The sequence below is a fragment of the Saccharopolyspora sp. NPDC045839 genome (genome assembly GCF_056431645.1).
The window spans coordinates 1-113,255 of record NZ_JBWKKH010000021.1 but is presented as its reverse complement, the minus strand read 5'-3'; the positions used below and the strand labels follow the sequence as shown (position 1 = coordinate 113,255).

Here is a 113,255-nt window from a genome sequence, read left to right as displayed (position 1 = left end):
CGCATCGGCTCGGCGTGCCGGTGGACCAGCTGGGCAGCTTCACCGGCCGGGGCGCGGCGCTGCACGCGCGGATCGCCGGCGACGGCGAAGCGCTGCGCGAGCTCCGCGAGCAGTCGGCGAGCGGCGAGGAGGCGGCCGTCGCGGAGCAGTACGCGGAGCGGACCGCGACGCGGCTGGCGCAGCTGACGAGCGCCGTGCGGGCCGCGGAGCGGATGCCCGCGCAGCGGCGGAAGTCCGCGCACCGCGCGGTCGACGCGGAGCTCGGGCGGATCGAGGACGACCTGCTCAGCCGCTTCGGCGTCGCCAGGGCGCGCCGCTGACGCCTACCGCATCGCGGAAGTCCCGTTCCGGGTCCGCAATTTCAATGGAAATCGAAGGTCCGATTTCCATTGAAATTGCGGACCCGATCGGCTCGGGCGGGCCGCTCGTCTCGCCTTCGGCTCAGCGGCCTGCGGCTTCTCCGCCGGGGAGCTTCACCAGGCCCTGCTGGACCATCCACTCCCTCGCCACGTCCGCCGGGTCCCGGCCGTTGACGTCCACCTGGGCGTTCATCTTCAGCAGTTCCGCGTTCGACAGCTTCGCCGACACCTGCTCGAAGACCGACGTGATCTGCGGGTAGCGCTTGAGGAGCTCGTCGCGGGTCGTGATGCCGAGGTTGTACCTCGGGAAGAACTGGCGGTCGTCCGCCAGGACCTTCAGGTTCAGCGCCTGGATCCGCCCGTCGGTGGTGAACACCTCGCCGAAGGTGCAGGTCCCGTTCTGGGTGGCCTGGTAGATGCTGCCCTCGGTCAGCACCTTCACCTTCGACCGGTCCGCGGTGAAGCCGTACTCCTTCTCCACCCCCGGCATGCCGTCGTTTCGGCTGGCGAACTCGGTGTCCACGCAGAACGAGGCCTCGTCCGGCTTCTCCGCGATGATCTTCGGGAGCTCGGAGAGCTTCTCCACGCCCAGCCGCTGCGCCGCGTCCTGGTTGACCGCGAACGCGTACGTGTTGTCCACGTCGTAGGTGATCGCCGTCCAGGCGACGCCGTTGCGCTCCAGGTCCAGCTTCTTGACGGCCTCGTACTGGGCGCGGGCGTCCGGGATCGGGTCGGTGTTGCCGTTGTAGCTGATCCAGGACGATCCGGTGTAGTCCCACAGGATGTCGATCTGGCTGCTCTCCAGCGCCTTACGGGCACTGGCCGAGCCGACGATGCTGGTCAGGTCGCGGACGTCGGCGCCGGCCGCGGACAGCGCGAACTCGGCGATGTAGCCGAGCACCAGCTGCTCCGTGAAGTCCTTGGAGCCGACGGTGATCGTGACGCCCTGCAGCTCCGGCACCGGCCGGATGGTTCCCGGTGCCACTGCCAGCGGCACCGAGCCGCCGGAGCTGAGCCCGCAGCCGGTCAGCAGCACGCCGGTCACCGCCACCGAGGCCAGCTTGAACGCGCCGCGGCGCGACATCTTCCGGTTCATCGCAACCCCCTCGGCGACAGGTACGTCTCGGCCAGCGCGCCCAGCCAGTCGACCAGCAGCGCCAGCGACATCGCCAGCACCGCGCCGACGACCATGACGGTCCAGTCGTTCAGCTTGTACCCGGTGTTGATCATCTCGCCGAGCCCGCCGGCGCCGACGAACAGCGCCAGCGTCGCGGTGCCGACGGCCAGCACCAGCGCGGTGCGCAGGCCGGCCAGGATGTAGGGCACCGCCAGCGGCAGCTCGATGCGCGCCAGCACGCCCGTCGCCGACATGCCGATGCCGCGGCCCGCGTCGATCAGCGAGGGATCGACCTGCTGCAGGCCGACGATGGTGTTGCGCAGCACCGGGAGCAGCGCGTAGAAGGCGATCGGCAGCACCGCGATCCAGAACCCGGTCGTGCCGCCGGTGATCAGGAAGAACAGCACCAGCAGACCCACCGAGGGCGCGGCCTGGCCGATGTTGGCCAGGCCGATGACCAGCGGCACCGCCCGCCGCGCCCAGCTGCGGCTGAGCACCACGCCCAGCGGCACCGCCACCACGACGACGATCACCGCGACCGCGAGGCTGAGCAGGAAGTGCGTCCAGGTCAGGCTGAGGATCGTGGTCGAGTTGATGCTGCGCGCGGTCACCTCGTCGTTGTCCTGGCTGAACGCCCAGCCCAGCACCCCGGCGACCAGCGCCACGACCGCGATCGGCTGCGCCAGCAGCCGCAGCCGCTCCGCCCTGCGGGACCCGGAGTCCGAAGCGAACTGGCTGCTCATGACTGGTCCTCGGCCGGTTCGTCGTCGGCGTGCTCCTCGCGCAGCGCCTTGATCGTGTTCATCACCGTGTCGATGTCGACCACGCCGACGTACTCGCCGCGGGAGCCGGTGACCACCGCGACGCCGTCGTCGTCGGTGAGGATCGCTTCCAGCGCGTCCTGCAGCGTCGAGGCCAGCGCCACGCTGTCCTCCACCGGTCGCCCGGCGCGGTCCAGCGCGGACACGGCACCGGCCTCGCGGGCGGTCGCCCAGCGCAGCGGGCGGTTGCGCTTGTCCAGCACCAGGCCGATCGCGCCGCGGCGGGTGCCCAGGCGCTCCTTCAGCGCCGCGGGCGACTCGTCGATGGTCGCCGTCGGCACCTGGCCCACCTCGATCTCGCGGACCCGCCGCAGGGTGAGCTGCTTGAGCGCGGCACCGGCGCCGACGAAGCCGGCCACGGTGTCGTCCGCCGGGTTGGCCAGGATGGCCTCCGGCGTGTCGTACTGCAGGATCTTGGAGCGATCGCCGAGGACCGCGATCCGGTCGCCGAGCTTGACCGCCTCGTCGAAGTCGTGCGTCACGAACACGATCGTCTTGCCCAGCTCCGCCTGCAGGCGCATCAGCTCGTCCTGCAGGACCCCGCGGGTGATCGGGTCCACGGCTCCGAAGGGCTCGTCCATCAGCAGCACCGGCGGGTTGGCCGCCAGCGCCCGCGCCACGCCGACGCGCTGCTGCTGACCGCCGGAGAGCTGCCGCGGGTAGCGGTCGCGGAACTCGCCCGGGTCGAGGTTGACCAGGTCGAGCATCTCGTCGACCCGCTCGCGGATGCGCTTCTTGTCCCAGCCGACCAGGCCGGGCACCACGCCGACGTTCTCGCCGACGGTCAGGTGCGGGAACAGGCCGGCCTGCTGGATCGAGTAGCCGATCTCGCGGCGCAGCTTGTCGGGGTCGAGGCCGAGGACGTCCTGCCCACCGATGGTGATCTTGCCGGCCGTCGGCTCGATCAGCCGGTTGATCATCCGCATGGTGGTGGTCTTGCCGCTGCCGGACGGCCCGACCAGCACCACGGTCTCGCCGGCCGGGATGGTCAAGGTCACGGACTCCACCGCGGACAGCTTCTGCCCGGGGTAGCGCTTGGAGACCTCTTCCAGGCAGATCTCGACGCCGTGCCCGCCGGCGGGGGTGTTCTTGTCGTCAGCCACGAATACCTCTCGATGTCGTCAACCGCCCGAACAGCACGAAGAGGGCGTCCAGCAGCAGCGCCAGGATGATCACGCCGACGGTGCCGGCGATGGCCATGTTCAGCGCGTTCGCGCCGCCCAGCTGGCTCAGGCCGCTGAAGATCAGGTTGCCCAGGCCGGGGCCCTTGGCGTAGGCGGCGATGGCGGCGATGCCCATCAACATCTGGGTGCTCACCCGCATGCCCGCGAGGATCGCGGGCCAGGCCAGCCGCAGCTCGACGCGGGTCAGCACGCCGAACCGGCTCATGCCGATGCCGCGGGCCGCGTCCAAGATCGGCTGGTCGACTGTAGACAACCCGACGATCGTGTTGCGGATGATCGGCAGCAGCGCGTACAGCACCAGCGTCACCACCGACGGCGCCACGCCCAGCCCCAGCACGGGGATGAGCAGGCCGAACAGGGCGAACGACGGGATGGTCAGGATCGCGCTCGAGAGAGCGGTGGCGATCGCCGCCCCGGCGGGGCTGCGGTAGACCGCAACCCCGACCAGGACGCCGACGATCGTCGCCAGCACGATGCACTGCACCACCATGCTGGCGTGCTGGTAGGAATCCACCAGCAGCGATTGCCACCTGGATGCGACGTAGTCCAGGAAGTTCACGCTTCTTACTCTTTTCCGCCGGCAGGCGCCGTCGCGGTGGCCTCGCTCTCGTCGGCCTCGGCCGGCGTGGTCACCAGCTGGAACTCGCCGTCGTGCTCCTCGGTACCGGCGATGACCGCCTGCTCCAGCACCTCGGCGCCCTTGGCGTCGCGCAGCGTCACGTCGTCGCTGCGCAGGTCCTTGAGCAGGGCCACGCACATGAACACCATGACGATGGCGAAGGGCAGTGCCCCGATGAAGGTCAGGTTCTGGATGCCCTGCAGCGCCTCCTTCTCATCACCGCCTGCGCTGCCGATGACCAGCATGATCGCGGCCACGGCACCGGTCGCGGCACCCCAGAAGACCACCACCCACTTGCTCGGCTCGATGGCGCCCCGCTGGGACAGCGTGCCCATCACGATCGACGCGGCGTCGGCACCGGAGACGAAGAAGATCGCCACCAGGACCATCACCAGCACCGCGGTGACCGTCCCCCACGGCAAGGTGCCCAGCACGTCGAAGGTCTGCGCCTCCGCGGATCCCTCGCCGTAGACGTTGGTGCCCGCCTTCTGGGCGTCGATCGCGGCACCGCCGAAGATCGCGAACCAGACGAGGCTGACGCCGCTGGGCACGAGCAGCACGCCGGCGACGAACTGCCGGATCGTGCGGCCGCGGCTGATGCGGGCGATGAACATGCCCACGAACGGCGTCCACGAGATCCACCAGGCCCAGTAGAAGATCGTCCAGCCGGCCAGCCAGTCCTGCATCTCGTCGCCGCCGGTGGCGCCGGCTCGCGAAGCCATCTCGCCGAACTCGCTGATGTAGGACCCCACCGAGGTGGGCAGCAGGTCGAGGATGAACACCGTCGGACCGACGACGAACACGAACAGCGCCAGCACGCCGGCCAACACCATGTTGATGTTGGACAGCCACTGGATGCCCTTCTCCACGCCCGACACCGCGGACAGGACGAAGCACACCGTCAGGACGGCGATGATCGCCACCAGTACGGTGCTGCCGGCCGAGTCCTTGGCCAGCCAGCCCGCGCTCTCCAGACCGCTGCGGATCTGCAGGGTGCCGATGCCCAGCGAGGCGGCAGAACCGAACAGCGTCGCGAACAGCGCAAGGATGTCGATCACCTTGCCGAGCGGGCCCTCGGAGTTTCGCTTGCCGATCAGCGGCAGGAACACGGCGCTGATCGTCTGGCGGCGCCCGCGGCGGAAGGTGCTGTAGGCGATCGCCAGACCCGCGACGGCGTAGATCGCCCACGGGTGCAGCGTCCAGTGGAACAGCGAGGTCGCCATCGCCGTCTTGATGGCCTCTTCGCTCTCCGCGGGGGACGTCCCCGGTGGCGGATCGACGAAGTGGCCTAGCGGCTCGCTAACGCCGAAGAACATCAGACCGATGCCCATGCCGGCGCTGAACATCATGGCGATCCAGGAGATCGTCCGGAACTCCGGCTGCTCCCCGTCCTTGCCGAGCGGGATCCGGCCGAACTTACTGAAGGCCAGGTACAGGGCGAAGATGACGAACGCGGTGGCCGCGAGCACGAAGCCCCAGCCCGTGTTGGTCAGCAGCCAGTTCAGTGCCGCCTTCGACGCGGTGCTCAGCGAGTCGGTGCCCACCGCACCCCAGAGCACCACGGCGAACATGATGGCCGCGGTGACTCCGAACACGACCCAGTCCGTGCGCGGTTTCCCGAGGAACTCGGGGCTTCCTGTCAATCCATTTGTATGGTGGCCCTCGGTGGGGTCACCACTTTGTTTTGTTTCGGTCGACACAGGTTTCGGCGCCGACTTTCGGCGACGCCCCCTCCTCTCCGTCGTCAGTTACGACGATCTGGAACTAAGTGGCCGGCAAATGTGCAGCTGGTAGCTCCGGACCGTCTGCAACCCGTAAACCGTGACCCAATCGGGTGAACAAGGCAAGCTCACCTGCGGTCAGCGTGGCCGAACCGACACCTAGACTTGGCTGCCGTGGCAGCCGGAATCAGACCTACGCAGGGCGCGTTGCGCGTCCTGCGCGGTGCCGGTTTGGCCACCACGTCGGCGTCACTGTCCGTGGCCGCACATGCGGCCGCCGGGGGGTCGTTACCCGATCCGGGTACAACCTTGGTGATCACCGGCCTGTTGGCCGGTGCCGGTGTGGCACTCGCTGATCGCAAGCGCGGGTCGTGGGGCATTCTAGGGGCCTTGAGCGTCAGCCAGCTGGCACTTCACGTATTTCTCCAGCTCGTGGCGTCCCACCAGGACGGCCACGGGTACGCCGGGATGCGGTTCTCGCCGCTGGTCATGACGCTCGGGCACGCCGCCGTGGTGCTGCTGACCGCGCTCGTGATGGCCCGCGCCGAGCAGGCACTCTTCGTAGTCGCGCGCCTCCTCGGGTCCATCCTGCCCCGCAGGTCCACCCCACTAACGGTGGTTGCGCAGCCGCGCACGGTGTGCGTCGTGGTGGTCACGGTGCGTACCCTGGCGCAGCTGATCTACCAGCGCATTCATGCCCGTCGCGGGCCGCCGGAATCTCCTGCCGCCGGCGGCGATCACGTGGAATTCGCCACCTGATCGTTGCCCTTTCGTCATTTCGTCGCGTATCCGCGCGCGCGAATAGCCCGAAACGCAGGAGATTCAAGAACATGTCGACAAATCGATTCGCGGTTCGATCCGCGGCGCTGACCGCTGCTTGCGGGATTGTTGCGCTAATGGGCGCGGGCACGGCGTCCGCGCACGTTTCCGCACAGCCTGGCGAGGCGGCCAAGGGCGGCTACGCCAAGGTCGCCTTCCGGGTCCCGAACGAGCGGCCGAACGCCGGAACCGTGCAGGTCAAGGTGAACCTGCCGGAGCAGTACCCGCTGAGCTCGGTGCGCACCAAGCCGATGCCGGGCTGGACCGTCGAGGTGGAGCGGGTCAAGATCGCGCCGGTCGAGGTGGCGGGCGCGCCGGTCACCGAAACTGTGCGCAGCATCACGTGGACCGCGCAGCCGGGCAACCGGATCGGGCCGAACGAGTTCAACGAGTTCGAGGCGACGCTCGGCGCCCTGCCGACCAACACCGACGAACTGCTGCTGCCCACCACCCAGACCTACGACAACGGCGAGGTCGTGAACTGGGACGCTCCGACGCCGCCGAACGGCGAGGAGCCGGAGCACCCGGCCCCGACGCTGAAGCTGGTCGAGGAGGCCGGGGAGGGGCACTCGCACGGCGGGAGCCCGGACGGTCAGGAGGCCGCCGGCACCGGTGACGACACGGCCCGCTGGCTGGGCGGAGCCGGACTCCTGGTCGGCGCGCTCGGCCTGGGTGTGGGGGCCGGTGCCCTCGCGCGCAGCCGGAACGCCGGACAGGCTGCGAAGCAGCAGGAATCCGGGAAGGACGAGTCGTGAAGCGGTTGATGGCGATCGCGGTGCTGGCGCTGGCCGCGCTGCTCGGCGGCGCGGGCACGGCGCTCGCGCACAACGTGCTGGTCAGCAGCGACCCGCCGGAAGGCGCGCAGCTGGCCACCGGGCCCCGTGAGGTCCGGTTGACCTTCGACCAGCCGGTGCGCACCGGCCAGGGCTACAACACGGTCAACGTGGTCGGCCCGGACGGCACGTACTGGACCGACGGGGAGGTGCGGGTCGAGGGCAACTCGGTCGTCGCACCGGTCCGCGAGCTCGGTCCGGCGGGTGTCTACACGGTCGGCTACCGGGTGCTGTCCAACGACGGCCACCCGGTGCCCGGCAAGGTCACCTTCACGCTGACCGCGCCGGGCAACGGCACGCCGGCCCCGGCCCCGCAGAACGCGGACCAGCCCGGCCAGCAGGCGGAGTCGGCGGAGTCCGGCGGCACGCCGATCTGGCCGTGGATCGCGGGCGCGGTGGTCCTGGTCGCCCTCGGCCTGGTCCTCGCCCTACGCCTGGGCAAGCCGAAGAACTGACGCAAGAAGGGGCGCCCCCGGCCGAGCGATTCGGCCGGGGGCGCTCTCGTTTTCGAGCCAGGTCACGTCGACAAGGTGACCTCCCCCCGGGGCACCGGTCACTTGCTGCGCAGCCGGATGCGGTCGAGGACCGCCGGGTCGAGCGTCCCGGCGCGGTCCACGGCCCGGGCCTGGACCATGAACCACGGCTGGGCGCTCTCCCGCGCCGCGCGCACCGGCACGAAACCCTGGTCCACCAGCGAAATCGCGTAGTCGACCGACACCTCGCAGAGGTCGTTGAGCGATGCCGTGCCGTGCCACGGCATCACCCCGGCGCCGCCGAGCGGGACGAACCGCAGCCGGCCCGCCGCCGGACGGATGGACAGGCTCATCCGCACGCAGCCCTCCCGCCACAGCACCGAGTAGTCGAGCTCCTCGTCGACGTGCTTGTTCGCCAGGTAGGTGATCGTTTCCCGCCACGCCGTCGCCAGCAGGTCGCCGCGCGCCCGGCGGACCTCGGCCGGCACCGCCGGATCGGTCAGGTCGAAAGGATTCGCGTAGATCCGCTGCGACCACGCGAACGGATCGCCGCCGGGGCAGGGGATGTCGACGGCCTGCAGCACGGAGCGGAACAGCTCGGCGAACCGCGGCCGCCCCGGCCCGGCCGGGTCCCGGGCGTCGGCTTCCCCCAGCGCCGCCCGCGGATCGCGGCGGACGTCCAGCCCGGCGAACGCCGTGGCGTACCGGTCGCGGTGCTTCGCCAGCAGCTCCGGCCGCTGCGTGCGGTCGCCGCACCGCGGATGCGCGTCGGCGGCGTCGTCGAAGTCCTCGACCGCCACCACGTCCCGCAGCCCCGCGCTTGCCACCTGCGCGACCAACTCCCGGTGGTAGCCCGCGTAACGGCGCGGCTCCCGGAACCTGAAGTGGCTGGCATCGGTGAGCGCCCGCACCGCGATGCCCGGCGGGTGGATCTGCCGGACGGCCTCGTCGAGCTGCCGCAACCGGATCAGCATGGCCAGCTCGGCGAGGTCGGGCAGCCCGCCGAGCGCCTTCAGCCGGGAGCCGTCCTGCTTCAGCGACGGCCCCACCACGACGAACGGGATGCGCGCACCGGCCTCGATCGAGGCGAGCATGTCCCGGTCGGCCGCCTCGGGCGGATACGCCGTCCTGGACGCGCCGAACGGCTTCGCCGTCACGACCCGCCACACCGCCCGGCAGATCGCCGCCGGATCGGCGCGAGCACCGACCTCGCGGCCGAGCCGCCGCCCGTCGGCCACCGCGGTCGCGACCAGCGACTCGACGATCCGCGACTGCTCCCCCGCGGTCAGTTCCACGCCGTGCGACCAGATCGTGGGGCGGGTGCTGAGATCCCCGATCCGCAGCCTGCTCAGCGACGTCACGTGCGACAGCTGCGGCACGTCGGCCGAGTGCCCGCGTCCCAGCGGAACCGGCTGCGGCAGCGACTCGAACGTCCTTATCCCGCAAGGGCCTTGACCACCACCGTCCACAGTGAACCCGGGCGGGCGCGCGGCCACCACCGAGGCGGCGGGGAACGCCGCCCGCAGCGCTTCGCGATTGCCGGCCGAGTCGTCGAAGGCGGCGACGAGCTCGTGCTCCGGCATGTCGTGCAGCGCCGCGACCTTCTGCCCCGCGACCGGCCCGTCATCGGTGGTGCGCAGGTCGAGGTGGCCGAGTCCGTGGCGGCTCAGCACCTCTTCGGTGGCGGCTCGCATCCGGTGGCGGCGACCGGTCAACCAGACGACCCGGGCACCGGCTTGTTCCAGGTCCCGGACGAATTCCCCCAGGCCCGGCGCCGGTTCGTCGGTCAGCAGGGCTTCCCGGTGCCACGCGACGTTCTGGCGGTACTCGGCGTACAACGCCTCCCAGTCGAGTTCGGGATACCGCGCCGGCAGCCCGTTCACCGCCAGGAACGGGCGCCAGCCCGGCCGGTACAGCCCGGGCAGCACGTCGAGCCGCGCCGGGGCGGCGAACTCGTCGATACCGTGCGCTTCGCCCAACCGGCGCAACGCCTCGCCGACCCGGTGCTTCGGGTGCAAGGCGCAGAAGTCGAGGTCCACGGCGACCAGCGGGCGCGGCAGGCCCGGCTCGTTCCGGCACCGCGCGCTGCGCGCCCGGACCAGGCGGACGACCCGGCTGAGGATCTCGTGCTGCTCCGCAGCGACGACGTGCACGAAGCGGCGCCACGGGTGGTCGCCGGCGAACGCGGCCGCGGTCGACTCGGCCAAGTGGCGCAGTTCCTGCGCGATGACGCGGTCGAAGGCGGCCCGGACCCGGTCCCGCTCGTCACCGCTGATGAGCACGCACGCTGCCGCCAGCTCGTCCAACTGCTCGTCCAGCGCGGTGACGACGCCCGGCACCCCGGACCGCGCGCGGCGGATCCCGCCGAGCACGATGCGCCCGGTGGCCGTCGCCGCCGAGTCCAGCTCGACGCCGAGCTCGCCGGCCGGCAGGAAACCCCGCGCCAGCAGCCCGCGGAACGTGATCAGCAGCGGCCGGACCACGAACTCGGCGAGGTGCTCCGGCGCCGTCCAGCCCGGCGGCCGGCCGGCCGCGATCCGCTTCAACCACAGCACATCGCCGGGGAACTCCCAGCGCGCCAACTCCCCCAGGGGGATCGCGTTCCGCGCCGCGGACAGCTCTCCCACCGCCCGGTGCTCGACGGCCCCGGCCGCCGCCACGCAGTAGAGCCGCAGCAACGGATCCTCGTCCAGCGATTCCCCCAGCCGCTCCGACCGGACATCCGGACCGCACAAAACCATCTCCATTCCAACAATTCCGGAAAAAACGCACGCATCACGAAGTCCCGCTCGCGTGCGCGAGCGGGACGTGCAAAAGTCAGCGATCACGCCCGAGCGAATTCGCCCGCACTCGGGCAAGAAACACCGGCGCCGCGGGCACTACCGACTCGCGATGCCGGAAAAAACGACTACTACCAGGGAAAACGTCGAATTCGCCCGGACCGAACCGGCCCACACCGATCGTCGAACCCCCAGTTCAACCGGCGCGGCGGCGCGCAGACACCCGACGGGCCCACCGATGACGCGCCCGTCGCCGAGTGGTCATTCACCATCGGCGAACTGCACGAGCGGGATGCAGCAGTCGCCTTCCAGTCGCTGCACCGTGACCCGGCCGCAGCGCTCCAGCTCCTGCCGGGTGATCCAGCCCGCGGCATAGTGGCGATAGGCCTGGGCCAGTAGGACGAGCTCCGCGAGGTGATCGGCGTGCCGGCGTCGGAGGTCTTCGGGCAGCCGGGGCAGCGAACCGGCCTGGCTGTCCACCACTTCGTCGAGCACCTGCGCAGCGCGCAACGCGTGCGTACGGCGCCAACGCGGCATCCGCGGCAAGAACTTCGCGATCCTCATCGACAGCCCGTCCCGTAGCAACGCACCGATGGAGCAGTTCGCCCGTATGGTTTACCCCTTCCGCCGAACGATCGTCAGCAGAAATTGCCCAACGAACGCGACTATCGACCCAACATCGCCCGTTCGGCCTAGCGATCGACCTGATCAGCTGTACGGCACCCATTGCGTGCAGAGATCTCCGTCCCTGATCGTGCGCAACCGCTGGTGCAGTTGCTCGCGAACCCCGGGATTGCTGCGCAGGATCGGGAGCACCCCGGTGGTGATCTTCAGCTCGCGCAGTTCGCGCAGCACGGGAAAGCCTTCCCAGCGCGTGATGTCGAAGCCGTAGGCCCCGGCCAGGTCGTCGTGCCAGCCCGGCGGGTGCCCCATCCGCAGCCGCCCCACCGCGATCGGCGTCAGATCCCACTCCGGCGGGCCCATGCACAGCGAATCCAGGTCGCACAGCAGCGGCCCGTCCGCGCCGCCGATCACGTTGCCGAGGTGCGCATCCGCGTGGATGACGCTGCACCCCAGCGGGAACCGCAGCGCCGCCAGGCGCTCTTCCAACACGTCGCAGCGCTGCGCGAGGAACCGGTGATCGGCCGGATCGATGTCGACCGCGTCGGTCAGCCGCCGCCGGATGTCGGCCATCGGCTGCCAGTCCAGGAACGTCGGGGACGGCGGCTTCGAGTGCATCTGGCGCAACAGCGCGCCGAGGTCGGCGCCGCCGGGCATCGGCCCGGTCTCGGGCACGTACTCCCAGAAGGTCGCCAGGTGTTCGCCCACCTGGACCGGCTGTTCAAGACCCGGCAACAGGCGCACGGCGGGAACCCCGTGCACGGCCAGCCAGCGCGCGGCCTCCACGGCGTTGAAGGCTCGATAGGTGAACGACGGGGAAAGCACTACGCGGACGACCACACGCTGGTCCCGAAGCAGGAAAACCCCGTTGTTGACGATTCGGAGCAATCGCGCGCCGGTCGGGTCGAGGCCGACGGCGGCGCAGATCTCGGTCAGTGCCAGCTCCAGCTCCGGCGGGATGCACCGACCCTGTTCCAGTGGTTGTGTCTTCATGCTCATCGTTTCGGACCGACGGCACCGCTGCCCCGGCGCGCCGAGCTCACACCCGGCGGAACCGCCGGACGGCCTCGAACAGGTCGCGGACGTCGGAATTCATCCGGTGCTTGCTCGCTTCGAGCTCCAGCGGCTTGAGCCGGTCGGCGACGCGCTGGGACTTGACCCGCTCGCCGTGCTCCAGCGCCCGCCGTCCGACCTTGACGCCCTCCTGCAGGTCGCCGGCCCGGATGTGGTTGGTGGCCTGCAGGCTCAGGCCGAAAACGTGGGTGCGCGCCATGTCCGCGCCGTAGGCCTCGTTGCACTTGATGGTCTCGGCGACGGCGATCGACGCGTGCTTCTTGGGGTCGAACACCGACAGCGCGTCGTGCGCGGAGCCGATCATGCCGTGCAGGTCGTTCTCGGTGAAGAAGCGCACCCAGTCGGGCGCCTCGTCGGCGCGGGCGCGGGCGAACTCGTCCTTGGTGCGGCCGACCATCTTCTGCACCTGGTCCGGCTTGTTCAGCATGCCGTAGGCCCAGGCCTCGTTGGCGCACAGCACGGCCACGGTCAGCGCGGAACCGGAGTCCTGCGCGGCGATCTGGCCCAGCTGGAACAGCTTCAGCGCCTCGTTGGGCTCCTCGTAGTGCAGGTAGACGCGGCCCATCCGGTACAGCACGCTGGCCACCAGGCCGTCGTCCTCGGCCTGCTTCGCGAACTCCAGCGCCTTGCCGAAGTGGCCGCGGGCGGGGTCGAGCAGACCCACGTCGAACGAGGTCCAGCCGGCCAGGCTGTGCATGTCCGCCAGCGCCACGAAGAGCTGCTTGCGCACGGGTTCGGCGGCGCTGGACTCCAGCAGCTGCTGCGCCCAGGACAGCTGGGCCACCACGGCGTCCCGGCAGGTTCCGCCGCCGTAGCGGTAGTCGAGGTCTCGCAAGGCTTTGGTGGCGGCGTGGATCTGCTGCACGTCGGTCATGCCGATCCGGGTCGGCGCCGGAGTCTGGGCGTTGGCCGGCAACCAGGAACTGGTTTCGGTGCCGAAGACCGCGGCGCCCATCGTCACCGCCGCGGCGTGGGACAGGAACTTCCTGCGCTTCACCGACTCGTCCTCCTCAGCGTCGGGGGCGTTGGCCGCTTTCGCGACCCGCATCGCGGTCGCCCCGTCGTACGCGAGGCCCATGTAGCCCCGCGGGATACCCAGCCCGTCGGCGATCCGGGCGAGCACGTCATAAGCCATGACCTGCCGCCCCTTGAGGATCTCGGACACCTCGGATTGCGACTGCCCCGTCGAGGCTGCAATCTGTCGCTGCGAAACGCCGTGCCGGCGAAGTTGCCGGTAGATCTCACTGACGTCCCGCCGGGCCAGTGCATCCCGCATTTCCCGCTCGTTCCAAACGTCGGGTGTAACGGGAGAGCCGCCAGAACCGATGATGTTCATTTAGACCCCCTGACGCTCTGCTCGGGCGTTGGTCGCAGAGTAAGGGCACTGCTGCATCCCGGTGAAGCGCGTATCGGTAGAGGTGATCGGCAGCGGTGAAGTCCACCGACCGCTCGTCGTTGCCGTTGGCCCGGTTATCGCCTGCGCCCTAGGCGCGAGGCCCCGGTCCGTTCCAATCTAGTCACCACAGGCAACCGAGCACGAACGGGAACGGTGACCGAGATGCGGGAAGCACAGGGTGGGAACGGCCGGTCGGCCGGCTTCCCCTCGGCCCCCGCGGACGGCCGCCGGTGGTGGCGAGTGGACTGCCGAGACGTGGCGAACTCGCACCGCTTCCTGGACGTGCTGGTCAACCGGGACAGGGTGGTGCTCGTCGGACCGCCCGGCCACTCCGCGGCGTTGTCGGCCAACGGCCTCGGCCAGTTGTCGGTCGCGTTGCGGGATGCCGCTGTGCAGGCGAGAAAGTGACGGTGACGTTTCGGTGGATGAGATCCTGGGTCAGGTGCTGCGAAGTGCGGTGCGAGAGCGGCTCGACGTGTTGACCGAGCTCGCGAACCGCGCGGACGCCCCTTCCCTGCTCTCCGTTGCGCGTTCCGAACTCCCCCGGCTCACGGAGGGGTGGCGAACGCTGCTCACCGCGCACGATGCCGACGAAAAGGGCAACTGCCCGGAGTGCTCAAGTCGCTGGCGCCCGCAGAAAGCACCGTGCTCGGTGTGGCGCACGGCTTATGAGCACCTGGTAGCAGGAGCCCTGGCACCCCGTCCCGCACGGCACCAGCGCCCGGCGCACGCTCTGCGCCCGGCCGCGCCGGTGCCGTAAGCCGGCGGACTCGGCCCCGGACAGCACTACCTCCTCCCCGATCCGGGTCACCGAGAAACCGCCAGGCGGCGGTCGATGAGCGGCTGGTCGTGTTTCCCCGACCTCGACCACTCGATCATCGGCCGCCGCCGCGAAAACTCCACATCGGACCGGCTGGCACGCCAGCGCGGTCACCCAGATTTCCGCGGGCCGGTGCTGACGCACTCCCCTCCCCCCGACCGGTGCCGGTCCGCGGAACTCCAACCACTCCGGTCACGCCGTTTCCCCGGACGGCCCCGGAGTCTGGAAAGGCCCTGGAGCTCGATTCCCCGACCGAGCCCAGGGCCTTTCCACGTCCGCACGACCGACCCGTGTGCACTTCTTGCTGCTATGGCGACGAGAAGTACGCACGGGTCGCTCAGCTGAGACGGGCCTCGACTGCCGGGTAGTCGGTGTAGCCCCGCTCGCCGCCGCCGTAGATGCGGTCGGCGTCCACCGGTGCGAGCGGGTGGCCGCCTGCGAACCTGATCGGCAGGTCGGGGTTGCTGATGAACAACCGGCCGTAGGACATCACGTCGGCGAGACCGGATCGCAGGACGCGTTCGCCGGCTTGCCGCGTGGTCGGTTCGGGGCCGTTGAAGTTCGCGATCAGCGTTCCCGGCCACCGGGGCCGCAGATCCGCCAGCGCCGGGTAGTTCCCGCGTTCCACGATGTGCAGGTAGGCGAGCCCGAGCGGTTCGACGGCGTCGAGCAGGGCCCGGTAGGTGCCTTGCGGATCCTGCTCGGCGATGTCGTTCTCGGGGTTGTCCGGCGAGATCCGCAGTCCGACGCGGTCGGTGCCGACCTCCGCGGCCACCGCTTCGACCACCTCCACCGCCAGCCGCAACCGGCCGTTGCGGGAACCCCCGTAGCCGTCGCCGCGCACGTTGGTGTTCTCCGCGAGGAACTGGTGGATCAGGTAGCCGTTGGCACCGTGCAGTTCCACGCCGTCGAAGCCCGCCCGGATCGCGTTCCTCGCCGCCGCGCCGAAGTCCCGGATCGTGGCGTCGACCTCGGCGGTGGTCATGGCCCGCGGCGTGACGTGGTCGAGCAGGCCGTCGGCGGTGAAGATCGTGCCGGAGACCGCGCGGGCCGACGGCGCGACGGGCAGCTCGCCGAGCGTCCTCGGGTGGCTCATCCGGCCGACGTGCCACAGCTGGGCGAAGATCCGGCCGCCGCCGGCGTGCACGGCATCTGTGACGTGCCGCCAGCCGGCGACCTGCTCATCGGTGACCAGGCCGGGGATCCCGGGCCCGCCCTTGCCGAGCCGGTTCGGCCAGATCCCCTCGCTGACGATCAGCCCGGCGGCGGCGCGCTGGGCGTAGTAGTCACCGGTGATCGCGGCGGGCACGCCGGTGCGGTCGTCGGCTCGCCCTCTGGTCATCGGGGCCATCGCGATCCGGTTCGGCAGGCTCAGGCGCGCGCCGCGGTACGGCTGCAGCAGCGGACCGGTGGTCTCGATCGTGGTCATGGGTGGCTCCTGGAGTTCCGGTGCGGTCAGCGGGCGAGGGCGATCGCGTCGATCTCGATCTGCCAGTCCGGCCGGGCCAGCGAGGACACTTCCAGCAGCGTGTCGGCGGGGTACGGCTCGGCGAGGAATTCTTCGCGCAGCTCGATGACCGCCGGCAGGTTCGCGGCCATGTCCCGGACGAGGATGGTCACCTTGACGACGTCGGCGAGGGTGGCCCCGGCCGCGGCGAGCACCCGCTCGATGTTGGCGAACGCCTGCCTGCCCTGGGTCTTGAAGTCGTCGCCGACGGTGCGGCCGTGTTCGTCGATGCCCGCCTGGCCGGAGACGTGGACGAACCCGCCGGCCTTGATCGCCTGCGAGATCCGGTACGGCTCGTACCAGTCGGGAGCGGTGGCGATGCGCTCGATGTCGGTGGCGGTCATGGCCGTCCTCCAAGTTTCATGCTCAGTATTTGTATGTGCATGCACATCTTGAGCATTCATGTACCTTGATGTCAACCACGACCGCCGCGACACCTGGGAGACCCGATGGCCGAGCCCACCGATGACGATCAGCTGTGGAGCCGGGTCGTCACGTTGTCCGGCCGGGTGGAGAACGAGCTGGCCAAGGCCATGCAGCGCAAGCACCGGCTGGGCCTGTCGGAGTACCGGGCGCTGTGCCACCTGGCCGGCGCGGACCAGGGCGAGCTGCGGATGCAGGAGCTCGCCGACGCCGTCGGGCTGAACCAGAGTTCGGCGAGCCGGCTGGTCGCCAGGCTGGAATCCGCCGGGCTCACGGTCCGCGACCACTGCCCGGCCGACCGCCGCGGCGTCTACAGCGTCATCACCGAAGCCGGGCGCGAACTGCACGCAGCGGCCCAGCCCACCTACCTGGCGGCGCTGGCCGCCGCGCTGGACCGCGCCGCCGCCGACCCCGACCTGGCCACGACCGTCAAGGCACTCCGCGGGTAGAACGTTCCGTTCGGCGAAATGACCCGTGCGCACTTTCTGCCGCTGTGGCGACAAGAAGTGCGCACGGGTTCTGAGCGGTCACTTGCGGCGGAGGCGGGCCCTGGCCGCGAAGTCCGGGTCGAGCCGGATCCCCGGCGGGGTCCGCGATCCCCTCGGGGCCGGGACCGCCGCGCCGATCGCGCTTGTCAGGTGGGTTCGCTGGGACGGGACCATCAGCCACGGCTGGCGGGGGCCGAGCAGTGGCGAGTACACCGGCACGAAGCCCTGGTCCAGCAGCGAGATCGCGAAGTCCACCGCCACGTTGCCGCGGTCGTCGAGCACCCCGGTGCCCTGCCAGGGCAGCAGGCCGGAGCCGCCGAGGTAGGTGAACCCGAGGCAGCCCTTGCGGACCGCGCTGAGCGTCAGCCGCACCCGGTTCGGGAACATCCGCTCGTAGCCGAACTCCTCGTCGACCTGCATCGTCGCCATGTAGCGGAGCACCGTGTGCCACGCCCGGCGCAGCACCGCGCAGCGCGCCTGGCGCACCTCGGCCGACACGGTCTGGTCGGTCACGTTGTAGATGTCCGCGTAGACCGCCGTGGACCACTCCAGCCGGTCCGTGCCCGCGGGCACCACGACCGGCACCGAATACACCAGCGACATCAGGATTTCCCGGAACAGCCCGATGACGTGCGGCGCGAACTCGCCCATCTCCGCGGTGCGCAGGTGCACCAGCTCCAGGGTCCGCAGCGGGTTGTCGGTGATGTCGAAGGACCGCAGCGACTCCGCGAGCAGCCGGCGGTAGCGGGCCACCCGCGACGCGTGCTCGGCCTTCAGCCCGGGTAGGCCGAGCCGCTGCTCGGCGACCGCGTCGATCTCCTCGACGGTGGTCCGGTCCCCGATGCCGACCAGGTCGACGTACTCGCGCAGCTTCTTCTGGTATGCGTCGGTGATCGCGTGCGGGCGGCTCCGGAAGTGCCTGCCGTCGGTGAGGATGTTGAAGTGCAGGCCGGGCCGGTGCACCGCGCTGACCGCCTGCTGGAGCTCCCGAAGCCGCGCCATGGCACCGAGTTCGGCGAAGTCCGGCAGCGGGCCGCCGGCCTTGAGCCGGTTCAGGCACTGCTTGACCGGGAAGCCGAGCAGCACCACCTCGATGGGCTCGCCGCGGCGCACGAACGGTTCGGCGTCGCGCCGCAGGTCGGCGGGTTGGTAGTTGGCGCGGGAGCCCTTGATGAACTGCTTGCGGGTGAACACGTGGTGCAGCGCCGCCAGCACCTGCTCGGGTTCGCTGCGCTCGTCGATGCCGAACTTCGCGACCGCGCTGCGCCCGGTCCGCGCCGCCGCCCGGTCCGCGTCGGCCACCACCGAGTCCACTATGGACAGCGATTCCCGCTCGGTCAGGTGCACGGCCCAGCGCTGCGCCTGGCGGTTCTTGCGCAGCGCGCCGATCTGCAGCTCTTCCAGCGAGTGCGTGTTGGACAGCCGCTGACCGCTGCGCGTGCCGGGGCGCGGCGTCGTCTCGAAGGTGGCGATCACCGCGGCGGCGTCGGCCACCGGCTGCGCCGGGAGTCGTTCCGCGGCCAGGCCGGGGATCTCGACGGCGACCGGGAGGGCCCCGCCGAACTCCTTGGTCACGGCGATGCGGTTCGCCAGCTGGTCGTCGAAGACCGCCACCACGTCGACATCGCCGAGCTCGCGGAGCTTCTCCACCTTCAGCTCCGTGCGCGGGCGGCCGCCGTCCTCGGACAGGCACAGCAGCATCGCGTCCGGCACCCCGGCGGTGGCCAGCACCTCCTCGGTGTGCTCGCGGAACCGCTCGCGCCGACCGGTGCAGAACACCACCCGCCCGCCGGCGTCCTGCACGTCCCAGACGAACCGGGCCAGCCCGGCGTTCACGCTGTCGGTGCGCAGCTTCTCCCGCGGCCGGGCCAGGAACGAGCGGGTGAAGTCGGCGCGCACCTCTTCCCAGTCGACGGACGGGTAGCGCTCGCGCAGCCCGCTGAGGGACACGAAGTTGTGCCAGGTGGCGGCCGCGTGGGTCGGCAGCACCGGCAGCGTGCCGGGGCCGGCCAGCTCCAGGATGCCGTCCGGCGCGCCCGGCCGGGGCCCCGAAACCGAGCGGGCGGCGTCCAGGATCCGCTGCAGCGGCACGAGTCCGCACAGGTCGACGTCGATCACGACCGCGGGCTGCGGCAACCGGTCGTCCCAGCGGCGCCGGCGGGTGCGCTGCTGGACCCGGTCCAGCACCGATTTCAGCACCTCGTCCTGCGCTTCCGGCACGGTGTGGACGTAGCACTGCAGCGGCTGTTCGCCGGAGAGCAGCTCCGCGGTGCGCGGTCCCAGGAAGCGCAGTTCCTCGGCGATCACCCGGTCGACGGCCCGCCGCACCCGGCTGTCCCGCCGCGCGGATTCGAGGCGGCTGAACCCGGCGCTGAGCTCGTCGAGGGTCTCCACCAGCGCGCGCGCTCCCGCCGACACCTCGGCGCGGGTCGGCTCGTGGCTCACCCGCAGGTAGTCGGTCACCACGATCCGGCCGGTGGCCTGCAGCTCCGGCGAGAGCTCGAAGGCGATTCCGCCGCCGCCCAAGGCGAACAGCCCGATCCCGTGCACGTCCAGGGCCAGCCGGAAGGTGCGCAGCAGCGGGCGGACGAAGTGCTCCAGGAAGTACTCGAGTTCGTCCTCGCGCCGCTCGAAGCGGTTGTCCAGCACCACGCGCAGCAGGCCCGGGGTGCCGTCGTCCACCGGTTGCAGCAGCGTGGCCAGGTCGGCCGCGATGGTGCCGCCGGGGTGCGTCGGGTGCGCGGGCGCGGGCTCGGCGATGCGGGTCAGCGCGGCCGAGCCGGTGCCGGTGTCCACCACGGCGGCGGGCACCGGCTGGGTGGCGCAGTGCATTCGCAGGTCCGGATCGGATTCCACAATGGACGACAGCCGCTCCCAGCCGCGCAGCTGGCGCAGGGCGCGCTCGCGGGGGCCGGCGGCCTGCAGCTGCACGGTGCGCTCCGGCCCGCTGACGGTGATCCGCTCGGCGGGGAACGGCACGCTGCGGTTGGGACCGAGCACCGCGGCGAAGCAGTCCTCGGCGAGCTGGCGCCGGGTCGAGGTCAGCAGGTCCGCGCGGTCGGCGGGCAGCGGCACCGACCCGCCGGTGTCGCGGTCCGCGGCCAGCGACCGGGTCAGCCGGTGCAGCCACGCCGGGTCGAACACCCGGCGGGTGCGGCGCAGCCGGACCAGCGCGCGGTAGAGATCGGACCAGTTCGGATCATGTCCCAGCGGCAGCCCCGCCCCGGCCCCGGCGCCGCTGAGCTGCAGCGATCCCCCGGCGGAGCGCTCGACCCGCAGGCCGTAGCCACCGGCGGAGAGCAGGTCGTTCGCGGCCGGGATGGTCAGCGGGTGCCACAGCCCGGGCGGCACGTCCGCGGCCGTGACGGGCGGGCTCGCCGGTGCGGCGAGCTCCGGGGTCAGTCGCGCGGTCACGGGGCTGCGGTGCGCGTCGCGCGCGTGGCAGCCGAACAGGCACGGGTACCGGCGGCAGGTGTGCCACCGCACCAGGTTCTTCCCCCAGTCGATGTCCACCTGGCAAGCAGAGCACGTGGCACGGCGGGAAAACGAGGGGCGGCCGGGCAGTAACCCACGATGACCTTTCTGTCACTGAGAATGACGGCTCGGATCACCCTAGATAGCGACCTTGTGCGCTGACAACATGACTCACTGCATATGCCAACGGTGTAACGCGACAAGATCCGCAGGTCAGAGATCTACCCAGAAAGCACCCGATGACCAACCGACAGGGTCTGGTCAAGCTATCAACAAAGAAATCACCCGAACGACTGATACCGTCCCCGGCATGTCCGGAGCGCACGACCGCCCGCGGGCCGGGAAACTGTGGACATCGCCGGCACCGGGAGAAACCCCCGGAACCAGCCGGTGAACCAGACCGCCGAGTCGAACTCGGCACCATCTCCCCCAGGGCTCCCCTGAAAGAGAATCATGGTCGTGGTCGGCAAGATGGTCAGTGAACATGATCAAGGAGTCGCCTTGCCCGCCGAAGTAGCCCCGTTGCGCCGGAAGCCGGTCCAGCAACGCAGCGCACAACGTGTGGAGAAGATGCTCTCGGCCTGCGCCGAGCTGATCGACGAGGTGGGCTATGACGGTTTAACCACCACGCTCATCGCCGAACGGGCGGGCGTCGCGGTCGGCTCGCTCTACCAGTTCTTCCCGGACAAGCGCGCCGTGGTCCAGGAACTCACGCTGCGCAACCTGGACCGCTTCGTGCGCACCGTGTCGGCCCGGTTCGACCAGCTGGAGCTGGCGCACTGGTGGGACGCGGTGGACGCCGTCTTCGACGTCTACCTGACGATGCACCGGGAAGTCCCGGCGTTCAGCCGGCTGCACTTCGGCGACGTGGTGGACCTGCGGCTGCTGGATCCGAGCAAGGACAACAACGCGGTGATCGCGGAGAAGCTGACCGGGCTGATCGCCGAGGAGTTCAGGCTCGATCCGGCGGACCTGCTGCTGCCGCTGGCGGTCGCGGTCGAGGCGGCGGATGCGGTGCTGCACCTGGCTTTCCGGCGCGATCCCGCCGGCGAGCCGACGCTCGTCGCGGAGGCGAAGGAACTGGTGCGCGGCTACCTGTCCAACCGGATGCCCGAGGGTCAGCCGAAGGATCTGCCTTCGCCGCGGTAGGTCGGCACGGTGGCGGTCAGCCGGTCGGCCGCCACCAGGTGGTAGTGCGCGAACCGCTCGGCGGGCTCGCCCGCCTTCGCGTGCCGGAACCACACCCGGTCCCCGAGCCGGAGCCGCCCGGCCGCCGCCCCGACCACGGGCGTCTGCACCTCGCCGGCGCCCTCGGTCGCGAGCAGCCGCAGGCCGCCCGGCGAATGCGGCACGGGCACCCGGTCGGCCCCGACCGGCCCGGAAGCGAGATAGCCGCCGCCGAACAACGTCGCGATCCGCGCGGCGGGGCGGTGCACGACGGGCAACGCGTAGAACACCGCAGGCCGCGGGCGGAAGGAGCGGTAGCCGTCGAACAGCGTCGGGCCGATCAGCCCGGAGCCGGCGGCGACCTCGGTGACGGCCCGTTCCGCGGCGGTGCCCTCCAGGCTGCCGGTGCCACCACCGTTGACGAACTCCAGCGGGGCCAACGCCTGCACCGCGCGCACCACGGCGGCCCGGCGTTCGGCGATCTCGGCGGCCGACCGGCGCTGCATCCAGCGCAGCGCGGCGGCCTTCATCGGCTTGCCGTGCGGCGCGTCGCCGAGCCCCGCGATCTGGCCCTCGTACGCCATCAGCCCGACCAGGCGAAAACCCTTGCGGCGCAACACGGATTCGGCGAGCCGGCGAGCCTGCGCGACGGTGCGCACCGGGGAGCGCCGGGTGCCGACGTGCAGGCCGGGCAGCGGCCGCCAGGCCGCGTCGACCTCCAGGCAGAGCCGGATGGCGGGCCGGTCGGGGCCGAGCGCGGCGTCGATGAGGTCGAGGTGGTCGACGGAGTCGACCATGAGCGAGATCGACGCGGCGGCGGCCGGGTCGGCCGCGAGGTCGCGCAGCGCCGAGCGGTCGACGGTCGGGTAGGCGACGAGGATGTCGTCGCTGAGTCCTTCGCGGTGCAGCCAGATCGCCTCGGCGAGGCTGTAGCACATCAGCCCGGCGTAGCCCGGGACCCGCAGCACCCGGTGCAGGAGCTCGCGGCAGCGCACCGACTTCGTCGCCACCCGGATCGGCCGCCCGGCGGCCCGGCGTACCAGGTCGGCGGCGTTGTGGTCGAACGCGTCGAGGTCGACCACCGCGAACGGGGGGTCGAGCTCGCTGGTGATCTCGTCGAACCGGCGCACGCGGACAACAGTAGGCCGAAAACTCTTGTTATGTGAATCTCTTTCACATAATTTCTCCGCAACGGCACCCGAAGGAGGGTTGGCGATGCAGCGTTGGACCAACTGGGCGGGCACTGCCACCGCCACCCCAAGCGCCCTGGTGGCGCCGCGCGACACCGACGAGGCCGCGGCGGCGATCCGCGACGCGGCCCGCGGCGGCGGCACCGTCCGGCCGCTGGGGACCGGCCACTCGTTCTCCGGCATCGGCTCGCCGGACACCGGCTGCGCCCTGGACCTCTCGCACTGGTCCGGGATCGTGCACGCCGACCCGCACACCGGGCTGGTCAAGGTGCGCGCCGGCACGCCGCTGCACCGCCTCAACGCCGAGCTCGACGGGCTCGGCCTGGCGATGGCGAACCTCGGCGACATCGACCGGCAGACCATCGCGGGCGCCATCTCGACCGGCACCCACGGCACCGGCGCCGGGCTCGGCGGCCTGGCGACCCAGGTCGAAGAGCTGGAACTACTGCTCGCAGACGGCACCGAGAAGCGCTGCTCGGCCGCGGAGAACCCGGAGCTGTTCGCCGCTGCCCGGCTCGGGCTCGGCGCGCTCGGCGTGATCACGACCGTGACGCTGCGCTGCGTGCCGGCGTTCTCGCTGGTCGCCGACGAACGACCGGCGCGGCTGGACGACGTGCTGGACGGCTTCGACCAGCTCGCCGCCGACAACGACCACGTCGAGTTCTACTGGTTCCCGCACGCCTCGAACACGCTGGTCAAGCGGAACAACCGGCTACCCGCCGGGCAATCGCCGCGGCCGCTGCACCCGCTCCGGCACTTCCTGGAGTACGAGGTGCTGGAGAACCGGCTGTTCGGCGCGGTCTGCCGGCTGGGTCGCGCGGTGCCCGCGTCGGTGCGGCCGCTCAACCGGTTCTGCGCCGCGACCTGGTCCGCGCGTTCCTACAGCGACAGCTCGCACCGGGTCTTCACGACGCAGCGCAACGTCCGGTTCGTCGAATCCGAGTACGCCGTGCCGCGGGAGGCGCTGCGCGACGTGCTCCAGGAGCTGCGGGCCGCGGTCGGGCGGCTCGACGATCCGGTGATGTTCCCGGTCGAGGTGCGGGTCGCGGCCGCCGACGACGTGTGGCTGTCGACCGCGTACCAGCGGCCGTCGGCCTACATCGCGATCCACCAGTTCCGGGGCATGCCGCACCGACGCTGGTTCGACGCGTTCGAGGCCATCGCCGGTGCGCACGGCGGACGGCCGCACTGGGGCAAGATGCACCGGCTCGACGCCGCGGCGCTGCGCGAGCGCTACCCGCGGTTCGACGACTTCCGCCGGGTGCGCGCCGAGGTCGACCCCACCGGGGTCTTCCGGAACCCCTACCTGGACCGGGTCCTCGGCGCCTGTGGATAACTCCCGCAATTTCAATGGAAATCAGAGGTCCGATTTCCATTGAAATTGCGGCCGACAGGTCAGCGGAGGGCCGCGCGGACGGCCTCGGGGATCGGGGTCTCACCGTTGACGAGCTCCAGGGCACGCCTCGCCGCGGCGGGCTGGTCGAGCAGGGCGAGCAGCACCGCGGCGACGTCCGCGCGGGTCACCTCGGCCCGGTCGACCGATGCCGCCAGCGCGACGCGCCCGGTGGGCGGGTCGTCGGTCAGCCGGCCCGGCCGCAGGATCGTCCAGTCCAGCGATCGCGGTCGGAGGTCCTGCTCCGCCGCGCGCTTGGCATTCAGGTACGCGCCGAACACCGGGTCCACGTCCGGCGGGTTCGGGCGCGTCGTCCCCATCGAGCTGACCTGCAGGAATCGGCGAACTCCAGCCCGCTCGCAAGCGTCCGCCAGCAGCTCGGAGGCCGCGCGGTCCACGGTGTCCTTCCGCGACGCGCCGCTGCCCGGACCGGCCCCGGCGGCGAACACCGCGGCGTCCACATCGGACAGCAGAGCGGCGAGCGCATCGGCGTCGAGCCGCTCCAGATCGGCCAGCTGCGGCTGCACCCCATCGGCGCGGAGGTCGTCGGCGTGGTCGGGGTTGCGGATCAGCCCGAGCACGGCGTCACCGCGCTCGACGAGCATCGCCCCCAGGTGCCGCGCGATCTTCCCGTGCGCCCCGGCAATCACGATTCGCATGCCGCCCAACCTAGGGCACACACGCCCGCACAGCCTGTGGACAACTCACCACAGGCTGTGGACAACTCGCCCCGTCGGTCGTGAGTGCGCAGCCGGGTGGCGCGCCCGATTGCGCTACGCACTCACGACCCGACCCCAGGGGCTGGCTTCGGGGGTTCAGCGGCGCGACGGGGCGGGGGCCTCCGTCGCGAGCAGCTGCTGGTAGACGACCTCGTTCACCCAGCGGGACACCGCGGTGTGCTCGACCGGCGGGGCGTCGTCGAAGCACCGCCCGTCCAGCTCCACCTGCACGTCGTCGCCGTCCGCGCTGAGCACCGCGATGCCGAACTGGCGGGCGCGGATCAGGCAGGTCGAGGCGAAGTCCGGGGCCACCGCGACGTTGCGCGGCACCACGATGGCGGCGCTGGCGAACCGGGCGAACGGCACCGCGGCGGTCAGCGCACTGCGCCAGTGCCGAGCCGGGGCGAGGACACCGGTGACCCGGGCCGCGGGCGGCGGCACGCGCCCGTCCATCTCCGGCCACACCCAGGTGGCGATCTCGGCGCGGTCCAGCACCGGCCCGCTGCCGAAGCACAAGCGTTCGGCGTGCGCGTCGGAGAGCAGCTCGGCTGTCGCGATGATCTGCCGCCCGAGCAGCTTCACGGGCGGCAGCACGCTGCCCGCCCAACCCAACGTGTCCACCGACCGCTGGGCGAGCCGGCCCATGGAAGCGGCGAGCCCCAGCGGGGACCGAAGCTGCGTCGTCGAGCAGGCTCGGAGCTCGTCCTCGGTCCAGGCACGTCCCGGCATTCCGGTCACGGCGTTCCGCCTCCCTCACGCACTGCGCTTGCACTCCGCGGCCTCCGACAACGGGGCCACTGCCGACTTAAACAGCTCGGAGCGGGTTTTGCGCTGCTCAACGGGGTCCCTGCGACCGGCGGCGGGCATCGGTCGGTGACTGGTCGACGAATGACATCAGGACTTCAGCCCAGCGATGCCGCCATTCAGGTGATGCCGGTACGGCACCTGCCAATCGGGTTTTCCACTACCACCCAAGCCGAATCCGGCCGGTCCCGCAAAACGACCACCGGTGGGGCGATCAGTGGGACAGCAGGTCGAGGTTGATCCGCTCCTGCTCGACGAGCCGCTGGCGGATGCCCTCCGCGGCCGGCAGCAGCGGCTTGACCAGCTTCGAAACCTCCGCGCGGACGCTGTGCGCCACCACGCCGAGCGCCGCGACGACCGTGCCGCCCGCGTCGTGCACCGGGACCGCGACAGAGCAGTTCCCGAGCGTCATCTCCTCGTTGGCCTGCGCGAATCCCCGGCTCCGCACGGTCTGCAGCTCGCGTCCCAGCCGACCGGGCTCGGTGATGGTGTAAGCGGTGTAACGGGGCAGCCCGCGTTCGCAGTACTGGTGCATCACCGCGCTCGGCGCATGGGCGAGGAGCACCTTCCCGACGCCGGTCGAGTGCAGCGGCAGCCGGCCGCCGCTGCGCGAGATGATCGGCACGGCCCGCGGCGTGGTGAGCTTCTCGACGTAGACGACCTCCAGCCCGTCGCGGACCGCGAGGTGCACGTTGTCGTGGGTGTTCTGGCACAGCTCCTGCATGTACGGCAGGGCTATCTCGCGGAGCCGGCTGTTCACCGGCGCCAGCAGCCCGATCTCCCACAGCCGCAGCCCTATCGCGTAGCGGCCGTCGCCGTCGCGCTCCAGCGCGCCCCACATCTCCAGCTCGCGGACCAGCCGGTGCGCCGTGGCCAGCGGGATCTCCGCACGCCGGGCGATGGCGGTGAGGGTGAGCCGGGTGTGGTCGATGTCGAAGGCGGTGAGGACGCTGAGCGCCCGAGCCGTGACCGACCGGCCAGGATCCCGGCTGTTGCCCGCCATGCTTCCTCCCGTGCAGGTGCTCGAACTGTTCTGCGTAGCGGTGCCGGTAGCGGAGCAAGCTGCGAGGGCGGGCTGAGCGGCTGTGCCGCTGCGAGGACATGCACGTGCCCGCCTCCAGTGTCGGCCCCGACGATGCGCAAAGCCCAGCACAGTCCGCGGCTGTCGCCAAGATCTGTTTTACCGCGCACCGACGAGATATCGGAGCGGCCATCAGGCGAGGCCGAGCAGGGCGGTGAACGCCTCGGCCTGTTCGACGTTGGCCAGGTGCGCGGCGTGCGGCAGCACTTCCAGCCGGGCGTTGGCACCGATCCCGGCGGCGATCACGGCGCCGTGCTCCGGCGGGGTGGCGGGATCTTCGTCCCCGGCGACGACCAGCGTCGGCGCGGTGATGGCGGGCAGGTCGGGGCGCAGGTCGGCGCGACCGATCAGCTCCGAGCACAGCGCGTACGCCTCGTCGTCGGTGCTGGCGATCATCGCGGCGTAGATGGCGGTTTCGGCGTGCCACTCGCGGAAGTACGGGGTGAACCACCGCTCGATGGTCGGCGAGACCAGCTCGTTGGTGCCGTGCTCGCGTGCGGCGGCGGCCCGGTCGAGCTCGACCTGCTCCTGCCCCAGCCAGGCGGAGCTGCAGCAGATGGTCAACGCCTCGATGCGATCACCGGCGTGCGCACCCAGCCACAACCCGATCATCCCGCCGAGCGAGGAGCCCAGGAACGAAGCCCGCGGCACCGCCAGGTGGTCCAGCAGCGCGAGGACGTCCGCACCGAGATCGGCCGGCGTGTAGGGGCCGGGCAGCACCGGGGATTCGCCGTGCCCGCGCTGGTTGTACCGAACCACGCGGTACGCGCCGTTGAGCACGTCGAGCTGCGGATCCCACATCTCCCAGGTGCAGCCGAGCGCGTTGGACAGCACGAGAACGGGAGCGTCGGGATGCCCGGTCTCCCGCCATTCCAGGCCAAGTCGTTCCCACCTAGTCACGGAAGTCCCCCTGTCAGCTCACAACCCAAGCAGCGCCCGCATCCGCGCGTACTTCCGTTCAAGCCGCTCCCGCGTCACCGCGTCCAGCACGGCCAACCGCGCGGGATCGGCGTTGTGCGCCAGATCGGCCTCCTTCACCAGCAACGCTCCAGGAGTTCCCAAGATCCGGGTTGCGTAGTCGGCGGGATCCTCACCGGGCCGCTTCGTCACGGCCAGCACGATCGCCTTGGTCTCGGGCGGCAGCGCGGCGGCCAGCAGCCACTCCTCGGAGAGGGCGTCGTCCTCGACGGCGTCGTGCAACCAGGCGGCGGCGACCTGCGCATCGCTGCCGCCCCGCTCCCGAACCCCGGAGGCGACGGCGGCCAGATGCTCGACGTAGGGCCGCCCGGCCTTGTCGACCTGCCCGAGATGAGCGCTCGCGGCGATGGCAGCGACCTCATCAAGCCCCAGAACCGGACCAATCACACCGAAACCGTACAACCGACGGCGAAGAAGAAACCTGTTCGCTGTCCGCTGAAGAAGAACCCGCCCCCAAAGCCCCAAACCCCCCAAACCGCGCGCAGAAGGTGGCTCAGCCCAACGAAAACCCAACAACGACCAGGAAAAGCGACCTTCGCCACACTCCGAGCGAAGCATCCGAGGTTCCTGCTGGTCACGGGGCCGTGAGCGCTCTGGCGCCATAGCAGCCCACCACACGCACGACCCCGACCAGCAACAACGGCAGAACACCAAGAAAGGAAAGAAGAGCCACAAAACCCGCCACCACCCGAGACCCGAAGGGCCGAGGCCCCAAGCCACGGGGACGGAAGACAGAGAGTCCAGGCCAAGCCGCGAGTCCAGGCCAAGCCACGGGGAACCGACGAAGAAAAGCAACGACCAGGCACAAAGGCAGAAGGAAGGAGAGACAGCAGGAACAGGGAGAAACGGAAGGAAGAAGCGACGTACCCCACAGGCTGGTCGCTGAGCAGGCCGGGAACGCTCGAGAGGTGAGGAGCAGCACGAAAAGCGCCCACCGCACCGTGGGGGCCTACGGGGGCTCGGCCCCCGTATAGATATAGGAAGAGGCCCCCCGGCGAAGCATGAGCCGGGGGGCCTCTTCCGAGTGGGCGAGGAGGGAGTTGAACCCTCACGTCCTTTCGGACACACGGACCTGAACCGTGCGCGTCTGCCATTCCGCCACTCGCCCGTGGCTTGCCTGGAAGCTTACCTTGCTCTCTTCCGGGCCTTGGCACCGGGGTCGCTTTCGCTTCCCGCTGCCCTGTTGGCGAGAAGAAGATTAGCACGGGCTGACGAGGGGGTTCGGCGGGGGGTTGGACGAGTTGGGAACAGGGCGGTGTCTTGACCCGTTGGCCCAGATACGATGGGCGCCAGGAGTCGTACGCGTGAAGGGATTTTGCCGTGGGCCTCGTGCAGCGCTTTGAGCGCCGACTCGAAGGCATCGTCGGTAACGGCTTTGCGCGCGTGTTCGGCGGAAAGGTCGTCCCTCAGGAGGTCGCCCAGGCTCTGCAGCGGGAAGCCGAGCTGCAGGTCCGGGAGCTCGCCGGGGGACGGCTGCTCGCTTGCAACCACTACGTGGTGCAACTGAGCCCGTCCGACCACGATCGGCTCACCGGCGATGAGGCCCGGGTGACCGACCTCCTCGCCGACTGCGTTCAGGAGCATCTCACCGAGCAGGGGTGGGACACATATGGTGACGTCGTAGTCTCCCTGGAGCGCTCTGAGACGCTGCACACGGGACAGTTTCGAATCAGCTCGACCGTCGACCCCGACGTGACTCGACGGCCGGCACAACCGCGTACCGCAGGAGACCGACCCATGAGCCAGCCACCAGGCCACTACCCCCAGGGAGATCCGTACAACCAGCAGGGGCAGTACGGCTACGACCAGGGTTACGGCCAAGGCCAAGACCCCAACTACGGCTACGGCCAGCAGCAGCCGCAGCAGCCCGGCTACGACCAGGGTTACGGCCAGCAGCCGCAGCCCGGTTACGACCAGGGCGGCTACGGCCAGCAGCCGCAGCAGGGTTACGACCAGGGCTACGGCCAGCCCGGCGGCTACGACCAGGGCTACGGCCAGCAGCCTCAGGGCTACGACCAGGGTTACGGCCAGCAGCCGCAGCAGGGCTACGACCAGGGCTACGGCCAGCCCGGTTTCGACCAGGGCTACGGTCAGCAGCCGGGTGGGGCGTACCCGCAGTCCGGCGGCTTCCCGGACCAGGGCGGCTACGGCCAGCAGCCCGGCGGCGCCTTCCCGCAGAGCGGCGGTTTCGCCGCGGGCGGTCCGCGCGGGCAGATGACCGCGACGCTGCACCTCGACGACGGTTCGAACCGCTCGTACACGCTGCAGCACGGCTCGAACATCATCGGCCGCGGCCAGGAGGGCCAGTTCCGCCTGCCGGACACCGGTGTGTCGCGCAAGCACATCGAGATCACCTGGGACGGCCAGAGCGCGATGTTGGCCGATCTCGGTTCGACGAATGGCACCACGGTGAACGGCACGCCGGTGCAGACTTGGCAGTTGGCAGACGGCGACGTGATCAGGGTGGGCCACTCGTCCCTGGTCTTCCGGGCTCAGCAGGCCTGAGCACGGAAATCCGCGTCCGGACACGAGTAGGAGCGTTCACAACAAGTGCCAGAGCTGGTGATTCAGCTGACCAGAGCAGGGTTTCTCGCCCTGCTCTGGTTGTTCGTGCTGGCTGCGCTTCGCGTGGTTCGCTCCGATCTCTACTCGGCGTCCGGGATGCGGGTCCCGATTCCAGGTGCGAGTCGGCTCCCGGGCAAGCAGGCCCGGGGCAAGAGCAAGGCGCCCCGCCAGATGGTGGTGACGCACGGCGCTCTGGCCGGCACCCGCATCTCCCTGGACGGCCGGCCGATCCTGATCGGTCGCGCCGACGACTCCACGTTGGTCCTCGACGACGACTACGCGTCGACACGACACGCGAGATTGTCGCTTCGAGGCTCCGATTGGTACGTGGAGGATCTAGGCTCCACTAACGGCACATACCTCGATCGGGCGAAGGTCACGGGGCCGACCAAGGTCCCGCTCGGCGTTCCGATCAGAATCGGCAAGACGGTGATCGAGCTGCGCTCATGACCCTCGTCCTTCACTACGCAGCCCGCAGCGACCGCGGCCTGGTGCGCTCCAACAACCAGGACTCGGTCTATGCCGGCCCACGACTACTCGCCCTCGCGGACGGCATGGGTGGACATGCCGCCGGTGAGGTCGCCAGCAAGGTCGTCATCGCGGCGTTGGCGCCGTTGGACGACGACGAGCCCAGCGACGACCTGCTCGGGCAGCTCCGCGGTGCGGTGCTGGCCGGCAACGGTGCGATCGCCGAGCTGGTGGCCAACGACCCGGACCTGGAGGGGATGGGCACCACGCTCACCGCTGTGCTGTTCGCAGGCAGCAAGCTGGGCTTGGTGCACATCGGCGACTCCCGGGCCTATCTGGTCCGCGGCGGCGAGCTGACCCAGATAACCCACGACGACACCTTCGTGCAGTCGCTGATCGACGAAGGCCGGATCACCGAGGAGGAGGCCGCCAACCACCCGCAGCGCTCGCTGCTGCTGCACGCGTTGACCGGCCACGAGGTGGAACCGAGCCTGGCGATCCGGGAAGCCCGCGCCGGCGACCGCTACCTGCTCTGCTCGGACGGCCTGACCGGGCCGGTGAGCACCGAGACGATGGCGGAGGCGCTGCGCATCCCGGACCCGCAGCAATGCGCGGACCGGATGATCGAGCTCGCCCTCAAGGGCGGTGGTCCGGACAACGTGACCGTGATCATCGCCGACGTCGTCGACGTCGAGTTCGGCGACGACGCCCCGATCGTCGGGGGCGCGGCGGGAAATGGTGATGAGCATCCGCAACCCGATTCGTCGGCGGCGCGCGCATCCGCGGTGACCATGCCGCGGCCGCAGCCGCAGCGTTTCGAGCCCACCTCACCCCCGGCGGAGCGGCCGCGCAAGCGCCGCTGGCTGCGTTCGCTGTTGGTGACGTGCGGCGTGCTCATCGTGTTGGCCGCAATCGCACTGGTCGGGCGTTGGTGGGTGCTCAACCAGTACTACATCGGTGCGAACCGCGCCGACGAGGTGGTGATCTACCAAGGCGTGCAGGGCAGCATGCTCGGCGTTTCGCTGAACTGGCAGGTCGAGACGTCCTGCCCGGCGGACTCGGCGCAGGACTGCACGCCGATCAAGGTGACCGACCTGCAGGAGGCCCAGCGGCCGGACGTCCGCAACGGCATCACCGAGGTCAACGGGCTGCAGGAGGCCCGTGACGCGATGCGGCGGCTCCGGATGACGGCGTTGCTGCCGGAGTGCCAGCAGCCGGAAGCCCCGACGCCGCCACCGCAGCAGCCGCCTCAGGTGCCGCCGGGTCAGCCCCAGCCGCCCGAGTCCACTCCGGACGCCACCCCGCTGCAGACGGAGGAGCAGAAACCGGGCGTGACCTGCCGGATGGTGAGTTGATGGCACAACCGGCCGCTACGACCGGAGCTGCCAGCGGGGCCCCCCGAGTCGATACTCGGCGGGGCACCGAGCTGTTCATGCTGGTTTGCTCGGCGGTGATCGTCACCTTCGCGCTGATCCTCGTGGAGCTCGCGCTGGAGCAGACGATCTCCCGGGAGCTCTTCTACTACGGGTTCGCGTTCCTCGCGCTCTACGGCGCCGCGCACTTCGGCGTGCGCCGCTGGGCGCCGTACGCCGACCCGCTGATCCTGCCGCTGGTGTCGCTGATCAACGGGATGGGCCTGGTGATGCTGCACCGGCTCGACCTGGCACCGGTGGTCGGCGCCCCGTACACGCCCAAGCAGATCGTGTTCACCACGGCGGGCGTGGTGCTGTTCATCCTGGTGCTGGTGTTCGTCAAGGACCACCGGACGCTGGCGCAGTACGGCTACACGTGCGGTTTCGTCGGGCTGGCGCTGCTGGCGCTGCCCGGCCTGCTGCCGTCGAGCATCTCCGAGGCCAACGGCGCGAAGCTGTGGATCAACCTGGGCTTCATCTCGATCCAGCCGAACGAGTTCGCCAAGCTCCTGCTGCTGGTGTTCTTCGCCTCGTTCCTGGTGTCGAAGCGGGAGCTGTTCACCACGGCGGGCAAGCGGTTCCTGGGCGTGGACTGGCCGCGCCCGCGGGACCTGGCCCCGGTGATCGCGGCGTGGCTGCTGTCCATCGGCATCGTCGTGCTGGAGAAGGACCTGGGCACGTCCCTGCTGTTCTTCGGCATCGTGCTGGTGATGATCTACATCGCCACCGAGCGCGCGGTGTGGGTCTTCCTGGGCCTGTCGATGTTCGCGCTCGGCTGCATCATCGCCTTCAACCTGTTCGACCACGTCCAGGCCCGGGTGAACACCTGGCTGGACCCGCTGTCGGAGGGGTCGGCGAACGACCAGCTGCGTTCCGGCCTGTTCGGCATGGCCAACGGCGGGATCGGCGGCTCCGGGCTGGGCTCGGGCATGCCGAACCTGACCCCGCTGTCGTTCAGCGACTTCATCATCCCGTCGCTGGCCGAGGAGCTCGGCCTGACCGGGCTGATGGCGCTGCTGATGCTGTACCTGCTGCTGATGATGCGCGGGCTGCGCAGCGCGCTGGCGGTGCGCGACTCGTTCGGCAAGCTGTTCGCCGGCGGTCTGTCGTTCACCGTGGCGCTGCAGCTGTTCGTGGTCACCGGAGGTTCCACCGGGCTCATCCCGATGACCGGTCTCACCGCGCCGTTCCTCGCCTCGGGCGGTTCGTCGATGCTGGCGAACTACATGCTGATCGCGCTGCTCCTCCGGGTCTCCGACGCCGCGCGTCGCCCGCAGGCACCCGCGAAGCCGAAGGCCAAGCAGGCCCCGATCGCGGAGGCACATACCGAGTTGGTGGAGCGTCCCCGATGAACAAGCCGCTGCGCCGCGTGGCGCTGGCGATGATGGTCATGGTCGTGCTGCTGATGGGCAACGCGACGTACGTGCAGGTCATCCAGGCCGACGAGCTGCGCGAGCACGCGCTCAACAAGCGGACCCTGTACGAGGAGTACGCCCGGGAGCGCGGGCAGATCACCGCCGGCGGCCAGTCGCTGGCCAGCTCGGTCGCCAACGAGCACGATCGCTTCAAGTTCCTGCGCACCTACCCGAACGGGCCGCTGTACGCGCCGGTGACGGGGTTCTACTCGTTCTACTACGGCTCCAACGGCATCGAGCGCGCCGAGGACAAGATCCTCAACGGCACGGACGACAGCATGGCGTTCGACCGGCTGTCCGACATGATCACCGGGCGGGAGCCGCGCGGCGGCAGCGTGGAGCTGACCATCAACCCGGCGATGCAGCAGGTCGCCTACGAGCAGCTGACCAAGAAGGGCTTCCAGGGTTCCGTGGTGGCGCTGAACCCGTCGACCGGCGAGATCCTGTCGATGGTCAACGCGCCGTCCTACGACCCGAACCCGCTGGCCTCGGCGGACAACAACGCCGTCGCCGCGGAGTGGAACAAGCTGGACGCCGACGAGGAACGGCCGATGGCGAACCGGTCGGTGTCCGAGATCTACCCGCCCGGTTCGACGTTCAAGCTGATCACCACGGCCGCCGCGCTGGAGAACGGGTACAACCCGAACAGCCAGGTGGAGGACGCCGCGTCGATCACGCTGCCGCAGACCAGCACGCCGCTGCCGAACTACGGCGGCAAGCAGTGCGCGGGCAACACCCTGACCAAGGCGCTGGCTCACTCCTGCAACACCGCGTTCGCCAAGATCGCCGGTGAGGTCGGTCCGGACAAGATGCGCAAGACCGCCGCCGCGTTCGGCTTCGGCCAGGACCTGCAGATCCCGATGACCGTCGCCAAGTCGGACCTCGGCCCGATGGCCGACGCGGCCTCGCTGTACCAGAGCGGCATCGGCCAGCGCGACGTCCGCGTCACGCCGATGCAGAACGCGATGATGGCGGCGGCGATCGCCAACGGCGGCAAGCTGATGAAGCCGCAGCTGGTGAAGGCGACCCGCGCCCCGGACATGTCGGAGCTGGACACCCTCAAGCCGGAGGAGATGAGCGAGGCCGTCTCCCCGCAGGTCGCCGCGATGCTGCGCGACATGATGATCCAGTCGGAGAAGAACACCAAGGGCGACGGCAAGATCTCCGGTATCGAGATCGCCTCGAAGACCGGTACGGCCCAGCACGGCGACGCCAAGGACCAGCCGCACGGCTGGTACGTCGCGTTCGCCCCGGCGGAGAACCCGACCATCGCCGTCGCGGTGCTCGTCGAGAACGGCGGCGACGAGGGCACCGAGGCCACGGGTGGCTCCATCGCCGCGCCGATCGGCCGCGCGGTCATCCGGGCCGGTCTGCAGGGGGGTGGCTGACCCGTGCTGACCACCGGCCAGTTACTCGCCGACCGGTACCGGCTCGGCCAGCGGATCGCCGTCGGCGGGATGGGCGAGGTGTGGCAGGCGGTGGACGTCCGGCTGGACCGGACCGTCGCCATCAAGGTGCTCAAGGCGGAGCTGTGCGGCGACGCCGAGTTCCTGCACCGCTTCCGCACCGAGGCCCGCACCACCGCGTCGCTGAACCACCCGGGGATCGCCGCGGTGCACGACTACGGTGAGACCGCCGCGATCCCGGACGGGCCGGAGGACACCGCGTACCTGGTGATGGAGCTGGTCGAGGGCGAGCCGCTGGCCGCGATCCTGGCCCGCGAGCGCCGGATCAACACCGACCACACGCTGGACATGCTGGAGCAGGCGGGGCGGGCGTTGCAGGCCGCGCACGAACGCGGCCTGGTGCACCGGGACGTCAAGCCGGGCAACATCCTGATCACGCCCGAGGGCAAGGTGAAGCTCACCGACTTCGGCATCGCGAAAGCGGCCGACGCGGCACCGGTGACCCGCTCGGGAATGGTGATGGGCACCGCGCACTACATCGCGCCGGAGCAGGCTCTCGGCGACGACGCGACGCCGTCCAGCGACGTGTACTCGCTGGCCGTGGTCGGCTACGAGTGCCTGATGGGTCACCGCCCGTTCCTGTCCGACAACGCGGTGACGGTCGCGATGATGCACATCCGCGAGATCGCGCCGCCGCTGCCGCCGGACGTGCCGCCGGGCGTGCGGGCGCTGATCGAGGCGACACTGGCGAAGGACCCGCGGCGGCGCTACGCCGACGGCGGCGAGTTCGCCAACGCCGTCGCCGCAGTGCGCGCGGGCCGTCCGCTGCCCACGCCGTCCTCGCTGGTGGTGCCGCCGCAGCGGCAGCAGCAGCTCAACGTCGCGGTGCCGAACACGGGCGTCCACCAGATGCCCGCGCAGCTGCCGCCGATGGGCAACACGTACCCGCCGGGGCTGATCCCGCCGCAGGCGCCGGCCCCGCAACTGCCGCCTCCGCAGGCGGCGGCACCGCGCACGAACAAGATCGTCGTCTGGCTGCTGGTGGCGGTGCTCGCGATAGCGTTGCTGCTCGCCGTCGGGGTGGCCACGTACTGGGTGGTCAACTTCAACGAGGGATTGGTCGAATCCGGCACTGTGACAACGCACAACCTGGATTCGGCAGCTGCTTTGGGCCAGACTTCGCTACGGCTCGCGCCCGGGATCGGGGCGGCACCGGCGGGGTGGCCGGACACGGAACTCGGGGGAACACCGCTGGTCGCCCGGCCGGTACCGATGGGATTGGGCGACTCGGCATGATGGGACGATCGTTGACAAGGATCGGAACGACGCTTCGATGAGTTCACCTCGACTTCTGTCCAACCGCTACGAGCTCGGTGAGACTCTCGGCTACGGCGGTATGTCCGAGGTGCACCGCGGCCGCGACACCCGGCTGAGCCGCGACGTGGCGGTGAAGATCCTCCGCGCCGACCTCGCCCGCGACCCCACGTTCCAGCTGCGGTTCCGCCGCGAGGCGCAGAACGCGGCCGCGCTGAACCACCCGGCGATCGTGGCCGTCTACGACACCGGCGAGACCGAGTCCGAGAGCGGGCCGCTGCCGTACATCGTGATGGAGTACGTCGACGGCCGGACGCTGCGCGACATCGTCAAGACCGAAGGCCCGCTGTCGCCGCGCCGGGCCATGGAGGTCATGGCGGACGCGTCGGCCGCGCTGGACTTCAGCCACCGCCACGGCATCGTGCACCGGGACGTCAAGCCCGCCAACATCATGATCACCCGCGGCGGCGCCGTGAAGGTGATGGACTTCGGCATCGCCCGCGCGCTGGCCGACGGGCAGGCCGCGGTGACGCAGACCGCCGCGGTGATAGGAACCGCGCAGTACCTGTCGCCGGAGCAGGCCCGCGGCGAGGCGGTGGACGCGCGAAGCGACGTCTACGCCTCCGGCTGCGTGCTGTTCGAGCTGCTCACCGGGGAGCCACCGTTCACCGGTGACTCGCCGGTCGCGGTGGCCTACCAGCACGTCCGGGAGGAGCCGCGCAAGCCCTCCGACGTCAACCCGACGACGCCGGCCTCGCTGGACGCCGTGGTGCTCAAGGCGTTGAGCAAGAACCCGGCGAACCGCTACCAGTCGGCCGCGGAGATGCGGGCCGACCTGGTGCGGGTGCTCTCCGGCCAGCGCCCCAAGGCACCGATGATCATGTCCGAGGACGAGCGGACGGCGATGCTCACGCAGACCTCGGCGACCGAGCTGCTGACGCCGGGCCGCCACCGGTCGGTCGAGCGGGAGCCGGAGGAGGTCGACGCCGAAGGCGACCGCAAGCGCCGCAAGCACCGGATGATCGCGCTGATCACGGCGGCCTGCGTGCTCGTGTTCGCGCTCGCCGCCTGGCTGGCGACGTGGGCGTTCACCTCGGAGCCGAAGACGGAGGCGGCGCCGAACTTCTACTCCATGACCCGGGCGGCGGCACAGGCCGAGGCCGATGCCAAGCAGTGGCGAATCACCTGGTGCCTGGCGCCGTCCAGCGTCGACGACGTCAACAAGGTCGTCCGCCAGGACCCGGCGGCGGGGACACCGATCGTCAAGGAGAGCCAGTCGATCAGGCTCTGCGCCGGCACCGGGCCGGGGAGCGTGCAGGTGCCGGACCTGACCGGCCTGAACATCGACGACGCCCAGAAGAAGCTGGAAGAGGCCGGGCTGAAGCTGGGGCTGACGCCGGAGTACCGCGAGACCGACGACTCCAAGCAGGTCGGCAGGGTCATGGACTGGAGCAAGCGGGGCGAGACCGTCACACAGGGCACCACGATCTCCGTCGTGATCGGCGAGGCGCCCAGGATGGTCGACGTCCGGAACGTGGTCGGCATGCCCTTCGACACGGCGAAGGCCTACCTGGTCGGCGCCGGGTTCAAGGTCAGCAAGCAGGACCGCGACTCCGACCAGCCGCTGGGCACCGTGCTGGAGCAGTCCCCGTCGGGCGGCAGCAAGGCGAAGCCGAACAGCGAGATCGTCCTGGTGGTGTCCAACGGCGGGCAGATCAGCATCCCGTCGCTGGTCGGCATGACGCCCAGCCAGGCCGAGCAGGCCCTGCGGGAACGCGGCTGGAACGGCAGCATCGTCGAGTCCGACCAGTCGACCACGGACAAGAACATGGACGGCAAGGTGGTCGGCTCGTCGCCGTCCGCCGGGCAGAAGGTGGGCAAGGACCAGCCGGTGACGCTGTACGTGGGCGACTACACCACGAATCCGACCACCAGCACACCGGCCGACGGCGGGCTCTTCCCGCCGTTCGGCTGACCGCTTCGACGCGAAGGGCACCTGCCGCCGGCATGACCGGGCGCAGGTGCCCTTCCGCTTTTCCGACGGAAAATCCCGCGAGGCGTCCAGCGAGATCTTGTTAGCATCCGGTGCCGACCGCGGGACTCCGGCGCGACTTCCGGAATGTGCCTCTGAAGCAACGATTCGCAGCTCGCGCCCCCATTCCCCGGTCGGCTCCCACGCCCCCACGAGCGGAGAGCCGGATGGAATCGCACGCGGACCGCCTCGCGGCCGAGGACGTGCTCCTGTTCGTCAACGCGGCGATCACCTCCACCGGCCAGCGCGAGTTCCACACCGACGCCGACGAGCAGCGGCTGTCGTTGGACTTCCTCCACGAGTACATGCTGTGGAACTACCGCGACCTGTACGCCGGCGTCCTCGCGCTCGACATCAACGACCACAACGCGGTCCTCGTCATCCGGCGGCTGCTGGAGACCGCCGGCGAGGCCACCGGCGAACAGCGGCGCAGCGAAGGCCGGCTGATCGCGGGCCGGCTGGCGATGCTGCCGCCGCAGCGCGTGTACGGGCTGTTCGGCGCGCTGCGCCGGGCGAAGGTGAACAACCGCCGGACCCGCGCGATCATGCGCGACTGGTTGTCCGCCCGCCCGGACCTGGCCTTCGACGCCGTGAAGTACCGCAATGGGCTCAAGCGGACCCTCCGGCACGCGCACCTGGTCCCGGCCGGCGACGAACTGGGCACTTTCGTGTTCGCGCCGCTGACCCGCCCGCATTACGCGACGCCGATCCTGGAGACGTGGCGCCGCGCGCACTACGAGCAGGCAGCCCTGTACGAACTGCCCTTCACCGCCGCGGAAGGCTTCGCCGCCCGGCGCGGCATCCCCCGGGACATCTTCCTGCAGCGCATCGCGCCGCGGATGACCCGCCGGGAGACCCTGCGGTTGCAGGAATCGGCGCGCAAGCACGGGGCCGCGGCGGTCCAGACGGATCTGGCCGGCATGCCGCTGACGCGGTTGGCCTCCTACGTGCTCGCCCTGCCGGTCGCGGACCGGATCCACCGGCGCGGCGAGCTGACCCGCGCCCTGGCGACGGCCGCCGCGCGAGTGGCCGGCTCGCACCGCGGGAGCTGGGGCAAGGTCACCGCCGTCCTGGACGACAGCTTCTCCGCATCCGGTTCGGGTGAGAAGCGCCGTCGGCCGCTCGCCGTGGCCCTGGCCTGCCACTACCTCCTCGCGGCCCTCGCCACCGACTACACCGGGCTGTGGACCTCGGGCCGATCCGACGCCCTGCTGGCCCGTCCCCATGGGGCGACGCCGCTGGGCCGGCGGATCCTGGACGCGCTGGACACCGGCCCGGAACGCCTGCTGATCGTCTCCGACGGATGGGACAACGCGCCGCCGGGCCTGGCCGACGAGGTGCTCCGCATCTGGCGCACCCGGCTCGACCCGGAGCACCGCACCAGCGCCGTGCACCTGAACCCGGTGTACGACGCGACGGGTTTCGACGTGCGCCGCGTGTCGGCGGCCGTGCCCGCCGTGGGCATCCGCGACGCCGAGGACCTCCCCGCGCTGGTGGAGCTCGCCCAGTTCGCGGCGGGGCGCACCGGCCTGGCCGAGCTGACCGGCTACCTGGACGCCCGCGCGGTCCGGATGCTCGACCGGGAGCGAACGCGATGACCGGACTGGACCTGACCGGCCTGGACACCCGCCCGTCCCAGGTCTGGGGCGCCGTCCGCCTGGTGCCGCTGGTGCGCTCCGAGCCCGTCGACGACCTCCGCCTCCACCCGCAGCTCTACGGCGATGCGGTCGGAGTGGTCGAAGTCGGCCCGCGGCGGAGCTACATCTCCTACGTCCCGCACGGCTTCGTCGCCACGTGGACCGGTGACGGCACGCCCGCCGCCGCCTACGGCACCCAGCTCGGCGACGACCGGCCGACCGCGACGATGGGCCTGCACTTCCACCGCAAGATGGCCCGCCGCCAGGACACCGACCGGCTGCGGTTCCTGCCCCTGCACCTGGCGTTGGAGGGCTTCCTGTCGCTGCACTTCGGCGGGCCGTCGATCGCCTGGGAGGAGTGGTCGCAGCGCGCGGTCCAGCAGGGCCTGTCCCCTCGCGTGGAGGCGGCCTACACGGGTGCCGCCGTGGCCGGGCTCGACGATGCGCTGCGGGTTTTCGAGATCCACCCCGGCCAGTGCGGCGTGCTGCTCTACGTCGCCGACGCGCTCGCCGCCGCGTTCGTGGTCCCGCACCCCGAGGACTACCGCGCGCTCCACCCGACGCTCCTGCAGGACCTGTACGGCGAGTTGATCTACCAGTACGCCATGCTGATGCCGCCGGTGCAGGAGTTCCGGGCCGGCATCGCCGAAGCGGGGATCCGCTCGCTGGCCGACCTGCGTGCGGCCGCCGCCGAGCAGGAGCGCGCCTGGGCGGACTTCCACGACACGGCCATGGTCACCGGCCTGCTGGAGCAGGATTTCACCTGGCAGGCGGTCTACCGGATGGGGCACTTCACGCTCGCCCGGTTCCTGCCGCCGTTCCGCCTCAAGCAGGAGAACCACATCGGCGAGGCCATCACCGACGACCGGGGCCGCACTGCGTACCTCAAGACGTTCCGGCTCTCGGAGAACCAGGTCCGTCGAGGTCATCTCCTCAGCCGGCTGGCCGCCAACGATTGGCACCTGGGGCGGACCGCGGCCGAGCTGGGACTCGACGAAGCCCAGCTGGGTCTGCGCCTGGAGGCCGCAGGTTTCGGCACGCTACTCCGGCAGGACGTCCTGGACGGCTACCGGAAGCGCACCCGATCCGGGTGACGTTGGTCAGCGCCGCGCGGCGGCGGCGACCTGGCGCATCCCGTGTTCGAGCTCGTCGACCAGGTGCCCGTCCACCGGGTGACCGGCCGAGGCCATCCAGTTCGCCAGCATCCGGTGGCCGCCGTCGGTGAGCACCGACTCGGGGTGGAACTGGACGCTCTCCACCGGGAGCTCCCGGTGCCGCATGCCCATCACGATGCCGGTCGCGGTCTTGGCGGTGATCTCGAAGTCGTCCGGGATGGTGTCCGCGCGGACGATCAGCGAGTGGTACCGGGTCGCGATGAACGGCTCCGGCAGCCCGGCGAATACGCCGGTCCCGGAGTGGTGGATCTCGCTGACCTTGCCGTGCAGCAGCTCCGGCGCCCGCTCGACGACCCCGCCCCACACGGCGCCGACGGCCTGGTGCCCGAGGCACACGCCGAACACCGGCTTGCGCTCGGCGGCGCAGCGCTCGATCAGCTCCATCGTGCGCCCGGCGCGATCCGGCGTACCCGGACCCGGGCTGAGCAGGAGGCCGTCGGCGGCGGCAACGTCGTCGTCGGTGACGACATCGTTGCGGCGCACGACGCAGTCCGCGCCCAACTGAGCGAGGTACTGCACGAGGTTGTAGACGAAGCTGTCGTAGTTGTCGACGACGAGTACGCGCACCCCGCCAGAGTACGCGGCGATGCCTGGTCGTTTCACCGGGCTTTTCACCTGGTGGTGACGTCGTTGAACGGCAGCATCGGCTCGACCTGCGGGAACACCACGAACAGCAGCAGCGCGACGACGGCCGCGACCAGCAGCACGGCCTGCGTGACCTTCGCGGCGGTGCCGCCCGGCAGGTGCCGCCAGACCCACGCGTACATCAGCGTTCCTCCAGCTCGGCCGGCCGCAGCCCGGGATGCGCCGGGTCCTTGGGGTACTGCTTGACCAGCACGCCGTGCACGATCAGCCGCTGCTCGGCGGAGAACTCCGGGTGGCAGGTGGTGAGGGTGATCAGCCGGGTCTGCTGGTCGCGCGGCAGCAGCTCCGGCGGCTGCCCGGGCACCGGGAAGATCACCTCGCCCTGCTCCGGGAGGACGATGCTCCGGCCGGACACCTGCTCGTACGGCCCGCCGATGGGCGCCACGCCCGCGCACCTCGGGTCCGCCCCGCGCCCGTGCCGGCCCGCGACCTCGTCGGTCATCGGGAGCACGCGGTAGACGTACCAGTGCGTCGCGGTCTCGACGACCAACGCGTCGCAGGAGCGCAGCTGGTCGAGGTCGTTGAACGGCGCGCCCTTGCCGATCCGGTGCCCGGCGACGGCGAAGTTGCCCTGCTCGCCGGGCCACGCCGTGCCGACGTAGTGCCCGGGCCCGGCGGCCAGCGTCTTCGCGTCGGTGCCCTCCAGCACGGCGAAGCGGAAATCCGGACCGAACGCCGGGATGTACAACTGCGCGAACCCGGCACCGGCGACCGGGGCGGGCGACTCCGCCACCGGCGGCGGGTGCTGCCACTGGACCTGCAGCCGATCGGTGGCCTCGGCCTGCTTCTGCGCGGTGAACCAGTCCGTGACGTACACGGCGTAGAAGACGAACAGCAGCAACACCAGCCCCGCGGTGATCAGCAGTTCGCCCAGGACGTGCAGCGCCGTGCGCAGCCGAGCGGGTCGGCCCTCCGGCGGTGGTGCCACCATCAGCTCCGAAGAAGCCACGGTGTTCCTCTCCGGTCACGGCTTGGACCACGCGGTAGATCAACGCTGTGATTACGTTAACGTGGTAGCTGGAAAACGAGCCGCATCGCGATAAGTTGCGCGCGCCCTCGGGCGCCGCAGCCCGGGGTGCGGTGACCGCCCGAGCACGCGGCGCACGATGCCGCACCACCTGGCGAGGACACCATGCCGAAGTCCAAGGTCCGCAAGAAGGACTCCCCCACCCCGGTGACCGATCGCCGCACGCCGGTGAAGGCGAAGGCGGTCGGCCCGTCGCACCCGATCTACGTCATCGTGATGTTGGGGATGATGGTGATCGGCCTGCTCTGGCTGGTGGTCAACTACATCGCCGGCGACAAGATCCCGTTCATGGTCGACCTGGGCGGGTGGAATTTCGCCGTCGGTTTCGCGTTCATGATCATCGGCCTGCTGATGACGATGCGCTGGCGCTGACCCATAGCACGTTAGCTGAATGTGGTCGAGGTCCGAAGGGGTCAATCCCTTCGGACCTCACTCATCTCGTCGACCTCTTGACGTTCGGTCAGCGAACAACACAGGTGTAACTCATCCCCAGTGGGGATAACTCCTGTGGATAACTCATCGGTAGCGGGTGGATAACGGTGGATGCGAGCGGATCCCGGCAGTGGTCGACGCCGATCGGACTGGTCACCTGCGGCTGGGCACTCGCCGCGGCCGCGGCGCTGTGGTGGCTCCTCGCCGAGGAGGCGGTCGACCGGCTGTTCATCGGCGTGCTGGTGCTGGCGCTGGCCGCCGTCTCCGCGCACGGCAGCATCTGCCGGCCGCGACTGCGCGCGGACGTCGAGGGCATCACCGTGCGAACGTTGCTGGGCCGACGGCACTGGGCCTGGTCCGCGGTGACGATCCGGGTCCGGCAGGACCGCCGCCTCGGCCGCACGGTGCGGACCCTGGAACTCGACGCGGACCCGCAGCTGATCGTGCTGACCAGGCTCGACCTGGGCACCGACCCGCAGGACGTCGCGGACGAGCTCCGCGGCCTGCGCCGCTGATCCGTCAGCTGCGCAGGCCGCAGCGGGTTTCCTCGCCGGAGCCGAAGCACACGACGTTGCCGAACTGCAGGTCGCGCGTCACCAGCATCGCGATCAGCACCACCAGCAGCGCCGCCAGCGCACCCGCCTGGACCAGCACCTGCCGCTCGCGCGGGGCGTAGACCAGCGCGGCGGTCGCGAGCACGCCGATGACGAGCCCGCCGATGTGGCCCAGCAGGGAGATGCCCGGGATCACCACGCTGGCCGCGATGTTGAGCGCGATCACCACCAGCACCGGCCGCAGGCTGACCTTCAGCCGCAGCGCGGCGATCGCGATGCCGCCCATCAAGCCGTACACGGCGCCGGACGCGCCGGCGACCGGCTGCAGCTCATCGCCGAGCAGGAACACCGCGGTGCTGCCGCCGAGCAGCGACAGCAGGTAGACGGCGCCGAACCGCATCCGCCCCAGCAGGAGCTCCAGGTCCCGGCCGATCACCCACAGCGCGATCATGTTCATCGCCAGGTGGAGCAGCCCGATGTGCAGGAACCCGGCACTGAGCAGGCGCCACCACTGCCCGCCCGCGACCAGGATCGGCCACAGCGCGAAGTCGGTGAACAGCGCGGAGGCGGAGTTCCCGGGGATGCTGCCGGCCTGCACCGCGGTGAGCGCGAAGACCGCCACGTTGATCGCGATCAGCACCGGCACCAGGATCGGCTTCGCGGGCAGCCGGGCACCCGCCACCGTCACCGGCTGCCGCATGCCGCGCTGCCCCTGCGCAACGCAGTCGACGCACTGCTGGCCGACCGCGGCATCGCGCAGGCACTCCGGGCACGACGGCCGCTCGCACCGGGTGCAGCGCAGCCCGGTGGGGCGGTCTGGGTGCCGGACGCAGGTCGGCAGCTGCGGCGGAGCCCCGTCCGATCCGGGCAGAGATCCGGGCGGAACAGTCACGTCAGACCTGCTCTCCGGTCGAGACCGCTTCGAATGGCCCTGGCGGCGGTGCGGGCGCCGGGACCTCGGGCATCGTCTCGCCGGGGACAGCCCCGACTGGGTGGACGACGCCCGAGGACCCGCGACGGCGCGAGCCGAGCCCCGCGCCGCAAGCGGCTGACGCCGCTTCCCAAAGCAAGCCTAGTAGGCCGGGTTTCAGCCGCGGTCGATCGAGACCTTCTCGATGACGATGTCGGTGACCGGGCGGTCCTGCCGGCCGGTCGCGGTGTTGCCGATCGCGTCGACGACGTTGCGCGACTCCTGGTCGGCGACCTCGCCGAAGATGGAGTGCTTGTAGTTCAGCCAGTCCGTGGCGCCGACGGTGATGAAGAACTGCGAGCCGTTGGTGTTCGGCCCGGCGTTCGCCATCGCCAGCAGGTAGGGCTTGGTGAACTGCAGCTCCGGGTGGAACTCGTCGGCGAACTGGTAGCCCGGGCCGCCGCGGCCGGTGCCGGTCGGGTCCCCGGTCTGGATCATGAAGCCGGAGATGACGCGGTGGAAGATCACCCCGTCGTAGAACGGCCCGGAGCGCTCACCCTTGGCGTTGGGTTCGTTGTACTCCTTGGTTCCTTCGGCCAGGCCCACGAAATTGGCCACTGTCTTGGGCGCCTTGTCGGGGAACAGGTTGATCCGGATGTCGCCCTGCGAGGTGTGCAGGGTCGCGGTCACCTTCGTCCCAACGAGCGATCCGTTGTCTTCAGCCACCAGACCATCCTGCCATCGAAGAGGCCGAACGCCGTGTCTGGGTGCAATATGGGGCTGATCGCCGCCTGCCGGGCGGTGCCCACGCCGCGGGCGTGGGCCGAGTAAATCGACCGGCGAACGCCGGGCCGAGGAGGCACACGATGGACGAGGTGAAGGCGATGGCCCGAGCTGGCGAAAGCGTGGGCAAGGCGGTCGGGACGGGCTTGAAGTCCGCCCGCCACGGCGCGAAACGTGCCGGCGAGGTCGGGGTGGCACTGTCCAAGCAGGCCGCCGCCCGCGCCGAGCAGGAACTCGCCAACCACGGCTACTCCCCCGACGAGTTGCAGGAGCGCATCGCCCAGGCGACCACCGGGATGTCCCGCAAGGAGCTCGCCAAGCGCGGCCGCAAGGCGCGCAAGCAGTGGGACAAGAAGACCGAGAAGTCCCGCAAGCAGCTCGCCAAGAACACCACCGCGGCCCGCAAGGAGCTGGCCGCGATCATCGAGCCGGGCAAGCCGAAGCGGCGGCGCAAGTGGCCGTGGGTGCTGCTGGTGCTGGCCGGCCTCGGCGCCGCGGTGGCGGTTGCGTTCTCCCGCCGCCCGGAGGAGATGCCGATCGCGGAGGCCAACGACGGCTTCCCCAAGCGGGACACCCCGGCCCGCCACCGCGCGGAGCGCCCCGACGTGCCCGCGCAGACCGACGGCCAGTCGCACATCACACCGGAACGATCCCGCTGACCTCGCACGCGCGGAGGCCGGGCCGGTTCGGCCCGGCCTCCCGCTTTTCGGCGTGTTGCACGTCACGTTCCGGCCGGCTGGTCCGGTGGCCACGATGCTGACATGAGCGAACCGACCAGTTACGACCTGCACGCCTCCACGCACGTGTCCGCCACGCCGGACGAGGTCTACCGAGTCGCCAGCGACATCACGCGGATGGGCGAGTGGAGCCCGGAGTGCACCGGCGGCGAGTGGGCGTCCGGCGAACCGGGCACCGCCGGCGCCACCTTCAAGGGCCACAACCGGCACCGCGACGACGTCTGGACGACCGAGTGCGAGGTGACCGCGGCCGAGCCCGGCCGCCGGTTCGCCTGGGCGGTGCGGAGCTACCAGCCGACGCCGGACAACTCGGTGTGGTCCTTCGAGATCGAACCCGACGGCGACGGCTGCACCCTGACCCAGCGCTTCCAGATGAAGCAGCCGCCCAGCCGGCTGGCGTCGATCAAGGAGAGCCTGCCCGCCGACCGGGCCGCCACCTTCTACGAATTCCGCCGGTCGCGGCTGCAGCAGGCCATGCAGCAGACCGTCGACGCGATCCGGGACGCCGCCCAGCGCTGACGTCAACCGGGGTTGACACCTCCCGATTGTCAACATAAGTTGACAGCATGGCAGAAGCGACGGAACTCGCCTCCGCGGCGAGCAGCCGCGATCCGCGGATCGGCCTGCGAGCCGTTGCGGCGCTGCGGAAGCTGCTCGAACAACTGGAATCCGTCCAGGTCCGCAACGCCCGCAACCAGGGCTGGTCGTGGCAGGAGATCGCCGCGGAGCTCGGCGTTTCCCGGCAAGCCGTGCACAAGAAACACGGGAGGTCCTGATCATGTTCGAGAAGTTCGCCCCGACCACCCGGCAGGCGGTGGTCCGCGCGGCGCACGAGGCCGAGCAGCACGGCGCCCCGGAGGTCACCGACGAGCACCTGCTGCTCGCACTCGTCGACGACCCGAACACCACGGCGGGGCGCCTGCTGGCCGCGCACGAAGTGCGGCGCGATGCCGTCACGACGGCCTACCAGCAGGCGCGACGGCTCGGCGGCCTGAGCACGTCCGATGCGGAAGCGCTCCGCGAGCTGGGCATCGACGTGCACGACGTCGTCGCCAGCATCGAGCGTTCCCTCGGCGCGGACGCCCTCTCCCGCCGGCCCAGCCGACGGCGGCGCTTCTTCAAGTCGCACATCCCGTTCAGCACCGCAGGCAAGCGCCTGCTCGAAGCCACGCTGCGCGAGGCCATCGAGCTCGGCGACCGCCGCATCGGCGACGAACACCTCTTGCTCGCGCTGCTGCTCAGCAAGGGAGTCGCCGCGGAGCTGCTCGAACTCCACGGCATGACCTACCGCGGCGTTCGCGCGTCCCTGCGCAGCGCGGCCTGAACCGGGAATCCGCTACGACGCCTGCTGGGTCGGCTCGGCCTCGAACTCCTCCGCGGCAGCGGGGCGGCCGACCGCCGCAGCGCCGAGCGCACCCAGCACGCCGACCACCGCGAAGGCGTAGAAGCCCCACGGGTACGCGATGCCGGCGGTGAGCATCGCGCCGCCGAGCAGCGGACCGCAGATCGCCCCGATGCGCCCGATCCCCGCCGCCCAGCCGAGCCCGGTCGCCCGGCTCTCCGCCGGGTACACGTGCCCGATGTAGGCGTAGACGAGCACCTGCGAGCTGAACACGAAGCAGCCCGCGATGAGCACCGCCACGTACACGCCGATGCCGGGCAGCTTGACGCTCAGCGCGGCGAGGAACACGGCCGAGGCCGCGAACCAGCCGATCGTCGAAAGCCGCGGCCCCACCCGGTCGGCCACCGCCCCGGCGACGACCAGCCCGATCACGGCCCCGATGTTCAGGGTCAGCAGCAGCCCCAGCGCGGCGCCCAGCGGATACCCGGCGGACTTCATGATCTGCGGCAGCCAGGTGTTGAGCCCGTAGACCAGCAGCAACCCCATGAACGAGGTGACCCAGAACGCGAGCGTGGCGCGGGTGGAACCGCCGCGGAACAGCGAGGCCACCGCGCCGGCGCCGCCGCTGATCTTGCGCTCCGGAACGGCGGAGCGCAGGAAGGAAACCGATTCCGGCAGGTAGCGCAGCATCAGCGGAACGAGCACGAGCGCGGGCGCGGCCCCGATCACGAACATCGCGCGCCACCCGAGGCTCGGCAGCACGGCGATGCCGAGCAGCGCCGTGAGCACGGCGCCGACGTGGTAGCCGGTCATGATCGTGGTGGTGGCGCTGCCGCCCTTGCCCGCGCGGGCGTACTCGGTGACCAGCGCGATCGCGGTCGGCAGGCACCCGCCGAGCCCGAGCCCGGCGAGGAACCGCAGCAACCCGAAGACGAAGACCGAAGGCGCGAGCGCGCACAGCGCGGTGAACACGGAGAAGCCGGTGACGGCGAAGATCAACGCCTTCCGCCGGCCGACGACGTCGGTGATGGTGCCGATGGCCAGAGCTCCGATGGTCATGCCCACCAGGCCGACGGTGGAAACGACGGAAGCGCCGGCGGCGGTGAGCCCCCACTGCTTGGCGTCCAGCAGCACGGGCAACACGCTGCCGAGCACGACCAGGTCGAACCCGTCCAGCAACACGGCGGTCCAGCACAGGGGCAGAACCCAACGGGCCCGCCCGGCATCGACCTGGCTCGACATGCCACCTCCACTGCACCGTCGCAGAACCGGAATGCGCGAATGCTCCCCGGCGAAAAGGCCCGACGAACCACAAGGCCTTCCACTGAACGGAATCAAAGCAAAACCGTCACCCAGCCCCCGAACCCGGAAGAACAACGAATCCCCAGGTAACGGCCCCGAAAACCAAACCACCACGAAACCAGGACCAAACCCGCAACGAAACCGAGACCAACGAAACCAAATGTCCAAAGAGGACAACCAAACCGGGCGGAAGAACCAGCGGGGAACGAAGGCGGACGCTGAGGTGGCGGTGGAGAGGTGGTGGTGGAGAGCATCCCCGGAGAAGGCGAAGCCACCGATGTCCGACGAGACACCAGCAGCCGAACCAGAGGCAAGCCCGACCAGCACGGAACCAGCACGAGCACGAGCCATCACAGCCGAAGGCCGCACAAGCCATCACAGCCGAAGGCTGACAACAAGAACAACACAGCCGAAGGCTGACCAGCAACCAGGAAAAAACACCGACAGCCGAAGGCTGCCAATACCCAAACACAGCCGAAGGCTGACCAAAAGCCCGCAACAGGACGAACAGGCGCTACCCCACAAGCCGAGGCCGAACCAAAGAGGCCGAACGCCTCGAACGGCACAACGGGAAGCCACCCAGCACTCCGACAGCCGAAGGCTGGAGAAACCCACGAAAAGGCTGGTCCGCGAGCAGGCCGGGAACGCTCCTAAGGCGAGGAGCAGACAAAAAAGACCCCCACACCGTGGGGGTCTGCGGGGGCTCGGCCCTCGCAAAATAATGACGCGGTAGTAGAGGCCCACGCTTTCCGTGGGCACACTCCACCGAACTAACGCGTGGAGACGAGGGGAATCGAACCCCTAACCCCCGCCTTGCAAAGGCGGTGCTCTGCCAATTGAGCTACGTCCCCGGCTATCGCAGCCCCACTCAGGTCTGCTGACCGGTGACGCGCGATGGCTGCCGACTCGACGGCCGGCTCAAGCGCCCGGAGAAGCGATCAGGCCTCGGCGGTGGCTTCGCGCCACAGATCGGCCTCCGCCTTGGCGGCCCGGTTGCGCCGGATGACGAACAGCACGACTCCAGCAACTGCGGCGAGTGCGAGCAGCTTCTTCACTTCCGGTCGCCTCCTAGCACGGCGTCAGCCCGAGCAGTTCTCGGAGCTGGGAAAAATTCCAGTGGGCCTAGAAGGACTTGAACCTTCGACCTCTTCGTTATCAGCGAAGCGCTCTAACCGCCTGAGCTATAGGCCCTTGGTGTGCTTCAAACAGTACAGGACGCCTTCCGGCACCCGAAACGGGGGGTCCCCGTTGGGATCTCGCCGGACGTGGCGATCCCGGTCCGGGACCGGAATCGCCACGTCAGCGGCTCATTCCCGCTCGGAGAGGGTGACCTCGACGCCGCCGGCGAAGTCGGCCGCCACGTTGTAGATGAACGCGGCCACCGTCGCCAGCGCGGTCACCAGCACGATGTTGATCGCGCCGATGATGGACGCGACGCCGAACACCCGGCCGGCGCTGATCAGCGGCTCGCTGGCCGCGTCGTCGGGTTGGGTCAGCTCGGTGAAGGTGCCGTTGAGCTGGTCCCACACGCCCATGCCGTCGAGCACGCCGTACAGCACCGCGACCGCGATCATCCACACGAAGAACAGCGCGACGCTGAGCACCAGGGCGAGCTTCAGCACCGACCACGGGTCCAGCCGCTTCACCTGCAGGCTGGCCCGCCGCGGGCCTCTGCTCGGCCGCCGCGCCGAGGCCGTCGGCGAGGTGCGGGCGGCCCCGGCGGCACCGGTGGCGCCGCCGGTGAACGACACGGTCGTCCGCGCGGCCTGCGGCACCTTGGTGCGCACCGTTTCCTGGTCCTGCACCTGCTTCGGGATGTTCTGCGTGTCGGCGACGTCCGAACCCCCGGTGGCGGCCGCCACCGGGGTGCCGGCCTCGCCCGGCGCGGCCACCGAGGCGCGTTGCCACGGTGGCGGTGCCTCGGTGCCGTGCAGGGCCTCCCCGTTGCCTTCGGCGTCCGGTTTGGCGGCCGAGTCGGACTCGGTGCCCTCGCCCCCGGTGCTGTCGTCGGCTGTCTGGGTGCTGACCGAAGCCCCGTCCGCATCCTGCTGCGGATCAGCCTGCTCCGGCTTCTCGGAAGGTGTCACGAGCGATCCTTCGATGATCGTCGGCGGCGGTGTGCGACGTGGTCTCCCACGGTTTTACTGCTGCTGTTCCGGCCCCGCAGCGTCCGGGTCGGCGGCCTCGTCGGCGTTGCGCGCGATCGCCACCAGCGCGGACCCCTCGTCCAGGTTCATCAGACGAACCCCCTTCGTCTGCCTGCCGGCCTTGCGCACCTCCTTGGCGGTGGTCCGGATGACCCCACCGGTCGAGGTGATCGCATAGAGCTCGTCGTCGATCTCGACGATGAGAGCCCCCACCAGCCTGCCACGCTTGTTGTCGTACTGGAGAGTCAGCACTCCCTTTCCGCCGCGGCCCTGCACGGGGTAGTCATCGATCGGGGTGCGCTTCGCGTAGCCGCCGTCGGTCGCCACCAGCACGTACCGGTCCTCCCGGACCACGCCCATCGCCAGCAGCTCGTCGCCGTCGTTGAACCGCATGCCCAGCACGCCCGAGGTGGCCCGGCCCATCGGCCGCAGCGCGTCGTCGGTGGCGTGGAACCGGATCGACTGGCCCTCGGCGGACACCAGCAGCAGGTCGTCCTCGGCGGAGCACAGCACCGCGCCGACCAGCTCGTCGTCGTCCTTGAGGTTGACGCCGATCAAACCACCCGATCGGTTGGAGTCGAAGTCGGTCAGGCGGGACTTCTTCACCAGCCCGTTCCGGGTGGCCAGCACCAGGTACGGCGCCGCGGTGTAGTCCTTGATCTGCATGACCTGGGCGATCTGCTCGTCCGGCTGGAACGCCAGCAGGTTCGCCACGTGCTGGCCGCGCGCGGTGCGGTTGGCCTCCGGCAGCTCGTAGGCCTTCGCCCGGTAGACCCGGCCCTTGTTGGTGAAGAACAGGATCCAGTCGTGCGTGGAGCACACGAAGAAGTGCGACACGATGTCGTCCTGCTTCAGCTGCGCGCCCTGCACGCCCTTGCCACCGCGCTTCTGCGCCCGGTACAGGTCGGTGCGGGTCCGCTTGGCGTAGCCGGTGCGGGTGATCGTGACGACCACGTCCTCGTCGGCGATGAGGTCCTCCATGGAGACCTCGCCCTCGAACGGGATGATCTTCGTGCGGCGGTCCTCGCCGTACTTGTCGACGATCTCCATCAGCTCGTCGCGGATGATCTGCCGCTGCCGCTCCGGCTTGGCGAGGATGTCCTTGAGGTCCTCGATCTCCCGCTCGATCTCGGCCAACTGGTCGACGATCTTCTGCCGCTCCAGGGCGGCCAGGCGGCGCAGCTGCATCTCCAGGATCGCGTTGGCCTGGATCTCGTCGACGTCGAGCAGCTCGATCAGCCCGGTGCGCGCGTCGTCCACCGTGGGCGACCGGCGGATCAGGGCGATGACCTCGTCCAGCATGTCCAGCGCCTTGACCAGACCGCGCAGGATGTGGGCGCGTTCCTCGGCCTTCTTCAGCCGGAACTTGGTGCGCCGGACGATGACCTCGACCTGGTGCTTGACGTAGTACCGGATCATCTGGTCCAGCCGCAGGGTGCGCGGCACCCCGTCGACCAGGGACAACATGTTGGCGCCGAAGGTGGTCTGCAGCTGGGTGTGCTTGTAGAGGTTGTTCAGCACGACCTTCGGGATCGCGTCGCGCTTGAGCGTGACCACGATCCGCATGCCGCGCCGGCTGTTGGACTCGTCGGCGATGTCGGAGATGCCGGTGAGCTTGCCCTCCCGGTGCATCGAGGCGATGTTCTCGATGAGGTTGTCCGGGTTGACCTGGTAGGGCAGCTCGGTGACGACCAGCGTGGTGCGCCCCTTGTTGTCCTCTTCGACGTCGACGACGGCCCGCATCTTGATGGAGCCGCGACCGGTGCGGTACGCGTCGGCGATCGCGGTGGTGCCGAGGATGAGCGCGCGGGTCGGGAAGTCCGGGCCCTTGATCCGCTCGATCAGCGCTTCGAGCAGCTGCTCGTCATCGGCTTCCGGGTTCTCCAGCGCCCAGACGACGCCGTCGGCGACCTCGCGCAGGTTGTGCGGCGGGATGTTGGTGGCCATGCCGACCGCGATCCCGCCACCGCCGTTGACCAGGAGGTTCGGGAATCGCGACGGCAGCACGGTGGGCTCTTGGGTGCGGCCGTCGTAGTTGTCGGCGAAGTCGACGGTGTCCTCTTCGATGTCGGCGAGCATGTGCATCGCCAACGGGTCCAGCCGCGACTCGGTGTACCGCATCGCCGCGGCCGGGTCGTTGCCCGGCGAACCGAAGTTGCCCTGGCCGTCGATCAGCGGGTGGCGCATCGACCACGGCTGGGCCAGGCGGACCAGGGTGTCGTAGATCGCCGAGTCGCCGTGCGGGTGATAGTTGCCCATCACGTCGCCGACGACGCGGGAGCACTTCACGTACCCGCGGTCCGGGCGGAAGCCCGAGTCGTACATCGCGTACAGCACGCGCCGGTGCACCGGCTTGAGGCCGTCCCGCACGTCGGGCAGCGCGCGCGCCACGATGACGCTCATCGCGTAGTTGATGTAGGAGTTCTGCATCTCCTGCTGGATGTCGACCGGCTCGATCCGGCCATGCTCCGGCGGCAGGATTTCAGTCACGACTTGAGATTCCTTTCGAGAGGTCGGAGGTCAGCGCCCGTTACCCGTGCCACCGCAGCTCGGGCAGATGTGTCTCGTGTCGGCCGGAATTCGTCCGCTTCCGTTGCAGACGGGGCACTGCTCCAACCGAGGCATGGGTTTCCCTTCAGCGCGATGCGCCGGTCACACGTCGAGGAAGCCGGCGTCCTTGGCGTTGCGGGTGATGAACGAGCGCCGGGCCTCGACGTCCTCACCCATCAGCACGCTGAACAGCTCGTCCGCGGTCGCCGCGTCGTCCAGCGAGACCTGCAGCAGCAGCCGGGTCTCCGGGTTCATGGTGGTTTCCCACAGCTCGTCGGCGTTCATCTCGCCGAGACCCTTGTAGCGCTGGATGCCGTCGTCCTTGGGCAGCTTGCGGCCGGCGGCGGCACCCGCCTCGAGCAGCGCGTTGCGCTCCTTGTCGCTGTAGGCGTACTCCGGCTCCGAGCGCGGCCACTTGATCTTGTACAGCGGCGGCTGCGCGAGGAACACGTGGCCGTTCTCGATCAGCGGGCGCATGAAGCGGAACAGCAGCGTCAGCAGCAGGGTGCGGATGTGCTGGCCGTCGACGTCGGCGTCGGCCATCAGCACGATCTTGTGGTACCGCAGCTTGGACAGGTCGAACTCGTCGTGGATGCCGGTGCCCAGCGCGGTGATGATCGCCTGGACCTCGTTGTTCTTGAGGACCTTGTCGATCCGCGACTTCTCCACGTTGATGATCTTGCCGCGCAGCGGCAGGATCGCCTGGAACCGCGACTCGCGGCCCTCCTTCGCGGAGCCGCCCGCGGAGTCGCCCTCCACGATGTAGAGCTCGCACTCCTCCGGGTTGTTGGACTGGCAGTCCTTCAGCTTGCCCGGCAGGCCGCCGATGTCCATCGCGCTCTTGCGGCGCACCAGCTCCTTGGCCTTGCGCGCGGCCATCCGCGCCTGCGCCGAGGACACCGCCTTGTTGACGATCACCTTGGCCTCGGCGGGGTTGCGCTCGAACCAGTCGGTGAGCCACTCGAAGGCGGTGGTCTGCACGAACGACTTGACCTCGGTGTTGCCCAGCTTGGTCTTGGTCTGACCCTCGAACTGCGGCTCGCGGACCTTCACCGAGACGATCGCGGCGAGACCCTCGCGGACATCGTCGCCGGTGAGGCTGCCGTCCTTCTCCTTGAGGAGCTTCTTCTCCTTGGCGTAGCTGTTGACCACGCGGGTCAGCGCCGACCGGAAGCCCTCCTCGTGGGTGCCGCCCTCGTGGGTGTTGATGGTGTTCGCGAAGGTGTAGACCGACTGGTTGTAGCCGGAGTTCCACTGCATCGCGATCTCCAGCTCGGAGCCGGTGCCGGACGCGCTGAAGGACACCACCTTCTTGTGGATCGGCTCCTTGGTGGCGTTGATGTGCCGGACGAAGTCCTCCAGGCCGCCCGGGTAGTGGAAGGTGCGCTCGGTGGCGCGCGCGGCGGCGCCAATCGCGTCCTCACCGGACTCGTCTTCTTCGGCGGCGCGCTCGTCGCGGAGCACGATCGTCAGGCCCTTGTTCAGGAACGCCATCTCCTGGAGGCGGCGGGACACCGTCTCGGCGTTGTACCGGGTCGTCTCGAACACCTTCGGGTCGGCCCAGAAGGTGATGCTGGTGCCGGTCCGGTCGGTGGGCTCGCCGCGCGCGACGTCGGAGACGGGCTTGGAGTCCTCGTAGCGCTGGCGCCACACGTAACCGTTGGTGCAGATCTCGGCTTCCAGCGACATCGACAGCGCGTTGACCACCGAGACGCCGACGCCGTGCAGACCGCCGGAGACAGCGTAGGCATCGCCGCCGAACTTGCCGCCCGCGTGCAGCACGGTCAGCACGACCTCCAGGGTCGGCTTCTTCTCCACGGGGTGCATGTCCACCGGGATGCCGCGACCGTCGTCGACGACGCGGACGCCACCGTCGGGGAGGAGGGTGACCTCGACCTTGGACGCGTAGCCGGCCATCGCCTCGTCGACGGAGTTGTCCACGACCTCCCACACCAGGTGGTGCAGACCGCGTTCACCGGTCGAACCGATGTACATGCCGGGACGCTTGCGAACGGCCTCAAGGCCCTCGAGAACGGTGATGGATGACGCGTTGTATTCGCTCTTCTTCGGTGCCACGGGCCTCGATTTCTCCTTGAGCCGACTGTGCTGTCAGGTTGGCCGGTGCCGGTTCGAAAACGCGCCCTGTCCCGCACCGCAGACCACTTCGGGGCGACTCACCTGCCGACGCCGCACCCTGATGCGCGCCGTCGCCACGCGCCTCGAAGCTCACCACGGTCGAAGGCGTCGGCCACACCCTGCCCTGATTCTACTGGTCCCCCGTGACAGAAGTAGGGCAAGGACACCCCTGACTTCCTCACAGAGCGGAGAACTCGAATCAATCCACCATCCGAGAGCCGCGGGCGACCGCCGGGGGATCTCTGCCGCGATCGGCCGGTCGCCCGCGCGTCCGGAGTACGGCGCGCACCGCGAGGCTACTAGCCGTAGGTGTCCCGCGGGCCCCGTCCGGGAACGTGCCGGGGGCCGTGTCGCCAGCTGGGGGCGGCCGGGCCCTGCACCTTGATCCGGCGCACCACGTCGCGGCCGACGCCGTCGCTGATCCGCTTCAGGATCTGGCGCTGGAGCAGGCGCAGCTGGGTGGCCCACGCGGTGGACTGGGCCTGGACGGTGAGCTCGCCGTCCTTCAGCGCCACCGGCTTGGTGTGCTCGGCGACGTCGCCGCCGACCAGGACGGCCCACTTGGCGAAGACCTGGCCGCCGGAGAGCTGCTCGGTCCAGCCGCGCTCGCTGGCGATCCGCGCGGCCAGCCGCCCCAGCGGCTGCGGGTCGCGGTCGTCCGGGCGAGGCCCCGACCAGCCACGACGGCGGCGCGTCCGGACGCCACCACCCTTCTTCTTGGCGTCGCGGCGGCGGGCGGCGGACTGCTCGCGGGCGGCCTGCAGGGCGGCCCGGGCGAGGTCCGGCCCGGACAGCGCCGCGCCATCGGACCCGACCGGGACCTGTGCTGACGCCGCCGAGTTATCCACACCATCCACAGAGTTATCCCCAGATGTGGGCAAATCGGCGTCCTTTCCCACCTCTTCGATCACTCTGGGTGTACTTGACGACCGCGAATGGTTACTAGACACGTCGCACCTCGCCTTCGCGGACGTCGAATCGGGCGCCGGCGAGCTCCGGCGGCACGTCCTCCGCCACCGCCGCGGTCACCAGCACCTGCTCGGCGCCGGCGACCAGGTCGGCCAGCCGGGCCCGGCGGCGGCGGTCGAGCTCGGCGAAGACGTCGTCCAGGATCAACACCGGCTCCGCGCCATCTTCGGTGAGCAGGTGGTAGGAAGCCAGCCGCAACGCCAGTACGAAGGACCAAGATTCTCCGTGGCTGGCGTATCCCTTCGCGGGCAGGTCGCCGAGCAGCAGTTCCAGGTCGTCGCGGTGCGGCCCGACCAACGACACGCCGCGCTCGATCTCCTGCGGCCGGACCCGCTCCAGCTCGGTGAGCAGGGCCGATTCCAGCTCTGCCGGGTCGGCGGCCTTGCCCAGCGGCACCCCGCAACCGGCGGGAAGCGACTCGCCGAGGCTGCTGCGATAGCGGACGTCGGCCACCCGGCCGGACGGCAAGGTGGCCTCGTCGGTGGCCGCGACGTTGGCATATGCGCTGGTCACGTGCGGTGCGATGGCCGCGACCAGGTCGAGCCGGCCGGCCAGCAGCTCGGCGCCGCAGCGGGCCAGGTGGCCGTCCCAGACCTCCAGCGTCCGCACGTCCGCCGAACCGCCGCCCCGCCGCGCCGCGCCCGCGGACTTCAGCAGGGCGCTGCGCTGCTTGAGCACCCGGTCGTAGTCGGCGCGAACGCCCGCGTACCGGGGCGACCGCGAGACCAGCAGGTCGTCCATGAACCGGCGGCGCTCGCCCGGATCGCCGCGGACGATCGAGAGGTCCTCCGGCGCGAACAGCACGGTGCGCAGGATGCCCAGCACGTCGCGCGGCTTCGCGACGGCGCCGCGGTTGATCCGCGCGCGGTTGGCCTTGCCCGGCGTGATCTCCAGCTCGACCAGCAGCTCACGCCCGCTGTTGACCACGGCGGCCCGCACCACCGCGCGCGCCGTGCCGTCGCGGACCAGCGGCGCATCGGTGGCGACGCGGTGCGAGCCGAGGGTCGCGACGTACGCGATCGCCTCGACCAGGTTCGTCTTGCCCTGTCCGTTGGACCCGACCAGCACGGTGATGCCCGGCTCCAGGGCCAGGTCGGCGTGCGGCCAGGACCGGAAGTCGGTCACTTGCAGATGACGGACGTACACGACGATCCAACTTAGAGGTCGGCCCGCGCCGACCTGAGCCCTGCTGCCCCGGTCGGCCGGTGAGGTGGAGCGAACGGCCTGTTCGCCACGTTCTACGAAGTCAACGGTCCGTTCACATCAAGCCGGCAGGTGGTCCGGCGCGGGCGAACGGAACGTTCGCACCGGAATAACGGCGCCGAGCGGCCGTCGACCTGCACCTGGCGATTTGTCGACAAGGCGATCTGGCGATGTGTGCCCTTCGCGGGCCGGGGTGATTTGTCGACAAATCGACCCGGCCCGCGAAGGTCGCGATCAGTCCTCGGTCTTCTGCACGGCGTGGCCGCCGAACTGGTTGCGCAGCGCCGCGACCGCCTTCATCGCCGGCGAGTCCTCCTGCCGCGAGGCGAACCGCGCGAACAGCGAGGCGGTGATCACCGGGGTGGGCACGGCGTTGTTGATCGACTCCTCGACCGTCCACCGGCCCTCGCCGGAGTCGCTGACGTAGCCGCGCAGCTCGGCCAGCTCCGGGTCCTCTTCCAGCGCGCGGACCAGCAGGTCCAGCAGCCAGGAGCGGACCACGGTGCCGCGGCTCCACGCCTTGATCGTCTCCGGCACGTTGGTGACCACGCCCGACGCGGACAGCAGCTCGAAGCCCTCGGCGTAGGCCTGCATCAGGCCGTACTCGATGCCGTTGTGCACCATCTTCGCGTAGTGCCCGGCACCCACCGGGCCGGCGTGCGCGAAGCCCTCTTCGCGCGGCCCCTCCGGGCGCAGCGCGTCGAAGATCGGCATGGCTCGCTCCACGTCCTCGGCGTCGCCACCGGCCATCAGGCCGTAGCCGTTCTTGGCGCCCCACACCCCGCCGGAAACCCCGACGTCGAGGTACTTGATGCCGTGCTCGGCGAGCAGCGCCGCGTTGGCCTGGTCGTCGGTGAACTTCGAGTTGCCGCCCTCGATCACCAGGTCACCGGCGGACAGCAGCCCGGCCAGCTCCTCGACCGTCTGACGGGTCGGGTCACCGTGCGGCACCATGATCCAGACGATCCGCGGGCCGGCCAGCTTCTGCACCAGCTCCGAGATCGACGCGACATCGCTGACGTCCGGGTTGCGGTCGTAACCGACGACGTCGTGACCGGCGGCGCGCAGCCGCTCACGCATGTTGAAACCCATTCGGCCGAGACCGACAAGTCCGAGTTGCACCGGATCTCCCTCTGCGAGCTGTGTATCGACTGGTTGGTCGGCGCGGATGGCCGGCCGCGGGGTGAGGACCTTCACCAGCTGAATCGATCCGACCGGAGCCTAGCCATCGACGGCCGCGGCTCCGGCCGGGCAGTGCGCCGGATGTGACCCAGATCAGCCCGGGAGGCGGACCGGCATCAGGAGGTAGAGGTAGCCCTCCGCCACTTCGCCATCCTCGCCGAGCGGCTTGACCAGCGCGGGGCGGTTGGCGGTGGTGAACTGCAGCTGGGCGCGCTCGGTCTTCATCGCGCCCAGGCCGTCGAGCAGGTAGGCCGGGTTGAACGCGATGGTCAGCGGCTCACCGGAGAGCTCGATCGCGAGCTCTTCCTCGGCGCTGCCCTCGTCGTCGCCGCCGGCGGTCAGCCGCAGCAGCCGGTCGGAGAACTCCAGGCGCACCTGGGTGCCGCGCTCGGCGACCAGCGACACGCGCTTGATCGCCTCGACCAGCGGGGCGACGTCGATGTTGGCGGTCACCGCGCTCTCGGCGGGCAGCAGCTGGCGGTACTTCGGGAACTCGGCGTCGAGCAGCCGGGTGGTGTTGCGGCGCGCGGTCCCGGACAGCCCGAGCAGGCCGTCGCCGGAAGCCAGCGAGATCTCCACCTTGCTGCCGCCGGCGCCCAGCGTCTTCGCGGAGTCGGCGAGCGTCTTGGCCGGGACGAGCACCGCGGTGTCGTCCATCGAGGTGCCCGGCTCCCAGGTGATCTCGCGCATCGCCAAGCGGAACCGGTCGGTGGCGACCATGGTCAGCTTGTCGTTGTTGATCTCCATCCGGATGCCGGTGAGCATCGGCAGCGTGTCGTCCTTGCCGGCGGCCACCGCGACCTGGCCGACGGCCTCGCTGAACAGATCGCCCGGGACCGAACCGGCGTGCTCGGGCATCGCGGGCAGTTCCGGGTAGTCCTCGACCGGCATGGTCGGCAGGCTGAACCGGGAGCTGCCGCAGGTGATGGTGACGCGGGAGCCGTCGACGGTGAGCTCCACCGGACGGGCCGGGAGCGCCTTGGTGATGTCGGCCAGCAGCCGCCCGGAAACGAGGGTGCGCCCGTTGTTGTCGATCGCGGCGTCGATGGTGACCTGGGCCGAGACCTCGTAGTCGAACCCGGAGATGGTCAGCGCCTCTCCGGAACTCGCGTCGAGCAGCACCCCGCCCAGCACCGGAACCGGTGGCCGTGACGGCAGGCTGCGCGCGACCCAGGCGACGGCGTCGGCGAGACCGTCACGTTCCACGCGGATCTTCATGGGTGTCCTTTCGGTTCCAGCCGTGGCTCGGCTGCCGAGAACTGTGTGTGTCGAGCTGGAGCGAAGCAGCTCATCGGGTCGTTGTGCCTCGTGTCCCCGCAATGAGGGCGAAGCGATCCCCCACGAGCGCCGTGCACGCGAAGTTCGGCCCGAGCTCGACCCGGAGTTCACGCCGGCGGCCTCCGCGGGAGTTCCACCGTAGAGCGTGCGACGCGATCTCCGCATCCGGGTCCGAGCAGTTCGTCAGGCCGTCCTGGCGGTCCGGGCCGAGTTGTCCACTTATCCACCGAGCCTTCTTCTCTTTTTCTTTTTTCTTCAAAGAGAAGAAATGAGAGCAGTAGTAGTAAGGGCTGTGAGTTGTGGGGACAAGTGGCGTTTGGGCTGGTGGGGTGGCGTGGTCGGGTGTGGATGAGCACGGGATGTAACCGGGGACTACGGCAACCGGGTGGTGGACAACTTCTGCCCCACCTCGATCAGTCCACAACCATCCCCAGTTGTCCACAGTTCCATCCACAGTTGTCGACCCAGTTGTACCCATCCCCTGCGGGTTTTGGGCCCCTCCACCGATCGGGCTGTGGGCAAAGCTGTGAGAGCGTTGTGGTCAACCCGGCTCCGCTCTGTGGGCAGACCGCTTCAACTTGTGCACAGCTTGTGGATGGATTGGGGAAAACTCCAGGTCAGGCCTGGGGATGGAAAATCTGTGGACAGCCAGCGCTTCGGTGGACTTTTTTGCCGAAGGGGTGAGGCGAAGACCACCCCGGTCCCCAGAAAAGTTCGGCGCGCCAACCTCTTCCGCAACTCCGGAGCGCGCTTGATCGACCTCGGAACGTGGTGATTTGCTGTCCCGGCGCGGCCGGCGACGGCTCGATGCGCGTGCTTCGCGGCCTCCGGGGCCCGGCGCGGAGCCCGAAGTTTTCTGTCAGAGCGGTCTGATCCGGGCCGGGCGGCCCAACAGAAACATCTCGCCGCGCCCGGCGGGTCCCGGAAGTACCCCCGAGTCCTGAAGCGGCCCGAGGGGCGCCCCGTCATCCGCGCCCGGACGCCGCCCCGCTGCGGGCGCGGCGGCGACTCGCCGGACCGACGCCCTACGGCGCTCGACCGGAGAGCTTTCTGTTGACGGGGGCGGCTCGCGGCAGGGTGGGGCGGCAGAAAGATTCGCCGCGCGAGCCGAAGGGAATCACACCAGGAGCCCCGAGATAGCCCGCCAGCGGCCATCTGAGCGGGCCGACCTCTCTGACCTGGGCAAAAGCCGATACGTCAAGCCGAGGTGGCCCGTTGCCTCTTTTCCGCAAGCGCAACCGCCGCCACGAAGCTCAACTCGACACGAACCTGAGCTGCCGCAAGCGGCGAAGCCGCTTGGCCCACCCTCGCAACTCGCACCGCCGCGGGTTCACGGTGCCCACCCCTGTCGGGGTTCTCCCAGCGAGGACAGCCCCGACGCCGCGTATTGGTCATACGTGAGTCGGGGATCCCGGAGTCGAGAAGGCTTCTGTAACTCCCGCAGGGGGGCCGCTACCCGCACCGCCACGCAAAACGAGCCTGGAACTACGAAAATCAGCGGGACTGCTGCTTGATGCGGGCGGTGAGCTCCTGGACGTGCTCGTACACGCGGCGCCGCTCCGCCATCTCCTTGCGGATCTTCTTGTCCGCGTACATCACCGTGGTGTGGTCGCGGCCGCCGAAGTACTGGCCGATCTTCGGCAGCGACGAGTCGGTCAGCTCCCGGCACAGGTACATCGCGATCTGCCTGGCCTGCGCCAGCGCCTTGGTCTTGCCCGGGCCGCACAGGTCGTCGATGGTCACGCTGAAGTAGTCCGCGGTCACGGCCATGATCGTCGGCGCGGTGATCTCCGGGGTCTGCGAGTCCGGGATCAGGTCGCGCAGCACGATTTCGGCCAGCTGCAGGTCGACCGGCTGCCGGTTCAGCGACGCGAACGCCGTGACCCGGATCAGCGCGCCCTCCAGCTCGCGGATGTTGCGCTCGATCCGGGACGCGATGAACTCCAGCACGTCGGCCGGCGCGTTCATCCGGTCCTGGGCGGCCTTCTTGCGCAGGATCGCGATCCGCGTCTCCAGCTCGGGCGGCTGGATGTCGGTGATCAGGCCCCACTCGAACCGGGTGCGCAGGCGGTCCTCCAGGGTCCGCAGCCCCTTCGGCGGCCGGTCCGAGGACACCACGATCTGCTTGTTCGAGTTGTGCAGGGTGTTGAAGGTGTGGAAGAACTCCTCCTGGGTGCCTTCCTTGCCCTCCAGGAACTGGATGTCGTCCACCAGCAGCACGTCGACGTCGCGGTACCGGCGCTGGAACGCCACCTGCCGGTCGTCGCGCAGCGAGTTGATGAAGTCGTTGGTGAATTCCTCGGTGGACACGTAGCGGACGCGCATCCCGGGGAACAGCCGCTGGGTGTAGTGCCCGACCGCGTGCAGCAGGTGCGTCTTGCCGAGCCCGGACTCGCCCCAGATGAACAGCGGGTTGTACGCGCGGGCCGGCGCTTCCGCCGCGGCGACGGCGGCGGCGTGCGCGAACCGGTTCGAGGAACCGATGACGAACGTGTCGAAGGTGTACTTCGCGTTCAGCCTGGTCTGCGAGGTCGGCGGCGCGTGCTTCGGCGCGGTGAACGGCTGGCCCTGCGGCGGCTCGCCCCGGCCGAAGGTCGGCCAGATCTCGTTGCCGTTCTCCTCGGCTTCCGGCTCGGGCGCGCTCTCCGGCTCGGCATCCGCCTCGTCGGCCTCCAGCGGCTGCGGGACGTCGCCGCCCGGCCACTTGAACTCGGCGGTCGGGAAGTCGATCTCGGGTTTCGGGTCCGGCGCGGCGTGCCGCCCTTCGACGACGGGCGGGATCGAGCCGGTGTGCGCGGTGTGGCCGAACGTGTCGGTGCCCCGGCCGAAGCCCGTCGCGGGGACGTAGCCGGGCGTGGGCTGATCGGCGCCGGGCGGGGTGGCGCGGCCGGACCAGGAGTCGGCCGGCGCGGGCGCCGCGACCGGGCGGGTGGGCGCGGGAACCGCGGTGTCCACCTTCACCGCGAGCGACACGGCGCGGCCGAGGCGGCGCGACAGCGCGTCGGTGATCGGATCGCGCAGCGCGCGCTCGATGGCTTCCTTGGCGAAATCACTGGGCGCGGCGAGCAGCGCGGTTCCGTCCAGCAGGCCGATCGGCCGGGTCACTCGCATCCAGGCGCGCTGCTGTGGTGAGAGGGTGCCGGAGGACAGCTCCTGCACCACCTCTTCCCAAACTCGACCGAGATCGGATTGGTGGTCGGACACCGCCTTGCTCCCCTCCCCTCGCTCGCGCAGCCCCCGGTGCGGTCCCGGGGCCTGGCTCCCACGATGCTCGGGCGCGTTCGGTGTCACGGGACGGTGGGGCCAGACTCCTGTGGACACCTGTTCGAGCAGGTGTCCACAGAGTTGTCCACAACTTGTGTATGAAGGTACGGCAGGCCGGTCCGGTGATCCCCCCTGGGGCCGTCGTACCGCTGCGATCCAGGTCAGGGCATCCCCGTCGAGTCCGGTGCTCCCACCCACCGGTCCGCGAATCGCAGGGGGGCACGCTAACAAGGTCACGCCACGCTTACAAGCGAGTCCCGGAGATGCCAGGAAGATCGCGATGTGGCAGCCTGTGGACCGTCGGCGCGCGGGCTGTCGCTTCCACATGACGACCCCGGTTAAGCGCCCCTCGTCGCCAGTGCGTACCCTCGTACAGTCCCCCGCTTCCTGAGCGGGCATGTCGCTGCGCCGAGATTCCGGCGCCGTGCACCGCTCGGTGTTGCCGATCGCCGCACGTCCGGCGACTGCGGCTCGCGAGGCAGGGACACCTTGACCGAACCGTGGTTCACCGTGGCCATCGGTGCCTGTAGTAACCGGGAGATCCGACCGTGAGCAAGGGCAAGCGCACTTTCCAGCCGAACAACCGCCGCCGTGCCAGGAAGCACGGGTTCCGGCTGCGCATGCGCACTCGGGCCGGCCGGGCCATCGTGGCCTCGCGCCGTCGCCGGGGTCGCGCGCAGCTGACTGCCTGATCGCGTCCGGCCGTGCTTCCCGCGGCAGCCCGGCTGACCAAGAACCAGGAGTTCCGCCTGGTGGTCCGTCGTGGTCGTCGGGCCGGTCGGTCCCGCTTGGTGGTCCACGTGCTGCGCGCGGACCAGACACGGGACCTCGGCCCGCATCGCACCGGCGAGGCCTTACCGGAAGCCGAGGCGAATACGGCACCCACCCGGAAATCGGATATCACGACCCGGGTGGGTTTTGTCGTGAGCAAGGCCGTGGGTACGGCGGTGATCCGCCATCGGGTCACCCGCCGCCTCCGGCACCTGATGCGCGACCTCGTGCCCGCGTTGCCCGCTGGCACACTGGTGGTGGTCCGCGCCCTGCCACCGGCAGCAGGTGCGTCCAGCCGTGAACTCGGTGCGGACCTCGACGCGGCGCTGCGCAAGCTCCGCGTCATCGCCCCCGATGTTCCGGCGACGGGTTCCAGGTGATGGCTCCGGACGAGCAGCAGAACGACAGGCTCCGCGCCCCCGCTCGGCGCCCGAGCCCGCTCGCCTGGGTGCTGCTCGGTCCGGTGCACGTCTACCGCAAGGTGATCTCGCCTCTTCTGCCGCCTTCGTGCCGGTTCTACCCGAGCTGCAGCACCTATGCGGTCGAGGCGCTCACCGTGCACGGCCTGTTCCGCGGCGGCTGGTTGACGTTGCGCAGATTGCTGCGCTGCGGCCCCTGGCACCCTGGAGGCCTGGACCCGGTCCCACCGCCCCGTGAGCGGTCCGCGGCGGGTGGCCGCGTACCCGAGAAACCTGCCGAGGAGTAGCCCGCGTGCTGGACTTCATCTACTACCCGGTGTCGGCCATCCTGTGGTTCTGGCACAAGGTGTTCGGCTTCGTGCTGGATCCGGCCAGCGGCTACGCCTGGGCACTGGCGGTCATCTTCCTGGTCTTCACGCTGCGCGCGCTGCTGTTCAAGCCGTTCGTGCACCAGGTGCGGTCGATGAAGAAGATGCAGGAGTTCGCGCCGCAGATCCGCGAGCTGCAGGCCAAGCACGGCGATGACCGGCAGAAGCTGGCCGCCGAGATGCAGAAGCTGCAGGCCGAGCAGGGCTTCAACCCGCTCAGCGGCTGCCTGCCGATCCTGGTCCAGGTCCCGGTGTTCATCGGGCTCTTCCAGGTGCTCAACGGGTTCAAGCCGGGCGCGCCCTCGAACTACATCTTCAACGCCGACGAGGTCGCCTCGTTCGTGGCGGCCGACCTGTTCGGCGCCAAGCTGTCGAACACCATCAGCCAGGCCCCTGAGGTGCTCGCGACGTTCGGCACGGACCGCTGGGACATGATGCTGGTCGGCGTGCCGCTGATGATCGCCGCCGCGATCGCCACGCACTTCACCGCGCGCCACTCGGTGCAGCGGCAGACCGCGGACGCCGCGGCGAACCCGCAGACGGCGATCATGAACCGGATGACGTTGTGGATCTTCCCGATGTTCGCGATCATCGGTGGTCCGTTCCTGCCCCTGGCCATTCTGATCTACTGGCTGGCCAACAACTTCTGGACGCTGGGTCAGCAGCGGGTGGTGTACAGCCGGATCGACCGCGAGGAGGCTGCGCTGGCCGGCGCGCCCGCGGTCGTCGAATCCACCGCGGTGGAGACCGACACCACGCGCAGCGCGGACCCGGTGGCCAAGGACGAACCCGGTGAGATCCCCGGGGTGATCGAAGACCGCTCTCGCGACGCGGACAAGCCGGGCGAGTCCCGCTGAATTCGTCGCGAACCCTGGAGAGGAGACACCCAGTGTCCGAAACCGTGCAGGAGTCGAGCCCGTCCGCGGCCGAGCCCCAGAACGAGGAGACCGCCGAGAAGTCCGAGGTGTCGAACACCGAGGCGCTCCTGGTGCAGGAGGGCGACATCGCGGGTGACTACCTCGAGCGGCTGCTCGACCTGCTGGACTACGACGGGGACATCGACCTCGACGTGGAGGCCGGCCGTGCGGTGGTGAGCATCGACGGCGGCGAAGACCTGGAGAAGCTGGTCGGCAGCCGCGGTCAGGTGCTGGAGTCGCTGCAGGAGCTGACTCGGCTCGCGGTGCAGCAGGAGACCGGCGTCCGCAGCCGGCTGATGCTGGACGTCGCCGGCTGGCGGGCGGGCCGTCGGCAGGAGCTGACGGAGCTCGGGCGGTCGACCGCCGAGGGCGTGCTGGAGAGCGGCAAGGAGGCGCGACTGCGCCCGATGACCCCGTTCGAGCGGAAGATCATCCACGACGCGGTCGCGGCCGTCGACGGTGTCCACAGCGAGAGCGAAGGCGAAGAGCCCAACCGCAAGGTCGTCGTCTTCAAGAGCTGACCTCTACCCCACCGGTGCCCCCGCGGTCTTCGGACCGACGGGGGCACTGTCGTTCTCAGGCCGGTTCCACGTGAAACACGGCCGCGATCGCAGGGCACGCAGACGCAGGGTCTTGGCTTTTTCTTTGAAGCGGCGCAGCCGCTTAGCTCACCCTCGCAACTCGCGCCGTTAAGCAGGAAGAGTCAAGTATCAATCGAGGTTTCACGTGAAACGTGGGTTGGTGCTTGGCTGCGGAGCGCAATCCGGCAGGCTTAGGTCAGACACCTGGTTCCACGTGAAACATCGGGGTGAATGCTTTGACCGAAGGTGTGTCGGCGGCGGCGCAGGTCGTGTTCGGTGAGCGAGTGGCGTTGGCCGAACGGTTCTACGACCTGCTCCAGGAGCACGGGATTCGCCGCGGATTGATCGGTCCGCGCGAGTTGGACCGGCTCTGGGAAAGACATTTGTTGAACTCTGCGGTGATTGCGGAGTTGCTGCCACCGAATAGCCGGGTGTTGGACGTAGGCTCTGGGGCGGGGCTGCCGGGCATCCCGTTGGCGATCGCCCGCCCGGATCTCAGCCTGACCCTGTTGGAGCCGATGGCTCGACGGGTGACGTGGTTGCAGGAAGTCATCACCGAGTTGGAGCTCACCGTCGAGGTGGTGCGCGGACGTGCCGAGGAGGGCCCGGTGCGCGAACGGCTGGCCGATCAGGACGCCGTGACCGCGCGCGCCGTGGCACCGATGGAACGGCTCGCGAAGTGGTGCGTCCCGCTGCTGCGGACAGGCGGCCGGCTGCTCGCCATGAAGGGCGAGAGCGCGGCGGAGGAACTCGAACGGGACGCCGCGGCGATCGCCGCGGTCGGCGGCGGCCCCGGCGAGGTGGTTTCATGCGGCGTCGGCGTACTCGAAGTGCCGACGACCGTCGTCGTGGTGGAGCGGGTCTCGGCGGCCCGAAATGCGTCCGGTCGGCGTCGTGACGGTGCACGTCGAACGAGAAAGGATCGTGGACGGTGAATCCGGAGTCAAACGGATCGGGTCGTGTTTCACGTGAAACGAAGGGGCGTGCAATGGGCGGGCTGCGGTTTCCCTCCGGGCCGGGTAGCGACCCGTCGATGAGCAGCTTCGGCAGGGACGACATCGGCTGGACTCCGATCATGGAGGAAGCCCAGCGGGCGACCCGGGTGCTGCACCCGGAGACCCTGGAACTCCCCCGCCCCAGCCGCCGGCGGATCATCACCGTGGCGAACCAGAAGGGCGGCGTCGGCAAGACGACGAGCACGGTGAACCTCGCCGCCGGGCTCGCGCTGCACGGGCTCAAGGTGTTGGTCATCGACCTCGACCCGCAGGGCAACGCGAGCACCGCGCTCGGCGTCGAGCACCGCTCCGGCGTGCCGTCGGTGTACGAGGTGCTGCTCGGCGAAATCAACATCGCCGACGCGGCGGCGCAGAGCACCCAGTCGAAGAACCTGTGGTGCGTGCCGGCGACGATCGACCTGGCAGGCTCGGAGATCGAGCTCGTCACCATGGTGGCGCGCGAGGGCCGGCTGAAGGAGGCGCTGAACTCCGAGGCGGTGGAGCAGCTCGCGCCCGACTACGTCTTCATCGACTGCCCGCCGTCGCTGGGCCTGCTCACGGTTAACGCGATGGTCGCCGCGCACGAGGTGCTGATCCCGATCCAGTGCGAGTACTACGCGCTGGAGGGCCTGGGACAGCTGCTCCGCAACATCGAGCTGGTACAAGCGCACCTGAACCCCTCGCTCTGGGTGTCGACGATCCTGCTGACCATGTACGACGGGCGCACCAAGCTGGCGGATCAGGTGACCGCCGAGGTGCGCGGGCACTTCGGCGACCTGGCGTTGCGGACGGTCATCCCGCGCAGCGTGAAGATCTCCGAGGCGCCCGGCTTCGGCCAGACGGTGCTGACGTACGACCCGGGCTCACGCGGGTCGATGAGCTACCTGGACGCCGCTCGGGAGATCGCCGAGCGGGGGGCCGAGAGGAAGACAGCATGACCGAGCGTCGAGGTGGTCTCGGCCGCGGCATCGCCGCGCTTATCCCCAGCGGCCCCCCGGCGGGTGCTCCCCCAGCGGGCGCTGACGGAGCCACGCTGCGCAGCCCGGTGCTCCGCGGCGCGCCGAGCGCCGAGTCGGTGGAGGAGCCGGTTTCACGTGAAACCGGCGGCACCGTGGCCGGCGCGGTCTACCGCGAGATCGCCATCTCCTCGATCACGCCGAACCCCAAGCAGCCGCGCCAGGTCTTCGACGAGGAGGCGCTCCAGGAGCTGCAGCACTCCATCCGCGAGTTCGGCCTGATGCAGCCCATCGTGGTCCGCGAGCTCGAGACCGATCAGTTCGAGCTGATCATGGGTGAGCGCCGGTGGCGCGCCTCGCAGCTCGCCGGGCTGGAGTTCATCCCGGCCATCGTCCGCAAGACGCAGGACGACGAGCTGCTCCGGGACGCACTGCTGGAGAACATCCACCGGGTTCAGCTCAACCCGCTCGAAGAGGCGTCGGCCTACCAGCAGCTGCTGGAGGAGTTCGGCGTGACGCATGACGAGCTGGCCGACCGGATCGGCCGCAGCCGCCCGGTCATCTCCAACACCATCCGCCTGCTGCGGCTGCCGATGGCGGTGCAGCGCCGGGTGGCGGCCGGGGTCCTCTCGGCCGGGCACGCCCGCGCTCTGCTCAGCCTGGAGGACGCCGGAGCGCAGGAGGACCTCGCGAAGCGGATCGTCGCGGAGGGCATGTCGGTCCGCGCGACGGAGGAAGCGGTGACGCTCCAGAAGTCGGCGGCGCCCGCGAAGGAGAAGCCGGCGGCGAAGAAGCCGATCCAGGCCCCCGGCTTCGAGCGGCTGGCCGATCGGCTGTCGAACCACTTCGACACGAGGGTCAAGGTGGAGCGCGGCAAGCGGAAGGGACGGATCGTCGTCGAGTTCGGGTCGGTGGACGATCTTGAACGGGTCGCAGAGTTGATCTTGGGTGAACAGGCCCGTGGAATCGACGATCAATGACACCGGGGTCTTTTGTCACGGTGACGATGACTTTGAGTGATTGAAAATCACGATTGGTGGTCAAAACAAGAGGGCCGGTCTCCGATGAGACCGGCCCTCTTGTTTCACGTGAAACGGCGGATCACTGCGATCGTGCGATCGCCCGCTCGACGAGAGTCGCGAAGACCTCCCCCAGTGACCGGCCGGCGGCCTCGACCGCCATCGGCAGCAGGGAGGTCTCGGTCAGTCCGGGCGACACGTTGACTTCGAGGAAGTGCGGCGTCCCGTTGCGGTCGATGATCGCGTCGGTCCGGGAGACGTCGCGGAGGCCGAGCAGCCGGTGCGCGGCGATCGCCAACTCGCCCGCGGCGGCGGCGGTCTCCGGCGAGACCTCGGCGGGTGCGCGGTAGCTCGTGAGCCCGGCGGTGTATCGAGCGGTGTAGTCGTACACCCCGTCCGCCGGTTCGATCTGCACCGCGGGCAGCGCCTCCGGGCCGTCCGGCCCGTCGATGACGGTGATCGCCACCTCGGTGCCCTCCACGAACTGCTCGACGAGCACCGCGTCCCCGTAGGACAGCGCGCCCACCATCGCCGACGGGAGCTCCGCGGCGTCGCGCACCACGTGCGCGCCCAGCGCCGACCCGCCCTGGTCCGGCTTGAGCATCAACGGCAGCCCGAGCTTCGCCACCAGCGCGTCCAGCACCGCCTGCGCACCGAGCTCGCGGAAGGTGGCGTGCGGCAGCGCGACCCAGTCCGGGGTGGCCAGCCCGGCGCGCGCCAGCTCGGCCTTGGCGGTGGGCTTGTCCCACGCCCTGCGGCACGCGTGCGGGCCGGTGCCGACGTACGGGACGCCGATCATGTCCAGCACGGCCTGAACCGCACCGTTCTCCCCCTCCCCGCCGTGGAGGGCGACCACGACCGCATCGGGGCGCTCCTGCTCGATGCGGGACAGCAGCCGGGCGTCCGCATCCCACTCCGCGACGGTCACGCCGACCGAGCGCAGCGCGGCGGACAATCGACGCCCGGAGCGCAACGACACCTCGCGCTCGTGCGACAGCCCTCCGGCGAGCACGGCAACCCAGCGATCAGACACTCAGCACACCCCTGGAAAGTAGTAGTCCACTGTGCTCAGGAAGACTCCTGGTGCACAGTGGACTGTTTGGATTTCGGGCCAGGATTCGGCGAAAACTTTACGCCGTGTCGGGCGACGGAGCCTGGGGGCCTTGGACGCTGCGCTGGGGCACCGTGCCGAAGGTTCGCACCAGTTCCATCTCCTCGGTCAGCGTGTTCGCCAGTCGCCGCACGCCCTCGCGGATCCGCTCCGGCGTCGGATAGCAGAACGACAGCCGCATCTGCCGGCTGCCGAACCCGTCGTGGTAGAAGCCGGTGCCCGACACGTACGCGACGCGCTGGGTCACCGCGCGGGGCAGCATCGCCTTGGTGTCCACGCCTTCCGGCACGGTCAGCCAGACGAAGAAGCCGCCGTCCGGGCGCGTCCACGTGCAGCCCGGGGGCATGTACTGCTCCAGCGCGCTGAGCATCGCGTCGCGGCGCTCGCGGTACTGCTCCTGGAAGATCTTGATCTGCCCCTGCCAGTCGTGCGTGGTCAGGTAGCGGGACACGATCATCTGGTTCAGCGTGGGCGGGCACAGCGTGGCCGACTCCGCGGTCAGCACCAGCTTCTCCCGGATCGCGTGCGGCGCCAGCACCCAGCCGACCCGCAGGCCCGAGGCGAAGGTCTTGGAGAACGAACCGAGGTACACGACGTTGTCCGCGTCCATGCTGCGCAGCGCAGGGAGCGCCTGGCCGTCGAAGCCGAGCAGGCCGTACGGGTTGTCCTCCACCACCAGGATGCCGTGCTGGGCGCAGATCTCCAGGATCTCGGCGCGCCGCGGCAGGGCCAGCGTGATGCCGCCCGGGTTGTGGAAGTTCGGGATCGTGTAGAGGAACTTGATCCGCTTGCCCTGGGCGTTCACGTTGGCGATGGCCTGGCGCAGCGCGTCGGGCTGCAGGCCGTCGTCGTCCATCGCGACGTGCACGACCTCGGCCTGGTAGGCGGCGAACGAGCCGAGCGCGCCGACGTAGGACGGGCCCTCGGCGAGGATGACGTCGCCCGGGTCGCAGAAGATCCGGGTGACCATGTCCAGGGCCATCTGGGAGCCCGCGGTGACCATCACGTCGTCCGGGTGGGCGGAGATCCCCTCCAACGCCATGACGTCGCAGATCTGCTCTCGCAGCTCCGGAACGCCGTGCGCGGAGCCGTACTGCAGCGCCACCTGGCCGTCGACGGAGATCAACCGGGCGACCTCGGCGGCCAGCGAGTCCAGCGGCAGCGCGGCGAGGTTCGGCATGCCGCCGGCCAGGGATACCACCTCGGGGCGGCTGGCGACGGCGAAGAGAGCTCGGATCTCGGAGGCGGTCATCCCAGCGGTCCGCTCGGCGTAGTGCGCCCGGTACGCGTCCAGGTTGCGTGCGGGCTTCTCGGGCGAGCTGGGCTGTTCCGGCTTGGCCGGCTGGCTTCCGTGATCCGACATATCGCGCTCCGGTTTCGGTTGTGCGCTCCGGTCATCCCATGGGGACGATCGGGCGATTCTATAGGTCCTATCGCCACAACCCCCTCGACATGTAACCAGCACCTCCTGCGAAAGTTCTGGGGTCGTTTTCTTCGCGGTGCAAGTAGCGGAACCTCAGACGCCGCCTGGACTGCGGGATCCCCGACTTACGCATGACCAGCCCAGAAGGGCGGGCACAGCCTGAGAACCTGCGGCGGTGCACGTTGCGTGCGTGGGCTAAGCGGCTGCGCCGCTTGCGACGGCTCTGCGGCGGTACGCGTTGAGCGTCGCGGCGGCGGTTGTTCACATTGCTGGCGGTTGGGTTGATGGTGGCGCCGATGGTCGTGCCGGTTCTCGCCACCAAACCGACCGGGCGGTAACCCATCTCACCCCATCGAGTCGCTGACGGTGAGCGCTGGCGCTTCCGGTCGCGGCGTGCGGCGGCTTATCCTGGCGACATTCCCGCCGGATGTGCGCGGGTTCGTGCGGGTTTCCAGGAGGTCAGGTGTCGCGACGCGTCGTCGGCGTCACGCTGGACAACCTCGACAGCCTGCCCCAGCGGTGTCGCCGATGCGTTTTCTGGGAGTTGGCGCCGCACGTCCGGGAGCAGGCCGAGGAGTTCGGCGAGACCGAACTGGAGAAGGAAGCTTGGGTCTCCAGCGTGCTGCTGGAGTGGGGTTCCTGCGGCCGCATCATCTACGTGGACGGGCTGCCGGCGGGCTACGCCATGTACGCCCCGCCCGCGGCCGTGCCGCGGGCCGGAGCCTTCCCCACCGCCCCGGTGAGCGCCGATGCCGTGCTGCTCACGGCGCTGCGCGTGCAGCCCGAGTACGAGCACGGCGGGCTGGGGCGCGTACTGGTGCAGAACGTGGCGAAAGACCTGACCCGGCGCGGCGTGAAGGCCGTGGAGGCGTTCGGCGACCTGACGGGCTCGGTCTCGGGCTGCGTGATCCCGGCCGGATTCCTGCAGCAGGTGGGTTTCAAGACGGTCCGCCAGCACCCCAAGTGGCCGCGGATGCGGCTGGAACTGCGCACCGCGATCTCCTGGAAGGAAGACGTGGAAGCGGCGCTGGAGCGGCTGCTGAGCTCGGTGACGATCAAAACGGCGGAACCGATGGTCGGCGGAGCCTGACCCGCCCCCAAGACCACCCACGGCCCAGGTGCCCCGGCACCCGGAGTGGCCAAACCGCCAAACCGCCAAGTCTCCAAGTCGCCAAGTCGACAAATCCCCACCGGAACTTCCGCATCGCAGAACCCGGGTTTCGTTCGCCGCAATTTCAATGGAAATCGGACCTTCGATTTCCATTGAAATTGCGGTCGACCGGGGAGACCAGGAGTGGTCAGGCGCCTTCGGCGCGGGCGAGCTCGTGGCGCAGCAGGTCGTCGAAGGTGAAGGTGCCCGTGGGCTGGTCGTCCTTGCCCAGCAGGTACAGCCGCTTCACCGCGACCAGCAGGCCCTCCGCCACGACGTCCCGGAACGCCGGGTCCAGTAGCCGGCTGCGGTCCCGGGCGTTGGTCAGGTACCCGATCTCCATCCGCACCGCGGGCATCCGGGTCAGCCGCAGCACGTCCCAGGTCTTCGGGTGCGTGTGGCAGTCCCGCAGCCCCGTTCGGGCGACGATCTCGCGCTGCAGGAAGCCCGCCAGGGCCTCGCCCACGGTGGACGTGGTGCCGTTGCCGGTGCCGAAGTGGAAGCTGGCAACGCCCTCCGCCAGCGGCGAGCGGTTGGCGTCGATGTGCAGCGACAGGAACATGTCGGCGCCGGCCTCGTTGGCGAAGCCGGCCCGGTCGGCGTCCGGCGGGCTCGCGTTGGGGCCGCGGGTGATCAGCGCTTCCATCCCGGTGGCGACCATCCGGCCTTCCAGCCGGCGGGCCAGGTCCCAGGTCAGGTCGGCCTCGTGCACGTTGCCCAGGCAGACGCCGCGGTCCGCGCCGCCGTGCCCTGGATCGATCACGATGCGCTTGCCGCGCAGCCGCGGTCCAGCGCGCCGGACCTTCTCCTGCTCCCGCAGGAACACCGGTCGCCCGCCGCGGACCTTCGGCGCGAGCTGCTTGAGCGCCCGCAGCGTGCCCGGCCCGCAGATGCCGTCCGGGTTCAGCCCGTAGTCCCGCTGGAAGCTGCGCAGCGCCTGCTCGGTCTCCCGGCCGAAGATGCCGTCCGGGCGGCCCGCGTCGAAGCCGAGCTCCAGCAGCCGCTCCTGCAGCGCGAAGACGTCGTCGCCGCTGATCGGCTTGGACACCAGGTAGGCCAGCGAGCGGTCGCCGAGCCGCCAGCGCGCGTCCGTCAGCGCCCGGTACGTCGCCGAGCCGACGACGCCGTCGGTGATCAACCCGCGTTGTTGCTGGAAGACCCGGACCGCTTGTTCCACCGCTTCGTCGTAGATCACCGGTCCCGTCCGACCGTTGGACGGAAGTAGACCCAACGCCGCAAGAGTGTTCTTGATCTCGGCAACGGCCGGACCGACGTCACCGCGGTGGAGCAGCTGCATGCACTCCTCGCTCGATTCAGGCGCCGGTTCTGGCACCGACGCGAAGGATGGCCGGGGATACCCGGGGTCCTGTTCTGCGTGCCGGGTCCGGAAGGCGGACCCGTCGGGTCATTGTGCCTTGTGTACCGGGACCCGGCGCTGCGGCCCACGGCCACCGGGGCGGACGTGCGACAACGGTCCGTGGGTGGGTGATCTCGTTGAGTGCGCGAAAACACGATCCCGCCGTCACTGTCCTATCGGAGAGACGGCGGGACCGCGTTATTCGGTTGCCTCAGATGGAGTCCGATTTCACAGGTAGTCGGACAGGTCGGACTCGAGCGCGGCCTTCGGCTTGGCGCCGACGATCTGCTTGACCGGCTGGCCCTTGTCGAACAGCAGCAGGGTCGGGATCGACATCACCTGGTAGTCGCGCTGCAGGCTGGGGTTGGCGTCGATGTCCAGCTTGGCGACGACGATCTTGTCCTTGTGCTCACCGGCGATCTGCTCGAGCACCGGGGCGACCATCTTGCACGGGCCGCACCAGGTGGCCCAGAAGTCGACCAGGACCGGCTTGTCGCTTTCCAGGACCTTTTCCTTGAACGTGCTCTCGTCGACGACCACCGTGTTGGTGTCGGCCATGTTCCTTCTCCCTATCGGATTGGTGCTGCCTGGAGTCAGTTCGCCGAGGGCCCGTAGCCGCCACCGACGAGCTCGGCGGCCATCTCGGCCTCCGGCACGTCGTGCTCGGCGAGCCAGCGCTCGGCGTCCATGGCCGCGGAGCAGCCGGAACCCGCGGCGGTGATCGCCTGCCGGTAGGTGTGGTCCACCAGGTCGCCCGCGGCGAACACGCCGGGGAGGCCGGTGTGCGTGGTGGGCTGCTGGACCTGCACGTAGCCCTCGTCGTCCACGCTGACCTGGTCGCGCACCAGCTCGCTGCGCGGGTCGTGGCCGATGGCGACGAACATGCCGCTCACGTCCAGCTCGGAGGTCTCGCCGGTGACCGTGTCGCGCAGCTTGAGGCCGCTGACGGTGGTGTCGCCGACGACCTCGGTGACCGCCTTGTTGGTCAGCCACTTGATCTTCTCGTTGGCCCGGGCCCGCTCCAGCATGATCTTGGAGGCGCGGAACTCCTCGCGGCGGTGGATGATCGTCACCGACCGCGCGAAGCGGGTCAGGAAGGTGGCCTCCTCCATCGCCGAGTCACCGCCGCCGATGACGGCGATGTCCTGGTCGCGGAAGAAGAACCCGTCGCAGGTGGCGCAGGCGGAGACGCCGCGGCCGAGCAGCCGCTCCTCGCCGGGCACGCCGAGGTAGCGGGCGGCCGCGCCCATCGCCAGGATGACGGCCTTAGCGCGGTACTCCACTCCGTTAACGAAAACGGACTTCACCCCAGCGTTCCCGTCTCCGGGCGACAGGTCGAGGCGTTCGACGTCCTCGGCCCGCAGCTCGGCGCCGAAGCGCTCGGCCTGGGACCGCATCTCCTGCATCAGGTCGGGGCCCATGATCCCTTCCCGGAAGCCCGGGAAGTTCTCGACCTCGGTGGTGGTCATCAACGCGCCACCGAACTGGGTGCCCTCGAAGACGAGTGGTTCGAGTTCCGCCCGTGCGGCGTACACCGCAGCGGTGTACCCGGCAGGGCCAGAGCCCACGATGATCACGTTGCGGACGTCGTCAGTCACCGCGCCCCTTCCGTCGTAGCGTCTCCGCCGCGCTCGGCGCGCGACCGTATCCGGCTCAACGCGATCCTATTCGGGTCTGTTCCCGATCACGGAGAGGCGGTGCGGCAGGGCACAGCGAAGCCGGCTCCCGTCCCATGGACCGGGAGCCGGCGCGGCTGCGTTCCGGCGGCTCAGCCGCCGAAGGTGGAGTCCGAGATCTTGGCCGGGTTGCCCGGGCCGCAGTCGGGTCCGACCGCTAAGAGGCGGAACTTGCCGAGGCCGCCCCCGGGCAGGATCAGCAGCTGGGCCGGGTTCCCGTTGAGCGTGATCTCCCGCGCCCCGAGCGGCTTGCCGCCCGTGACGCCGTTGGCCTGCAGGCAGCCGATGAGCCGCTGCGGATCGGCCAGCGCGCTGCTGTACTGCTCCGAGTTCATGATCTCGCCGAACTGCTCGCCGTTCAGCGTGACCTGATCACCCTGCAGCGCCAGCGGCGCGGGCCTGCCGGTCGTCGCACCGGGCTGCGCCTGGTCGCTGTCGGAGCTCGTGCTGTTCGGCAGGACCGAGAACACCACCGCGGCGGCCGCCGCGGCCACGCCGACCAGTCCGGCGCCCAGCGTGAACTTCCGCCGGCGGCGCTGCTTGGCCGCCGCGAAGTCGATCACCTGGCCGCCCTCCTCGGCGGCTGGTGCGGGCTGCGGGGCAGCGGGCTCGGCAGGCGCCGCGGCACCGCTCTGCTCCTGGGCCCAGGCCCGGACCTCGTCCTCCAGCGCGGCGTCGATGCGTGCCGCGACGTCGTCCGGAATCGTCAGTGGCGGCAGTGCCGCCAGATCGGAACTGGTGGCGTCCAACGCCGCCAGGATCTCCCGTGCCTCCGGGTCATCCTGGACCTGGACGCGCAGTTGATCGGCGGTCTGCTGGTCCAGCACCCCGGCGTGCAGATCGGCCAGCAGGTCCAGGGACCACGGTGGTCCCTGCGGCGCCCCCGTGCGCCGTTGTTCACCACTCATCGTCCCTCCCGTCGACGGATGGCCATCGCGTCATCTGGGACGTTCGCATCTGCACTTGGGTTCCGCAGGTGCCCCAGAAGTTTGGCGAGTTTGGCCCGACCACGTGCGCACCGGCTCTTGACGGTGCCCTCCGCAACGCCCAACATCACCGCGGTCTCCGCCACGGAGTATCCCTCCACGTCCACCAGGACGATCGCTGAGCGTTGATCTTCGGGGAGTTCGGCGAGCGCCTCCTGGACGGCCATCCTGGTGTCCTGTTCGGCGATCGCGTCGCGCGGCACCGCCGGTTCGGTGGGGCCGGTTTCCGGAAGGGGGACGGTGGGGCGAGCCTGGCGGCGGCGGATCCGGTCGAGGCAGGCGTTCACCACGATCCGGTGCAGCCAGGTGGTCACCTGGGATTCGGCGCGGAACGATGACGCGTTGCGGAAGGCCGAGATCATCGCGTCCTGAAGCGCATCCGCGGCGTCTTCGTGATCGCGCATGGTCCGCAGCGCAACCGCCCACAGCCGATCCCGATGTCGGCGGAAGAGCTCGGAGAACGCATGTGGATCTCCGTTGGTATGCGCCGCTATGAGTTCGGCGTCCGAGCTGACGGGGACAGACACGGAACAGAACTTTACTGTTCGTGTGAACCGGCACACTCGCCCCACTGACGAGTGACGCATCTCCCGTGCTCAGACGTCGTTGCCCCGCGGGTTCGGCCCGGGCTCTTGCAGACGCCGTTCAAGGCTGCACGCGGCGAACTCGGCAGCTCGGACTGCTTCGTCCCCGCACAGCCGTCGTGCGGGGACGAAGCGCGTTCAGCCTGCGGTGCCGTTGACCGTGATCTCGTTGATCTGGGCCGCGTATCCGCCGTCCTTGGAGATCAGCTGTTTGATCACGACCAGGATCTGCTGCACCGGAGCGCTCGCGTTCAGCTTGATCGTGGTGTCGCCGTTGCCCAGCGTCGCCGATCCCAGCAGCGTGCCGCCGTCCGCGCTCGGCGTCCCCGTGACCGTCCGGACTTCGACGACGGTGCCGGCGCTCGCCGAGTTGATCAGGATCTCCTGCGGCACCGCGGCGTGGTCGAAGGTCAGCACGGCACCCGTCCCAGGGCTGATCCCGCCTGGGCCGAGCTGCTGGTTGTAGCGGGAGGTTCCCCAATCGGTGGCCGGGTTGCCGTCGATGATGTTGTGGAGCCTGCCCGGGTTGTCCGGCGAACCGTTGCCGCTGAACTGCGTCGCGTTGTTGACCGGGATCTTGATCAGATTCGCCGGCGGCTGGGGTGGCGGTTGCTGGCCGCCGGGGTGGTTGCCGGATTCGCCGATGATCTGGCCCGTGCCGCGGTTGGCGTCGTTCTCGGTGAACATGCCGATCAGGGACGCCGCGATCCAGCCGACCACCAGCAGCGTGGCCACCGCGAGGACGCCGACGCTGATCATCAGCTTCTTGCGCTTCACCTGGTCGGGCTTGGGGTCCTCGCGCCGCCAGACCTCGTTGCTCTCGGTGGACTGCCCGCTCTGCCCCACCGCGCTGGTGGTTTCGAAGGTCGCGTGCTGCTCCAGCACGCGGAGCACGGCGGCACCGGTGCGGACGCCGCCGGTGGTGCCCGTGGAGTCGGGGTTGCCCAGCGCGCGCACCGCGACCGTGGACAGCTCCAGCGGCACGGTCGGGCGCAGCGTGCGCGGCGCGACCAGGTTGCCGTCGGGGCCGGTCGGGGCGGCGGGCAGGCCCTCGGGCGCGGGGCCGAGCGCCCAGCGACCGGTGAGCAGCAGGTACAGCGCGGAGCCGAGGCCGCGCACGTCGTCGCTGGAGGTGGCCTGCGCCATCGGGCCGGGGAAGGCCATCCGGATCTCGCCGTCCGGCGTGACCCGGATCCGCTGCGGATGGTCGGCGCCCAGCACCAGCCCGGCGTGGTGCGCCGCCTCGACCGCGGCGGCCAGCGGCTGCAGCAGGCGGGCCGCGGTGCCCGGCGGCAGCGGGCCCTCGGCGACCAGGTCGAGCAGGTCGGTGCCGTGGGTCCACTCGGCGATCACGATGCCGAGCACGCCGGTCGGATCGCTGGAGGACTGCGTGACGACGTCGAGCACCCGCGCGACGCCGATGTGGTTGAAGGTGCTGGCGTGCATCGCGCGTTCCAGGGTCCGGCGCGCGTTCGACGCCGCCTCGGCGTCCGAGCGGTCGCCGACCAGGACCGTGAGCGCGACGTCCCGTCCGAGCACACCGTCCTTGGCCCGCCACAGCTGCACGTTGCAGCGATCGTCGACGCCGACCTGGGAAAGGAGCCGATACCGGCCATGATCCAGTACGCGGCCAGGGGTCAGCGCCTGCTCGGTCGAACCCTCGTCGCCGGACTCGTCGCGTTCCGCCGCGATCTGCTCGGTGGGTTTGCTGGTCACCTTCCCTCTCCCGCTCCTCCCGGTCCGCAAGGGGTTGCGTGCCACCCCTATTCCCCACGGAAGGAGACTTCGCCAACGAGGGTACGTGACGCGGAAGTCAGCGACGACGCAGCAAACCGGTGAGCCGCCCGATCGCAGGCTGGAGTTCCGTCACCCGCAGCAAGGACATCAGGCCGAAGATCGCCGCGAAACCGACCAACACGCCGACGATCAGCTGCAACCATCCCGTTCCCGCGCCGGCGGTTCCGGGGATCAGCGCGTCCACGCCGAGCGTGCTCGCCCAGGCGACGAGTCCACCCAGCACCGAAGCCGTCAACGTTTTTGCCAGTGTGACAAGGAAACGCCGGCTGCCCAGCGGGCCGAGCCGGTGCCGCAGCCAGGCTTCGCCGACCAGCCAACCGACCACGAACGTGAACGAGTTGACGAAGCACAGGCCGAACACCACGTGCTCGGGCGCGAGCACCGAGGGCAGCGCGAAGGCCATCAGCACCTTCACGACGGTCATCACGACCATGATCAGGGTGGGGGTGCGCGCGTCGTTGAACGCGTTGAACGTGCGCATCTGCATCATCGTCAGCGCGTAGGGCAGCACGCCGAACGCGGAGACGGCCAGGCCGAGCCCGAGGGTGTTGGCCTGTTCGAGCAGGTCGGGCTTGGCCGTCGTGAACAGGGCCACCGCCAGCGGGACGCCGAGCGCGGTCATGACCGCGCTGATCGGCAACAAGGTCACAGTGGACAGTCGGTTGCCCAGCGACAGGTCGTCGATCACCTTGGCGTTGTCGCCGTCCGCGGCGGCGGCGCTCATCCGCGGCAGGATCGCGGTCATGATCGAGAAGCCGATCACGCCGTAGGGCAGCTGCAGCAGCATCCACGCGTACGTGTAGGTCGACAGTGCGCCGCCGGCGGCACCGGTGGCCACCCTGGTGAGCGCCCAGAGCCCCACCTGGCCGACCGCCACGTAACCGAGCATCCACAGCGCGAGCCCGCCGAACTCCGACAGCCGCGGGTCCCAGCCCCACCGCCAGCGGAGCCGGAATCCGGTCTTGCGCAGCGCCGGCACCTGCACCGCGGCCTGGCAGACAACGCCGAGGGTGACGCCGACGCCCAGCACGAGCAGGTGCGCGTCGGTCATCGACACCGGGTCGATCGTGAGCCGTCCCGGCAGCAGCACGTAGACGCCGATGGTGGCGATCACGACCAGGTTGTTCACCACCGGCGCCCAGGCCGGCGGGCTGAAGATCTGCTTCGCCTGCAGGATCGCGCCGACCAGCGCGCTGATGCCGTAGAAGAAGATCTGCGGCAGCAGCAGGTACGCGAAGGCGCTGACCAGATCCCGGTTGGAGGCGTCGGAATCGGTGACCAGCGCCCAGGTCAGGATCGGCGTGCAGAGCATCGCCACCAGCGTGCCGAGCGCCAGGACCACCGTTGCCAGCGTCATCAGCGTCTGGACGAACCGCTCGCCGCCGTCGGCGTCGGACTTCTTCGCCCGCACCAGCACGGGCACCACGACGCTGGTCAGCACGCCGCCGATGAGCAGCTCGAAGAGCATGTTCGGCATCGTGTTGGCCACGTTGAACGAGTCGTTCTCGACCGCGAAGCCGATCGCCCCGGCCAGCATCAGCTTCCACAGGAAGCCGGTGATCCGGCTGGTCAGGGTGGCGATGGCCATCGAGCCGCTGGCCTTGAGCAGCGACGGCTTGCCCGGCGAGATCGGGCGGATGACCTGCGTTTGCTCGGTGGCCTGCTCGGCGGCCTGGTTGATGCCGGGCTCCGGCGGCACCGCCGGGATCGGCTGGGTCTCCGCGACGTGCCAGCCGCGCGGTGCTCCCGGCGCCTGGGGCATCGCGCCGGGGCGGCGGATCGGCGCGGTCGGGCGGGCGTCGGGGCGTGGTGCCGGGCGCGGCGCGGGCCTGGGCGGTCCGGGATTACCACCGAACCGTCCGGCATCCCTGTCTCGGTTCACTGCCTCAAATCCTTCGCCCCTCGGCACACCGAGTGCACGCACCGGTCCTGTCGTTCGATCGAGGTCCACACCTACGAGTGATGGGCGTGGCCCCGCTCAGGATCTCAGTTCCGGTTCCGATCACCGTCGGTGGTGGCGATGTGGGTGGCTTCCGGCGTGCTGTCCTGCGGCGTGCCGTTCCTCGCCGCGTCGGTGGGCTCCACCGGCTCCGCGGCGTCGGCAGCGGCCGCCGCCTCGGTCCGGCGGCGCCTGGCCAGGACCCGCTTGATGATCCGCATCGCCGACATCAGCACCAGCAACGCGGCGGCGATCCCGGTGAGGATCGGCATCAGCGAGCCGTAGTTGTTGGACTCGATCTGCAGCCGCTTGGTGGTGCCGAACTGGGTGCCTGCCTGGGTGGTGACGGTCACGTCGATGGTGAACTTGCCGGCCCGTTGCGCATTGGTCGGCAGCCAGACCGGCCGGCGCCCGTTGGCCGGGACGGTGACCGGGCCGCCGAAGTCGTGCTGGACCTGGACGCCGGGCACCTGCGGGATGCGGAACACGACACCGACCGTGATCGGCAGGTCGTTGACCACGGTCAACGGGATCGGGCTGTCGGCCGAATCGATCCGCGTGAGCTGGCCTTCGAAGTACTCGACGCTGACCTGCCCGAGCACGTCGTTGATCGCGACGGTCGCCCGGTCCACCCACTGGCGCGCGGCGTCGGGCTTGCCGCGCCAGGCGCTGGCGGTGCCGCGGAGCAGGCCGTTGCGCAGCGGCGTGGTGACCTGGCCGCGCTGGACGGGGCTGGACCGCTCCTCCTGGGAGGACACGTACAGGTCGCCGACCTTGAAGTTCTGCGCGGCGAGCTGGTCGAGCACCGGCTGCGGGATCTCCGCCGAACCGGCGTCCACCGGGTAGTCGAGGTCGGCCTCCGGCAGCGTGGCCGGGTCCGGCTCGGGCACCGGGGCGAGCCGGATCAGCCCGGCCTCGTTCAGCTGCTGCATGCCATCGAGCAGGGCGCGCAGGTCGTCGCCGCGGAGGTTCCAGCGACGCGGCGGCGCCAGCACCGAGGTGGCGCCCGGCACCTGGGCCTGCGTCGCGCGGAACGCCAGCGCGCCGAGCGCGTTCTGGGCGGACAGCATCCCGTTCTGCGGCGGCGACAGCGCGGTGACCTTCAGATCCGTGTCGCGCAGCGGGTCGAGCGCGCTGGTCAGCAGCGGGTCGATCGGGACGGCGGCCGTGTCCTGGCCGCGCACCCGGACCGGCGACAGCGATCCGGCGGGGAGGTTCAGCGCCCGCGGCTCCAGCAGCGCGGTGCCGGGCAGCTTCGCGATCGCCGGATCGGCCAGCGCGCCCTCCACCGGCCAGAGCAGGTCGCGCGGTTCGACGCCCAGGATGTTGGGGTCGCGCAACAGGCTGGCGCCGTCCAGCGCGCCCTTGACCAGGTCGGGGAGCCCGGCGCGGCCCAGCGCCACGATGTCGGCGTCGGCGTAGGGCAGCGCCATCACGCAGCGCCCATTGGTGGCCTCGCGCAGCTTGCTCAGCCACAGGCCGGCGGCGCCGGCGCCGATGCCCTCGACCAGCGAGCCGTTGGGCTGGCGCACCAGGTAGCCGTCCTTCATGGCGCGGGCGGTGATCAGCAGGTCCGGGTCGACCGCGAAGCACAGGGCGTTGCCCGCCGGCGAGCCGGGGCCCGCGCGGTCGGTCACCGCCTGCACCAGGTCGTAGAGCCGGCCGCCGGGCGCGAGCGAGGTGGAGAGCTGGTCGTCCACCAGGACTGCGCGCATGCCGCCGATGGCCTCCCGCTCCAGCCGCGGGAAGTCGACGATCGGCACCAGCATGCTGGTCTCGGTCGGCCGTTCCGGGCGTGCCTGCTCGCCGCCCGGGGTGGCGAGCACCGGCAGCAGGAATTGGGCCTGGGCGATGCGCGCGCGGCCGCCGCCGCTGGGCGCGCCGTTGACGTTGACCAGCAGCGGGTACACGCCGGGCTGGCTGAGCTGCAGGGAGTTGGGGCCGGTCAGCGGGATGCGGAGCTCGACGGGGATCTGCTGACCGGGCGCGAGCCGGTCGGCGACCGAGGTGAACGCGGGCTCGGTGACGGTGGCCGGGTCGTCGCGCAACGCGCGCTGGACCGCGGGCTCGGTGGTGGTCGCGTTGCCGCGCTGGACGCGGGCCTCGACGTTGTTGATCTGGTGATCGCTGGTGTTGGTCAGCCGGCCGGTGATGACGACCTCGCCGGGCGAACCGGCACCCACCACGGATGGCGTGATCTTGGTCACGTCGAGCACGGTCGGAGACTCGCCCTGCGCGGCCGCCTGCGGCGCCGGGACCAGCGGAACCATCGCGCACAGCAACACCGCGACCAGCGCGGCAAGCAGAAACCTCACCCCGGCTCCGTTCCGCTACCTCGTGCCGGCCGGGCCCCGAGCCGCTCGCCTGCCTCGTTCGCTTCGCCGTCGCGCAGGCTGAGCGCGCGGCGCACCAGCCGACGTTCGTCGGCGTAGGCCAGTACCTCGTCCAGTTCACCAAGCGGCACCCACGCCACCTCGGTGACCTCCACGTCCTCGTCGGAAAGCTCTCCGCCCACCGCATCCAGCAGGAAGTGGTGCACGGTCTTGTGTATGCGCCGGTTGCCCGCGACGAACCAGTAGTCGATCGTGCCGATCGGGGCCACCACCCGGCCGATGATGCCGGTCTCCTCGGCGACCTCGCGCACCGCGGTCTGTTCCGCGGTCTCGCCCGCCTCGATGTGGCCCTTCGGCAGCGACCAGAGCAGTCGTCCCTTGCGGTCCAGCCTCCCGATGATCGCAGCGCGGCCTTCGACGCCGTTCACCACCAGCCCACCGGCCGAGGTCTCGTCGACGGTCCGCAGCCTGCGCCGCCGGCGCCGGTTCCGACGCCCCGGCTGGGTACCGCCGGAGCGGCCGGGCGACGGGGGCATGCCGCCGATGGTAGTGCGATCAGCGCCTCCGAGTGGAGCTGGTCGCTCGGCGAACGGCCGTGGCCGGCCGCCCCGGCGACCTCCCGCGATCCCGTTCGCGCGGCCGGGTCAACCGGCTGCTCCGCTCGTCCGTCGCCGGAGTGGCCGAGTGCGCATGCGGGCATGCCGCAGGTAGCCGTTAGGGGCCTCCTGAGCAGCCGATACCCTGGTACATCGTGTCCCCTTCCTCGCCGCACCACGACTCCGCCACGCCCGCCGAGCTGCAGGCTCGGGAGCGCCAAGCGCAGCGCAATGCCGTCGTGGAGCTGGTGAAGGTCGCACCGATCGCGGAGGAGCTCGCGCAGCGCTTCGCCGCCGCGGGCCACCGGCTGTACCTGGTCGGCGGCAGCGTGCGGGACGCGCTGCTGGGCCGGCTGGGCACCGACCTGGACTTCACCACCGACGCCCACCCGGAGCAGGTCCGCGAGCTGCTGACCGGCTGGGCGGAGACGATCTGGGACACCGGGATCCAGTTCGGCACGCTCGGCGCGTACCGGCACGGCACGACCGTGGAGATCACGACGTTCCGCGCCGACACCTACGACCGGGTCGGCCGCAATCCCGACGTTGCCTTCGGCGACACCATCGAGGGCGACCTGGTGCGCCGCGACTTCACCGTGAACGCGATGGCCATCGAGCTGCCGGCCCGCACGTTCGTCGACCTGCACGGCGGGATGGCCGACCTGGCCGAGCGGCGGCTGGACACCCCGGCCGCGCCGGAGGACTCCTTCGCCGACGACCCGCTGCGGATGCTGCGCGCCGCCCGCTTCGTCTCCCAGCTCGGCTTCACCGCGGCGGACCGGGTGGTGACGGCGATGACCGACATGGCCACCCAGATCACCCGGATCACCCCGGAGCGGGTGCAGGTCGAGCTGTCCAAGCTGCTGTGCGGCGAGCACCCGCGGCGCGGCGTCGAGCTGCTGGTGGAGACCGGGCTGGCCGACCACGTGCTGCCCGAGGTGCCGGCCATGAAGCTGGAGATCGACGAGCACCACCAGCACAAGGACGTCTACCGGCACTCGTTGACCGTGCTGGACCAGGCGATCGACCTGGAGCGGGCGGCCGATCCGGACGGCGCGCCGGACCTGGTGCTGCGGCTGGCGGCGCTGCTGCACGACATCGGCAAGCCGGCCACTCGCCGGTTCGAGTCGGGCGGCGGCGTGAGCTTCCACCACCACGAGGTCGTCGGCGCGAAGATGGTCCGCAAGCGGCTGCGCGCGCTGCGCTACCCGAAGGACGTCATCAAGGACGTCGCCGACCTGGTGTTCCTGCACCTGCGCTTCCACGGCTACAGCGACGGCCAGTGGACCGACTCGGCGGTGCGCCGCTACGTCAACGACGCCGGCCCGCTGCTGCCCCGGCTGCACAAGCTGGTGCGCGCGGACTGCACGACCCGGAACAAGCGCAAGGCGTCGGCGCTGCAGCGGGCGTACGACGACCTGGAGGAGCGGATCACGCGGATCGCCGCGGCGGAGGACCTGGCGAAGGTCCGCCCGGACCTGGACGGGAACGAGATCATCCGGCTGCTCGGCGTCGAGCCCGGGCCGGTCGTGGGCCAGGCCTGGAAGCACCTGAAAGAGCTACGCCTGGACCGCGGCCCGATGTCCCATGACGAGGCCGTCGAGGAGCTGTTCAACTGGGCCCGCGAACAGGGCATCGAGGTTCCCTGAGCCAGCGGTGCTCGGCCTTGACCGCCTGATCTGTGGAGAAGTCTCCGCAGGTCAGGTGGTTTTAATAATAGTGAAGAGTACATCTCCCTGCGATCGCTGATTGCTGATCAGTCGTTGTTGCCGGGATCCGGGCTCTCCGGACGGTGCCGGCGGGCCTGGTTCCGGTCAGGGTGGTTCGTGCACGGGCAACCAGTGAGATCATGCGATGGTGGGATCAGACGCGGACGTGGAACCGGGGACGCTGCTCGTCGCTGCCCCACAGCTGCTGGACCGGAACTTCCGGCGGACGGTGGTCTACGTGATCCACCACCGCGCCGAGGGCACCCTGGGCGTCGTGCTGAACCGGCCGAGCGAGGTGGCGGTGCACGACGTGCTGCCGAAGTGGGCCGAGCACGCGAGCGAACCGCAGTCGCTGTTCGTCGGCGGGCCGGTGGAGCAGCGCACGGCGATCTGCCTGGCTGCGCTCCGCGCGGGCCAGGACGTCGGGGCGATCACGGGCATGGTCGGCGTCCGCGGGCCGGTCGGCCTGGTCGACCTCGACGGCGATCCCGCCGAGCTGGTCCCCCGGGCCCGCGGCCTCCGGTTCTTCGCCGGTTACGCCGGCTGGGAGCCCGGCCAGCTCGCCGGGGAGATCGACCGAGGCGACTGGATCGTCGTGCCGGCCCTGCCGGACGACGTCATCGCCGACCCGGGCACCGAGCTCTGGGGCCGGGTCCTCCGCCGCCAGGGCCCGCCGCTGGCCTTCCTCGCCACCCACCCCGGCGACGTCAAGCTCAACTAGTTCAAGAGTTTTCCAGGCTTGTTTTGCGTGGCGGTGCGAGTGGCGGAACCTCAGGTGTCTTCTCGCTGTGGGATCCCCGACATCATGAATGTCCAATTCACCACGTCGGGGCTGTCCTCGCGAGAAGACACCTGAGAACCCGCGGCGGTGCGAGTTGCGAGGGTGGGCTAAGCGGCTGCGCCGCTTCAAAGGCAACAACCCGCTCTACCGGACTGAACGCCATGGACTACGCCGGACCTGTGGATTGATGGGTGAGTTATCCCCAGATCTGGGAGTTATCCACAGAGTTGTGGACAACTTCCTGTGGACAAGTCAGCGCCACTCGCCGCCCGGGATGTCGTCGGGGCGGCCGTCGCGGAAGCGGGTGCAGCTCAGCATGCCGGTCACGTTGCCGTGGCCCGTGTTCGCCGGTGAGTCAGCTCTGCTTGGGCACGCCGCAGCAGCCGCCCGCGCAGCCACCGCAGCCGGCGGCGGACGCCGGCGCGGGCATCGCCTCGGCGGCGCGGTTGCCGACCACACCGCCGACGGTCATCAGTGCGAAGGCGCCGACCAGCCCGAACACCGCGACCATCACGACGCTGGAGGTGGCAGCCAGCATCGGCATCGAGACACCGGCGAGCACCGCGATCGCGCCACCCGCCAGCATCGCGGGCCCGGCGGCCCGGTTGGCGAGCTCGAAAGCGTCCTCGCTGCGCATGGCGGCGGGGGTGCGGACACCGATGTAGCGGTTGCGGACCAGTTGGCCGCGCAGCCCGCGGAAACCGAGGAACAGCAGCGCCGCCCCGCCGAGGACCAGGAGCGCGCAGAGGATCACCTGAACAGCGAACACCCCGACAGCGTAAGCCGCCACCTCATCGCTACCTGCCGGACACCCTGGTCAGGTGTGCTGACCCACATGGCGAAGAAGATTGTCCCGGCCGGTCTGCTGACCGTCTCACTGCTGGTCGCCGCGGCGGCACCGGCGGCGGCGAAGACCGACGAGGCCGCCCTGGTGGGCGAGCTGACCCTGCCGCACGCGATGGAGTTCGACGGCACCACGGTCGGCGGCCTCTCCGGCATCGACTACGACCCGCGCACCGGCGAATGGGTCCTGATCAGCGACGACCGCTCCGATCGGCAGCCCGCGCGGTTCTACACCGCGCGCTTCGACGACGGCGGTTTCCGGCTGATCGCTACCTTGCCGCTGCTGCGGCCGGACGGCACGACGTACCCGAAGGGCACCGTGGACCCGGAGGACGTCCGCTGGGATCCGTGGTCCGGCACGATCTGGTGGACCAGCGAGGGCGAGCGGGCCGCGCGGCTGATCGACCCGTCGATCGCCGGCGTCGGCGCGGGCGGCCGCTCCTCCCACGAACTGCCGCTGCCGGCGAACCTGCGGATGGAGCCGACCGCCGGGCCGAAGCAGAACGAGGTGCTGGAGGGCCTGACGTTCGCCGCCGGCGGCAGCCGGGTGGTCACCGCGATGGAGGGACCGCTGCTGCAGGACGGCGAGTCGCCGACCGTCGAGCACGGCGCGCTGTCCCGGATCACCGTGCAGTCCCGGTCCGGCCGGGTGCAGGGCCAGTACGCCTACCCGCTGGACCCGGTGTTCGCCGAGTCCCCCACCGGCGGTTTCGCCAACAACGGCGTCAGCGCGCTGCTGGCCGACCGCGGCGGGTACCTGGTGGTGGAGCGCTCGTTCGTGACCGGCGTCGGCAACTCGATCCGGATCTACCGGATCACCACCCGCGGCGCGACGGACGTGCAGCACGTCTCGTCGCTGCAGGACGCGAAGGTGCGCCCGGTCCGCAAGGAGCTGGTGGCCGACCTCGCCGACCTGGGTCTGAGCACGATCGACAACGTCGAGGGCATGACCTGGGGCCCGCGGCTGCCGGACGGCCGCCGCAGCCTGGTCCTGGTCAGCGACGACAACTTCGCCCCGAACCAGACCACGCAGGTCATCACGTTGTCCGTGAGGTGAGGTGCGTTACCCTGGGCTCGTGAGCACGCGTCTGCTTCTTGCGAGGCCGCGTTGAACGTCCGGTAGCGACGCTTCGACGCGGCGACCCCTCATGCCCACCAGGGCCTGGGGGGTTTTCCATTTTCGGGAGGCGGCACACTAAGAGCGCATGACCCGCGCGTTCGGGCGAGAAGGCAGGGAAGGACGCAACACGATGAGTGGCCAGGCAGAGGGCTCGACGACCGGGGTTGCCGAAGAGGTCCCGCAGTTCCGCTACACGGCGGAAACGGCGACCGAGATCGAGCAGCGTTGGCAGCGACTCTGGGAGGAGCGCGGCACGTTCCACGCGCCGAACCCCGTCGGGTCACTCAAGGGCGATGTCCCCGAGGACAAGCTGTTCGTCCAGGACATGTTCCCCTACCCCTCCGGCGCCGGGCTGCACGTCGGCCACCCGCTGGGCTTCATCGGCACCGACGTCTACGCCCGCTACCACCGGATGCTGGGCCGCAACGTGCTGCACACGATGGGCTTCGACTCGTTCGGCCTGCCCGCCGAGCAGTACGCGGTGCAGACCGGCACGCACCCGCGGACCACTACCGAGCAGAACATCGAGCGCTACCTGGGGCAGATCCGCCGGCTGGGCCTGGGCCACGACGAGCGCCGCCGCGTCGCGACCACCGACATCGAGTTCTACCGCTGGACGCAGTGGATCTTCCTGCAGGTCTTCAACTCCTGGTACGACACCGAGGCAGGCGGCGGCAAGGGCCGCGCCCGGCCGATCGGCGAGCTGGTCGAGCAGTTCGCCACCGGTGAGCGCGCCACCCCGGACGGCCGCCCGTGGGGCGAGCTGACCGACGGCGAGCAGCGCCGGGTCGTCGACTCGTACCGGCTGGCCTACCTGTCCGAGGCGCCGGTGAACTGGGCGCCCGGCCTGGGCACCGTGGTCGCGAACGAGGAGGTCACCGCCGACGGTCTGACCGAGCGCGGCAACTTCCCGGTGTTCCGCCGCAACCTCAAGCAGTGGATGATGCGGATCACCGCCTACGCCGACCGCCTGGTCGACGACCTGGACCGGCTGGACTGGTCGGACAAGGTCAAGACCATGCAGCGGAACTGGATCGGCCGCTCGCAGGGCGCCAACGTCCGGTTCCCGCTGGACGGTTCGGCCGATCACATCGAGGTGTTCACCACCCGCCCGGACACCCTGTTCGGCGTGACCTACATGGTGCTGGCGCCGGAGCACCCGCTGGTCGACGAGCTGACCGCGACCGCGTGGCCGGCGGGGGCCGACGACCGCTGGACCGGCGGCGCGGCGACCCCGGCGGAGGCGGTCGCGCAGTACCGGCGCGCGGCGTCGATGAAGTCCGACCTGGACCGCCAGGAGAACAAGGAGAAGACCGGCGTCTTCACGGGTGCCTGGGCGACGAACCCGGTCAACGGCAGCCAGATCCCGGTGTTCATCGCCGACTACGTGCTGATGGGCTACGGCACCGGCGCGATCATGGCGGTGCCCGGCCAGGACCAGCGCGACTGGGACTTCGCGTCCGTGTTCGGCCTGCCGATCATCCGCACGGTGCAGCCGTCGGACGGCTTCGACGGCGACGCGTTCACCGGCGACGGCCCGGCGATCAACTCGGCCTCGGAGACCACCGGGCTGAGCCTGGACGGCCTGGACATCGCCGACGCGAAGAAGACGGTCATCGCCTGGCTGGAGGATCACGGCCACGGCCGGGGCACCGTCCAGTACAAGCTGCGCGACTGGCTGTTCGCGCGGCAGCGCTACTGGGGCGAGCCGTTCCCGATCGTCTACGGCGAGGACGGCATCCCGCGCGGGCTGCCGGAGGACCAGCTGCCGGTCGAGCTGCCCGAGGTGGAGGACTACTCGCCGCGCACCTTCGAACCGGAGGACGCCGACAGCGAGCCGGCGCCGCCGCTGGCCAAGGCCACCGACTGGGCCGAGGTGGAGCTGGACCTGGGCGACGGGCTGAAGCACTACAAGCGGGACACCAACGTGATGCCGCAGTGGGCCGGTTCCTGCTGGTACCAGCTGCGCTACATCGACCCGGACAACTCGGAGCGGTTCGTCGACCCGGCCAACGAGCAGTACTGGATGGGCAAGCGCCCGGAGCTGCACGGCCCCAACGACCCGGGCGGCGTCGACCTGTACATCGGCGGCATGGAGCACGCGGTGCTGCACCTGCTGTACTCCCGCTTCTGGCACAAGGTGCTGCACGACCTGGGCTACCTGCAGTCGGAGGAGCCGTACCGGCGGCTGTACAACCAGGGCTACATCCAGGCCTACGCGTACACCGACGCGCGCGGCGTGTACGTCCAGGCCGAGGAGGTGGAGGAGCGCGACGGCAAGTTCTTCCACAACGGCCAGGAGGTCAACCGCGAGTTCGGGAAGATGGGCAAGAGCCTGAAGAACTCCGTCTCCCCGGACGAGATGGCCGACTCCTACGGCGCGGACACGCTGCGGCTGTACGAGATGGCGATGGGCCCGCTGGAGGCCTCGCGGCCGTGGGCGACCAAGGACGTCATCGGCTCACACCGGTTCCTGCAGCGGCTGTGGCGCAACGTCGTCGACGAGAACAGCGGCGAGCTGCGGCTGACCGACGAGCAGCCGGACACCGAGATGCTGCGCGCGCTGCACAAGACCATCGCCGGGGTCCGGGAGGACTACTCGGCGCTGCGGTTCAACACCGCGGTGGCGAAGCTGATCGAGTTCAACAACCGGATCACCAAGGCGTACTCGTCGGCGGCGGGCACGCCGCGGTCGGTGGTGGAGCCGCTGGTGCTGATGGTCGCGCCGCTGACGCCGCACCTGGCCGAGGAGCTGTGGGTCCGGCTGGGGCACGGCGACAGCCTGGCGCACGGCCCGTTCCCGGTGGCCGACGAGCAGTACCTGGTCGAGGACACGCTGGAGTACCCGATCCAGGTCAACGGCAAGGTGCGGTCCCGCGTCGTGGTGCCGGCGTCGGCCGACCAGGACGCCGTCAAGGCGGCCGCGCTGGCGGACGAGAAGATCGTCGCGGCGCTGGACGGCAAGGACCCGCGGAAGGTCATCGTCGTCCCGGGCCGCCTGGTCAACGTCGTCGCCTGAGCGTCCGTCCGGCGCACTCGTTTCGCGTGGCGGTGCGGGGTGGCACTGATGCGAGGGCGCTCCTCGCCGGGTCGGCGAGGGGCGTCCTTCGGCGGGAGCTCATCGGCTCTTCGCGGGTTGCAGGAGGTTCAGGGGTCCGTCGTTGAGCAGGGCCTTGACCTGCTCAACGCCGGTGACCGGAAGTCCGTCGCGGTCGAGGAGCCCGACCTGGACCAGCAGCGATGCCTGGTCCCAGTAGACGTGCTCGTAGGCCACCTTGCCGTTCGCGCACCCGATCACCGCCACCGCGGCGATCTCCACCCGGCGGCCGGTCGGGGCGATGCCGGGCAGCAGCGAGTCGATGATCCGGTCGTGGGTGAAGGTGATGACCATTTCGTCGACCACGCGCTCGGCGTCGGCGGTCCGCGACAGGCGGGTGATGTTGATGTCGTCGGGCCACTGACCGATGAAGTGGTCGCGGTAGAACCGGGAGACGGCGGCCCGGCCGACGCCGCCCGCCGTGGTGGGCACGTGGTTGACCACGGGTTTCCTGGTCATCGTCGCCATCGTCGCGGCGACGTCCTTCATGACGAACTCGTCGGCCAAGTGCTCGTCGAAGATCGCGCCGAGATCGGTGTTGCCGGGGTCCGAGCTCATGCAACTGCACCTCCTGAACCTCGTGAGAACAGCGGGTGTCGAACTGCAACGGGGTGATTGCGGTGGCCGCCGGTGCCGGCGCCCTAGTGATCTTCTGCCGCGTCCGGCCGATCCGCACTCCCCCAAGAAGACGCTCACCGGGTCCGGTGGCGCGGCGAGCTAGCTCACATGGCAGGGTTACTCGTCAGTAACTACGCTCGGAGCAGCCGGTACCGACGAGTGGAGGCTGCGATGGGAAGCTCCGGATTCGACGCACGCGAGCTCGCGACGCTGCTGGACGGCCGCTGGGCCGACGTCCGCAAGCAGGTCCGCGACACCCTCGACGGCGTCCCGCTGCCACCGGCCGACGACCTCGACACCGAGAGCCACCGCGCGCAGACCCTCGAACAGCTGCACCTGCTGGCCAAGTCCGGCATCACCGACCTCGGCTTCCCGGTCGCCTACGGCGGCCGCGGCGACACCGGCGGTTCCGTGGTGTCGCTGGAGATGCTGCCCGGCAACCTGTCCCTGATGGTCAAGGCCGGTGTCCAATGGGGACTGTTCGGCGGCGCGGTCGTCGCGCTGGGCACCGAGCGCCACCACGAGCGCTACCTGCGCGACATCATGAGCCTGGACCTGCCGGGATGCTTCGCGATGACGGAGACCGGCCACGGCTCCGACGTGCAGAACCTGCGCACCACCGCCACGTACGACCCGGCGGCGCAGGAATTCGTGGTGCAAACGCCGCACGAGGCGGCGCGCAAGGAGTACATCGGCAACGCCGCGCGGGACGGCCGGCTGGCGGTGGTCTTCGCGCAGCTGATCACCGGCGGCGAGAGCCACGGCGTGCACGCGCTGCTGGTGCCGATCCGGGACGACGCCGGGCAGCCCGCGCCGGGCGTGCGGATCGAGGACTGCGGCCGCAAGGCCGGGCTCAACGGCGTCGACAACGGCCGGCTGTACTTCGACCAGGTGCGGGTGCCGCGCGAGGCGCTGCTCGACCGCTACGGCGACGTCGAACCGGACGGCACCTACCGCAGCCCGATCAGCAGCAAGGGCAAGCGGTTCTTCACCATGCTCGGCACCCTGATCCGCGGCCGGATCTCGGTCGCCGGCACCGCGGGCGGCGCGACCAAGCTGGCGCTGGAGATCGCCCTGCGCTACGGCGACGCCCGCCGCCAGTTCGAGCGGCCCGGCACCGGCGAGGAGGCCGTGGTGCTGGACTACCTGGCGCACCAGCGGAAGCTCCTGCCCGCGCTGGCGAAGACGTTCGCCCTGCACTTCGCGCAGGAAGAGCTGGTGGCCAGCCTGCACGACGCGCCCAGCGGCGAGCGCGAGCAGCGCGAGCTGGAATCCCGCGCCGCGGGGCTGAAGGCGGTCTCGACCTGGCACGCGACGCAGACCATCCAGACCTGCCGCGAGGCCTGCGGCGGCGCGGGCTACCTGGCGGAGAACCAGCTGGCGCAGCTCAAGGCCGACACCGACGTGTTCACCACGTTCGAGGGCGACAACACGGTGCTGCTGCAGCTGGTCGCCAAGGGCCTGCTGACGAACTACAAGGACCAGTTCGACGACCTGGGCACGCTCGGCATGGCCAAGTTCATCGCCGACCAGTTCGTGGGCGCGGTGATCGAGCGGACCGCGACGCGTTCCCTGGTGCAGCGGATCATCGACGGCTCCGGCAAGGACGACATCCTCGACCGCGGCTGGCAGCTGAAGATGTTCGACGACCGCGAGCGGCACGTGCTCGACGGCCTGGGCCGCCGCCTGCGGAAGGCCAACCGCGACAACGCGTTCGAGGTCTTCAACAACGCGCAGGACCACGTGCTGCGCGCCGCTCGCGCGCACGTGGACCGCATCGTGCTGGAGGCGTTCGTCGCGGCGATCGAGCGCTGCGGCGACCGGCGCACCGCCGCGCTGCTGAACAAGCTCTGCGACCTGTACGTGCTGTCCAACATCGAGGCGGACCGCGCCTGGTTCCTGGAGCACGAGCGGATCTCGCCGCGCCGGTCGAAGGCGATCACGGAGGCGGTCAACGTGCTGTGCGGCCAGATCCGCCCGCACGCGGTGGACCTGGTGGCGGGCTTCGGCATCCCGCGCCAGTGGCTCACGGCCCCGATCGCCACGGGCGCGGAAGCCGACCGCCAGGACGCCCAGCGCGCGCACGACGCCCGGTGATCCGCCCGGCCAAGGGCTCCGCCCAGCGCGGAGGGGCTCCCAATTTTAGGCAAAATTGGGAGCCCCTCCGCCGCGCCGACCGGAACGGATTCCTCGCGCATCCGGCCGACCGGTGTCCTATGTGCACTTCGATTCGCGGCGGGGCCGGTCAGCTGCGGAACAGGGCGTTGAAGCCGCCGAAGTCCACGGCGTCCGCGATCGAACCGTAGGTGCCGTGCTCCAGCGCCTCCCGGATCCCCTTGCGCGCCACGGCGTACGCCGCCTGCGCCACCGCCGCGCCGAGGCTGATGCGGGCCGCTCCCGCCTCCGCCAGCTCCGCGACGGCAGGTGCGCCCGGCCCGGCCAGGACGTTCAGCGGCCGTTCGATGTTCTTCGCCAGCTCGGCGACCACCGCCGGATCGGTGATGCCGGGGACGAAGATCCCGGACGCCCCGGCCGCCACGTAGGCGGCCGCGCGGCCGATGGCGTCGCGCAACCGCTCCGCCGGATCGTCGTGGACCGGGCGCAGGAACGGGTCGGTGCGCGCGTTGATGAACAGCGGGATCTGCGCTTCGTCGGCCGCCGCGCGGGCAGCGGCGATGCGCGCGACCTGCTCCTCGACCGGGCGCAGGGACGGGCCGACGCTGTCTTCGATGTTGACGCCGATCGCGCCCGCCGCCAGCACCAGGAGGATGGTTTCCCCGACGCCGTCGGGGGTTTCGGCGAAGCCGCCTTCTACGTCCGCGGTGACCGGTAGGTCCACAGCGGCGGCGACGCGCGCGATGAGCTCGACGGCGAGCCCCCGGTCGAGCGCGTTGCCGTCCGCCGCGCCGAGGCTCCACGCGACGCCGGCGCTGGTGGTCGCCACCGCCGCGGCTCCGGCGTCCTCGACCAGCCGCGCGCTGGCCACGTCCCAGGCGTTGGCCAGGACCAGCGGGGCCTGGTCGGTGTGCAGCGAGTGGAAGAGTTCCGCCTTGTCCTGCTGGGTGATCGTCATGTTCCCAGTCCACCACGCTCGGGCGACCGGCGTTCTCCGCGACCAGTGGATGAACAAGAAGTGGATCTCAGATGGAACCGTGGCGGTTCCCGTGCGTCACAGGGGGGTACGACCGATGCCGAAATGTTTGAGAGGCACGATGTCCAACCTCCTCCGCAAAGTCGCGATCACCGCGGTCAGCGGTGCGTTCTTGCTCAGCACCGCTGCGACGACCACGGCCGCGGCCGAGGAAGGCGATGCCGACCAGGGCATCAAGTGCGAGACGAAAGCCAGCGGTGACGGCCCGTTCTACAACGGCCCGTCGGCGTCGGAGGTCTACGACAAGGCCTTCGGCAAGGGCCCGGCGGTCCCGGGCCTGGACAAGTACACGCCGCAGGGCATTTCGCCCTGGTACAACTGGGATGGCGCCAACAGCGACCTGCTGCTGGTGACCGAGTACGGCGAGAAGGGCCAGGACGCGCGCATCGTCGGCATCGATCCGAAGACCGGCAAGCACGTCGGCACGGTCGCCATCGCCGAGTCGCACGTCGGCGGCATCACGGTCAGCAAGGGCTGGGCGTTCGTGCAGGGCCGCGACTCCGGCAAGTGGGACACGATCCGCAAGTACAAGCTGTCCGACCTCCGGGACGCGATGAAGAAGGGCGGCGTCCCGTACGTCAAGCAGGACGGCCAGGGCCGCCGGGTGTACGCGGCGTCGTTCATCTCCAGCTACGGGGACACCCTGTACGCGGGCAAGTTCAACGACGGCGGCCGCGGCAAGATGTTCTCGTACAAGATCAACGACAACGGCTCGCTGACCACGGAGCACGGCTACGAGGTGCCCACCAAGACGCAGGGCCTGATGGTCACGAAGGACAAGTTCATCTTCAGCACGTCCTACGGCCGCGACAAGCGCAGCAACGTCTTCGTGGTGGACAAGGGCGCGACGGACATCGACAAGCCGTCCACGAAGTGCTTCCGCGCCCCGAGCATGGCCGAGGGCATCACGGAGTACAAGGGCGACGCCTACCTGCTCTTCGAGTCGGGTTCCTACAAGTACCGCGACGCCCGCAACGTGATCGAGAACCTCCACAAGGGCAACATCTCGGCGATCACCAACTTCTGATCCCGACCGGTCTCACAGACGGAGCAGCGGCCCGAGCACCCCACGGGCCGCTGCTCCTTTCTTGTGCAGGACCCGTGAGTACTTTTTGTTGCTATGGCGACCAAAAGGACTCACGGGCCTTGACCTGCCGAAACCGTCGGCCGGTCGGAACGCTATTGCGAGTTGATGACGCCTCGGACGGTCACGCCGAGGGCGGTGTTGTTGCTGATCGCCTTGAGCTGCTTGCGTTCGGGGTTGGTGAGCGGCAGTGACTGGGCCAAGCCGGTGGAGTGCACCAACGCGGCGAACAGGGTGAGGCGACCGTCCGGCTGGAGTTCTCCACGGGCGAAGGCTCGAAGCTCGCCCAGCACTGCGTTCCAGATGGCCGGGTCGGGGTAGTAGCGCTTGCGCGGTATGACACCGAGCGCGCGCTTGCGCACGCATCGCAGGTAGTCCCGCTGCTCGAGAGAAGTCCGGTGCACGGCCAGTGCCGATGTGCCCGGCGAACCGACCGGGGACCGGTCACGGATGTACTTGTAAGCGGGCACGGGCTTGTTCCCGGAGCCGGCGTACTGGCGCAGCAGCGCGATCCCGCCGTCGAACCACGCGATGCCGGTAGGAGTCACGTCGAGGATCCGGACTTTCGCCCCGTGGAATTCGATGCGACGCCAAAGGGCGAAGTCCCCGAGTTCGGCGGCGCCGGAGTAGTCGGCTGCGAGCACGCGCCCGCCGGTGGGCTTGTGCGCCAACAGCACGAACTGCTCGGCCAGCGAAAGATCCATGCCCACCATGGTGATCCGTCCGAGCCCCGAAAGCACCCGGCCCCCCCAACGACGGCCAACACAGCTCTACGGATCCCCCACGAGCATCATTCCTCCTGGTCACAGCCCCGAGGCCGCCGGGGACGCGCCGGCCGGTGGGAGCGTTCACGTGTCTGGAGGTGTTCGCGGGCGGGCTTCCGTGCCAGGCTGGGTGTTGATCTATCGGCTTGGGGGATGCGTGCGCGAGAAGGCGGACGGGGTCGGCAACGAGGTCGCGGCACCGGTGCACGGCCCGGTGGTGCAAGCGGGCGCGATTCAGGGTGACGTGCATTTCCACGCCGCGAAGGATCCGGTGGTCCCGCGGCAACTGCCCGGTGCGACCCGACATTTCGTGAACCGCGCAGTCGAGCAGGACATGCTGACCACGCTGCTGGCCGGCGCGCGGAACGTCGGTGTGGTCCTGCTGTCGACCATCGACGGCACTGCTGGGGTGGGCAAGTCGACGCTTGCGGTGCACTGGGCGCATCGGGTGCGGGACCTCTTCCCGGACGGCGAACTGTACGTCAACCTGCGCGGATTCGATCCGGTCGCGGAACCGATGGCTCCGAACGAGGCACTGGGCCTCTTCCTCGCCGCCCTCGACGTCCCGCCGGAACGCATCCCGCCGAGCGACGCCGCCCGGGCAGCGATGTTCCGAAGCCTCGTGCACGACAAGCGAATGCTCGTGCTCCTCGACAACGCCCGCACCGCCGACCAGGTGCGCGCCTTGCTACCGGGCACGCCTACCTGCTTGGTCGTGGTGACGAGCCGAAACCGCCGCGATGACCTGGCGATCCGCGAAGGTGCGACTCGCATGACCCTCACCGTGCTGACCGAACAGGAGTCCCACGAGCTGCTGGCCCGCTACCTGGGCCAGGACCGGCTGACCGCCGAACCGGAAGCCGTGGCGGAAATCGTGTCGTACTGCGCCGGACTCCCACTGGCGTTGTGCGTGGTCGCGGTCCGAGCAGCGGAGTTCTCGGACTTCCCGCTGGACGAGCTGGTCGAAGAGCTCCGCGACGAACGGGAACGCCTGGACGCCCTGGACGCAGGCGGCGACGAAGGCGCGACTACCTGGTGGGAAGCCGAACGCCACAACCTCAGGGCCGCGATCAAGCAGGCCGTGCCGCTGGACCTGCGGGCGACGATTTCGCGCGAAACCGGCGTTCTGCGTGAGGGCGGGGTGATGATTTCGCGCGAAATCATCACCTGTCGGCCTCCCTGCTGAGCTAGCGGAAGGTGCCTATTCTTTGGTCGAAGAGATGAAGGCCGCCCACTTCTCCGCAGCGAACACGAGCGTGCCGCCGTCGCGATCCTTCGTGTCTCGAACCGCGACCGCAGCTTCAGACATCGCGACCTCGACGCAGTGGTGCGCGTTCGATGAGTAGCTGGGCTTGAACCAGGAGCCGGGCTCGAACGCCGACACTCCCACGTTGATCAATTGATCGAGATCACGAAGTTCGTCCACTGCCGACGATCGAAGACGAGGGTGCCGCCGTGCGGGTCCTTGCTGTCGCGGACACCGACGACCGGTGCGGCTAGGGCGACCTCGACGCAGCCCTGGGAGCTTGTCGAGTAGCTGGACTTGAACCAGTTGGCGTTGGCTAAGTTCTTCGCTAAATCCGACACCCGCTCATGTTATCTGGTGCAACGCCTTGTGAATGAGCTGTTTGGAGCCGTCTCGATCCGCTGCGCGGCTCAGTGCTTCCGAGAACGCGACGCTGTACTGGTGGATCTTCAGCTCGCTCTCGACGAGGTTCAGCGAGGTCACCGTCTCGTGCCAGCCCAGGCGCACGAGCCGAGCGCTCGGGAAGGTCAGCAGGTGGAAGGTTGAGCTCCCCAAGGCGCAGTACGCACCGGCGCTGAAAGGGATGATCCTGATGTCAAGGGCATCAGCGCCTTCGTCCATCAGCTTGAGCAGGTGCTCCAGTTGTTCGGCGAGGACGCAGGGACCACCGACCTGCTGGTAGAGAGCGCTTTCTGCCATGAGGATCGTCGCGTTCAGCGGTTCCGGCCCGCTGAGGCGTTCCTGCCTGCGGCTTCGAGCCTCGATGCGGCGCTCGACCTCGGACTTGCGCAGGTTTGCGCTGTCGCCGCTGTGGACGGCACGGGAGTAGTTCTCGGTCTGCAGCAGTCCCGAGATCATGGCGCCTTCGTAGGTGTGGACCTCCTGCGCGCCGTGCTCGTATCCGAAGAACCGCACGAGTTCCGGCGAGAAAAGCCCGCTGTACCGCGACCACCAGCCGCTTCCGTCCGATGCTCGCCGTAGTGCAAGAAGTTCCTCGCGCTCGTCTTCGCTCGACTCGTAGGTGGTGAGCAGTTTGTCGAGCTTGTCCTCGGCGATCCGGCGTCGGCCGTGCTCGACGTTGCTCAGATAGTTCTGCGTGATGCCAATGGATTTTGCGGCATCGGTCGAGCTCAGATTGATCAGCTCGCGTGCTTCTCGGAGTCGGATGCCGAGCTCCCACGCTGCGACGGGTGGCGAAGAAGGCGCCATCTGGTTCCCCAAGTGGTGTGTCGGATCGGGAAGTGCTTCAGGTTTAGCACACTGAACGGAACACGATCAGGTAATAGCCCCAGAAAGCTTTCCGGGATACTTTTTGATCTAGACGGCGGCTGGGCCGGTTCCCCTCCCCCGACCCCGCTGGCCCGCCGCCGTCTTCCCCTCACTTCTGGAGGTGTTCTTGGTGTTCTTCCTGGAGCCTCAGCGGCCCGTTGCCTATTGGCGGCCTTTCGAAGGTGCTCGGCACGGCTTGGAGCCGGATGAACCGCCGGTGCCCGGGCAGGTGCGTTCGACCCTTTGCGGTCGAACCATCGACATCGTCCGGCCCACCGAGGTGGAGTGGCTGGCTCCCACCTGCGAAAACTGCTGGTCTGAAGCCAAAGCGCGGCGCGACGCCGCCGGCTGATCCACGCCGGACATCGGAATGCGGTCGCTGAACAAGGAGGCTGGACATGGACGTGATGCTCGGATTCTTCAATTCGCCGCTCGGCGCGCCGACTGCGATCGGGCTGCTCGCGGCCGCCGCGGCGTTCGTCGCGGTCTTCCCATTGCGCGGCGGAAATGGGCAGCATGCCGGCGCGGGGCTCGGATCGGTGAGCGTCTGGCAGATACGCGACACCATGCAGGCGGCGGCCACGCGACAACCGGAAGTGCGCGAGCGGATCGTCTTCGAGGACATGGTCGCCGAGCACTGCCGGGCATATCTGGCCGAACGCCACCGGACGCTAGCCACCGAAACCCCGCCCTACGTCGGCAAACACCGACTCGCCACCGAGGATCTCGTCGACGAGATCGATCCCCCGATCACCGCCACCCTCGCGCCCACTGCCTTCCATCCGCACTGAGAACGACGGTGTGGGTTGCGCCACCGGGATGTTGATGTCCAGTGCGCTCGAAGTTCTAGCGTTGGGCGGACTTCGAATGGAGGGCGCTGATGAACGAGCCGGTCGAGTTGCGGGGCGTCGGGTGGGATTCGCGGCTGGTCGCGAGCACCGGTAGCGATGCGATGCCGTTCGCGCCGGCGGTCGTCGCCAGCGGGCGGACCGTCTGGCTCTCCGGTGCGACGGCATTCCCCTTGTTGCCAGGCGATCCCGACCACTCGCGCGGCGACATCGCCGAGCAGACCCGTGCCTGCCTGGAGAACCTGCGGAAGGTGCTGGAAACCGCGGGCGGCGCGATCACCGACATCGTCAAGGTGACCATCTTCAACACCGACATGGATCAGCAGGCCGCCGTGAACGAGGTCTACCGCGACTTCTTCGGCGCGCACCGCCCCGCGCGCAGCCACATCGGCGTGCAGCGCCTCGCCGACGCCGGGCTCAAGATCGAGATCGAGGCGGTCGCCGTCATCGGCTGACGAACTAGAACTGCCACCCCGGCATGGCTTGCCGGGGTGGCAGTTTCGACGAGAACGGGCGCCGTTCGGTGCACCAGGGGGTCGTGCACCGTGTACCGGTCTCGCCGAAGAATGCGGGGATCAGAAGTCGGTCCGGCCTTCGTTGACCGTGCCGTCCGGGTACGTGATCAGGAAGCGGGTGAACTGCCGCGCGCCCTCGACGGTCTTCGCGTCGTCCAGGGTGATCCGTACATTGTGGATGGTCTCCAGTGGGGCTCCGCCGCCGGTGATGTACGCGTCGCCGCTGCCCTCCGCGCCGTTTTCGCCCCACGTGGTCCAGGTGACGTTCTTGAACTGCACGTCCGAGGCGCCGCCGCTGGCGGAGTCCGGCAGGATCAGCTCCTTCGGCGAGGTCACCAACTGCTTCGTCTGGCCGTCCGGCGTGTAGCTGCTGATCGGGATGTCCTGCTCGGAACCGGCCGTCGAGCCGTTGCCGGTTTCCTCGCCCTGGCCCGAGTTCTCGCCGGTCTCGGTGCTCCCGGAACTGGTACTGCCGCCGGAACTCTGTATCGCCTCGCTGTCAGAGGCGATCGAGCCGCCGGACGTGTTGATGCTCGGGGGCTGCGGCGCCTGCGGGGCAGTGCCCGTCCCCGCGGCGCACCCGCCGGCGAACAGGGCGGCACCAACCGCCAGTGCCGCAATGAGAACCCGCCCCGACTTGTGGATCATCGTGCAACCTTTCCCGTGCTTTCGGTGAATGTCCATGTGACGCCCGGCGGGAGGGCGGGGTTGATCGAGGACCGCGAAAAGATCGGCAGGGCCCCGGAACTTGCTCTGATCGGAGTAGGAGGATGCGCTGTCAGGGCGATGAAGTCCCTGATTTCAGGCTAAAACGGGCGAACTCGACGAGCCGGACGGGAACGGCGTTCAGGCCAGGCCGGATTCGTGGGCCAGCTCGTGGAGCATCGAGTCGAAGAGGCGGTCGGCGTGCGTGAGGTCGAACGGGAAGCGCCCGAAGACCTCCAGGGCCACGTGCCCGTACAGGCGGACCCACCAGCGCAGCAGGACGTACACCGCATCCGGGCTCAGGGCTTCCGGCGGGACCTCGATGCCCTCGGTGGACAATGCCGCCGCCAGGGCGTCCCGCTGCGCCGACATGTCCGGTAGCTCGAACGGCAGCCCCGCCGCGGAATCGATCTTCACGGCGCCTTCGGCCAGGAACGGGCCGACGATGCCCAGGAAGACGCCGGCGAACTGGTCCTGCCTGCGGCTGCCCTCCTCGCCCCGCGGCGTGGCGAAGACCAGCGCGAACTCCTCGGGATGCGCCATCGCCCAGGCCCGGAACCCCCGGCAGACCGCGAAGATCTTGTCCAGGAATCCCCCGGCCTCCGGTTCCAGCGCCGCGTGCAGCTCGATCGCCAGGTCGGCGCAGATGTCGTCGCAGAGCTGACGCAGCAGGTCTTCGCGGGATTCGCAGTACCGGTACAGGGCAGGCGCCGTGATGCCCAGCTCGCGGGCGATCGCGCGCAGCGTGACCGCGTCGCTCCCGTGCTCGACGAGCAGCGCCCGCGCGTGCTGGCGGATTTCGAGCTCGGTGGCCGCGCGAACCCGCCCGCGTCGAGACACCTCGGTCATGTGCCACTCCCGTGTCGCTGTGGACGACCGTGATTGTGGCCCATCCGGCCCCTCGCCCGGGGGCACGCGGCCGAATCCGCCGCCGCGGACGTGCCCGGGAGGCGGTCCCCGGGGTGAGCATCGTCTCGCTCCGGCCCCGGATGCGGCGGTGTCGCGAATGATTCGGGTGCCCGCGATGTTGCAGCTCGTGGGCAATGCCGCGAGACCGGCCCGGAGCCGCGCGGCGACCAGCACGCATGACTGGAGGAGAAGAGATGACCGCCGTCGTCGAGGAAGTCGTCGTCTACACCCGGCCCGGCTGCCCGTTCTGCACCGCGCTGCGCGCCGGGCTGCGGCGCCAGGGCTTGGCCTTCACCGAGGTGGACATCTGGGAGGACCCGAACGCGGCGGCGGTGGTCCGCTCCATCGCCGATGGCAACGAGACGGTGCCGACCGTGGTCGTGGGCGAGTGGCAGGCGGTCAACCCCTCGGCGAACGAGGTGGTCTCCGCGGTCGCCGAGCAGGCGCCGCACCTGCTGCCGGAGCAGCAGCCCGGCAAGGTGGACGGTGCGCTGAAGGCCCTCGGCCTGCGCAAGGCCCGGGACTGAGCGCGCCCGACGGGCTTTTCACTGGGGGCCGACCGCACGGGGGGCGTTGCGGCCGGCCCTCAGCAGGTTGTGATCGTCGGTGGCGCGATACCGGCGAGCAACAACCCGTTCAGTCTGACGCTCGACTGCTCCGAAAAGATCCATGTAAGGCTGCAATTTAGCTCGAACGGTGGATCCCCGAACGGGATCGAACTGTGGTCGGCCAGGCGTGCGACGAACGGCCCGTTCTCCTCTGCTTGCGAGGTGAACGGGCCGTTCGCGGGTCTGGCGGCGGTGTCTTGGTGGCATGAACGCGGAATCACTCCGAAGACGGGGCAGCCCCGGTCTGAACGACCGGGGACTGCGCGGGGTGGGCCTGGCTGGTGTCGACGGGCTCGCCCGGGATGGGAATCGGCTTGCCGGGTAGTTCGTTCGTCGGCGGCGGGAGTCTGTCGGAGGCCGTCGCCGATGTGTCGCTCCTGCCCGTGGCGGGTTCGGAGAGCTGGCTGGCGAAGAGGTTCACGATCGCGGCCAGGGGCTCGGCGAACCAGTCGAGGCGTGGTTTCGTTTCGGTGATCTGAGTGCTCAATGCCATGCCCACAGCCTCCTGTTCCGGGGGTTGCGGTCGGATCCGTACGGCTACTCAGTTGTTACTCATCGGTAATGGATTCACTGCGACATTCGGGGGACGTAAGAACCACTGTCGCCACGGGGCGTGTTCACGCTGGCCACGGCGTTCGGGCCGAACGGTGTACTCGTGCCTACGATCGCCCCAAAGCCCGAACGAGAAGGGTATGGTCTAGACCATGTCGCGTTTGACTGGTGTCGGAGTCAGCTCCGGCCGCGCCTCGGGGCCGGTCGCCCGGGTCGCCGATCCCCTACCCGAACCGTCCGCCACCCCCGCGCCCGCCGACCCGGCCGCCGACGCGGCCCGCATCCGGCCCGCCGCCGAAGCCGTCGCGGAGCGGCTGTTCGAGCGCGCCACCAGGGTCGAGGGCGACGCCAAGGCCGTGCTGGAGACGACCGCGGCGATGGCGCTCGACCCGGCGCTGACCTCGCAAGCCGAACAACTCGTCACCGGCCGCTCGATGCCCGCGCCGCGCGCGGTGTTCGAGGCGGCCAACGGCTTCGCCGAGGCGCTGAGCGCGGCCGGCGGCTACATGGCCGAACGCGCCCGCGACGTGCAGGACGTCCGGGACCGGATCATCGCCGAGCTGCACGGCGTGACGCCGCCCGGCGTGCCCGAGCTGGCGCAGCCGAGCGTGCTGCTGGCCCGCGACCTCGCCCCCGCCGACACCGCCGACCTCGACCCGAGCCTGGTGCTCGCGCTGGTCACCGAGGAGGGCGGCCCGACCAGCCACACCGCGATCCTGGCGCGCGCGCTGGGAATCCCGGCGGTGGTGGCGGTCCGCGGCGTGCTCGGGGTGCCAGGCGTGGCCGGCGCGATCGTGGACGGCGACAGCGGCGAGGTCGAGACCTCCGAGGAAGCGGTGCCCGCGCAGGCCGCGGAGCGCGCCGTGGTCAAGGAGTGGAACGGTGCCGGCGAGACCGCGGACGGTAAGCCGGTGAAGGTCATCGCCAACGTCGGATCGGGCGCCGACGCGCGAGCCGCCGTCGCGGCCGGTGCGCAAGGAGTCGGCCTGTTCCGCACCGAGTTCTGCTACCTCGGCGCGAGCGAGGAACCGGCCGTCGAGACGCAGCGGTCCGCGTACCACGAGGTCATCGCGCCGTTCGAGGGCAAGCCGGTCATCGTCCGCACGCTCGACGCCGGCGCGGACAAGCCGCTGGCGTTCCTCGACATGGGCGTGGAGCCGAACCCGGCGCTCGGCGTGCGCGGGCTGCGGGTCGCCTTCGACCGGCCCGACGTGCTGGAACGGCAGCTGGAGGCGATCGCCGCGGCCGCGGCCGACTCCGGCGCCGAGGTGTCCGTGATGGCCCCGATGGTCGCGACCGTCGACGAGGCCGCCTGGTTCGCCGCCCGGGTGCGGGCCGCGGGCCTGGCGCGGGCCGGTGTGATGATCGAGATCCCGGCGGCGGCGTTGAGCGCGGCGGAGATCCTCGGCGCGGTCGACTTCGTCAGCATCGGCACCAACGACCTCGCGCAGTACGTCTTCGCCGCCGACCGGCAGGCGGGCGCGCTCGCCGAGCTCAACGACCCCTGGCAGCCGGCGCTGCTGCGGCTGATCGCGATGATCGGCCGGGCCGGGCGGGAGCTCGACAAGCCAGTCGGCGTGTGCGGCGAGGCCGCCTCCGACCCGCTGCTGGCCGGGGTGTTCGCGGGCCTCGGCGTGACCAGCCTGTCGATGGCCGCGGCGGCGGTCCCGGCGGTCGGCGCGGCGCTCGCCGAGCACCCGCTCGCGGCCTTCGAACAGGCGGCGGAAGCGGCCCTCGCGGCGGCGACCCCCGCCCGCGCCCGGGAAGCGGTCCGGACGGCCCTCGCCTGATCGGCCGGGCTGCCCCTGCCTGGTCTGAAGTGAACGGACCGTTTGCCTCGATTGGTGACGTGAACAGGCCGTTCACTTCATCTGCCTGAGGTCGGTGGGCACTGGTGGTGTGGAGCGAACGGACCGCTCGCCTCGATTGGTGACGTGAACAGGCCGTTCACTTCATCTGCCTGAGGTCGGTGGGCACTGGTGGTGTGGAGCGAACGGACCGTTTGCCTCGATTGGCGAGGTGAACAGTCCGTTCGCTTCATCTGCCTGAGGTCGGTGGGCACTGGTGGTGTGGAGTGAACGGACCGTTTGCCTCGATTGGTGACGTGAACAGGCCGTTCACTTCATCCACCCAGCGCGCAGCGGAAACGTCAGCCTCGCCGGGGTCAGGCCTGGGATCGGGCGAGGACCGGGCGGACCAGGTCGCGCAGGTTCGGCGACGGCTCGATGCCCAGCTCCCGGTCCAGCAGGCGCTCGTAGCGCTGGTAGTGGCGCACCGCCTGCGCCGGATTCGCCTGCTGCAGCAGCACCTTGACCACCGCGCAGTGCGCCGTCTCGCGGAACGGCTCCACCTGCGTCGCCGCCTGCGCGATCTCCAGCGCCGCCCCCAGGTGCCGCGACTGCACCAGCCGCTCCGCGGCCACCTCCAGCGCGTGCACCTGCAGCTGCTGCAGGCTCTCGCGCTCGGTCAGCACCCAGTCGTCGTACCAGCCCGGCAGCAGCGGCGCGTGCCTCGCCAGGTCGCGGCCGATCTCCGCGCAGTCCGCGGGCGACTCCGCCGAATCCTGGCGCACCAGGTAGCGCCCCGCCGCGACCAGCCCGTCGACGTCCAGCGTCACCAGCGGCGCGAGCTGGAGCTCGTGCGACGTGCTGATCACCGCGCCCCTCGCCCGCTGGCGAACTCGCCACAGGGTCGTCCGGAGATTCGCCAGCGCGCTCTGCTCGTCGCTCTCTGGCCACAGGATGCCGGCGAGGTAGTCGCGCTGGGTGCGCCCGCGCAGCGCGAGGAAGGCGAGCAGGCGCTGTCCGTTGCTGGACATCGCCACGCCCTCGCCGCCGGCCTGCAGATCCCAGCCGCCGAGCAGCGACAGCCGGAACGGTTGGTCGGGCTGCGCAGGAGTGCGCGCCCGCACGCGTGTCATCGGACGCACTGTTCCACCGGTCATAGTTCCCCCCTCGACAGGCCTGAAACGGGCGCTCCGCGGGGAAGCCACTGCCCTCCCCCTGAAGTTCCCGAGCACCGGCGTGGACGCCGGAACCAGGGCCCACATTCGTGCCTATCGGGGCCACTCCACTCGGCTGTTACCGCACTACGGACCGTGACCAGGGGTCCTCATCACACACGTGTGGGGCTCCCACACCCCCCGGTGGGAGCCCCATGGAGGAGCACTTCAGGCGCGCACGCTGCGGTGGCGCCCGCCGGTGCTCCGTTGCTTGCGGCGGCGCGAGATGAGCCGGGAGATCCGCCGGTAGCTGCGCACCGCGAAGGCGCCCGCGCCGAGCCACGGCAGCAGCAGGACGATCATCGAGACGATCGCCAGGACCGGGGCCCAGAACTGCCCCTGCCCGACACCGGTCACCAGCATCGTCCAGTAGTCGTGGCCCCGGCTGAACGCCCTGGACAGGTAGACCGGGAGCCGCCAGAGCAGCATGCCCAGCGCGAACATCAGCGTGGGCACCACGACCAGGACCCAGGCGGTGACCATGATCCGCACCCGCGGCCGCAGCCCGGAGTGCGTGCCGGGCACGTTGCCGCTCCGCCCGATGAGGCGCAGCAGGAACGGGCGGATCTGGGAGAACAGGTTCGGCACCCCGACCAGGTCGCCGAGGATGTAGTAACCGTCCATGCGCAGCAGCGGCAGCAGCTGCTGCAGGATCTGGATGTGGCTCAGCGCGATGAAGACCAGCAGCGGCGCGAAGTCGGTCAGGACGTAGATCCCGGCCATCACCAGGATGAACACCGCGTTGAAGTAGATGCCGCCCAGGTCGGTGCGCAGCCGGCCCCGCCGGTCCAGGCGGTAGGCGTCGGTGACGTTCGTGTAGAAGCACGGGATGATCAGCATGATGCCGACGCCGATCGCGCCCGGTTTGGCGCCGCCGTAGTGGCATCCGGCGGCATGCCCGAGCTCGTGGAACAGCGTGCTGGTGATCATCAAGGCGAGCAGCAGGAGCACCTGCGACGGTTCACCGACGGACTGCTGGAACGCCACGTCGACGTGGCCGGATCCGATCAGCAACGCATCGAAGACGAGCACTCCGCACACCACGAGCACCACGATGACGGGCGTGTACAGCGGCGCCAGGACGGCGGCCGCCGCCCGCACCACCCGGGGCGGCGCGAGCACGCCGTGCATCGCCAGCGACAGCAGCGGATCCGCCTTCGGCGGCTCGGCCAGCGGCTCGGACAGGGTGGCGATGCCGAGCGGGTGCAGCTTCTCGTTGATGAGGAACTCCGCGTTGGCGGCGGACAGTTCCCGGCCGGTCGCCTGCGACGCCAGCGCCGCCACTTCGGCCAGGTTGCGGGTGCCGTCGATCGCGGTCGCGATCTGGTACAGCAGCGGCGACACCAGCACCATCTGCCCGTCGCCGCGGGAGATCAGGTAACGCGGTTCGTCGAAGCCGCCGCCCTCGTACTCCCCGCACAGCGACACTCCGTCGGCCAGCCGCGCGACCGACTGCTCGTCGGTCTCCGCCGCGCGGTCGGTCTCGGTGACTTCTGACATGGCTTCCTCCTGCGAACCCGTTCACGTGCGGGTGGGCTGCACTGGTTTGGCGGGTGGTGGGCGGCGCGCGAGCCTGGCCGGGAGCGAACGGCTTCGCTCCCGGCCAGACTGGGCCGTCAGACCTGGTTGATGACCTGAGCGGCCGTGGCCTGCGACCCGAAGAGGGCCACCGCGGTGTTGACCGCGACGACGGTGTTGACGTCAGGGAAGAAGTTGCAGCCGCAGCCGCCCAGCGCCTCGCGCTGCGGGAGCAGTTCCGCGGACTGGTCGTGAAGTTCGAGAGTCTCCATGTTCCATCTCCTCGTTTTGGTGGCCGGCCGCCCACCACGCGCAGCAGCGGTGGGCGGCCGGAGGTGTTAACGGCAGACCGGTTACCACTTACCGCCGGACTGGGTGATGACCTGGGCGGCCGTCGCCTGCGACCCGAAGAGAGCCACGGCGGTGTTGTCGGCCACGATGGTGTTGACGTCGCCGCCCCACCAGCCGCCGAGGGCCTCGCGCTCGGGCAGCATCTCAGCGAACTCGTACGAGAACTCCATGGTCATGCTCCTGTTCGCATTGACGGAATTTCGACTGCGGCTTCGTGCCGCTGGTGACGAGTACGCCAGAGGCCCGTCACTCGGCCGTCACCACGCCGTCACGCGGAGTCGCGGGGCGTCGCGCGGAACCCGGGGTCACGGCCCGTAATGGCGGGGGTGTCCAGCGAAAAGGGGGCCCGGTGAAGATCTTTCATCGTTGAATCGGGTGAACCAGGAAAATCCTGCACCGATCGCGGGTCACCGAACGAAAAAAAAGACCCGCGCGCCGACCGGGCGCACGGGTCTTGACCTGCGAATTCATTTGTCCTTGAAGCGCCGGAGGCGCAACACGGGGCCAACCCCGGGAGCTCAAGCGCCCTCTGGCTCGGCCTCCTCCTGGTCGAGGCCGTGCTCGATGGCGTAGCGGGCGAGCTCCACCCGGTTGTGGAGCTGCAGCTTGCGCAGCGTCGACTGGACGTGGTTCTCCACCGTGCGGTGCGAGATGACCAGCTTCTTGGCGATCTGCCGGGCGGTCATCCCCTTCGCGACCAGCCGCAGCACCTCGGTCTCCCGGTCGGTCAGCTGCGGCGCCTGCGACTCCGAGTCCGGGGTGATCGCCATCCGCCGGTACTCGCCGAGCACCAGCCCGGCCAGGCCGGGCGTGAACACCGCGTCGCCGGCGGCGGTGCGCTGCACCGCGTCGACCAGCTCCTCGACCGACGCCGACTTGACCAGGTAGCCGGACGCGCCGGCCTTCACCGCCTCCAGCACGTCGTTGTGCTCGCCGCTGGCGGACAGCACCAGCACCCGGGTCCCGGAGATCTCCTGGGTGATGTGCAGGGTGGCGCTGACCCCGGAGGTGTCGCCCAGGTTGAGGTCCATCAGCACGACGTCGGGCTTGACGGTCCGCGCGATGCGCAGCGCGGATGCGCCGTCGCTCGCGGTGGCCCGCACCTCGAAGCCGCGCTCCGTCAGGTCGCGGGCGACCCCGTCGCGCCACATCGGGTGGTCGTCGACGACCATCACGGTGACGGGCGGCTCGCTCATCGTTTTCCTCCTCTGCGGCGCTTGCCCGGGATCGCTTCCGGTCGGGGAACCCGGACCTCCCACTCCGTTCCCTCGCCGGGCGTGGTGTCGAGCGTGATCGTGCCACCCATCGACTCCACGCGGCCCCGAATCGACTTGGCCACGCCCAACCGTCCCTCGGCGGCGGCTTCTTCGAGGCGGCCCTCGGGGATGCCCGGGCCATCGTCGCGAACGGTGAGCACGACCTCGTCCGGCAGCTCCTCCAGCAGCACCCACGCCTGGGCGTCCGCGCCGGCGTGCTTCTCGACGTTCGCCAGGGCTTCCCGCGCCACCGCGAACAGGTCGCTGCTCAGCGGCTCCGGCAACCGCACCGGATTGCCCGGTATCGACACGTTGATCCGGCCGGTGCGCAGCACCTGCAGCCGCGCGGCGAGGTCGACCTCACCGTCCTCCGTGGTCTCCTGCGGCGTGGTGGCGACCAGCGCGCGCAGTGCGATCTCCTGCTCTCCCGCGAGTTTCGCCAGCTCGGCCGCTTCACCGCCGAGCTCCGCGCCGCGCCGGCGCACCCGCGCGAGCACCTGCAGCACGCTGTCGTGGATGTTGCGCGCCAGCCGTTCCCGTTCGGCGGTCGCGGCCTCCGCGCGCAGCGCGCGGGCCAGCCGATCGGTGGACCGGCGCGCGGTGTCCGAAGCCAGGCCGATCACCAGGCCGGTGCCGACCAGCAGCAGGGTGTCCAGCGACATGGTCTGGTCGCTGAAGCCGCGGATCAGGTAGTTGCTGGCCGCCGCGATGATCCCGGTGGCCAGCCCGCCGAACACGCCCCACTGCGAGGCGGCGGCGGTGACCATCGTCGGGTGCCACACCGTCACCACCGTCGGGAGGTTTTCGAGCATCTGGTGCTCGGTGAGGATGAATTCGTTGCTGAGGAACAGCGCGGACACCACGAGGCAGTCGATCAGCACCATCCGGTTGGTGCGCCCCGCGCGGGACCAGTACCGCCAGACGGTGAACGCGGTCCACACGCCCATCAGGAAGATGACCACCGCCGCCAGCCACGGCCGCTCGTAATCGCCGAGCTGGTAGAAGAACCAGAAGCAGGCGTAGAGGTACGTGACCACGCGGAACACGTTGTGCCCGCGCCAAAGCGGCGAGCGGCCGTCGGCGACCTGCGGCTGGCGCGACGGCTGTTGCGGATTGCCCACATTCGCTCCTTCCCCAGCGGACCATCCTGCCGTACGTCGAGGTTGGCGGAGACCGCCGGATCGAGCACTCTGCGTGTTTGTGATCACGACGAGCATCGCCCCGAATGCCCCGAGTGGCGAGCTTCGGCCGGGCGGTCCGCTGTGCAAGGCTCGGCGGGGGAGGTGATCGGCTTGGTGGGGGGATGGCTGCTGTGGCGACTGCGGCCAGCGGCGATCGCCTACGTGGTCACCGTGCAGGCGATCGCATTGGTGCTGGTCGTGCTGGTCTTCGTGGCGAGCCGGTCGCCGCTGCCGCGCGAGCTGCTGACCTTCGCGATGCTGGCCGCCACCGCCGGGACGGTCATCGTGATCACCTCGGTGTCGATCAACGTGCAGCGGCAGGTGCGGCGGAACCCGTGGACGCTGCACATCGCCTACCTGGCCGCCGGGATCCTCACGCTGCCGCCGAACCTGCTGGTGCTCCTGCTGCTCGGGCCGACGCTGCACGGCGTGCTGGACGGCCGCCCGGAGCTGCACCGCTGGCTGTTCACCACGGCGGCCACCACGATCGCCACGCTGTCCGCGCGGTTCCTCATCGGCTGGTGGGAACCCGGCTGGTCGCCGGCGCAGTTCGTGCTGACCGGCGCGGTGCTCTTGCTGGTGCGGGCCTTCTTGGTCGCCGGCGGCATCCGGCTGCGCAACCCGTCGGCGGCGCGGGCGGACGTGGTGGGCGAGCCGATCGACGTGCTGCTCGGCATCGTCGCGGCGAGCCTTGGCGGGCTGCTGGCGGTGGCGGTGCACAGCGAGCCGGGCAGTGCCCTGCTGGCCGGGCCGCCGCTGGTCCTGCTGGACCTGGCGGGCCAGCTGCCGCAGTGGCGGCGGTCCGCGCAGCGGGACGGCAAGACAGGCCTGGCCAACGCCGCGCACTGGGAGCGGTTGGCGCGCAACGAACTCCACCGGGCGCAGACCCGCCGTCAGCCCGTCTCGCTGCTGCTGCTCGACCTCGACCACTTCAAGAGGGTCAACGACGAGATCGGGCACCTGGCGGGCGACACGGTGCTCGCGGCCGTCGCGATGATGCTGCGCAGCAGCGTGCGGCGGCAAGACGTGGTCGGCCGCTTCGGCGGCGAGGAGTTCGTGGTGCTGCTGCCGGGCACGGACACCGGCGTCGCGTGCTCGGTGGCGGACCGGATCCGGGCGTCGACGGCCGCGTTGTCGGTGCCCGCCCGCGACGTGCACGGGCGGCACCGGGAGCTCGACGACCTGACGGTCAGCATCGGCGTGGCCACCACGTCCCGCTTCGGCTACGAGCTCACCGACCTGCTGGTGGCCGCCGACGCGGCCCTCCTCGCGGCGAAGTCCGGCGGCCGGAACGCGGTCACCCTCGCCTGAGCTTGTTGTTTAACCGGTAGCAGCGTGATGTGACCCCAGTTGATCATGAATGAAGCCCTTGGTTGATCATTCCTCTTGCGACAGAAGGAAGATC

Annotated in this window: 105 protein-coding genes, 3 tRNA genes and 1 pseudogene (1 of these 109 running past the window's edge); 46 read left to right on the top strand and 63 right to left on the bottom strand. The window is 70.0% G+C overall.

The genetic code is table 11. The features are described from left to right. A protein-coding gene (locus AC07EQ_RS26720) for a DUF6474 family protein (RefSeq protein ID WP_478390611.1) crosses the window boundary here: on the top strand, positions 1-320 show its 3' portion. Its footprint begins 247 nt before the window's first position; the window shows 320 of its 567 coding nt (coding positions 248-567); its start codon lies beyond the left edge, outside the window; the stop codon is at positions 318-320. Between the two features lie 121 nt (positions 321-441). On the opposite strand, the gene AC07EQ_RS26715 is transcribed toward AC07EQ_RS26720, so the two are convergent. From AC07EQ_RS26715 to AC07EQ_RS26695, 5 genes are read right to left on the bottom strand one after another with little or no spacing between them, the layout of a single operon-like run. Next, positions 442-1,455: a glycine betaine ABC transporter substrate-binding protein gene (locus tag AC07EQ_RS26715; protein ID WP_478390610.1), complete on the bottom strand. Its 1,014-nt coding sequence runs from the start codon at positions 1,453-1,455 to the stop codon at positions 442-444. Then, positions 1,452-2,219: an ABC transporter permease gene (locus AC07EQ_RS26710; protein ID WP_478390609.1), complete on the bottom strand. Its 768-nt coding sequence runs from the start codon at positions 2,217-2,219 to the stop codon at positions 1,452-1,454. Before AC07EQ_RS26710 ends, AC07EQ_RS26715 begins: the two co-directional genes overlap by 4 nt. Then, a complete protein-coding gene (locus AC07EQ_RS26705; protein ID WP_478390608.1) occupies positions 2,216-3,400 on the bottom strand; it encodes an ABC transporter ATP-binding protein in 1,185 nt (394 codons plus the stop codon). Before AC07EQ_RS26705 ends, AC07EQ_RS26710 begins: the two co-directional genes overlap by 4 nt. Continuing rightward, positions 3,393-4,040, bottom strand: coding sequence for an ABC transporter permease (locus AC07EQ_RS26700; RefSeq protein WP_093260758.1), 648 nt, complete (start codon positions 4,038-4,040; stop codon positions 3,393-3,395). The genes AC07EQ_RS26705 and AC07EQ_RS26700 overlap by 8 nt, the downstream gene beginning before the upstream one ends. Before the next feature lie 5 nt (positions 4,041-4,045). Next, positions 4,046-5,743 (bottom strand): BCCT family transporter, encoded by a 1,698-nt coding sequence (locus AC07EQ_RS26695; protein ID WP_478390607.1) that lies wholly within the window; start codon positions 5,741-5,743, stop codon positions 4,046-4,048. Between the two features lie 390 nt (positions 5,744-6,133). Between AC07EQ_RS26695 and AC07EQ_RS26690 the strand changes: the two genes are divergently transcribed. The 3 genes from AC07EQ_RS26690 (at position 6,134) to AC07EQ_RS26680 (ending at position 7,928) form a co-directional block, all read left to right on the top strand. Beyond that, complete coding sequence (locus AC07EQ_RS26690) at positions 6,134-6,580, top strand: hypothetical protein (protein ID WP_478390606.1); 447 nt, start codon at positions 6,134-6,136, stop codon at positions 6,578-6,580. Positions 6,581-6,651: 71 nt separating this feature from the next. Further along, a complete protein-coding gene (locus AC07EQ_RS26685; protein ID WP_478390605.1) occupies positions 6,652-7,395 on the top strand; it encodes a YcnI family copper-binding membrane protein in 744 nt (247 codons plus the stop codon). Next, positions 7,392-7,928 (top strand): copper resistance CopC family protein, encoded by a 537-nt coding sequence (locus tag AC07EQ_RS26680; RefSeq protein ID WP_478390604.1) that lies wholly within the window; start codon positions 7,392-7,394, stop codon positions 7,926-7,928. Before AC07EQ_RS26685 ends, AC07EQ_RS26680 begins: the two co-directional genes overlap by 4 nt. A 98-nt stretch (positions 7,929-8,026) precedes the next feature. Here the strand turns inward: AC07EQ_RS26680 and AC07EQ_RS26675 are convergent, their stop codons facing one another. The 4 genes from AC07EQ_RS26675 to AC07EQ_RS26660 form a co-directional block, all read right to left on the bottom strand. Continuing rightward, positions 8,027-10,693 carry a hypothetical protein gene (locus tag AC07EQ_RS26675; RefSeq protein ID WP_478390603.1) on the bottom strand — a complete coding sequence of 889 codons (2,667 nt, stop codon included), beginning with the start codon at positions 10,691-10,693 and terminating at the stop codon, positions 8,027-8,029. Between the two features lie 294 nt (positions 10,694-10,987). Next, entirely contained in the window at positions 10,988-11,290 is a 303-nt protein-coding gene (locus AC07EQ_RS26670; RefSeq protein ID WP_478390602.1) for a hypothetical protein, read from the bottom strand. Between the two features lie 144 nt (positions 11,291-11,434). After that, positions 11,435-12,340, bottom strand: a complete 906-nt coding sequence (locus tag AC07EQ_RS26665; protein WP_478390601.1) for a phosphotransferase enzyme family protein — start codon at positions 12,338-12,340, stop codon at positions 11,435-11,437. Positions 12,341-12,386: 46 nt separating this feature from the next. After that, positions 12,387-13,757, bottom strand: a complete 1,371-nt coding sequence (locus tag AC07EQ_RS26660) for a helix-turn-helix domain-containing protein (protein ID WP_478390600.1) — start codon at positions 13,755-13,757, stop codon at positions 12,387-12,389. 222 nt (positions 13,758-13,979) lie between these two features. Between AC07EQ_RS26660 and AC07EQ_RS26655 the strand changes: the two genes are divergently transcribed. Both AC07EQ_RS26655 and AC07EQ_RS26650 read left to right on the top strand, forming a co-directional pair. After that, a complete protein-coding gene (locus AC07EQ_RS26655; RefSeq protein WP_478390599.1) occupies positions 13,980-14,225 on the top strand; it encodes a hypothetical protein in 246 nt (81 codons plus the stop codon). A 13-nt stretch (positions 14,226-14,238) separates the two neighbouring features. Then, positions 14,239-14,577 (top strand): hypothetical protein, encoded by a 339-nt coding sequence (locus tag AC07EQ_RS26650; protein WP_093260776.1) that lies wholly within the window; start codon positions 14,239-14,241, stop codon positions 14,575-14,577. Positions 14,578-14,974: 397 nt separating this feature from the next. Here the strand turns inward: AC07EQ_RS26650 and AC07EQ_RS26645 are convergent, their stop codons facing one another. Both AC07EQ_RS26645 and AC07EQ_RS26640 read right to left on the bottom strand, forming a co-directional pair. Beyond that, positions 14,975-16,066 carry an alkene reductase gene (locus AC07EQ_RS26645; RefSeq protein ID WP_478390598.1) on the bottom strand — a complete coding sequence of 364 codons (1,092 nt, stop codon included), beginning with the start codon at positions 16,064-16,066 and terminating at the stop codon, positions 14,975-14,977. Between the two features lie 26 nt (positions 16,067-16,092). Continuing rightward, positions 16,093-16,488, bottom strand: a complete 396-nt coding sequence (locus AC07EQ_RS26640) for a RidA family protein (protein WP_478390597.1) — start codon at positions 16,486-16,488, stop codon at positions 16,093-16,095. A 105-nt stretch (positions 16,489-16,593) separates the two neighbouring features. Between AC07EQ_RS26640 and AC07EQ_RS26635 the strand changes: the two genes are divergently transcribed. Next, entirely contained in the window at positions 16,594-17,016 is a 423-nt protein-coding gene (locus AC07EQ_RS26635; protein ID WP_478390596.1) for a MarR family winged helix-turn-helix transcriptional regulator, read from the top strand. 78 nt (positions 17,017-17,094) lie between these two features. Here the strand turns inward: AC07EQ_RS26635 and AC07EQ_RS26630 are convergent, their stop codons facing one another. Beyond that, the gene (locus AC07EQ_RS26630) at positions 17,095-20,568 is read right to left on the bottom strand and encodes an L-tyrosine/L-tryptophan isonitrile synthase family protein (RefSeq protein WP_478390595.1); all 3,474 of its coding nucleotides are present in this window, start codon (positions 20,566-20,568) and stop codon (positions 17,095-17,097) included. Between the two features lie 432 nt (positions 20,569-21,000). Between AC07EQ_RS26630 and AC07EQ_RS26625 the strand changes: the two genes are divergently transcribed. Beyond that, positions 21,001-21,678, top strand: coding sequence for a TetR/AcrR family transcriptional regulator (locus AC07EQ_RS26625; protein WP_478390653.1), 678 nt, complete (start codon positions 21,001-21,003; stop codon positions 21,676-21,678). Here the strand turns inward: AC07EQ_RS26625 and AC07EQ_RS26620 are convergent. Continuing rightward, a complete protein-coding gene (locus AC07EQ_RS26620) occupies positions 21,648-22,826 on the bottom strand; it encodes an amino acid deaminase/aldolase (protein ID WP_478390594.1) in 1,179 nt (392 codons plus the stop codon). The genes AC07EQ_RS26625 and AC07EQ_RS26620 overlap by 31 nt on opposite strands. 85 nt (positions 22,827-22,911) lie before the next feature. On the opposite strand from AC07EQ_RS26620, the gene AC07EQ_RS26615 reads away from it, so the two are divergent. Next, on the top strand, positions 22,912-24,222 hold the full coding sequence (locus AC07EQ_RS26615; RefSeq protein WP_478390593.1) for a D-arabinono-1,4-lactone oxidase: 1,311 nt from the start codon (positions 22,912-22,914) through the stop codon (positions 24,220-24,222). Between the two features lie 59 nt (positions 24,223-24,281). On the opposite strand, the gene AC07EQ_RS26610 is transcribed toward AC07EQ_RS26615, so the two are convergent. The 6 genes from AC07EQ_RS26610 to AC07EQ_RS26585 all read right to left on the bottom strand — a co-directional run bounded on the left by AC07EQ_RS26610 (position 24,282) and on the right by AC07EQ_RS26585 (position 28,969). Continuing rightward, positions 24,282-24,938, bottom strand: coding sequence for an SDR family oxidoreductase (locus AC07EQ_RS26610; RefSeq protein ID WP_478390592.1), 657 nt, complete (start codon positions 24,936-24,938; stop codon positions 24,282-24,284). Positions 24,939-25,094: 156 nt separating this feature from the next. Next, positions 25,095-25,727: a hypothetical protein gene (locus AC07EQ_RS26605; RefSeq protein ID WP_478390652.1), complete on the bottom strand. Its 633-nt coding sequence runs from the start codon at positions 25,725-25,727 to the stop codon at positions 25,095-25,097. Positions 25,728-26,016: 289 nt separating this feature from the next. After that, the gene (locus AC07EQ_RS26600; protein ID WP_478390591.1) at positions 26,017-26,805 is read right to left on the bottom strand and encodes an IclR family transcriptional regulator; all 789 of its coding nucleotides are present in this window, start codon (positions 26,803-26,805) and stop codon (positions 26,017-26,019) included. Between the two features lie 210 nt (positions 26,806-27,015). After that, a complete protein-coding gene (locus tag AC07EQ_RS26595) occupies positions 27,016-27,783 on the bottom strand; it encodes an alpha/beta fold hydrolase (RefSeq protein ID WP_478390590.1) in 768 nt (255 codons plus the stop codon). An 18-nt stretch (positions 27,784-27,801) separates the two neighbouring features. After that, positions 27,802-28,248: an HD domain-containing protein gene (locus AC07EQ_RS26590; protein WP_478390589.1), complete on the bottom strand. Its 447-nt coding sequence runs from the start codon at positions 28,246-28,248 to the stop codon at positions 27,802-27,804. 638 nt (positions 28,249-28,886) lie between these two features. After that, positions 28,887-28,969 (bottom strand) — tRNA-Leu (locus AC07EQ_RS26585). 212 nt (positions 28,970-29,181) lie between these two features. On the opposite strand from AC07EQ_RS26585, the gene AC07EQ_RS26580 reads away from it, so the two are divergent. From AC07EQ_RS26580 to AC07EQ_RS26540, 9 genes are all read left to right on the top strand, one after another. Continuing rightward, entirely contained in the window at positions 29,182-30,366 is a 1,185-nt protein-coding gene (locus AC07EQ_RS26580) for an FhaA domain-containing protein (RefSeq protein WP_132479401.1), read from the top strand. A gap of 45 nt (positions 30,367-30,411) precedes the next feature. Then, the gene (locus AC07EQ_RS26575; RefSeq protein ID WP_132479402.1) at positions 30,412-30,876 is read left to right on the top strand and encodes an FHA domain-containing protein FhaB/FipA; all 465 of its coding nucleotides are present in this window, start codon (positions 30,412-30,414) and stop codon (positions 30,874-30,876) included. Next, complete coding sequence (locus AC07EQ_RS26570) at positions 30,873-32,249, top strand: PP2C family protein-serine/threonine phosphatase (protein WP_478390588.1); 1,377 nt, start codon at positions 30,873-30,875, stop codon at positions 32,247-32,249. The genes AC07EQ_RS26575 and AC07EQ_RS26570 overlap by 4 nt, the downstream gene beginning before the upstream one ends. After that, on the top strand, positions 32,249-33,658 hold the full coding sequence (locus AC07EQ_RS26565) for an FtsW/RodA/SpoVE family cell cycle protein (protein WP_478390587.1): 1,410 nt from the start codon (positions 32,249-32,251) through the stop codon (positions 33,656-33,658). The genes AC07EQ_RS26570 and AC07EQ_RS26565 overlap by 1 nt, the downstream gene beginning before the upstream one ends. Next, on the top strand, positions 33,655-35,109 hold the full coding sequence (locus tag AC07EQ_RS26560; RefSeq protein WP_478390586.1) for a peptidoglycan D,D-transpeptidase FtsI family protein: 1,455 nt from the start codon (positions 33,655-33,657) through the stop codon (positions 35,107-35,109). Before AC07EQ_RS26565 ends, AC07EQ_RS26560 begins: the two co-directional genes overlap by 4 nt. Positions 35,110-35,112: 3 nt before the next feature. Further along, on the top strand, positions 35,113-36,423 hold the full coding sequence (locus AC07EQ_RS26555; RefSeq protein WP_478390585.1) for a serine/threonine-protein kinase: 1,311 nt from the start codon (positions 35,113-35,115) through the stop codon (positions 36,421-36,423). A 37-nt stretch (positions 36,424-36,460) separates the two neighbouring features. Then, complete coding sequence (gene pknB / locus AC07EQ_RS26550) at positions 36,461-38,416, top strand: Stk1 family PASTA domain-containing Ser/Thr kinase (RefSeq protein ID WP_478390584.1); 1,956 nt, start codon at positions 36,461-36,463, stop codon at positions 38,414-38,416. A gap of 224 nt (positions 38,417-38,640) precedes the next feature. Continuing rightward, on the top strand, positions 38,641-40,071 hold the full coding sequence (locus AC07EQ_RS26545; RefSeq protein WP_478390583.1) for a hypothetical protein: 1,431 nt from the start codon (positions 38,641-38,643) through the stop codon (positions 40,069-40,071). Next, positions 40,068-41,204: an ARPP-2 domain-containing protein gene (locus AC07EQ_RS26540; protein ID WP_478390582.1), complete on the top strand. Its 1,137-nt coding sequence runs from the start codon at positions 40,068-40,070 to the stop codon at positions 41,202-41,204. Before AC07EQ_RS26545 ends, AC07EQ_RS26540 begins: the two co-directional genes overlap by 4 nt. Before the next feature lie 6 nt (positions 41,205-41,210). Here the strand turns inward: AC07EQ_RS26540 and AC07EQ_RS26535 are convergent, their stop codons facing one another. The 3 genes from AC07EQ_RS26535 to AC07EQ_RS26525 are packed head-to-tail and all read right to left on the bottom strand — an operon-like array spanning position 41,211 to position 42,879. Beyond that, positions 41,211-41,852: an aminodeoxychorismate/anthranilate synthase component II gene (locus AC07EQ_RS26535; protein ID WP_478390651.1), complete on the bottom strand. Its 642-nt coding sequence runs from the start codon at positions 41,850-41,852 to the stop codon at positions 41,211-41,213. A 44-nt stretch (positions 41,853-41,896) separates the two neighbouring features. Beyond that, positions 41,897-42,052, bottom strand: coding sequence for a hypothetical protein (locus AC07EQ_RS26530; protein ID WP_478390581.1), 156 nt, complete (start codon positions 42,050-42,052; stop codon positions 41,897-41,899). Further along, positions 42,052-42,879: a class E sortase gene (locus AC07EQ_RS26525; RefSeq protein ID WP_478390580.1), complete on the bottom strand. Its 828-nt coding sequence runs from the start codon at positions 42,877-42,879 to the stop codon at positions 42,052-42,054. Before AC07EQ_RS26525 ends, AC07EQ_RS26530 begins: the two co-directional genes overlap by 1 nt. Positions 42,880-43,062: 183 nt before the next feature. Between AC07EQ_RS26525 and crgA the strand changes: the two genes are divergently transcribed. Both crgA and AC07EQ_RS26515 read left to right on the top strand, forming a co-directional pair. Next, on the top strand, positions 43,063-43,329 hold the full coding sequence (gene crgA, locus AC07EQ_RS26520) for a cell division protein CrgA (protein WP_132479410.1): 267 nt from the start codon (positions 43,063-43,065) through the stop codon (positions 43,327-43,329). 167 nt (positions 43,330-43,496) lie between these two features. Beyond that, on the top strand, positions 43,497-43,904 hold the full coding sequence (locus AC07EQ_RS26515) for a PH domain-containing protein (protein WP_478390579.1): 408 nt from the start codon (positions 43,497-43,499) through the stop codon (positions 43,902-43,904). Positions 43,905-43,908: 4 nt separating this feature from the next. On the opposite strand, the gene AC07EQ_RS26510 is transcribed toward AC07EQ_RS26515, so the two are convergent. Both AC07EQ_RS26510 and AC07EQ_RS26505 read right to left on the bottom strand, forming a co-directional pair. After that, complete coding sequence (locus AC07EQ_RS26510; protein ID WP_478390578.1) at positions 43,909-44,835, bottom strand: rhomboid family intramembrane serine protease; 927 nt, start codon at positions 44,833-44,835, stop codon at positions 43,909-43,911. Positions 44,836-45,030: 195 nt separating this feature from the next. Beyond that, a complete protein-coding gene (locus tag AC07EQ_RS26505; RefSeq protein WP_478390577.1) occupies positions 45,031-45,579 on the bottom strand; it encodes a peptidylprolyl isomerase in 549 nt (182 codons plus the stop codon). A 140-nt stretch (positions 45,580-45,719) separates the two neighbouring features. On the opposite strand from AC07EQ_RS26505, the gene AC07EQ_RS26500 reads away from it, so the two are divergent. The 4 genes from AC07EQ_RS26500 (at position 45,720) to AC07EQ_RS26485 (ending at position 47,697) form a co-directional block, all read left to right on the top strand. Beyond that, positions 45,720-46,295, top strand: coding sequence for a hypothetical protein (locus tag AC07EQ_RS26500; RefSeq protein WP_478390576.1), 576 nt, complete (start codon positions 45,720-45,722; stop codon positions 46,293-46,295). Between the two features lie 102 nt (positions 46,296-46,397). Further along, positions 46,398-46,892: an SRPBCC family protein gene (locus AC07EQ_RS26495; protein ID WP_478390575.1), complete on the top strand. Its 495-nt coding sequence runs from the start codon at positions 46,398-46,400 to the stop codon at positions 46,890-46,892. A 47-nt stretch (positions 46,893-46,939) separates the two neighbouring features. Further along, complete coding sequence (locus AC07EQ_RS26490) at positions 46,940-47,149, top strand: HTH domain-containing protein (RefSeq protein ID WP_093260818.1); 210 nt, start codon at positions 46,940-46,942, stop codon at positions 47,147-47,149. A 2-nt stretch (positions 47,150-47,151) separates the two neighbouring features. Next, positions 47,152-47,697: a Clp protease N-terminal domain-containing protein gene (locus tag AC07EQ_RS26485; protein ID WP_478390574.1), complete on the top strand. Its 546-nt coding sequence runs from the start codon at positions 47,152-47,154 to the stop codon at positions 47,695-47,697. 12 nt (positions 47,698-47,709) lie between these two features. Here AC07EQ_RS26485 and AC07EQ_RS26480 read toward each other — a convergent pair whose 3' ends face one another. The 12 genes and pseudogenes from AC07EQ_RS26480 to dnaA all read right to left on the bottom strand — a co-directional run bounded on the left by AC07EQ_RS26480 (position 47,710) and on the right by dnaA (position 63,686). Beyond that, positions 47,710-48,957, bottom strand: coding sequence for an MFS transporter (locus AC07EQ_RS26480; protein WP_478390573.1), 1,248 nt, complete (start codon positions 48,955-48,957; stop codon positions 47,710-47,712). Between the two features lie 838 nt (positions 48,958-49,795). After that, a tRNA-Ala gene (locus tag AC07EQ_RS26475) sits at positions 49,796-49,868 on the bottom strand. 96 nt (positions 49,869-49,964) lie between these two features. Then, positions 49,965-50,072 (bottom strand): annotated as a pseudogene (locus AC07EQ_RS26470) (DLW-39 family protein); the annotation flags it as partial. Between the two features lie 62 nt (positions 50,073-50,134). Beyond that, a tRNA-Ile gene (locus AC07EQ_RS26465) sits at positions 50,135-50,208 on the bottom strand. 116 nt (positions 50,209-50,324) lie between these two features. Then, complete coding sequence (locus tag AC07EQ_RS26460) at positions 50,325-51,104, bottom strand: DUF3566 domain-containing protein (RefSeq protein ID WP_478390572.1); 780 nt, start codon at positions 51,102-51,104, stop codon at positions 50,325-50,327. Positions 51,105-51,158: 54 nt separating this feature from the next. Continuing rightward, positions 51,159-53,654 (bottom strand): DNA gyrase subunit A, encoded by a 2,496-nt coding sequence (gene gyrA / locus AC07EQ_RS26455; RefSeq protein WP_478390571.1) that lies wholly within the window; start codon positions 53,652-53,654, stop codon positions 51,159-51,161. Positions 53,655-53,816: 162 nt separating this feature from the next. After that, positions 53,817-55,790 carry a DNA topoisomerase (ATP-hydrolyzing) subunit B gene (gene gyrB, locus AC07EQ_RS26450; RefSeq protein ID WP_478390570.1) on the bottom strand — a complete coding sequence of 658 codons (1,974 nt, stop codon included), beginning with the start codon at positions 55,788-55,790 and terminating at the stop codon, positions 53,817-53,819. Between the two features lie 359 nt (positions 55,791-56,149). Beyond that, on the bottom strand, positions 56,150-56,698 hold the full coding sequence (locus AC07EQ_RS26445) for a DciA family protein (protein WP_478390650.1): 549 nt from the start codon (positions 56,696-56,698) through the stop codon (positions 56,150-56,152). A gap of 94 nt (positions 56,699-56,792) precedes the next feature. Then, positions 56,793-57,965, bottom strand: coding sequence for a DNA replication/repair protein RecF (gene recF / locus AC07EQ_RS26440; RefSeq protein WP_478390569.1), 1,173 nt, complete (start codon positions 57,963-57,965; stop codon positions 56,793-56,795). 291 nt (positions 57,966-58,256) lie between these two features. After that, positions 58,257-59,144, bottom strand: coding sequence for a phosphogluconate dehydrogenase (NAD(+)-dependent, decarboxylating) (gene gnd, locus AC07EQ_RS26435; protein ID WP_478390568.1), 888 nt, complete (start codon positions 59,142-59,144; stop codon positions 58,257-58,259). A 153-nt stretch (positions 59,145-59,297) separates the two neighbouring features. Continuing rightward, positions 59,298-60,422, bottom strand: a complete 1,125-nt coding sequence (gene dnaN / locus AC07EQ_RS26430) for a DNA polymerase III subunit beta (RefSeq protein WP_478390567.1) — start codon at positions 60,420-60,422, stop codon at positions 59,298-59,300. 1,554 nt (positions 60,423-61,976) lie between these two features. Beyond that, positions 61,977-63,686 (bottom strand): chromosomal replication initiator protein DnaA, encoded by a 1,710-nt coding sequence (dnaA, locus tag AC07EQ_RS26425; protein WP_478390566.1) that lies wholly within the window; start codon positions 63,684-63,686, stop codon positions 61,977-61,979. 608 nt (positions 63,687-64,294) lie between these two features. Between dnaA and rpmH the strand changes: the two genes are divergently transcribed. From rpmH to AC07EQ_RS26385, 8 genes are all read left to right on the top strand, one after another. After that, entirely contained in the window at positions 64,295-64,438 is a 144-nt protein-coding gene (gene rpmH / locus AC07EQ_RS26420; RefSeq protein WP_083822226.1) for a 50S ribosomal protein L34, read from the top strand. Positions 64,439-64,450: 12 nt separating this feature from the next. Beyond that, complete coding sequence (gene rnpA / locus AC07EQ_RS26415; protein WP_478390565.1) at positions 64,451-64,897, top strand: ribonuclease P protein component; 447 nt, start codon at positions 64,451-64,453, stop codon at positions 64,895-64,897. Next, positions 64,897-65,223, top strand: coding sequence for a membrane protein insertion efficiency factor YidD (yidD, locus tag AC07EQ_RS26410; protein WP_358382845.1), 327 nt, complete (start codon positions 64,897-64,899; stop codon positions 65,221-65,223). The genes rnpA and yidD overlap by 1 nt, the downstream gene beginning before the upstream one ends. A 5-nt stretch (positions 65,224-65,228) precedes the next feature. Continuing rightward, positions 65,229-66,161, top strand: a complete 933-nt coding sequence (gene yidC / locus AC07EQ_RS26405; protein ID WP_478390564.1) for a membrane protein insertase YidC — start codon at positions 65,229-65,231, stop codon at positions 66,159-66,161. A gap of 32 nt (positions 66,162-66,193) precedes the next feature. After that, positions 66,194-66,742, top strand: a complete 549-nt coding sequence (locus tag AC07EQ_RS26400) for a Jag family protein (protein ID WP_132479437.1) — start codon at positions 66,194-66,196, stop codon at positions 66,740-66,742. A 281-nt stretch (positions 66,743-67,023) separates the two neighbouring features. Next, positions 67,024-67,737 carry a 16S rRNA (guanine(527)-N(7))-methyltransferase RsmG gene (gene rsmG, locus AC07EQ_RS26395; RefSeq protein WP_478390649.1) on the top strand — a complete coding sequence of 238 codons (714 nt, stop codon included), beginning with the start codon at positions 67,024-67,026 and terminating at the stop codon, positions 67,735-67,737. A gap of 98 nt (positions 67,738-67,835) precedes the next feature. Continuing rightward, positions 67,836-68,735 (top strand): ParA family protein, encoded by a 900-nt coding sequence (locus AC07EQ_RS26390; RefSeq protein WP_478390563.1) that lies wholly within the window; start codon positions 67,836-67,838, stop codon positions 68,733-68,735. Beyond that, complete coding sequence (locus tag AC07EQ_RS26385; protein WP_478390562.1) at positions 68,732-69,733, top strand: ParB/RepB/Spo0J family partition protein; 1,002 nt, start codon at positions 68,732-68,734, stop codon at positions 69,731-69,733. Before AC07EQ_RS26390 ends, AC07EQ_RS26385 begins: the two co-directional genes overlap by 4 nt. 121 nt (positions 69,734-69,854) lie before the next feature. Here the strand turns inward: AC07EQ_RS26385 and AC07EQ_RS26380 are convergent, their stop codons facing one another. Next, a complete protein-coding gene (locus AC07EQ_RS26380; protein WP_478390561.1) occupies positions 69,855-70,805 on the bottom strand; it encodes a D-alanine--D-alanine ligase family protein in 951 nt (316 codons plus the stop codon). Positions 70,806-70,902: 97 nt separating this feature from the next. After that, positions 70,903-72,246, bottom strand: a complete 1,344-nt coding sequence (locus tag AC07EQ_RS26375; RefSeq protein WP_478390560.1) for an aminotransferase-like domain-containing protein — start codon at positions 72,244-72,246, stop codon at positions 70,903-70,905. Between the two features lie 523 nt (positions 72,247-72,769). Between AC07EQ_RS26375 and AC07EQ_RS26370 the strand changes: the two genes are divergently transcribed. Continuing rightward, complete coding sequence (locus AC07EQ_RS26370) at positions 72,770-73,396, top strand: GNAT family N-acetyltransferase (protein ID WP_478390559.1); 627 nt, start codon at positions 72,770-72,772, stop codon at positions 73,394-73,396. Between the two features lie 208 nt (positions 73,397-73,604). Here AC07EQ_RS26370 and AC07EQ_RS26365 read toward each other — a convergent pair whose 3' ends face one another. The 9 genes from AC07EQ_RS26365 to AC07EQ_RS26325 all read right to left on the bottom strand — a co-directional run bounded on the left by AC07EQ_RS26365 (position 73,605) and on the right by AC07EQ_RS26325 (position 84,664). Continuing rightward, positions 73,605-74,753 carry an N-acetylmuramoyl-L-alanine amidase gene (locus AC07EQ_RS26365; protein ID WP_478390558.1) on the bottom strand — a complete coding sequence of 383 codons (1,149 nt, stop codon included), beginning with the start codon at positions 74,751-74,753 and terminating at the stop codon, positions 73,605-73,607. A 288-nt stretch (positions 74,754-75,041) separates the two neighbouring features. Beyond that, the gene (gene trxA, locus AC07EQ_RS26360; protein ID WP_132479453.1) at positions 75,042-75,371 is read right to left on the bottom strand and encodes a thioredoxin; all 330 of its coding nucleotides are present in this window, start codon (positions 75,369-75,371) and stop codon (positions 75,042-75,044) included. A 35-nt stretch (positions 75,372-75,406) separates the two neighbouring features. Beyond that, entirely contained in the window at positions 75,407-76,411 is a 1,005-nt protein-coding gene (trxB, locus tag AC07EQ_RS26355; RefSeq protein WP_478390557.1) for a thioredoxin-disulfide reductase, read from the bottom strand. A gap of 170 nt (positions 76,412-76,581) precedes the next feature. Then, positions 76,582-77,397 (bottom strand): anti-sigma factor, encoded by an 816-nt coding sequence (locus tag AC07EQ_RS26350; protein ID WP_478390556.1) that lies wholly within the window; start codon positions 77,395-77,397, stop codon positions 76,582-76,584. Then, positions 77,394-78,002 carry an RNA polymerase sigma factor SigM gene (gene sigM, locus AC07EQ_RS26345; protein WP_093260861.1) on the bottom strand — a complete coding sequence of 203 codons (609 nt, stop codon included), beginning with the start codon at positions 78,000-78,002 and terminating at the stop codon, positions 77,394-77,396. Before sigM ends, AC07EQ_RS26350 begins: the two co-directional genes overlap by 4 nt. 195 nt (positions 78,003-78,197) lie before the next feature. Further along, positions 78,198-79,775, bottom strand: coding sequence for a protein kinase family protein (locus AC07EQ_RS26340; RefSeq protein ID WP_478390555.1), 1,578 nt, complete (start codon positions 79,773-79,775; stop codon positions 78,198-78,200). Positions 79,776-79,872: 97 nt separating this feature from the next. Then, complete coding sequence (gene murJ / locus AC07EQ_RS26335) at positions 79,873-81,738, bottom strand: murein biosynthesis integral membrane protein MurJ (RefSeq protein WP_478390554.1); 1,866 nt, start codon at positions 81,736-81,738, stop codon at positions 79,873-79,875. A 104-nt stretch (positions 81,739-81,842) separates the two neighbouring features. After that, on the bottom strand, positions 81,843-84,110 hold the full coding sequence (locus tag AC07EQ_RS26330; protein WP_478390553.1) for a DUF6049 family protein: 2,268 nt from the start codon (positions 84,108-84,110) through the stop codon (positions 81,843-81,845). Continuing rightward, entirely contained in the window at positions 84,107-84,664 is a 558-nt protein-coding gene (locus tag AC07EQ_RS26325) for an NUDIX hydrolase (protein WP_358568268.1), read from the bottom strand. Before AC07EQ_RS26325 ends, AC07EQ_RS26330 begins: the two co-directional genes overlap by 4 nt. Before the next feature lie 260 nt (positions 84,665-84,924). Between AC07EQ_RS26325 and AC07EQ_RS26320 the strand changes: the two genes are divergently transcribed. After that, a complete protein-coding gene (locus AC07EQ_RS26320; RefSeq protein WP_478390648.1) occupies positions 84,925-86,373 on the top strand; it encodes a CCA tRNA nucleotidyltransferase in 1,449 nt (482 codons plus the stop codon). A 205-nt stretch (positions 86,374-86,578) separates the two neighbouring features. Next, positions 86,579-87,154 (top strand): YqgE/AlgH family protein, encoded by a 576-nt coding sequence (locus AC07EQ_RS26315; protein ID WP_478390552.1) that lies wholly within the window; start codon positions 86,579-86,581, stop codon positions 87,152-87,154. A gap of 415 nt (positions 87,155-87,569) precedes the next feature. On the opposite strand, the gene AC07EQ_RS26310 is transcribed toward AC07EQ_RS26315, so the two are convergent. After that, entirely contained in the window at positions 87,570-87,983 is a 414-nt protein-coding gene (locus AC07EQ_RS26310; RefSeq protein WP_478390551.1) for an SdpI family protein, read from the bottom strand. A 66-nt stretch (positions 87,984-88,049) separates the two neighbouring features. On the opposite strand from AC07EQ_RS26310, the gene AC07EQ_RS26305 reads away from it, so the two are divergent. Next, the gene (locus AC07EQ_RS26305) at positions 88,050-89,114 is read left to right on the top strand and encodes an esterase-like activity of phytase family protein (RefSeq protein WP_478390550.1); all 1,065 of its coding nucleotides are present in this window, start codon (positions 88,050-88,052) and stop codon (positions 89,112-89,114) included. Positions 89,115-89,307: 193 nt separating this feature from the next. Continuing rightward, positions 89,308-92,196: a leucine--tRNA ligase gene (leuS, locus tag AC07EQ_RS26300; RefSeq protein ID WP_478390549.1), complete on the top strand. Its 2,889-nt coding sequence runs from the start codon at positions 89,308-89,310 to the stop codon at positions 92,194-92,196. Positions 92,197-92,295: 99 nt separating this feature from the next. On the opposite strand, the gene AC07EQ_RS26295 is transcribed toward leuS, so the two are convergent. Then, positions 92,296-92,832, bottom strand: coding sequence for a nuclear transport factor 2 family protein (locus AC07EQ_RS26295; RefSeq protein WP_478390548.1), 537 nt, complete (start codon positions 92,830-92,832; stop codon positions 92,296-92,298). 231 nt (positions 92,833-93,063) lie between these two features. Between AC07EQ_RS26295 and AC07EQ_RS26290 the strand changes: the two genes are divergently transcribed. Next, on the top strand, positions 93,064-94,989 hold the full coding sequence (locus tag AC07EQ_RS26290; RefSeq protein WP_478390547.1) for an acyl-CoA dehydrogenase family protein: 1,926 nt from the start codon (positions 93,064-93,066) through the stop codon (positions 94,987-94,989). 148 nt (positions 94,990-95,137) lie between these two features. Here AC07EQ_RS26290 and AC07EQ_RS26285 read toward each other — a convergent pair whose 3' ends face one another. Beyond that, positions 95,138-95,965, bottom strand: coding sequence for an isocitrate lyase/PEP mutase family protein (locus AC07EQ_RS26285; protein ID WP_478390546.1), 828 nt, complete (start codon positions 95,963-95,965; stop codon positions 95,138-95,140). A gap of 139 nt (positions 95,966-96,104) precedes the next feature. On the opposite strand from AC07EQ_RS26285, the gene AC07EQ_RS26280 reads away from it, so the two are divergent. Further along, a complete protein-coding gene (locus tag AC07EQ_RS26280) occupies positions 96,105-97,070 on the top strand; it encodes a hypothetical protein (protein ID WP_478390545.1) in 966 nt (321 codons plus the stop codon). Positions 97,071-97,222: 152 nt separating this feature from the next. On the opposite strand, the gene AC07EQ_RS26275 is transcribed toward AC07EQ_RS26280, so the two are convergent. Further along, positions 97,223-97,831 (bottom strand): GOLPH3/VPS74 family protein, encoded by a 609-nt coding sequence (locus AC07EQ_RS26275; RefSeq protein ID WP_478390544.1) that lies wholly within the window; start codon positions 97,829-97,831, stop codon positions 97,223-97,225. A gap of 217 nt (positions 97,832-98,048) precedes the next feature. On the opposite strand from AC07EQ_RS26275, the gene AC07EQ_RS26270 reads away from it, so the two are divergent. After that, positions 98,049-99,077, top strand: coding sequence for an NB-ARC domain-containing protein (locus AC07EQ_RS26270; protein ID WP_478390543.1), 1,029 nt, complete (start codon positions 98,049-98,051; stop codon positions 99,075-99,077). Positions 99,078-99,092: 15 nt separating this feature from the next. On the opposite strand, the gene AC07EQ_RS26265 is transcribed toward AC07EQ_RS26270, so the two are convergent. The 3 genes from AC07EQ_RS26265 to AC07EQ_RS26255 are packed head-to-tail and all read right to left on the bottom strand — an operon-like array spanning position 99,093 to position 100,346. Next, positions 99,093-99,317 (bottom strand): DUF397 domain-containing protein, encoded by a 225-nt coding sequence (locus tag AC07EQ_RS26265; RefSeq protein ID WP_478390542.1) that lies wholly within the window; start codon positions 99,315-99,317, stop codon positions 99,093-99,095. Continuing rightward, entirely contained in the window at positions 99,287-99,478 is a 192-nt protein-coding gene (locus AC07EQ_RS26260; RefSeq protein WP_478390541.1) for a DUF397 domain-containing protein, read from the bottom strand. The genes AC07EQ_RS26265 and AC07EQ_RS26260 overlap by 31 nt, the downstream gene beginning before the upstream one ends. Positions 99,479-99,482: 4 nt before the next feature. Further along, complete coding sequence (locus AC07EQ_RS26255) at positions 99,483-100,346, bottom strand: helix-turn-helix domain-containing protein (protein WP_478390540.1); 864 nt, start codon at positions 100,344-100,346, stop codon at positions 99,483-99,485. Between the two features lie 190 nt (positions 100,347-100,536). Between AC07EQ_RS26255 and AC07EQ_RS26250 the strand changes: the two genes are divergently transcribed. The 3 genes from AC07EQ_RS26250 (at position 100,537) to AC07EQ_RS26240 (ending at position 101,709) form a co-directional block, all read left to right on the top strand. Beyond that, positions 100,537-100,758 carry an HC3 family zinc finger protein gene (locus AC07EQ_RS26250; protein ID WP_478390647.1) on the top strand — a complete coding sequence of 74 codons (222 nt, stop codon included), beginning with the start codon at positions 100,537-100,539 and terminating at the stop codon, positions 100,756-100,758. Positions 100,759-100,804: 46 nt separating this feature from the next. Next, positions 100,805-101,197: a hypothetical protein gene (locus tag AC07EQ_RS26245; protein WP_478390539.1), complete on the top strand. Its 393-nt coding sequence runs from the start codon at positions 100,805-100,807 to the stop codon at positions 101,195-101,197. Between the two features lie 89 nt (positions 101,198-101,286). Beyond that, positions 101,287-101,709, top strand: a complete 423-nt coding sequence (locus AC07EQ_RS26240) for a RidA family protein (RefSeq protein WP_478390538.1) — start codon at positions 101,287-101,289, stop codon at positions 101,707-101,709. 120 nt (positions 101,710-101,829) lie between these two features. Here AC07EQ_RS26240 and AC07EQ_RS26235 read toward each other — a convergent pair whose 3' ends face one another. Next, positions 101,830-102,417, bottom strand: a complete 588-nt coding sequence (locus tag AC07EQ_RS26235) for a hypothetical protein (RefSeq protein ID WP_478390537.1) — start codon at positions 102,415-102,417, stop codon at positions 101,830-101,832. Positions 102,418-102,615: 198 nt separating this feature from the next. Further along, complete coding sequence (locus AC07EQ_RS26230; protein ID WP_478390536.1) at positions 102,616-103,323, bottom strand: TetR/AcrR family transcriptional regulator; 708 nt, start codon at positions 103,321-103,323, stop codon at positions 102,616-102,618. A gap of 254 nt (positions 103,324-103,577) precedes the next feature. On the opposite strand from AC07EQ_RS26230, the gene AC07EQ_RS26225 reads away from it, so the two are divergent. Next, positions 103,578-103,910 (top strand): glutaredoxin family protein, encoded by a 333-nt coding sequence (locus AC07EQ_RS26225; protein ID WP_478390535.1) that lies wholly within the window; start codon positions 103,578-103,580, stop codon positions 103,908-103,910. Positions 103,911-104,208: 298 nt separating this feature from the next. Here AC07EQ_RS26225 and AC07EQ_RS26220 read toward each other — a convergent pair whose 3' ends face one another. Continuing rightward, complete coding sequence (locus AC07EQ_RS26220; RefSeq protein ID WP_478390534.1) at positions 104,209-104,484, bottom strand: hypothetical protein; 276 nt, start codon at positions 104,482-104,484, stop codon at positions 104,209-104,211. Between the two features lie 211 nt (positions 104,485-104,695). Here AC07EQ_RS26220 and ptsP point away from each other — a divergent pair, with 211 nt between their 5' ends. Next, positions 104,696-106,333, top strand: a complete 1,638-nt coding sequence (gene ptsP / locus AC07EQ_RS26215) for a phosphoenolpyruvate--protein phosphotransferase (RefSeq protein WP_478390533.1) — start codon at positions 104,696-104,698, stop codon at positions 106,331-106,333. Positions 106,334-106,707: 374 nt separating this feature from the next. Here ptsP and AC07EQ_RS26210 read toward each other — a convergent pair whose 3' ends face one another. From AC07EQ_RS26210 to macS, 6 genes are all read right to left on the bottom strand, one after another. Then, positions 106,708-107,463 (bottom strand): AfsR/SARP family transcriptional regulator, encoded by a 756-nt coding sequence (locus tag AC07EQ_RS26210; RefSeq protein WP_478390532.1) that lies wholly within the window; start codon positions 107,461-107,463, stop codon positions 106,708-106,710. A gap of 249 nt (positions 107,464-107,712) precedes the next feature. Beyond that, positions 107,713-109,044 carry a hypothetical protein gene (locus tag AC07EQ_RS26205; RefSeq protein WP_478390531.1) on the bottom strand — a complete coding sequence of 444 codons (1,332 nt, stop codon included), beginning with the start codon at positions 109,042-109,044 and terminating at the stop codon, positions 107,713-107,715. A gap of 116 nt (positions 109,045-109,160) precedes the next feature. Then, positions 109,161-109,334 carry a hypothetical protein gene (locus tag AC07EQ_RS26200; protein ID WP_478390530.1) on the bottom strand — a complete coding sequence of 58 codons (174 nt, stop codon included), beginning with the start codon at positions 109,332-109,334 and terminating at the stop codon, positions 109,161-109,163. 81 nt (positions 109,335-109,415) lie between these two features. After that, on the bottom strand, positions 109,416-109,583 hold the full coding sequence (locus AC07EQ_RS26195) for a hypothetical protein (RefSeq protein WP_478390529.1): 168 nt from the start codon (positions 109,581-109,583) through the stop codon (positions 109,416-109,418). A 348-nt stretch (positions 109,584-109,931) separates the two neighbouring features. Then, positions 109,932-110,609: a response regulator gene (locus tag AC07EQ_RS26190; RefSeq protein WP_093260900.1), complete on the bottom strand. Its 678-nt coding sequence runs from the start codon at positions 110,607-110,609 to the stop codon at positions 109,932-109,934. Further along, positions 110,606-111,790: a MacS family sensor histidine kinase gene (macS, locus tag AC07EQ_RS26185; RefSeq protein WP_478390528.1), complete on the bottom strand. Its 1,185-nt coding sequence runs from the start codon at positions 111,788-111,790 to the stop codon at positions 110,606-110,608. The genes AC07EQ_RS26190 and macS overlap by 4 nt, the downstream gene beginning before the upstream one ends. A gap of 174 nt (positions 111,791-111,964) precedes the next feature. Here macS and AC07EQ_RS26180 point away from each other — a divergent pair, with 174 nt between their 5' ends. Further along, positions 111,965-113,161, top strand: coding sequence for a diguanylate cyclase (locus tag AC07EQ_RS26180; protein ID WP_478390527.1), 1,197 nt, complete (start codon positions 111,965-111,967; stop codon positions 113,159-113,161). Positions 113,162-113,255: the final 94 nt, after the last annotated feature.

Excerpts from the sequence above, each read along its gene's own strand:
- AC07EQ_RS26490 (WP_093260818.1), top strand. The coding sequence starts at position 46,940 with ATGGCAGAAGCGACGGAACTCGCCTCCGCGGCGAGCAGCCGCGATCCG.
- AC07EQ_RS26225 (WP_478390535.1), top strand. The coding sequence starts at position 103,578 with ATGACCGCCGTCGTCGAGGAAGTCGTCGTCTACACCCGGCCCGGCTGC.
- dnaN (WP_478390567.1), bottom strand. The coding sequence starts at position 60,422 with ATGAAGATCCGCGTGGAACGTGACGGTCTCGCCGACGCCGTCGCCTGG.
- AC07EQ_RS26530 (WP_478390581.1), bottom strand. The coding sequence starts at position 42,052 with ATGTACGCGTGGGTCTGGCGGCACCTGCCGGGCGGCACCGCCGCGAAG.
- AC07EQ_RS26245 (WP_478390539.1), top strand. The coding sequence starts at position 100,805 with ATGGACGTGATGCTCGGATTCTTCAATTCGCCGCTCGGCGCGCCGACT.
- AC07EQ_RS26685 (WP_478390605.1), top strand. The coding sequence starts at position 6,652 with ATGTCGACAAATCGATTCGCGGTTCGATCCGCGGCGCTGACCGCTGCT.
- AC07EQ_RS26285 (WP_478390546.1), bottom strand. The coding sequence starts at position 95,965 with ATGACGATCACCCAGCAGGACAAGGCGGAACTCTTCCACTCGCTGCAC.
- AC07EQ_RS26665 (WP_478390601.1), bottom strand. The coding sequence starts at position 12,340 with ATGAAGACACAACCACTGGAACAGGGTCGGTGCATCCCGCCGGAGCTG.
- AC07EQ_RS26655 (WP_478390599.1), top strand. The coding sequence starts at position 13,980 with ATGCGGGAAGCACAGGGTGGGAACGGCCGGTCGGCCGGCTTCCCCTCG.
- AC07EQ_RS26365 (WP_478390558.1), bottom strand. The coding sequence starts at position 74,753 with ATGCAGCTGCTCCACCGCGGTGACGTCGGTCCGGCCGTTGCCGAGATC.
- AC07EQ_RS26200 (WP_478390530.1), bottom strand. The coding sequence starts at position 109,334 with ATGGAGACTCTCGAACTTCACGACCAGTCCGCGGAACTGCTCCCGCAG.
- AC07EQ_RS26565 (WP_478390587.1), top strand. The coding sequence starts at position 32,249 with ATGGCACAACCGGCCGCTACGACCGGAGCTGCCAGCGGGGCCCCCCGA.
- pknB (WP_478390584.1), top strand. The coding sequence starts at position 36,461 with ATGAGTTCACCTCGACTTCTGTCCAACCGCTACGAGCTCGGTGAGACT.
- AC07EQ_RS26255 (WP_478390540.1), bottom strand. The coding sequence starts at position 100,346 with ATGGCGCCTTCTTCGCCACCCGTCGCAGCGTGGGAGCTCGGCATCCGA.
- ptsP (WP_478390533.1), top strand. The coding sequence starts at position 104,696 with ATGTCGCGTTTGACTGGTGTCGGAGTCAGCTCCGGCCGCGCCTCGGGG.
- leuS (WP_478390549.1), top strand. The coding sequence starts at position 89,308 with ATGAGTGGCCAGGCAGAGGGCTCGACGACCGGGGTTGCCGAAGAGGTC.
- AC07EQ_RS26660 (WP_478390600.1), bottom strand. The coding sequence starts at position 13,757 with ATGAACATCATCGGTTCTGGCGGCTCTCCCGTTACACCCGACGTTTGG.
- AC07EQ_RS26710 (WP_478390609.1), bottom strand. The coding sequence starts at position 2,219 with ATGAGCAGCCAGTTCGCTTCGGACTCCGGGTCCCGCAGGGCGGAGCGG.
- AC07EQ_RS26495 (WP_478390575.1), top strand. The coding sequence starts at position 46,398 with ATGAGCGAACCGACCAGTTACGACCTGCACGCCTCCACGCACGTGTCC.
- AC07EQ_RS26570 (WP_478390588.1), top strand. The coding sequence starts at position 30,873 with ATGACCCTCGTCCTTCACTACGCAGCCCGCAGCGACCGCGGCCTGGTG.
- AC07EQ_RS26670 (WP_478390602.1), bottom strand. The coding sequence starts at position 11,290 with ATGAGGATCGCGAAGTTCTTGCCGCGGATGCCGCGTTGGCGCCGTACG.
- AC07EQ_RS26610 (WP_478390592.1), bottom strand. The coding sequence starts at position 24,938 with ATGCGAATCGTGATTGCCGGGGCGCACGGGAAGATCGCGCGGCACCTG.
- AC07EQ_RS26605 (WP_478390652.1), bottom strand. The coding sequence starts at position 25,727 with ATGCCGGGACGTGCCTGGACCGAGGACGAGCTCCGAGCCTGCTCGACG.
- AC07EQ_RS26390 (WP_478390563.1), top strand. The coding sequence starts at position 67,836 with ATGAGCAGCTTCGGCAGGGACGACATCGGCTGGACTCCGATCATGGAG.
- AC07EQ_RS26485 (WP_478390574.1), top strand. The coding sequence starts at position 47,152 with ATGTTCGAGAAGTTCGCCCCGACCACCCGGCAGGCGGTGGTCCGCGCG.
- AC07EQ_RS26675 (WP_478390603.1), bottom strand. The coding sequence starts at position 10,693 with ATGGAGATGGTTTTGTGCGGTCCGGATGTCCGGTCGGAGCGGCTGGGG.
- AC07EQ_RS26635 (WP_478390596.1), top strand. The coding sequence starts at position 16,594 with ATGGCCGAGCCCACCGATGACGATCAGCTGTGGAGCCGGGTCGTCACG.
- AC07EQ_RS26210 (WP_478390532.1), bottom strand. The coding sequence starts at position 107,463 with ATGACACGCGTGCGGGCGCGCACTCCTGCGCAGCCCGACCAACCGTTC.
- AC07EQ_RS26350 (WP_478390556.1), bottom strand. The coding sequence starts at position 77,397 with ATGAGTGGTGAACAACGGCGCACGGGGGCGCCGCAGGGACCACCGTGG.
- AC07EQ_RS26540 (WP_478390582.1), top strand. The coding sequence starts at position 40,068 with ATGACCGGACTGGACCTGACCGGCCTGGACACCCGCCCGTCCCAGGTC.
- AC07EQ_RS26305 (WP_478390550.1), top strand. The coding sequence starts at position 88,050 with ATGGCGAAGAAGATTGTCCCGGCCGGTCTGCTGACCGTCTCACTGCTG.
- AC07EQ_RS26275 (WP_478390544.1), bottom strand. The coding sequence starts at position 97,831 with ATGGATCTTTCGCTGGCCGAGCAGTTCGTGCTGTTGGCGCACAAGCCC.
- AC07EQ_RS26315 (WP_478390552.1), top strand. The coding sequence starts at position 86,579 with ATGGTGGGATCAGACGCGGACGTGGAACCGGGGACGCTGCTCGTCGCT.
- AC07EQ_RS26195 (WP_478390529.1), bottom strand. The coding sequence starts at position 109,583 with ATGGAGTTCTCGTACGAGTTCGCTGAGATGCTGCCCGAGCGCGAGGCC.
- AC07EQ_RS26325 (WP_358568268.1), bottom strand. The coding sequence starts at position 84,664 with ATGCCCCCGTCGCCCGGCCGCTCCGGCGGTACCCAGCCGGGGCGTCGG.
- yidD (WP_358382845.1), top strand. The coding sequence starts at position 64,897 with ATGGCTCCGGACGAGCAGCAGAACGACAGGCTCCGCGCCCCCGCTCGG.
- AC07EQ_RS26295 (WP_478390548.1), bottom strand. The coding sequence starts at position 92,832 with ATGAGCTCGGACCCCGGCAACACCGATCTCGGCGCGATCTTCGACGAG.
- AC07EQ_RS26230 (WP_478390536.1), bottom strand. The coding sequence starts at position 103,323 with ATGACCGAGGTGTCTCGACGCGGGCGGGTTCGCGCGGCCACCGAGCTC.
- AC07EQ_RS26385 (WP_478390562.1), top strand. The coding sequence starts at position 68,732 with ATGACCGAGCGTCGAGGTGGTCTCGGCCGCGGCATCGCCGCGCTTATC.
- AC07EQ_RS26545 (WP_478390583.1), top strand. The coding sequence starts at position 38,641 with ATGGAATCGCACGCGGACCGCCTCGCGGCCGAGGACGTGCTCCTGTTC.
- AC07EQ_RS26235 (WP_478390537.1), bottom strand. The coding sequence starts at position 102,417 with ATGATCCACAAGTCGGGGCGGGTTCTCATTGCGGCACTGGCGGTTGGT.
- AC07EQ_RS26280 (WP_478390545.1), top strand. The coding sequence starts at position 96,105 with ATGTCCAACCTCCTCCGCAAAGTCGCGATCACCGCGGTCAGCGGTGCG.
- AC07EQ_RS26615 (WP_478390593.1), top strand. The coding sequence starts at position 22,912 with ATGCAGCGTTGGACCAACTGGGCGGGCACTGCCACCGCCACCCCAAGC.
- AC07EQ_RS26715 (WP_478390610.1), bottom strand. The coding sequence starts at position 1,455 with ATGAACCGGAAGATGTCGCGCCGCGGCGCGTTCAAGCTGGCCTCGGTG.
- AC07EQ_RS26480 (WP_478390573.1), bottom strand. The coding sequence starts at position 48,957 with ATGTCGAGCCAGGTCGATGCCGGGCGGGCCCGTTGGGTTCTGCCCCTG.
- AC07EQ_RS26640 (WP_478390597.1), bottom strand. The coding sequence starts at position 16,488 with ATGACCGCCACCGACATCGAGCGCATCGCCACCGCTCCCGACTGGTAC.
- crgA (WP_132479410.1), top strand. The coding sequence starts at position 43,063 with ATGCCGAAGTCCAAGGTCCGCAAGAAGGACTCCCCCACCCCGGTGACC.
- AC07EQ_RS26500 (WP_478390576.1), top strand. The coding sequence starts at position 45,720 with ATGGACGAGGTGAAGGCGATGGCCCGAGCTGGCGAAAGCGTGGGCAAG.
- AC07EQ_RS26625 (WP_478390653.1), top strand. The coding sequence starts at position 21,001 with ATGGTCAGTGAACATGATCAAGGAGTCGCCTTGCCCGCCGAAGTAGCC.
- AC07EQ_RS26220 (WP_478390534.1), bottom strand. The coding sequence starts at position 104,484 with ATGGCATTGAGCACTCAGATCACCGAAACGAAACCACGCCTCGACTGG.
- AC07EQ_RS26290 (WP_478390547.1), top strand. The coding sequence starts at position 93,064 with ATGGGAAGCTCCGGATTCGACGCACGCGAGCTCGCGACGCTGCTGGAC.
- AC07EQ_RS26600 (WP_478390591.1), bottom strand. The coding sequence starts at position 26,805 with ATGGCGGGCAACAGCCGGGATCCTGGCCGGTCGGTCACGGCTCGGGCG.
- AC07EQ_RS26205 (WP_478390531.1), bottom strand. The coding sequence starts at position 109,044 with ATGTCAGAAGTCACCGAGACCGACCGCGCGGCGGAGACCGACGAGCAG.
- AC07EQ_RS26645 (WP_478390598.1), bottom strand. The coding sequence starts at position 16,066 with ATGACCACGATCGAGACCACCGGTCCGCTGCTGCAGCCGTACCGCGGC.
- AC07EQ_RS26375 (WP_478390560.1), bottom strand. The coding sequence starts at position 72,246 with ATGTCGGATCACGGAAGCCAGCCGGCCAAGCCGGAACAGCCCAGCTCG.
- AC07EQ_RS26190 (WP_093260900.1), bottom strand. The coding sequence starts at position 110,609 with ATGAGCGAGCCGCCCGTCACCGTGATGGTCGTCGACGACCACCCGATG.
- trxA (WP_132479453.1), bottom strand. The coding sequence starts at position 75,371 with ATGGCCGACACCAACACGGTGGTCGTCGACGAGAGCACGTTCAAGGAA.
- AC07EQ_RS26240 (WP_478390538.1), top strand. The coding sequence starts at position 101,287 with ATGAACGAGCCGGTCGAGTTGCGGGGCGTCGGGTGGGATTCGCGGCTG.
- AC07EQ_RS26560 (WP_478390586.1), top strand. The coding sequence starts at position 33,655 with ATGAACAAGCCGCTGCGCCGCGTGGCGCTGGCGATGATGGTCATGGTC.